Source organism: Streptomyces sp. NPDC020845, assembly GCF_044334165.1.
In the GTDB taxonomy this organism is placed as follows: domain Bacteria; phylum Actinomycetota; class Actinomycetes; order Streptomycetales; family Streptomycetaceae; genus Streptomyces.
Map to the genome: position 1 here is coordinate 110,603 of NZ_JBIRSJ010000021.1, position 103,006 is coordinate 213,608.

A 103,006-nucleotide genomic window follows, 5' to 3' on the forward strand; every position below is an offset into this window, starting at 1 on the left:
GCCCCGTTCTGGGAGTTCGTCTCCGGGCCGCTGAACGCGGGCGCGTTCCCGGCGGTGAAGCTGGACGGCACCTTCGGGCCGGAGCAGCCCTTCGTCAAGGCGCCGACCAGGGCGAACGTCTCTCCGGCCGAGGGCTTCCAGTTCTTCGGCGAGGTGGACATCGACGGGCACAGCGGCGAGCTGACGGTCCGGCTGCGCGAACTGGGCGGCACGGTGCTGTTCACCAAGGTGCTGCAGCCCGGGCGCGTCGGCCAGTGACGCGCGGGGCCGGGCTCGTACCGTACGGGCATGTCCCCAACCGGCCCCCTATCCCGTCTGACCTACCCGGAGACGGGCGCCACGCGCCAGTGGCCACTGCCCGCCGGCTACAGGCATCTCCGGGTGTCCGTCCCGGTGGGCCGCGGCCCCGACACGTTCGGGGCCGCGGGCCAGGCGGTGATGGACTGGCGGATGCACCGGGCGGTGGGGGTGTCGGTGCGCTGCTGGGAGCCGACCGCCGTGGCGGGCCTGCCCGTGGTGATCGGTCTTGGCGTGGGGTGGCTGCGGCTGCGCGCGCCGTGCCAGGTGGTGTGGACGGTGGCGGAGGCGACACGGACCGGCTTCGCGTACGGGACGTTGCCCGGCCATCCGGAGCGCGGCGAGGAGTCGTTCGTCGTCAGCCTGGAGCCGGACGGGGCCGTGGTGCTCACGGTGACGGCCTTCAGCCGCCCGGCGGTCTGGTACGCGCGGGCGGCCGGGCCGCTGGTGCCGCTCTTCCAGCGGGCGTACGCACGGCGCTGCGGGGCGGTGCTGCGGCGGCTGGCCGCGGCATGAGAACCTGAAGAAGCGGCATGAAAACCTGGAGAACCTGCCCGTCAACCACGTCATTCCAGACAAAACGGGTTTGATTCACAATTGCCCTCTTAACCCATCGGTCACAGTGCGTTTGTGATGGCGCAACACCCCTCGGCAAGAGTGGGTGCATGACCCACGCGACCCCTCACGACCACACCCGGCGACGCCCCCACGGCTGGCGGCTCGATCTGGTGGAGCTGGCCGCCCGATGGTCACGGCGCCACGGCCACGGCCCCGTCACGGACGGCCCCAACGGCACGAACAGCACGGACGGCGCACCCGACACGAACAGCACGGGCGGCGCACCCGACACGACCGCCACGAACGGCGCCCGGAGCGCCGACACCACCCTGTGGCGCATACGGACGACCGTACGGGACGAGCCGGGCACCCTCGCCGCGCTGTGCGCGGCGCTCGCCCGCCACGCGGTCGACATCCTGTCCCTGCAGACCCACCCGTTGGCAAACGGCACCGTGGACGAGTTCCTGCTCCGGGCCCCCGCCGATCTGCCGCCCACCGAGCTGACCGACGCCGTCACGGCCGGCGGCGGCCGGGACACCTGGCTGGAGCGGGCCGACGCCCACGACCTGGTGGACGCGCCGACCCGAATACTGTCCCTGGCCACCCGCACCGCCCTGGACGCCGCCGAACTCCCGCTCGCGCTGCGCCAGTTGCTGGGCCGCTGCACCATCCGGTCGCTGCCCGCCAAGTCCCTGACCGGCCGGCCGCTGGAGGGGGTGCCACCGGTGGAGGGCGTGCTGGAGGAGACCGTGATGCGGCTGCGGGACCCGTCCGGCGGCGCGATCACCATCGAGCGCCCGTATCTCCCCTTCACTCCGACCGAGTTCGCGCGCGCCCGCGCGCTCGTCGAGCTGGACGCCCGGCTGGGCCCGCGTGTTCCGCACCGCCACGATGTGCTGACGCTGCCCGAGGGCAACGAGATCACCGTGCGCCGGGCCGACACCCGCGACCTCGACGCGGCCCGCGCGATGCACCAGCGGTGCTCGACCGAGACGCTCGCCCTGCGCTACCACGGCCCGGTCGGCGACGCCGACCGCTACCTCGGCCACCTGCTCAGCCCGCGCTTCGGCCGCACCCTCGCCGCACACACCGCCTCCGGGCAGTTGGTGGCCCTCGGCCATCTGCTGTGGGACGGGGACGAGACGGAGCTCGCGCTGCTCGTCGAGGACGAGTGGCAGCGGCGCGGCGTCGGCGGGGAACTGCTGCGGAGGCTGGTCGCGATGGCCGCCAAGACGGGGTGCGACAGCGTCTACGCCGTCACCCAGTCGGCCAACACCGGCATGGTCGCGACGATGCGCGCGCTGGAGCTGCCGCTTGACTACCAGATCGAGGAGGGCACGCTCGTCATCACGGCCCAACTCTCGCCCGCGGTGGTCTCGTCGGGCGCGTAGCCGACCGCCGTGCGGGGCGGGGTACGACACAATCCGGGCACGACACAATCCGGGCACGACACGATCCGGGCACGACATGTTCCGGGCACGACATGATCTCGGTCAGGTACGTAACATCCAAATGCCCGTGACGCGACCCCGCCCGCCGTACGAGGATGACCGCATGTCCGACACCATTGACGCATCCCTGCCCCGCCAGGTGGCCGACGCCTACGTCGACGCCCTCATCGAACTCGATCCGATCACCGGCACCTACCTGGGTGTGCCCGAAAGCGCCCGGCGCCTGCCGGACTTCTCGCCCGCCGGGCAGGAGGCGCTGGCGGACCTCGCGCGCACCACCCTGGACCGGCTCGGCGAGGCCGAGGCGCGGCCCGGTGCGGACAGCGACATCGAGCGGCGCTGCGCCCGGCTGCTGCGGGAGCGGCTGACCGCCGAGCTCGCCGTGCACGAGGCGCGGGAACACCTGCGGGCGGTCAGCAATCTCCACTCCCCGCTGCACGCCGTGCGCGGCGTCTTCACCGTGATGCCGACCGAGACCGAGGACGACTGGGCGGCGGTCGCCGCGCGGCTGCGCGCCGTACCGGCCGCCCTGGAGGGGTACCGCGCCTCGCTCGCCGAGGGGCTGCGGCAGGAACTGCCCGCCGGCCCCCGCCAGGTGACCACGGTCATCGGGCAGCTCAACGAGTGGATCGGCACCGACGGCGGCTGGTTCGCCGACTTCGCGGCCGGCGGCCCCGAGGCGCTGCGCGCCGAGCTGGACGGGGCGGCGGCCGAGGGCACCGCCGCCTTCGCCACGCTCCGCGACTGGCTGCGCGATGTGTACGACCCGGCGGTCCAGGGCGCGCCGGACGTCGTCGGGCGCGAGCGCTACCGCACCTGGTCGCGCATGTGGAACGGCACGGACCTCGACCTGGACGAGGCGTACGCCTACGGCTGGTCCGAATACCACCGGCTGCACGCCGAGATGCGCGCCGAGGCGGAGAAGATCCTCCCCGGCGCCACCCCCTGGGAGGCGCTGCGCCACCTCGACGAGCACGGCCAGGCCATCGAGGGCGTCGAGGAGACCCGCGCCTGGCTGCAGGGGCTCATGGACCAGGCCATCGAGGCGCTGGACGGCACCCACTTCGACCTGGCCGAGCGGGTCAAGCGGGTCGAGTCGATGATCGCGCCGCCGGGCAGCGCGGCGGCGCCGTACTACACCCAGCCGTCGGTGGACTTCTCCCGCCCCGGCCGGACCTGGCTGCCCACCATGGGCGAGACCCGCTTCCCGGTGTACGACCTGGTCTCCACCTGGTACCACGAGGGCGTGCCCGGCCACCATCTGCAGCTCGCGCAGTGGGCGCATGTAGCCGACCGGCTCTCCCGCTACCAGGCCACCGTCGGCATGGTCAGCGCCAACGCGGAGGGCTGGGCGCTGTACGCGGAGCGGCTGATGGACGAGCTCGGCTTCCTCACCGACGCCGAGCGGCGCCTGGGCTACCTCGACGCACAGATGATGCGCGCGGTGCGCGTGATCATCGACATCGGTATGCACCTGGAGCTGGAGATCCCCGCCGACTCCCCGTTCCACCCCGGGGAGCGCTGGACGCCGGAGCTGGCGCAGGAGTTCTTCGGCCGGCACAGCGGCCGGCCCGCGGACTTCATCGAGAGCGAGCTGGTGCGCTATCTGGGCATGCCGGGCCAGGCCATCGGCTACAAGCTGGGCGAACGCGCCTGGCTGGCCGGGCGCGAGGCGGCCCGCAAGGCCCACGGTGACGCCTTCGACGCCAAGTCCTGGCACATGGCGGCCCTCTCACAGGGCTCGCTCGGCCTGGACGACCTGGTGGCCGAGCTCTCGGCGATCTGACGGGGTGAGGGGGCCGGGCGGACGGCGGCTCACGCCCGCGTCAGGCCCGCCCTCCCGCTCCGGCCGCGCCCTGGGCCGTACGGTGGCGCACCGCCGATCCGTCGCGGTCCTTCACCACCTCCAGCCGCACCGGGATGCGCTGGCGGAGGTCCGCGACATGGCTGACGATGCCGACCGTACGGTCCCGCTCGCGCAGTGAGTCCAGCACGTCCAGGACCTCGTCGAGGGTCTGCTCGTCCAGGCTGCCGAAACCCTCGTCGATGAAGAGGGTGTCCAGCCGGGTGCCGCCCGCCTCGTCCGTCACCACGTCGGCGAGGCCGAGGGCGAGCGAGAGCGAGACGAAGAAGGTCTCGCCGCCGGAGAGGGTGGCGGTGTCGCGCTCGCTGCCGGTCCAGGCGTCGATGACGTGCAGGCCCAGACCCGACCTGCCGCGGCCGCCCGTCCGGGCGTCGGAGTGCACGAGGGTGTAGCGCCCGGCGGACATGAGCCGCAGCCGGGCGCTGGCCGCGGCCGCGACCTGTTCGAGCCGGGCGGCCAGGACGTACGCCTCCAGGCGCATCCTCCGCTCGTTCTCGCCGGAGGTGCCCGCCGCGAGCGTGGCCAGGCGGGCGAGGCGGTCGTGCTCCTCGCGGAGCGGGGCGAGCCGGCGCGCGTCGGCGACGGCCTGGGCGGAGAGCCGGTCCAACTCCTGGCAGCGGGTACGGGCCGCCGCGTCCCGCGCCGAGCCCTCGCGCAGCGCGCGGGTGGCCGCGTCGGCCGCCGCCTCGGCGGCGGTGGGGTCGGCCAGGGGCTCCTGCGCGGCGGCGACCAGCTGCGGATCGGCCAGCTCGGCCGCGACGGCCGCGGACTCCGTCTGCCACTGCTCAAGGCGGTGCCGCAGCCCGCGCTGGTCCGCCGCGGGCAGTACGGCGCGGGCCGCTGCGTTCGGCGTGCCGAAGCCCGCGCGGCGCGCGGCATCGGCGAGCCGCGCCCCGGCCTCCTCCAGCCGCCGCGCGGCGGCCTCGGCCTCGCGGGCCGTCTCGGCGGCCCGGGACAGCAGCCCCGCGTGGCGCTCCAGCCGGGCGGCGCGCTCGGCCACGGTGGCGGCTCCGCCGCGGGCCCGCTCCACATCCGCCAGCAGCCCGGCCCGTTCCCGCAGCAGGGCCTCGCGCCGTGAGGTGCGCGCGGCGGCGCGCCGCTCGGCTTCCTGCCGCTGGGCCAGGCGCCGGTCGTGCTCTTCCTCGGCGTGGGCAAGCGCCTCGCGCGCGGCGTGGCCGTCGGCCCCGGCGCCGCGGGCCTCGGCGAGGGCGGTCTCCAAGTCGGCGACGGCGCGGTCCAGTTCATCCGCGGTGCCGCCGCCCGCGGCGGCCTCCGCGCCCGCCAGCGCCTCCCGCAGGGACTGCAGCCCCCGCTCGGCCTCCTCCCGCCCGGCCTCGGCCCGCCGGTAGGCCGCCAGCGCGGCCTCCTCCGCCGTACGGTCCACATGGCCGGCGCCCGGGCGTGCGGGGCGGGGGTGTTCGGTCGCCCCGCACACCGCGCACGGCTCGCCCGCGCTCAGCCCCGCCGCGAGCTCGGCGGCGATGCCGCGCAGCCGCCGGTCCTTGAGGTCGAGCCAGGTCTCGTGCGCGGCGGCGGCGTCTTCGCGGGAGCGCAGCAGGCGCTGTTCCGCCTCGGTGGCCTGCCCGGCCAGGACGTCCCGCCGCCGGGCGGCCTCGAGGCGCTGCCGGGCGGGGGCGAGCTGCCCGGCGAGCTGTTCGGCCCGGGTGACCGCGTCCTGCGCCGCCTCGACACGCCGCGTATGCGCCTGGCGGGCCGTCTCCCACCCGGCGAGCCACTGCCCGGCCTCCTCGATCGCCTCCTCGTCGGCCCGCGCCTGCCGGTCGAGCCCCGCGACCTCGGCGGCCACCTCCCCGGCCCGCAGCTCGGCCCGCCGCGCCGCGCCCAGCGACCCCAGCTCCTCCCGCAGCCGCCGCTCCTCAGCCGCCAACCGCGCGGCGTCCACCCCCGCGAGCCCCGCCGTTCTCACGCGCGCCCGGGGCTCCTGCGCGGAGCCCACGCCCTGCGCCCCGCGCGTCTCCGGGCCCTCACCCGCAAGGCCAGACGCATCGCCGCGGCCCCGGAAGCCCTGCTCCGGCACCGTGAATACCTCGCGCGCGGAGTCGGCCTCCCCCTGCCCGTCAAACGCCTGCGGCCCTCGCAGGTCGGTGGTCGGCCGTTCACCGGCGGCGTCCGGCCGTGGCGGCACCGCGGCGCGCTGCCCGGAGTCGTCATCCCCCGGGTCCGGCCGGTCGGCGCCCGAGCCCGAGCCGGGCGCGGAACCCGTCGGCTCGTCCGCGCCACCCGCGCGTCCCGCGCCCGCCGACGGGCGCTCGGCCCCCGTGCGTGGGCCCGGGAGTCCGATCTCGCCGGGCGCGGGGGCGTCCGCCGAGTCCAGTGGCTCGAGTTCCAGGCCGGGCTCGGCCGCCAAGCGGCCGCGGGCGGCGCGCTCGGCGGTGGTGGCGGTGGTGTGGTCGCGTTCGGCGGTGGCGTGGAGGTCCAGGGCGGGGACGACGGCGTCGGCCGCGCGGGCCTGCTCCAGTCGGGCGCGGGTCTGGTCGTACTCGGCGCGCCGGCGCTCGAGCTCGTCGGCGCGGTGGCGGGCCTCGGCGTGGCGGCGCTGGAGGCGGGCGCGGTCGCGGGCGGCGTCGGCGGTTCGGCGCGCGGCCTGGTGGGCGATTTCGGTGGCCTCAAGCGCCGCGACCGCGATGTCCTGCCGCTCGCGGGCGGTCGTACGGGCGATGGCGGCCCACTCCAGTACGGCGTCGGCCAGCCCCGGTTCGCCGGGGGCGAGGTCCGGCAGCGCGTGGTCGCCGGGCCCGGCGGCCTGGGACATGCGGTGGGCGAGGGCGAGCAGCCGTTCGTCGCCGCCGACGACCTGCTTCTCCGCCGCGCGCCGCAGCTCGGCGAGGCGTTCCTCGACGGCGGCGAAGCGGCCCGTGTCGAAGAGCTTGCCGAGCAGCTTGCCGCGGGCCATTTCATCGGCGCGCAGGAAGCGGGCGAAGTCGCCCTGGGGCAACAGCACCACCTGGCAGAACTGCTCCTTGCTCATGCCGAGCAGCTGTGAGATCTCCTCGCCGATCTCCTGGTGGGAGCGGCTGAGCGCCTTCCATTCCCCGGCTCCGGGGAGGTATTCGCGCAGTCGGCTCTGCGCCTTTTCGCGCGTGGTGCCGGTGCCGCGCTTCTTGGGGCGTGGCTGTTCGGGGCGGCGGGTGATCTCCAGGCGCCGTCCGCCGACGGTGAGTTCGAGGACGACCTCGGTGGGGGTGTGCGGATCGGCGTGGTCACTGCGCAGGGACAGCCCGCTGCCCTGCCGGGCGCCGGGGACCTGGCCGTACAGGCCGTAGCAGACCGCGTCCAGGACGGATGTCTTGCCCGCGCCGGTGGGCCCGTGCAGCAGGAAGAGCCCGGCGGACGAGAGCTCGTCGAAGTCGACCTCTTGAGTGGTGCCGAAGGGCCCGAAGGCGGTCATGGTGAGGCGGTGCAGCCTCATCCGCGTGCCTCCCCCGCGGTCTCGGCCGGTTCGGACTCACTCGCCCGTACGGCGTCCAGGGCGGCGCCGAGCACCGCGCGCTCGGCCTCGTCCGGGCCGCGCCCGCCGCGTACATGGGCCACGAAGTCCTCCGCGATCTGCCGGTCGGTGCGGCCGCGCAGCCGCTGTGCGTACGAGGCGAGCGGATCCTCGGGGGCCCGCTCGGGGTCGAACACCAGGCTCAGCAGGTGCGGGAAGCGCCGCGCCAGGCGGGGCATCGGCTCGTGCGGGCGCGCGGGGTCGGTGAGGGTCGCCTCGACCCAGGCGTCCTCGTACCGGTCCAGGTCCGGGTCGGAGAGCAATGCATCGATCCGGCCCCGGATCCGGGCCAGCGGGCGGGGCACCGGACAGTCGACGCGCTCGGCGGCCAGGGTGCCGCCGGGGCCGAGGTCGACGAGCCACATGGACTTGCGGTGCCGGGCCTCGGAGAAGGAGTACGCGAGCGGCGAACCGGAGTAGCGGATCCGTTCGGTGATGGCCTGGCTGCCGTGGAGGTGCCCGAGCGCCGCGTAGTCGACGCCGTCGAAGATCTCGGCGGGGACGGAGTCGACGCCCCCGACGGTGATGTCGCGTTCGCTGTCGCTGGGCGCGCCGCCGGTGACGAAGGCGTGCGCGAGGACGACGGAGCGGGTGCCGGGCGGCCGGGTGGCGAGGTCGGCGCGGACCCGGTCCATGGCGGCGCGCAGCACCGCGGGGTGCCCCGCCGACTCAGCGCCCAGTGTCTCCCGTACGAGCGCGGGCTCGAGGTACGGCAGTCCGTAGAGCGCGATGTCGCCGTGGTCGTCGGCGAGGACGACCGGGGTCGCGCACCCCGCGGGGTCGGTGCGCAGATGGATGCCGGCCCGTTCGATCAGCCCGGCGCCGACGCCGAGCCGCCGGGCCGAGTCGTGGTTGCCGGAGATCATGACGGTCGGCACGCCGAGGTCGGCGAGGCGGTGCAGGGCGTCGTCGAAGAGCTCGACGGCGGCGAGCGGCGGCACGGCCCGGTCGTAGACGTCACCCGCGACGAGCACGGCGTCGACCTGCCGCTCACGTACGGTCGCGACCAGGTGGTCGATGAACTCCCGCTGTGCCGAGAGCAGGTTCACCCGGTGGAAGGACCGCCCCAGGTGCCAGTCGGATGTGTGCAGAAATCTCACAGCCTCGCCCCGACCCGCACACTCGTAACCTTCCCGCCGCGGGCTCCCCGCCCCTGATTCCTGTCACCGCGCCGGACCCGACCCGCGTCCGGGCCGTCGGCACCGCCCTACCGTAGCCCTATCGACCGATCCGCCACCGGCACACCCCACGGAACCGCAGGCCCCGGCCCGCCCCGGCCTACTTCCAGCCGCTGTCCGGGAAGTGCGGCGCCGTGAACGGATGGATCGTCTTGTAGTGGTCGGTCGTCCACCCCATCACCTTGCGGCCGTCGGGGAGGGTTTTCACCAGAATGCGAGCTTCTCCTATGTTCTTCGCCCCCGGCACCGCGTATTCCTCCGCACCCGCCCATGGCCTCTCGTGCGGGGCGTGGGTCCCTTCGAACACCTGCGGCTGGCCGGTGTGCGGATCCCGCTGGTGGATCCCCCTGCCCGCCCTGATCTCGTCGTAGGCGGAGACGAATGTCTTCGGCAGCCCCTGCGGAAGGGGATCCGACAGCCGTCCCGGCGACTTGTTGTAGTCGGGCGCGAGACCGAGCGGGTCGCTCCAGGTGTGGGGGTTGTGGACGTAGGCGGCCGGGTTGGGCGCGGGGGTCAGCCCCAGGGGGTCGGGGCTGGCGTAGCGGGCGGTCTCCGGGTCGTAGTAGCGGTGGACGTTGTAGTGCAGCCCGCTTTCGGGGTCGTAGTACTGGCCGGGGAAGCGCAGCGGGGTGTACGCGCCGCTGCCGCGGGGCCAGGTGGTGGTGCCCCACAGGGTGGTGCGGGTGCGCCAGGCGATCGCGCCGCTCTCGTCGACGAGTTCGGTGGGGGTGCCGACCAGGTCGGTGACGATGGCGAAGAAGCGCCGGTCGACCTCCCGCGCTCCGGTGGCGTCGGTGATGCGCTCGGACTGGCCGACGGGGTGGAGGCCGTCGTGGTCCCAGGTCATGACGATCTTGCCGGGGCCGCCCGGCGCGGTGGTCGTCTGCTCGACGAGAGTGGTGTCGTCCCAGGTGAAGTCGGTCCGCTCCACGACCGTTTCGCCGTCCGCGGCCAGCCGCTGCTTGGCGATGCGGCGGCCGAGCGGGTCGTACAGGTAGCGCCACACCGTGCCGTCGGGGGTGGTGAGGGAGGTCAGCCGGTTCTCGGCGTCCCACGCGTAGCGCCAGGTGTCGGGCTTCTTCGACAGCCGGTTCTTCTGCCGCAGCGTGATCCGCCCGGCCGCGTCGTGTTCGTAGCGGACCCGGCCGGCGCGGGTGATGCGGGTGCCGGTGTACGCGCGCTCGCCGGTGGCCTCCGCACCGGGGTGCTTGTCCGGCCAGGACGCCTGGGTCTGGTTGCCCGCCTCGTCATAGGCGTAGGTCTCGCTCCAGCGCTGGGCGTGGACCGCGGTCACCCGGCCGACGGCGTCCAGCTCGAAGGTGCGGCGGCCGCGGAGCGCGTCGTCGACCGCGGCGAGGTGGTCGTCGGCCCGGTAGGTGTACCCGCGCCGCTGGACGGTTCCGGCGGCCGGCCCGGTCAGGGCCTGTTCGGTGAGCCGGCCCTTCAGGTCCCAGCGCTGGGTCAGGGCCAGTTCGTCCCCGATGAGCCGGGTGGTCTCGCGCCCGACGGCGTCGCGCTCGAAGCCGAGGGTGTGGCCGGAGGCGGTGAGGGTGGTGCGGCGGCCCGCGGCGTCGTAGGCGTAGCCGGTGGTGGCTCCGCCGGGGGTGGTGCGGCGGATGCGGCGGCCCAGCGGATCGTACCGGTGGGTCAGGACGCGCCCGTCCACCATCTCGCACTTCACCTGGCCCAGCCGGTCCCGCTGAAGGACGATCTCCGCGTCCGGTCCGGCCGCCGAGATCAGGCGCCCGACCATGTCATAGCCGTAGCTGGTGGTCCGTCCGGCGGCGTCCTTGGTGACGATGCGGCCGAGCACATCCCGCTCGAAGGCGATCCGCTCGCCCAGCGGCGTGGTGCGCGCGATCAACCGGCCTGCGGCGTCGTGCTCATAGCGGATCGTACGGTCGTCGAAGTCGGTCTCGGAGATCAACCGGCCCGCCGGGTCGTACTCGTAAGCCCAGGTCAGCCCCTGGGGACCGGTGACCTTGGCCAGCCGCAGCTCGGCGTCGTGCTCGAACTCGTAGCGCGCCCCGCCCGGGCCGGTGCGCGCGGTGAGCAGGTCGAAGTGCGTGTACTCGTACGAGGTCACCCCGCCGCCCGCATTGACGTGGTGGGTGCAGTTGCCCTCGCCGTCGTACGTCCATGCCTCCTGGCTGCCGTCGGGGTCGATACGGCGCAGCAGCTTGCCCTCGACCGACCACTCCATCCGGGTCGTCGCGCCGAGCGGATCGACAACGGCGACCGGGCGGCCGAACGCGTCATGGCGGCAGATGGTGACCGCGCCCAGCGGATCGGTGATCTCCACGGGCAGGCCGGCCGGGTCGCAGCGCACCCGGGTGGTCTCGTCCAGGGCGTTGCTGACCGAGGTCAGCCGGCCGAGGTCGTCGTAGGTGTAGCGGGTGGTGGCCCCGGCCGGGTCGGTGACGGCGAGGCGGTTGCCGCGTTCGTCGTAGGCGTAGGTCTGCGTGGTCCCGTCCACGCCCGTGATGGAGACGGGCAGGCCCAGGTCGTTGTGGTGGATCGTCGCGTGCTTGCCGTCGGGGCGGGTGATGGTCTCCAGTCGGCCGTGCTCGTCGTAGGCGTACGCGGTGCGGTGGCCGAGGGCGTCGGTGTGGGCCAGCAGCCGGCCGTGGCGGTCGTATTCGGTGCGGGAGTACGCGCCCAGCTGGTCGATCTCGCCGACGACCCGGTATGCCTCGTCGATGAGGTACTTGAGGGTGTGGCCGGCGGCGCTGGTGACGGTGGTGATCCGGTGGCCGGTGCGCTGGTCGACGCCGTGGTAGTCGACGCGGATGGAGACATGGCCTTCGGTGCCGCCCTCGGCGATGCAGCGGTGAAGGTTGTCGTAGACGTAGTCGTAGCGGCGGTCGTTGGTGTCCGTCCAGGAGATCACCCGGCGCTCGTCGTCGTACTCGAACCGCAGCGGCAGACCGGAGGAGTTGATGACCTCGGTGAGGTTGCCGTCGGTGTAGCCGTAGCGGAGCACCGTCATATCGGAGCCGTCGGGGGCGGCGCCCGCCAGGCGCAGCGCGGTGATCCGGCCGTCCCGCGTCGTGAACTTCAGGTGGTAGCCCGCCGAGTGCACGATCTCGGCCGGCGTGCCGTCGGCGGCGTAGTGGAAGCTGATCCGGTTGCCGTTGCGGTCGTGGATCTCCTCGATGGGCGCGATGCCGTCGGCGCCACTCGCGGGCGCCGTGAAGCGGTAGGTACGGCCGGTGTCCCGGTCGGTGACGGTGTAGTCCCCGTCGACGGTGCGCTCCAGCGGCCAGCGCGCAACGCCCGCCTTGGGCAGGGTGGGCAGGTCGGGTGCGGGGTGCGGATAGTCGAGCAGCCGTCCGTCCTCGCAGACGAACACCACGCCCTCGGGCCCGATCTCCAGATGCTGGTCGGCCGTACTCGACCACGACGGCCCGAACCACCGCCCCGCCCGGTACCCCGACTCGACCCGTCGGTGGAACTCCAGCGGCAGCACACCGGGCAGGGTGATGTCCGTCTGCGGCAGGAACATCCGGCCCGTCGCGAAGTCGATCGGGTCCGACCCCTTGGTCTCCTTCACGCCGTCGGGGGTGCCGCGCCCGTGGGGTCCGCCCTCGTCCAGGAGGCCACGGCCCGGCGGCTTCAGCTCGGCCGCGCGCCTGCCGAGGGTCGCGACCTTCTTGATGCTGCCGAGTCCCTTGGTGCCGATCAGCTCGGGCACGAGCCGCCCGAGCCCTTCGGAGGGGTCCTTCTTGAAGGTGTCCCACATGTCGCCCAACGTCCCCAACGGGTCGTTGGACATCCGCACCAGCCCGGCGACGGTGCTGTTGAGATTGGTGACGTACTCCGCCGGATGCGTGAGGTTGTACGGGTCCAGCGGGTTGATCTGCCGCGCGAAGTTGGCGATGCCCGCGGTGCCCTTGACGATGCCGCCGACGAAATGCGAAGCGTCCAGGTTGAGCCCGTTCAGGCCGTCCATCAGCTGCTTGCCGTACGAGGGCTTGGCCGGCGCCTTGTCGCGCGCCGTCTCCACCGCGGTCTTCGCTGCCGTATGGGCCTCGTTCCGCTGCCGCCGCGCCTCGCTCAGGATGTCCCGGGCGGCGGCGAGGTCAGCGGTGCCCGGGTCGTGGAACTCCCCCGGCTTCTCCGGCAGCGTCGACTTGTCACGCTGATCCTCGGGCTTCGCGTTGTACGCGTCGACCGCCTTGTTGTACGCCGACACCTTGTCGTTGTGTGCCGACCGCGCGTCATCGGACGACTTCTTGCCCTTGTTGTAGCGCGCGATCGCGTCCTCGGCCTGCTTCTGCGCCCACGCCACCGTGCCCGCGAAGCTCTCCAGCGACGCGGCCGCCTTCTCACACGCGTCCGCGGCCGTGAACCACTTCTTCGGCTCGGCCGACACGCTCTCCCGGAAGGAGTCCGCCGACTTGCCCTTGAGATGGGCGGCGTCCAGCCCCTGCAACCCCTTGCCCACGTTGTTGAACGCGGTCTGGAAGTCCTTCAGATGGCTCGCCGTGGAGCGGAGCTTGTCGGGGCTGCCGTGCACCAGCTTCTTCGGGTCCTCGGTCTCCCCGAGCTGCATCTCGTCGACGTCCGCACCCAGCGCGTTCGCCACCGAGTCGGACTTGTCCCGGACCCAGTCCGCCCCGCTCTCCCAGCCGACGTCATCCAGCCGGTCCGCGGTCCAGTCCCCCACGTCGTCGACGACCTCGCCGACATCTTCGACCCGGTCCTCGACCCAGTCCTCGACGAAGTCCGGAACGAAATCCCCAAAACCCATGGACGCCTATCCCCCGATCAGCGTTGACGTGCCGGCCATCCGCGATGGCTGTCGAACTGTGGTGGTTGCCGGCCCTCCTACGGGCCCTCGTCTACTCGCCCTCGCCTACGGGCCCTCTTGCTGCCCCTGCTGCCTTGCGCGCTCCTCGGGCGAGGGGCCGAAGGTCTCGTCCAGCTGCTGGTTGAAGGTCTCGTCGTCGATACCGAGCGCCTGATTCATCAGGTCGGTCCGCATACCGCCCTGGCCCTCGGTGAGCAGCGCGCGCCCGGTGTCCTTCCAGGTCTGCCCCATCTCGTCGCCGGCGCGCTGCCAGGACTCCGCGCTGTAGTCCGGCGCGTCCGGGGTGAAGATGTCGCCCCAGCTCTGCTGGGCGACCTCCTCCTCCGACAGATGCGGATTCCCCGTCGACGACAGGGCGTTCACCGTGACCTTCAGGGTGTTGCCCCAGTACTGGTCCTCTTCCCACATCAGGCCCGCGGCCAGGCCCAGCCGGTTGGCGATCTCGTTGGCGTCCTGGACCAGCGCCCGGACGCCCCACTCCCAGCGGTCGCAGAACCCCTCGAACGCATCGGCCAGCCCCTTGCCCCCGGCCTCCATCTTGGACATCGTCATATCCGAGAACCCGGAGCCCTGGAGCGCGCCGGTGTTGTCCCCGACGTCCTTGAGTTCACCGATCGCCGCCCGCAGACCTTTGGTGATCAGGTCCACGGACTCCTTGCCGACATTGAGATCCCCGTCGCCACTCACTGCCCGGCCCCCTGTGTCCGCTCGTCGCCGTCCCCGATGTAGTTCCCGTTCTCGTCCACGTCCACCGCGACCTCGTCCGGGACGATCCCGTGCACCGGCGGGAACATCATCGACCCGTCCTCGTCCGCCACATCCACCGCGACACCCGCGGGACGGCCCATCTCCGGCACCATCACATCCAGCAGCCGCGCCCCGAGCACGGCCGCGTACTCCCACTCCTGGGCGGGGTCGGAGCCGCGTGCGGTGGCGAACCGGGCCAGCGCGGACTCGTCGGTGAAGGCGTAGATCCAGCGGATGCCGCCGTATTCGGCCGTCATGAAACCGCCGTCGGCCACCGGCACCAGCACCGCCGTGCGCCGGAACTCGCCGACCATCGCGGCCGGATCGCCCGCCCCCGCGCGCACCGCGGCTATGTGCTCAGCCAGTTCCATCGGCGGCCCCCGTTCCTGTCCCGCTTCCCGTTCCGGTACGTGTCCCAATCAACTCATCACCGGCATCCCTCGCCACGGTACCGTCGCACCGCTCCATGATCACCACTCACGTCATCCACTGTTGCAAACCCCGTACAAACGGCATCCCGCCGCGTTAACAGGCCAAAGGGGTCAGCCGCCCGGGGCGTCCTGGTACGCCTCGCCTCCCAGTTCGAGGGCGGCGGTGCCCGCGGTGGCGTCCGCCAGCCAGGCGCGGAAGGCGTCGACGTCCGCGTCGGGGAGGCCCAGTTCGATCGTCACGGCCTCGGCGTACCGCACACCGCGCACCGCGCGCCCGGTCGCCCGGAGGTCGTTCTCGAGCCGTCCGGCCCGATCGTGGCCGACGGTGACGGTCGCCAGCCGGAACCGCTGCCGGGTGACGGTGCCCAGCGCGTCCAGCGCCTCGCCGACCACCCCGCCGTACGCGCGGATCAGCCCGCCCGCGCCGAGCTTCACACCGCCGTAGTAGCGAGTGACGACGGCCACCACGTACCGCATCTCGCGGCGCAGCAGCATCTGGAGCATCGGCACCCCCGCCGTGCCGCCCGGCTCCCCGTCGTCGCTCGCCTTCTGGACACCGCCGTCGGCGCCGATGACATACGCGTAGCAGTTGTGGGTGGCGGTGGGGTGCTGTTCGCGGACGCGCCGGATGAAGTCCTGGGCTTCGTGCTCGGTCGCGGCGGGCGCGAGGGAGCACAGGAAGCGCGACTTGTTGATCTCGATCTCATGCACGCCCTCGCGCGCGACCGTCCGGTACCGCTCCTGCATCCGGCCACCCTATGTCTTCGTCATGTCGTCGTCGTTATGCCTTTGTCGTTCGGGGGCCGCCCGGGGAATGGCCCAGGACCTGTCCTGGTTGCCGATCCCAGATGACCATCCGGCCACAGGAGGCAGGCGTGTACGGCGATCCGGCGGAGATCCGCAAGATCCTCACCGAGCTCGGTGACACCTGGGCGGTGGTGGGGCTCTCCTCGAACCAGACGCGCGCGGCGTACCGGGTGGCGGATGTGCTCCAGCGGTACGGCAAGCGGATCGTCCCCGTGCACCCGAAGGCCGAGACGGTGCACGGGGAGCAGGGGTACGCGTCGCTGTCCGACATCCCCTTCGAGGTGGACGTCGTGGACGTGTTCGTCAACGGCGACCTCGCCGGCGCGGTCGCCGACGAGGCCGTGGCCATCGGGGCCAAGGCGGTGTGGTACCAGCTCGGCGTGGTCGACGAGGCGGCGTACGAGCGCACCCGCGCCGCGGGGCTCGCCATGGTGATGGACCGCTGCCCCGCCATCGAACTGCCCCGGCTGGGCTGACCCCGGGCCCGTTGCCCGGCCGGCCTGCACCAGGCCCCGTACCCGGCGGGTCAGACGCCAAGGCCCTCCAGCAGCTCGGCCCCCGGCAGCGCGGCGAGCGCCTTGCCCGGCAGGATGAGCTTGCCGCGGCGGCGGCCGCTGCCGATGAGCACGTACGGGGTGTCGGCGATGGCCGCGTCGACCAGGACCGGCCAGCCGGCGGGCAGGCCGAGGGGCGTGACGCCGCCGAACTCCATACCGGTCTCCCCGAGCGCGGTGTCCATCGGCGCGAACGAGGCCTTGCGGGCGCCGAGCCGGCGGCGCACCGCGCCGTTGACGTCCACGCGGGTGTGGGAGAGGACCACACAGGCGGCGAGCGTGACCTCGCCACCGCGCTTGCCCGCGACCACCACGCAGTTCGCGGACTGCTCGACCAGCCAGGCCCCGTAGTGCTCCACGAGCACGGCCGTGTCGGCCTTGTCCGGGTCGGTGTCCACGTACAGCACCTGCTCCACCGGTACGGGGCCGCGCCAGGCGCGCAACGCGTCGACCACCGGGGCGGTCAGCAGGTCGAGGCATTCGACGGCGGGACGGTGGTCGTCGAAGGCGTCCATCGGCGTACTCATGCGGTCAAGTTAACAGGCCGTCCAGAGGCCGGGCGCCGCCGTCTCAGCGCGCCGGGGGCACCGAGACGGTCATGGTCATCTCCACCGTCTGCGCCCCGTCGTTGCGGTAGCCGTGGGGGGCGCTCGCCTCGAAGGCCGCCGAGGTGCCGGCCGGGACCCGGTAGGTCTCGTCCCCGACGGTCAGTGTCAGCTCGCCCGCCGTGACATGCAGCAGCTCGAAGGTGCCGGACGGATGCGGATCCGAGTCGCTGCCGTCACCCGGCATCAGCCGCCACTCCCACATCTCCAGCGGTCCGCGCGCCTCCGTGCCGACGAGGAGCGCGGTGTAGCTGCCGGCGTCGGTGGACCACATCCGCACCGCCTGGGCGGCGGGGACGAGCTGGACCTTGGGGCCGCTTTCGTAGTCGAGCAGGGTGGTGATGCTCACCCCGAGCGCGTCGGCGAGCTTGACCGTGGTGCCGACGCTCGGATTGGTACGGGCCTGCTCGATCTGGATGATCATGCCTCGGCTGACCCCGGAGCGGGCCGCGAGGGCGTCCAGGGTGAAGCCGCGCTCATTGCGCCAGCGCTTGAGGTTGCGGGCGAGCGACTGGGTGAGCTGATCGAGGTCCGTCACGGTCCGTCCGTCCAATATTCTAAATGGCGTAGTCGAACAAACTGAACTACGGTGGTGCACTCCGCACTGCCAATGGTCCACCACACTGTACGGCGAGGTCTCACCATGTCCGCACTCTTCGCTCTGGCCACCAGCGTCCTGCTGGGCCTGGCCGACTTCGGCGGAGGGCTTCTCACCCGGCGCACCCCCGCCCTCACCGTGGTCGTCGTCTCCCAGGGCATCGCGGTCGTCGTCCTGGGCGCCATCGTCACGGCCAGTGGCGGCTGGACGGAGGTTGGGCCGCAGCTGTGGTACGCCGTCGCGGCGGGCGTGGTGGGGCCGGTCGGGATGCTGTGTTTCTACCGGGCGCTGGCGCTCGGCCCGATGGGGGTCGTCTCGCCGATCGGCGCGCTCGGCAGCGTGGCCGTGCCCCTCGGCGTCGGGCTGGCCCTCGGTGAGCGGCCCGGCCTGCTGCAGTTCGCCGGGATCGCGGTCGCGGTGGCCGGGGTCGTGCTGGCGAGCGGGCCGCAGACCGGCGGCACGTCCGTACAGCGGCAGACGCTGGTGCTCACGCTGGTCGCGGCGGTCGGCTTCGGGTCGGTCATGACACTGATCGCCGCGGCGTCCACCACACTGACCGGGCTGTTCCTGGCGCTGTTCGTCCAGCGGGTGTGCAACGTGGTGGTCGGCGGCGGCGCGCTGTATGTGTCCGTACGGCGCGGCAGCCCGGCGCTCGACCCGGCCGGCGGGGGCGTGCGCGCGCTGTGGGCCGCGCTGCCCACCCTGGCCTTCGTGGGATTGGCCGATGTGGCGGGGAACGGCACGTACAGCGTGGCCGCCCAGACCGGCCCGGTGACCGTCGCCGCGGTGCTCGCCGCCCTCTACCCGGTCGTGACCGCGCTCGCGGCGCGCGCGGTCCTCAGCGAGCGGCTGCGCGCGGTGCAGGCGACCGGCGCCGGGCTGGCGCTGGCCGGTTCGCTGCTGCTCGCGACGGGGTGAGCGGGCGCCCCCAAGTGAGCGTGTCTCGGGGCGCTGCGCGGGCTGGACTGAGGCGCCGCGCAGCGACGGAGGAGCGAGCAGTGACGAGGGAAGCACGCGCAGCGCCCCGAGACTGAGCGGGAAGAGCGAGGGTGGGGCTACGGTGCCACCGACCGCCGTTCACGGCGGCGGCGGCGGGTAGCACCAGGCCGAGACCAGGGAGTGGGCAGTGACGGAGCGGGTGTTGATCGCGGGTGTGGGCGGCAAGGAGCCGAAGGTCGATCCGGAGGCGTTCGCCGCCCCGACGTCCGTGGTGATCGGCGATGTGACGCTGGGCGCCGGTGCGAGCGTCTGGTATCACGCGGTGCTGCGCGGCGACGCCGAGTCGATCAGCGTGGGGGCCGGCAGCAATATCCAGGACAACTGCACCATGCACGCCGACCCCGGATTCCCGGCCACCGTCGGTGAGCGGGTGTCGGTGGGCCACAACGCGGTGCTGCACGGCTGTGTCATCGAGGACGATGTGCTCGTCGGCATGGGCGCCACCGTCCTCAACGGCGCCCGCATCGGCGCCGGCTCCCTGGTCGCCGCGCAGGCGCTGGTCCCGCAGGGGATGCAGGTGCCGCCGGGCTCGCTGGTCGCGGGGGTGCCGGCGAAGGTAAGGCGGGAGCTGACCGAGGAGGAGCGGGAGGGCATCCGGGCGAACGCGGAGGGTTATATGGAGCTGGCCCGCCACCACCACGCCGCCACACTGGAGCGTGAGCGGCGGGAGCGGCAGGCCTGAGCGGACACGGGGCCCGAGCGGACGCAGAGCCCAAGCGGACGCAGAGCCCAAGCGGACGCAGGGCCCAAGCGGACGCAGGGCCCAAGCGGACCCGGTGGGTCAGTCGGCGGCCGGGACCCGGTTGGGCTCGGCCGTCTCGGGCCCGGCGCCGGACGCCACCTCGGCCTCGGACCCGGCCTCCGGCGCGGCCGCATGGGACTTCTTCGCGCGCCGCTTCATCACCAGCATCGAGCCGAGGCCGAACAGCAGGGCCGCCACGAGGCCGAGCCAGGAGAAGCGCTTGAGCCAGTCCTCGGCGACCTTGCCGACCGAGTAGATGACCGCGGTGGTGCCACCGGCCCAGACGATGCCCCCCAGCACGTTGGCGATGAGGAACTTCCAGTACGGCATGCGCAGACATCCGGCGAGCGGGCCGGCGAAGATGCGCAGCAGCGCGATGAAGCGGCCCACGAAGACCGCCCACATGCCCCACTTCTGGAAGTACCGCTCGGCGTTGGCCACGTGCTCGGCACTGAAGTGCTTGGGGAACTTCCGGCCCAGCCACGTCAGCAGCGGCTGACCGCCCTTATGGCCGATGAGATAGCCGATCGAATCGCCGATGACCGCTCCCGCAATGGCGGACGCGCCCAAAATGTACGGATTAATGTGGTCTTGAGAGGCCGCCAACAGGCTGGCGCTGACAAGAATGATCTCCCCGGGAAGCGGGATGCCCAGGCTCTCCAGGCCGATGACCACGCCTACCAGCAGATAGACGCTGACCGCCGGAACGGTCTCGAGCCAGTGATCAATGTGCAACGCCGGTTCCTCCCCATTTCCCGTACTCTTCCCGCCGTGCACCGATTCGGCGCACGGCGGGAAGCCTACTCAATCAGCGCGCGGCCGCCACATCACACATGCCACATCGATGATCATGGACGCGGCGCTCGCCACCGCGCTCCCGCCATGGGAGACGGTCCACGGCACCACTAAGGTTCCCGGCGCGGTGACGACGGTCACGACTGGGGGCGCAGGGTCCAGATCACCGCCATCTCACCGGTGACCGCCCCGTCCTCGCGAGTGATCGCGACATGGACCGGAAACTCGGGGCGCCGGCCCTCGTCGAGCTCGGCGATCACCTCGGCGGCCGGGCGGCCCAGCCGGGCGGTCGCGGTGACCATCCCCTTGGCGACCTTCTTGAAGTCGATCTCCGCGCGCACGGGCAGCGGTACGGCGCGGGAGAGCTGGTCGCCGAACGCGGCGAGCACGATCGCGCCACTCGCCGACTCGGCGAGGGTGAACATGGCGCCCGCATGCGGCCCGCCGACGTGGTTGCCGAACTCGGGCTGGTCGGGCAGGCGCAGCACCGCGTGCTCGGCCGAGGTCTCGACGTACTCCAGATTCAGGGTGCGCACCATGGGCACCGTGGCGGTGAGCAGTTCACCGATGGACGGCAGGGTCTCTGACATGGCCTGAAGTTACCACTCAGTAGAATTCACCGGGAAGGGGCGGCCATAGCCGCCATCTACGGCCCCCTTTATGGTTACTGGCCATGTGGCCAGGACAGCAGCCGCCCGGGGGCGAGCAGAACCCGCAAAATCCGAACCCCTATCAGCAGCCGGGGTATCAACAGCCCAACCCGTATCAGCAGCCGGGTTACCACCAGCCGAATCCGTATCAGCAGCCCCAGCCGCCTCAGCCGGGGCAGCCTCAGGGCCAGCCCCAGCCGCAGGCTCAACCACAGCCCCAGCCGCAGCCACCGGCTCAGCCGCAGCCACCGCAGGGGCAGCAGCCGCAGCAGATGCACCACATGCCCACGCAGGCATGGGGCACCCCCGCCGTGCAGCCGGGCCCGCCCGAGCCGCCGCGGAAGAAGAACCGTACGGCCGTCGTCGCCATCGTCGCGGCGGTGGCGGTGGTCGCGGCCGCCGCGGTGACCGCCGTGCTGGTGATCAACAAGGACGACGACAAGAAGGACTCCGCGAAGGGCGACAAGAAGCCCTCCGCAACCGCGTCCTCGTCCAAGGACACGCCCTCGCAGGACGACGGCGGCAGCGACGAGGACAACCCGCGCGCGGGCCACACCGTCGAGCCGGTCATCCCCGGCTGGAAGACGGTCACCAACCCCAAGCGCCACGACGCCTTCGACGTCCCTGCCGGCTGGTACGTGAAGTCCCCCGACACCATGAGCACGTTCTCCAAGGACGGCAAGCCGCTCATCTCGATGACCGGCCCCGCCTACTACAAGGAGGACAACTGCACGGTCAAGGACAAGAAGACCGGTGTCACCTTGTCGAGCCCCCTGGCCGGAGCGGGCACCAAGGGCGCCCAAGGCGCCAAGAGCCAGGCCGCGGCCGCCAAGACCGAGGCGGCCAACTGGCTGTACGCCGTTTTCGACCAGGACGATACCGGCGACTACAAATTCACCACGCCCACGAAGTTCACGAACAAATACGGCATCAAGGGCTACTCCTCCTCGGGCACCGTCACCGGTGTGAAGAAGACCGGCAAGTGCTCGTCGGACGGCAAGACGTTCACGGTCACCTACACGGACATCAACGGCGACTGGGCGACCTGGGTCCTCTACGCGGCCAAGGGCGTCAAGGACGAGGTTTCCGACGAGACCATCAAGAAGGTCATGAGCACGCTGCGGCCGCTGAAGTCCGGTACCTGAGCAGACTCCCCTCCCGAGCCGACTCTCCTCCTGAACCGATTCCGTTCCTGAGCCGCTTCCCTTCCTGAGCCGATCAGGCCGAAATCCGGTTGGCGCCGGGGCCCGCCCCCGGGGATAGTCCGCTGGTGACCATCCCCTCGGCCTCGCGCCACCGCCCCCGCCGCCCCGCCTGGGCCGGCCGCAACTACACCCTGCTGACCGCCGCCGCCGTGGTGACGGGCCTCGGCAACGCCGGGGCCCTGATCGCGGCGGCGTTCGCGGTCCTGGACGCCGGCGGGGACAGCGGCGACGTCGGCCTCGTCGCCGCGGCCCGCACCATCCCGCTCGTGGTCTTTCTGCTGATCGGCGGCGCGGTCGCGGACCGGCTGCCGAGGCACCGCGTGATGGTCGCGGCCAACACCCTCAACTGCCTGTCCCAGGCCGCCTTCGCCGCGCTTGTGCTGTCGGGCGAGGCACGGCTGTGGCAGATGGCCGTGCTCGCCGCGCTCGGCGGCACCGGGCAGGCGTTCTTCTCCCCCGCCGCCGAGGGCATGCTGCTCTCCAGCGTGGAGGGCGAACAGGCCGGCCGCGCCTTCGCGGTCTTCCGGATGGGCATGAACGGCTCGCAGATCGGCGGCGCGGCGCTCGGCGGCGCGCTGATCGCGGCCTTCGGCCCTGGCTGGGTGCTGGCCGTCGACGCCGCCGCCTTCGCCCTCGCCGGAGCCCTGCGCGCCTTCCTCGACGTCGGTCCGGTGGCCAGACGCGAGGGCGGCGGGTTGCTGCGGGATCTGCACGAGGGGTGGCAGGAGGTGGCCGGCCGGGCCTGGCTGTGGAGCATCGTGGTGCAGTTCTCGGTGGTCAACGCCGTAGTGGCGGCGGTCGAGGCGGTGTACGGACCGCTGGTCGCCGAGGAACACCTGGGCGGCGCCCGGCCCTGGGGGCTCGCGCTGGCCGCGTACGGCGTCGGCACCGTCCTGGGCGGGCTGCTGATGACGCGCTGGAAACCGCGGCGGCTACTGCTGGTCGGCACGGTGTGCGTGTTCCCGTTCGCCCTCCCGTCGGCCGCGCTCGCCGTCCCGCTGCCCGTCCCCGCCCTGTGCGCGGTGATGTTCGTCGGCGGCCTCTCCATAGAGGTGTTCGGCGTGTCCTGGATGACCGCGCTGCACCAGGAGATCCCCGAGGACAAACTGTCGCGGGTCTCCGCGTACGACTGGTTCGGCTCGGTGTCCATGGTCCCGCTCGCCACGGCGCTCACGGGCCCGGCCGAGAGCGCCTTCGGCCGCACCGCCGCGCTGTGGGGGTGCTCGGCGCTGATCCTGCTGCTGACCCTGGCCGTGCTGACGGTGCCGGAGGTACGCCGGCTGCGGCGGCGCACGCCCGCGCCCGCGGCCACCCATGCCGAACCCGCCGAACCCGCCGCGGAGAGCGGCATCAGCCAATACTGAACGCGCCGCCCGGCGGCTCCGGTGAGGGCACCGCGTCCACATCCCGTACGGGCGCGGCCCCTTGGACGAAGCGCTCCAGCGCCGCCCCGTGCTCGACCCGCGCCGGGAAGGCGTCGGCGGCGGTGCGGCGCGCGAGGTCGTCGACCGGCAGTTCATCGTCCGAGGCCACGAGCACCGCGTTGCCGAACCGCCGGCCGCGCAGCACGGCGGGCTCGGCGATCAGACACAGATGGGCGAAGGCCGCCTGGAGCGTGGCCACTTGGGAGCGGAGGAAGGTGAAGGGCGCGCTGTCGGCGAGGTTGGCCGTATAGCGGCCGCCCGGGCGCAGCGCCCGGGCGGCGGCGCGGGCGTACTCGACGGAGGTGAGATGCGCGGGGACACGCGCACCGCCGAAGACATCGGCCACGATCACATCGGCGGACGCCTCGGGTGTGGCCTCCAGCGCGGTACGGGCGTCCGCCCGGCGTACCGCGATCCCCGACCCGGCGGGCAGCGGCAGCCGCTCGGCGACCAGCTCGAGCAGCTTGCCGTCGGCCTCGATCACCTCCTGGCGCGAACCGGGGCGGACGGCCGCCACGAAGCGCGGCAGGGTCAGCGCCCCGCCGCCCAGGTGCAGCACGTCCAGCGGGGTGCCGGGGGCGCCGGTGAGCTCCAGGACGTGCGCGAGCCGCCGCGCGTACTCGAACTCCAGGTGGGTGGGGTCGTCCAGGTCGACGTACGACTGGGGGGAACCGTCCACCGTGAGCAGCCAGGCGCGCGGGCGGTCCACGTCGGGCATCAGCTTGGCGGTGCCGTGGTCCACGTCACGGATCACGGGTATCGGCTCGTCCACGCTCATATTGTGCCGCGTGAAGCGCATGGTCACGGCCGCCCCGGTACGGCCGGTCCCCCGGGCGTACCGGGGGGCCTCGAGTACCGGGGCGGCCGCGCGCTCACCTCACGGCTCGTCGGCCACCGCGGACACCGTGCCCGCGCCCACCGTCCGTCCGCCCTCGCGGATGGCGAAGCCCAGGCCGGACTCCAGCGGCAGCGCGCGCCCGAGCTCGACGTCCATGGTGACGGTGTCACCTGGCCGGGCCACGCCCGTCACGCCGAGGTCGACATCGCCGACCACATCGGCCGTGCGGATGTAGAACTGCGGGCGGTAGCCGGTGGAGATCGGCGTGCGCCGGCCTCCCTCCGCCGCCGACAGGACGTACACCCGCGCGCTGAAGCGTCGCCGGGGCACCACACTGCCGGGCGCGGCGACCACATGGCCGCGGCGCACCGTGTCCCGCGCGACGCCCCGCAGCAGCAGCGCCACGTTGTCCCCGGCCTCGGCGAACTCCATCGGTTTGCCGAACGTCTCGACGCCCGTGACCACCGTCGTGGTGCCGGCGCCCAGCACCTCCACGTGGTCGCCGACGCGGACCGTGCCGCGCTCGACGGCGCCGGTGACAACCGTGCCGCGCCCGGTGATGGTCAGCACGTTCTCCACCGGGAGCAGGAACGGCGCGTCGGTGTAGCGCACTGGCATCGGCACATAGGTGTCGACCGCGTCGAGCAGCGCCTCGATGGAGCCTGTCCAGCGCGGGTCGCCGGCCAGCGCGCGCAGCCCGGAGACCCGTACGACGGGCGTGGCCTCGCCGGGATAGCCGTGCGCGGACAGCAGTTCGCGCACCTCGAGCTCGACGAGGTCGGTGAGCTCCGGGTCGCCCGCGTCGGCCTTGTTGAGGGCGACCACGATGTGGTCCACCCCGACCTGACGGGCGAGCAGTACATGCTCGGCGGTCTGCGGCATGACGCCGTCGAGCGCCGAGACGACGAGGATCGCCCCGTCGAGTTGGGCGGCGCCGGTCACCATGTTCTTGATGAAGTCGGCGTGGCCTGGCATGTCGACATGCGCGTAGTGGCGGGTGTCGGTCTCGTACTCGACATGCGCGATGTTGATGGTGATGCCGCGCGCCGCCTCCTCCGGCGCCCGGTCGATGCGCTCGAAGGGGACGTACGTGCCGCCGGCGCCGCGCTCGCTGAGCACCTTGGTGATGGCGGCGGTCAACGTGGTCTTGCCGTGGTCGACATGGCCGATGGTGCCGATGTTCAGATGCGGCTTGGTGCGCACGTAGGTCTGCTTGGACATGCTCCCGTTCCTCCTCGGAACAGCGATGGATGAAAGGAGGACCCCAGGGCCGGACCGACCCTCCCCTGGTGGGGTCCGGTCGGAGCTGTCCGGGGAGGGTCAGAGTCGGGCGCCGTCGAGGCAGGCGGATGCGGAGGCCGCGGCAGGCGATGCGAGAAGAACGACGGCAGCCTTCGGCGCGTCCGCGACCGCGGACACAAGCTCGAAGAAGGGCTGCCGGAACATGCGTTGATCGTCGCCTATCGCGGGACGCCCGTCGACTGGTTTTTCGCGGCCTGGATCCCACGACCCGACCTGGCGCTTCATGCCCGTCGGTTACGCTCCTTCGGTGCTCGATGCCGCCGCCCCGCCCGCGCCCGCGCCCGCCGCACCGGCCGTGCGCCGCGCCCGCGCGCTGTTCTCGCCGCGGTTGCGCCTGTGCCTGCTGGTGGCGCTGTTGGCGGGTGCGGCGGGCGCGGTCTGGGCGTGGCAGCCGCACCGGCTGCTGGCCGACGGGTGGCCGCCGCAGCTGTCCGGCGCCACGGCCGCGGTGGTGTTCGCGGTCGTCTACGGGGGCTGCGCCGCGGCCCTGGTGCCCCGTCCGCTGCTGAATCTGGCGGCCGGCGCGCTGTTCGGGGCGTCCACGGGGCTGGCCGCGGCGGTGGCCGGCACGGTGCTCGGCGCCGGTGTCTCGTTCGGCCTGGGCCGGCTGCTGGGGCAGGACGCGCTGCGGCCGCTGCTGCGCGGCCGCTGGCTGGTGGCGGCCGATCGGCAGCTGAGCCGGCACGGGTTCCGCTCGATGCTGGCGATCCGGCTGTTCCCGGGCGTGCCTTTCGCTGCCGCGAACTACTGCGCCGCCGTGTCACGGATGGGCTGGCTGCCCTTCCTGCTGGCGACCGGCCTGGGCAGTGTGCCGAACACCGCCGCGTACGCGGTGGCGGGCAGCCGCGCCACCACCCCGACCTCGCCGGTGTTCCTGGCCGCGCTGGCGTGTATCGCGCTGCCCGCGCTCGCGGGTTTCGTGGTGGCCTGGCGCAGGCGGGCCCGGCTCGGCGACACTGCTCCGGAAACCGATCAGTGCACCCCGCCGGTGACCGGAAGACCAGGGTGTTAGTAGGGCTCTTACCAAGGGACGGTACGCTGCCCGACGACCGGCGTTGATCCACAGCGGCCGGTCTCCCCGTCGGCCACCCCGCCTGACCCGCCGCTGCGCCGGTCAGTGCATGATCAGCCTTGGATAGCGTAGACGCGATGTCGTGGTTCGAATCTTTCATTCTCGGGCTGGTCCAGGGGCTGACCGAGTTCCTGCCGATCTCCTCCAGCGCCCATCTGCGGCTCACCGCCGCCTTCGCGGGGTGGGAAGACCCCGGCCCCGCCTTCACGGCCATCACCCAGATCGGCACCGAGCTCGCCGTGCTGATCTACTTCCGCAAGGACGTCGCCAACATCCTTTCGGCCTGGTTCCGCTCGCTCTTCAGCAAGGAGTGGCGCGGCAACCATGACGCCCAGATGGGATGGTTGGTGATCGTCGGCTCGATACCCATCGGTGTGCTCGGGGTGACCCTCAAGGACCAGATCGAGGGCCCGTTCCGTGATCTGCGGCTCACCGCCACCATGCTGGTGGTGATGGGCCTGGTGCTGGGCTTCGCCGACTGGCGGGCGGCCCGCGACGAGAGCGGCGGCAAGCACCGCACCCCCGTACAGCGCAAAACGCTGCGCGAACTCGGCGTCAAGGACGGCCTGATCTTCGGCGTCTGCCAGGCGATGGCGCTGGTGCCGGGCGTGTCCCGGTCCGGCGCGACGATCAGCGGCGGTCTGCTGATGGGCTATACGCGCGAGGCGGCGGCCCGTTACTCGTTCCTGCTCGCAATGCCCGCGGTGCTGGCCTCCGGAGCGTACGAGCTGAAGGACGCCTCGGACGGGCATACGGCGTGGGGCCCGACGATCTTCGCCACGGTTATCGCTTTTGTTGTGGGATATGCGGTTATCGCCTGGTTTATGAAGTTCATCTCGACCAAGAGCTTCATGCCGTTTGTGTACTACCGGGTGCTGCTGGGCCTGGCGGTGTTCGGGCTCGTCGCGTTCGGCGTGCTGAGCGCGCACGCGGCCGAGTCCGCGGGCTGACGGAGACGGAAGCGGAGGCGGAGACGGAAAGCGCCTCCCGAGATCGGAGCGGCAGCGGTTCTGCGGGGTTCGATCCCCGCACGCGCGAACGCGTTTCTACCCAAAAGAAGTAACCGCAAGCCTGCGCACCGGGAGGCGCGGGACCCACTCTAGCCGCCCGCGCCGCCGGGGCCGATCGAATTACCGATCCGCCCCCGGACGATGCGGGCGGCTCTGTGCAGCGGCTTTGCGCAGCGGCTTCACGGCGGGAAGAGGGGGGTGGGCCGCCGGCCGAGGAGGGAGGGAGTCCGGCGGCCCCTTCGCCCAGGTCTGGCACACCTGAGCGGGCTGTATGAAGACTCAACCACCACACCGCGTTCCGCGGGAGGGTGTGCGGTAGATATATGCATGCACTCTCATCACACGGGGTGTGAATGCGTCACACTCCGTGTGAGCCCTACCCAAGGCTGTGGGCCGCCTCGATCACCCCGGCCAGCTCGGTCAGCGAGTCCACGCACCAGTCCGCCATCGCCGCGTCGGCCGAGCGCGCCCAGAGATGCCCCCACGGCCCACGCCGGACATGCGCCGCCCGCAGCCCGGCGGCCTTGGCGGGACGGATGTCCAGCGCCGGGTAGTCGCCCACGTACACGGTCTCGTGGGGAGCGGCTTGTGCCAGCTCCACGACCTGGCCGAAGAAGCGCGGATCGGGCTTGGCGACGCCCCACTGCGCGGAGGTGGCGACCCCGTCCACCGGCAGCTCCAGCGCGCGCAGCAGCTCACCCATGCGCTCCGTCTGATTCCCGGCCACGACGACCCGGACCCCGAGCGCCCGCAGCGCGCCCAGGGCCGGCCGTACGTCCGGATACAGATCCGCCTCCTCCAGGCACTCCCCGCGTCCGGCCGCCTCGCGCGCCAGCCGCTCGGCCCGGATGTCCGCCCCCGGCCGTACGAGCCGGATCGCCTCCACGTCCTCCCGCCCCCGCGCGACCACCGCCCCGACCAGCGCGGACAGCGTATGCCGGGGAACCCCCAGCCAGTCGGCCCACGCGGCCCAGTACCGGTCCTCACGTACCAGAGTCGAGCCGACGTCGAAGACGATCGCAGCCGGCGCGGACCCCGCCCTACGAACCACTCAGCCCGGCGCCGCCCGCGCCGCCGTCCCAGTCCGCGTACCGGATCCGGGGCCGCTCCAGCACCTCGCCGAGCGTCGCCCACTCGTCCTTGCCCAGCCGGGCCAGCGGACGCAGCCTGGTCACCTCGGGGTGGCCGTCGTCCATGACGTGCTCATCGACCGCGGCGTGCACCACCCGGCCGAACACCACGGTGGAGTCCCCGAGCCGCACCGTGCTGTGCAGCTCACACTCCAGAGCGACCGACGAGGCCGCCACCCGCGGCGGCTTCACCCGCAGACTCGGCTCCCGCGCGATGCCCACCGCCTCGAACTCCCCGACCTCGGGCGGAAAGTCCGTCGCCGTCTCGTTGATCTGCTCAAACAGCTGCTCGGGCGCGAAGTTCACCACGAACTCCCCGGTCTTCTCCACATTGCGCAGCGAGTCCTTGCGCCCCACCGAGGTGAACTGCACGATCGGCGGGGCCACACAGGCCACCGTGAAGAAGGAGTGCGGCGCCAGATTGCAGGTCCCGGCGGCCGAGACGGTGGACACCCAGGCGATCGGCCGGGGGACGACCACGGAGGTCAGCAGCTTGTAGAAGGGAGTGCGGCCTACAGCCTCGGGATCGAATTCAATACGCATACCGCCCAGTATCCGCACATACGGCGGCCCATCCCAAGGGCGGCTCGCGGTCTCATCCGTCCCGTGGGGACCGGGGCGCCCCTAGAGGGTCCACGTCCCGATGCGTTCCGTGTCGAGCCCTGTGCGGTCCATCTGCCACGTCACGCTCGCGATCTTCGCGCTCTTCGGCACGTCGAAGATCACCCAGCCGGTGGCCCGTTCCCCCGGCGAGAGAGTCATCGTGATGCTCAGGGACTCGCCGACGGTGGGATCCCCGGGTTTGCCGTTGTGCGCCGTTCCGGCCGTGTCGACGACCGTCGGGGGGGTGTACGGGGGGTCGCTGTAGGTGACCGTGCCGGTGTTCACGATCGTGAACTCCGCTGCGACCAGGCGGTTTCCGTCGGGGGGGTCGAAGTAGGGGCCCTGGGCCTTCGCGTTGTCCACGAACTTGTTCAGCGTGACGTCGGCCGTGGGCGCGGTCGTTTCACCCAGGCCCACGATTCCTGTGAGCGAGAGGGTGTCGCCGAGCTTGGCACCCGTCGAGCTCGCGCCGCTGGGCGCGGCCTCCGGCGACTTCTCACCGCCGGGTTCGACGGCGCCGCTGGAGTGGGTGCCCTTCTTCGTCGTCCCGGCCTTGTCGCCGTCCCCGTCCGACCCATTACAAGCGGTGAGAGCGGCGGTGAGTGCGACGACCGCCGCGGCGGCAGCGATGGAACGATGCATGGAATCCCCCGTACATTCCGTGAAATCAGATCGGTGGCGACATCCCCAAATCCTTGTACACCACAGTGTGCCTGGGATGTTCGTTCTGTAACTGAACGGTGCCAAATCGGGGTGGGGCGCGAGAGCCGTGCGGCCCCGCGCCCCGGATCGGTCACTTATTGGTCTTGGGCAGGCCCGGCGGGTTGATCTCCGACTTCTCGATGGCCTCGGCCGACAGACCCCAGCGCCCCAGCACCTTCGCGTAGCTCCCGTTGTCGATGATCTCGTTGAGCGCCGAGTTCACCGCCTTGACCAGTCCGTTGTCCTTCTTGGTGGTGGCCGCGATCAGGCCCTGGAGGGTGGCGCCGGCACCGGAGTAGGTGCCGACGATCTCGGTCTGCCCGGCGGAGGCCACATGGTAGGCGGCGGTCGGGTTGGGGCCGAGGAAGAGCTCGATCCGGCCGGAGGCGAGCGCGAGGTAGGTGTCGCTCTGGTTCTGGTAGTACTTGATCTTCACCGGCTCACGGCCGGCCTTCACATTCTCCTCGCTCCACTCGACCAGCAGCTTCTCCTGGTTGGTGCCGGTGTCCACCGCTACGGTCCTGCCCGCCACGTCCTTGGGTCCGGTGACCTTCAGGCCGCTGCCCTTCTTCGCCTCGAAGGCCAGGTCGTCCTTGCGGTAGCTGGCGAAGTCGTACTTCTCCTTGCGCTCCTCGGTGTCGGTGATGTTGCTGAAGCCGACGTCGTACTTGCCGCTGTCCAGGCCGACGAAGATGTTCTCCCACGACACGGTGTTGAGATGCGGCTCGAGACCCAGCACATCGGCCACCAGATAGGCGAGATCGGGCTCCACGCCGATGACCGTCTTGTTGTCGGTGGCGTAAAAGGTCAGCGGCGCGGCGGAGTCGGAGGAGTCGACGATCTCCAGGGTGCCTCTCTTGCGTATCCCGGCGGGCACCTGTGCGGCGATGGAGTCCACCTTGGGGGTGGTGATGCGTTTCTGGTCGGCACTCAGGTTGATCTTCGTACGGGTGCCGTCCTTGGCCGCGACCTCGGTCGTGCCGCCGTCCGAGGGGTTGCCGCAGGCGGCGAGGACAAGGGCCGCGGCGAGTGAGAGGGCGGCGGTGGCGAAGCGGCGGGTGGGCATGGTGGATCTCCTTGCTCTACGAGTACGCGTACGGCTGCGGATGCGGATACGGGTATGCGGGCGAGGGCCGGGGCCGGTCACAGGACCTTGGAGAGAAAGGCGCGGGTGCGCTCGTGGCGCGGGGCGTCGAGAACGGCCGCGGGCGGCCCCTGTTCCACGACGACACCGCCGTCCATGAACACCACCGTGTCGGCGACCTCGCGGGCGAAGCCGATCTCATGGGTCACGACGATCATGGTGGTGCCGGTCCGTGCCAGGTCCTTGATCACATCCAGGACCTCGCCGACCAGTTCCGGGTCGAGTGCCGAGGTGGGCTCGTCGAACAGCAGCACTTTGGGTTCCAGGGCCAGCGCGCGGGCGATGGCCACCCGCTGCTGCTGACCACCGGACAACTGCCGGGGATACGCGCCCGCCTTGTCGGCGAGCCCGACCCGCTCCAGCAGCCGCGCCGCACCCGCCACGGCCTCCTTGCGCGGGCGGCGGAGCGCGGCGATGGGCGCCTCGATCAGGTTCTCCTCCACGGTGAGGTGCGGGAAGAGGTTGAAGTCCTGGAAGACGAACCCGATATGGGTGCGCTGCCGCAGAACGTCCCGCTCCTTCAGCTCGTACAGCCGGTTTCCCGATCTGCGGTAGCCGATCAGCTCGCCGTCGATGCTGATCCAGCCGCGGTTGACCTTCTCCAGGTGGTTGATGGTGCGCAGCAGCGTGGACTTCCCGGATCCCGACGGGCCGAGGACCACGGTGACCTCACCGGTGCCCACCTGGAGGTCCACGCCGCGCAACACCTCCAGCGGCCCGAAGCTCTTGTGGACCCCGCGCACCTCCACCATCACCTCACCCATGACCGCCTCCCAGGGGTGCGGCCGGCCGGCGGCGCTGTACGGCCGCGGCCCGCAGGCGCGACGCGAAGCGCCGGGCGCGCTGGAACGGGGTGGGGGGCACGGTGCGCTCGGCGCCGCGGGCGAAGTGGCGCTCGACGTAGTACTGGGCGACCGAGAGCACGGAGGTCAGAAACACGTACCAGGCGGTGGCGACCATCAGCAGCGGGATCACCATGCCGTTGCGCCCGTAGATGACCTTGACCTGGTAGAAGAGCTCGCCGATGGCCATCACGTACACCACCGAGGTGCCCTTGAGCAGGCTGATGATCTCGCTGCCCGCGGTGGGCAGGATGGCCCGCATGGCCTGCGGCAGGACGATCCGCCGGATCTGCCGCAGCCTGGGGATGCCGAGCGCCGCCGCGGCCTCCAGCTGGCCCCGGTCGACCGAGAGGACACCGCCGCGGACGATCTCCGCGCAGTAGGCCGCCTGGTGCAGCGTCAGGCCGATGAGGGCCGCGCCGATGGTCCCGATCAGGTCGTTGCTGCTGACGGACCAGAACACCGGGCCGAAGGGGATGCCGATGCCCAACTCCCTGTACAGGGCACCGAGGTTGAACCAGAACACCAGCTGGACGATCATCGGGATGGAGCGGAAGATCCAGACGTAGGTCCAGGCCACGGTGCGCAGCACGGGGCTTGCCGACAGCCGCATGAACGCCAGCACCGTGCCGAGTGCGAAGCCGAGCAGCATCGAGTAGGCGGTGAGCTGCAACGTCACCCCGACGGCGGTGACGATGGTCTCGGACAGTACGTATTCGCCGAACACCTCCCACTGCCACACGGGGTTGGTGAGCAGCCCATGGAGAAACTGGACGGTGAGGACCAGGACCGCGAGGGCGGCGGCCCAGCGGGCGTAGTGGCGGGTGGGCACGACCTTCAGCAACGCGAGGTCCTCAAGGTCAGCGTCGTGATTCTCGTGCCGGGCGGTGAGGTGCTTTTCGAACGGGAGCGGGCCGATGGTCTCCGGGTCGGCCTCCGTGTCGAACAGCGGCGTGAAGCCGCTGGCCAGATACAGCCCGCGGGCCTCGGGCTGGCGCGGTCCGGTGGTCAGGTAGATCCGCTGATAGCCCCGGGCGCTCGCCTCGCGCTCCAGCTCGGAGACGACCCGGCGGGCGAAGCCGCGCCGCCGGTGTGCCGAGTGCGTCCAGATCCGTTTGAGCTCGGCCGTGTTCTCGTCGTACCGGCGGAAGGCCCCGCCCGCGACGGGTTCGCCGTGCTCGAGCAACAGCAGCAGCGCCCCGCCGTGTGGCGTGGTGAACTCCTCGTCGGGGTAGCGTGCGAGTTCGGTGTGGGCGTCCTTGCCGTAGCGGGTCGAGTACTCCTCGCCCAGTTCGCGCAGCAACGGCCGTACGCGTGGATCGGATACCGAGACTTGAGCGACCGTCAGCTCGGACGGTTTCAGCGGAGAGGGCGGCGGTTGCGCGACGGAGGTCATCCGCGTGGCCTTTCGGGGAGGTGGACGGGGAGCGGGCGCGGGTAGCCCGCGGCCGCCCTGGGCGCCGGCCGAGACGGCGGCGGTACAGGGGCATGAGGGAGGTGGCAGAACAGCGATGGCCCGGGCGCGGCGGCGCGCGTACGGGCTCATGGCGCCGTCCGCGCGCGAGTCAGTGCTCAGACGCGGGAACGCCGAGGTGGGAAGGCTCGGACCGAGACGGTCACGAGCGGAGGCGGACCGCTTGGGCGGTCCGCTGCCGAGTCAGACGCAACACGCCGCGGACCACACCCGACCGAAGTCGATGTGGCCACGGGTGACCAAGCGCTGCTGGGCAGTCATGGCAATCATTCAGCAGTAGATCGCGCGCCACGTCAACCGCCCGCCGCATACTGGACCGCCGCGGGCCCGGTCGGCTACCGGCTCGTGGTGGGCCGGGGTTCCTGATCCGGCCGGGTGTGACCGGCCGCCCGGTCAGAGCCGGGTGGCGCAGCGGCGCGCCCGGTGCGCGCGGCGACGACCATGACGGCGAGGCCGAGCACCACGACCGCGGCGCCCACGTACAGCGGTGCGGTGTAGCCCAGTCCGACGCTGATCGCGAGGCCGCCGAGCCACGCGCCCAGGGCGTTGCCGACGTTGGAGGCCGAGACATTGGCGCTGGCGGCGAGCGGCGCGCCGCCGGCGGCGTCCGTGACGCGGGTGATCATGCCGGGGACGCCCGCGAACCCGAAGACGCCCATCAGGAAGACCAGGACCACCGAAGCGCCCCGCCCCTCGGCCAGCAGCCCGAACGCCACGAGCGTGGCGGCGAGTCCCGCAAGCGACGCGATCAGCGTGCGATCGCGGTCGCGGTCGGCCGCCCGGCCCCCGACGACGTTGCCGATCACCAGGCCGCTGCCGTAGACGACGAGCAGCCAGGAGACGTCGGTGCTGGAGAAGCCGGTGACCTCGGTGAAGGTGTACGCGATATAGCTGAACGCCCCGAACATGCCGCCGTAGCCGAGGGCGGTGGCGGTGAGCGTCAGCCAGACCTGCCGGGAACGGAAGGCGCGGAGCTGGGGACGCAGACCAGCCGCCCGGTGGGCCTCGTCCACGGCGCCCGCCCAGGCCGGGACCCATACGGCGATGGCGGCCACGGCCAGCATGCCGATCCCGGTGATCGCCCAGAACGTGGCGCGCCAGCCCCAGCGTTCGCCGACCAGTGCGCCGAACGGCACGCCCAGCACATTGGCGACCGTGAGCCCCGCGAACATCACGGCAACCGCGCGCGAGGCCCGCTCCGGCGGGACCATACGGCGGGCGACGAGCGAGCCGATGCCGAAGAACGAGCCGTGGCACAGGGCGGCGACGACCCGGCCGAGCAGCGCCACCGCGTAGTCGGACGCGACGGCGGACAGCAGATTGCCGAGGACGAACAACGCCACCAGCGCGACGAGGACGGTCTTGCGGTGGATGCGGTTGGTGACGGCGGTCAGCAGGATCGCGCCGATCGCGACGCTGAGGGCATACCCCGAGATGAGCCACCCGGCCGCCGCCTCGGAGACGTCCAGGTCGCGGCTCACCTGGGGCAGCAGGCCCGCGATAACGAACTCGGTCAGGCCGATCCCGAAGCCGCCAAGACCGAGCGCGACCAACCCCGCGGGCATCTGCCGCGCGTCCCCGTCCTGTCGGATGTTCACGCAAACATCATGGGGTCCGGCCGCCGGACCGGACAAGAACCTTCCCTCTAGCCCACGGCCGGCGGGCGGCGCCGCCAGTGCTGCGTGGCCTGCTCGAAGGCATGGCCGATCTGGAGGACGGCGAAGTCCGCGCGGTGCGGCCCCACGATCTGCAGGCCGACCGGCAGCCCCTCGGGAGTGAACCCGGCCGGTACGGACAGCGCGGGGCTGCCGGTCGCGCTGATCAGGTAGGCCGAGCGCATCCAGTCCAGGTAGTCCGCCATCGGTACGCCGGCCACCTCGGTCGGGTATTCCACCGTCACATCGAACGGCGTCACCTGGCTGACCGGCAGCAGCAGCGCATCGTACCGCTCGAAGAACTCGCGCACCCGGTGGAAGAGCCTGGTGTGCGCCATCTCGGCCCGGCCGAGGGCGGGCCCGGTCAGCCGGCGCCCCTCCGCGGCGTTCTCCCGGATGGTCCGCTTGAGCGCGTCGGGGTGGTCCTCGGGGTAGTGGTCCATCAGCGGGCCGAAGGAGAGCTCGAAGAGCCAGGCGCGCAGCGTGCGGAACACCTCCTCGCCCTCGGCGAGGTCCGGGCAGGCCTCCTCCACCACACAGCCGAGGTCGTCGAACACCTTCACCGCCGACTCGACGGCGCGGACGACGGCCGGCTCCACCGGGACCAGCCCGCCCAGGTCCGGCGACCAGGCCACCCGCAGCCCGCGCGGATCGCGGTCGAGCGGGCGGGCGAAGCGGGCGCCGGGCTCCTCCAGGGCGATGGGCGAGCGCGGGTCGGGCCCCGCCATGGCGGACAGCAGCAGCGCGGCGTCGCCCACCGTACGGCCCATGGGGCCGCCCACCGAGAGCGTGTTCCAGGCGGCCGCGGCGGGCCAGGTGGGGACGCGGCCGGGCGACGGGCGCAGCCCCACGACATTGCAGAACGAGGCCGGGTTGCGCAGCGAACCTCCGGCGTCGCTGCCGTCCGCGAGCGGGACCATGCCGCAGGCCAGCGCGGCGGCCGCGCCGCCGCTGCTGCCGCCCGCGCTGCGGGTGAGGTCGTACGGGTTGTGGGTGGCGCCGAAGATGGGGTTGAAGGTGTGCGAACCGGCCGCGAACTCAGGCACGTTGGTCTTGCCGACGGTGATCGCCCCGGCGGCCTTGATCCGCTCGATGACCAGGTCGTCCTGCTCGGGTACGCCGTCGACGAGCCGCGATCCATGGCTGGTGCGGATGCCCGCGGTGTTGTGGGTGTCCTTGTGGGCGATCGGCAGCCCGTGCAGGGGGCCGAGCTCGGCCGGGTCGGCCCCGGCCGCAAGCCGCTCGTCGGCCGCCTCGGCGGCGTCGAGCGCGCGGTCCGCGACCAGGGTGACGATCGCGTTGACCGCGGGGTTGACCCGCTCGATGCGGTCGAGATGGGCCGTCAGCAGCTCGCGTGCGGACACCTCGCGGCGGCGCAGCAGGCCGACGAGGTCCAGGGCGGGCAGAAAGCAGAGGTCGTCGTCGTTCGGCACCCGGGCTCACTCTCCCTCTCGTTGAACGCCGCTCAGAACACGGCTCAGAACTCGGCTGACGCGACGCACACGGTGTCCTGCGGCGCGGGCTCCCCCGCTACAGCACACCGCCCGCCTCGTCGTGGAAGACCTCCGGCCAGTAGCGCCAGTCGTCGGCCTTGCCCGTCGGGCGGCAGGCCACCGGGTCCACCGAGGCGAGGACGGCGGCCATGGTGTCGGCCAGCGGGTGGTACATGTCGGCGGTCAGGTCGTGTTCTTCGTTGATCTCTTCCTCGCGACGCAGCATCCACACCGTGAAGGCCAGCGTGGCTATGTCGGCGTTCAGCGGGCACAGGGCGGCATCGGAGACGTACCAGGCGTGGAGGGCTCCGGTGTCCGCGTCGATGACGACGTACGCGTCATCGACGAGATACCCCAGGCGGAGCAGCCGGTCGGGCGCGACGGCCATGTCCTCGGGGAAGGCATAGAGCTGTTCGCCCCGCTCGCTGTCCTCCCGGCACCAGGCGAGCGTGGGCAGCAGCGGGGCATCGGTGTCCAGCATGAACATCGGGCCGTCCTTGGGCAGTCCGGTCCGGGTGAGGAAGCGCCGGGTCGGCTCGTGGACGAGTACGGCGGGCAGCTCGGCCTCGTCGAAGCGCACCACTCCTTCCGGCGTGAACTCCCCCTCCAGCAGCCCCTCGGGCAGGTCGAGCAGCAGCCCGCCGCCCGGTCCCGCGATCAGCGCCATCGGCCGGACGAGCGCGACGATGCGCCAGAGCGCGGGGAGGGCGTGCTCCCACTCCTCCCGGTCGCCCGCGCTGCCCCAGCCGCCGTGCCAGTCCTCGGCGTCGAGGAGCGAGAGGAACAGCGCGGAGGCGTCCGCCACCGCCCGCGCGCCGAGGCGCCCGGCGAAGTGAGCGAACCGGCCCCGGAGCCCGGCCAGTTCGGCGGCGGCTTCGAGGAAGCGGGTGAGAGCCCCCAGGGACGGCGCCAGGGGCAGGACCTTGATCAGATCGGGGTCCTTCTCGAAGAGGTACATGGTGAAGACGCGCCCGGTGGCCCCGTCCAGCACCACATGGTCGCCCTCCTCGCCGTCTATGAGGAGATGGCCGATGGCCAGCAGGCCGCCGATGTGGTCGTCGAGCTCGGCCGGGTCGGCCGAGTCGTCGAGCAGCCGCGGCACCGGCACCGCCCGGCCCTCGGCCAGCGGCCGGAACCGCATCAGGTCGCTGGCGCCCGGCAGTCCCGCCTCGCTCAGCGCCCGTCGCGTCGCCTCATGGGTGATCGCCGGATGGGACTCGCTCTCCGGGACCCTGATTACCGCCATCGCCGTGCATCCCCCGTGCCGCCCCGGCGCGGTGCAGCGCCGGGTCTTCCGTCCTTGCTCGAAAACCCTACTGCGCGCCACCGACACTCCCCCGCGGTCGGCGTTCACACAGGATTCTCCCTGGATTTGGCCGTCCGCAGTGACGCGGTGCCGTCTGACGGACGACACTGCCCCGGCCCCCTGCTCCATCCCGGACGCCGAGGAGAGTGGCCGTTCATGACTTCCCTGGACCGTAGACGTTTTATGCAGTTGGCCGGCGGCGGCGCCGCGATGTCCCTGCTGTCCGACAGCATCGCGCGGGCCGCGGAGATCCCCGCGAACCGCCGCACCGGCAGCCTGCGGGACGTGGAACACATCGTGGTCCTGATGCAGGAGAACCGCTCCTTCGACCACTATTTCGGCACCCTGCGCGGGGTCCGGGGGTTCGGCGACCCGCACCCCGTGTCCCTGCCCAGCGGCAAGCCGGTGTGGCATCAGCCGGACGGCGCGAAGGACGTGCTGCCCTTCCGCCCCGACGCCGAGGATCTCGGCCTGCAGTTCCTCCAGGGCCTCAACCACGACTGGAACGGCGGCCAGTCCGCGTTCCACCAGGGCGCCTACGACAACTGGGTGCCGGCCAAGACCGCCACCACCATGGCGTACCTCACCCGTGAGGACATCCCGTTCCACTACGCACTGGCGGACGCCTTCACCATCTGCGACGCGTACCACTGCTCGATCATCGGCTCCACGGACCCCAACCGCTACTACATGTGGAGCGGTTACACGGGCAACGACGGCGTCGGCGGCGGTCCGGTCCTCGACAACGCGGAGGCCGGCTACTCCTGGACGACGTACCCCGAGCGCCTGGAGAAGGCCGGGATCTCCTGGAAGATCTACCAGGACATCGGTGACGGCCTCGACGCCGCGGGCAGCTGGGGCTGGATCGAGGACGCGTACCGGGGCAACTACGGCGACAACTCGCTGCTGTACTTCCATCAGTACCGCGGCGCCGCGCCCGGCGATCCGCTCTACGACAAGGCCCGCACCGGCACCGACGCCAAGAAGGGCGACGGGTACTTCGACATCCTGCGGGCCGACGTCAAGGCCGGCCGGCTCCCGCAGGTCTCCTGGATCGCGGCGCCCGAGGCGTTCAGCGAGCACCCCAACTGGCCACCGAACTACGGCGCCTGGTACATCGCCCAGGTGCTGGACGCACTGACCTCGAATCCGGAGGTGTGGAGCAAGACCGCGCTGCTGATCACCTACGACGAGAACGACGGCTTCTTCGACCATCTCGTGCCCCCGTACCCGCCGTCCTCCGCGCAGAAGGGCGCGTCGACCGTGGAGACCACCGGGGAGCTGTTCCCGGGCTCCGCGTCGAAGGTCGCGGGCCCGTACGGCCTGGGGCAGCGGGTGCCGATGCTGGTCGTGTCGCCGTGGAGCACCGGCGGCTGGGTCTGCTCCCAGACCCTCGACCACACCTCGATCATCCGGTTCATCGAGCGCCGCTTCGGGGTGACCGAGCCGAACATCTCGCCGTGGCGGCGGGCGGTGTGCGGCGACCTGACCGCGGCGTTCGACTTCGCGCGGACCGACGCCCACCTCCCGGCCTTCCCGGACACCAGCGGCTATCTGCCCCCGGACCGCGAGCGCCACCCCGACTACAAGCCCAAGCCCCCGGCGCACGGCTCGCTGCCCGGGCAGGAGCCGGGCACGCGCCGCGCCAGGCCGCTGCCGTACGACCTGGCCGCCGATGCCACGGTCACCGACGGCGGGCTGCGGATCGGCTTCGCCAACCCGGGCCGGGCGGGCGCGCACTTCCACGTCACCTCCGCCACCGACGCCGCCGGCCCCTGGGGCTACACGGTCGAGGCGGGGAAGCGGCTGTCCGGCAGCTGGGACACCGCGGAGCGGCAGCAGGGGGCGTACGACTTCACGGTCCACGGGCCCGGAGGCTTCCTGCGGCGCTTCACCGGCCACACCGCCACCGGCCTGCGGGGGCCCGAGGTGAGCGCGCGCCACGACCGCAAGGCGGGGCAGGTGCGGCTGACCCTCACCAACGGGGGCGACACGACCGTGACGCTGACCGTGACCGACGCGTACGGCAAGGCGCAACCGGCCACCTACCGGCTGCGGCCCGGTGCGCACGCCGTCCACACGGCGGACCTGCGGCGCAGCCACCAGTGGTACGACCTGTCGGTCGCCTCCGACCACGACCGCGGCTTCCTGCGGCGGCTGGCCGGCCATGTCGAGACGGGGCGGGCGGGGGTCAGTGACCCGGCGTTCTCGTCGGACTGACGCCCGCGACTGACGCGACGCCCGTGCGTCCGGCCGGCACGGAGCCGTCGGCCGGACGCACGGAGCGCGGGCCCGGGCGTCAGGCGCGGGCGGCGTCGATCAGCACCTTGGCCGCCTCGCGGGCCTGCCGGGCCGGTTCCGGGGTGCCGGATATCGCGGCCGTGGTGATCGCGCCCTCGGCCAGCAGGGCGAGGTGGGCGGCCAGCGGCGCGGGCAGGTCCGCGGCGGCGACGAGCCGGGCCACATACCGCTGGAAGGCGTCCTTGTGGGCGCGGGCGGCCGCGGCCACCTCCGGTGCGGTGGCGCCGAGCTCGCCGTAGGAGTTGATGAAGGCGCAGCCCCGGTAGTCGGGCTCGCTGAACCACTCGTACAGCCAGTCGAAGATCGCCGCCACCCGCTCCTCGGGCGGCCCCGGCACCGCCTCGACGTACCGCGCGAGCCCGTGCAGCAGGTGGGCGTCGCGGCGCCGCAGATACGCCTCGACCAGGACGGACTTGGACGGGTAGAGCTGGTAGAGCCGCTTGAGGGAGACGCCCGAGGCGGTCCGTACCGCGTCCATGCCGACGGCCTGTACGCCGCGGCTGTAGTAGAGCTCCTCGGCCGCGTCGAGGACCCGCTCCTTCGTCTCTTCGAGATCCACCGTCATCCGCCCTCGCCACCCCGCGTACCCTTACTCGAGAACCATCGTTCTCCCACTGTACCCCAGGGCCCCGACGGCGGGGCCGTCACCAGGTACCGGCCGCCGGTCGGGTATTCAATGGAGAGAGGTGGAGGGAGCCGGCCGGAGTAAGCAGGCAGCGTGAGATGAACGAACATGAGGCGACCGGACACCGCGCGGGGCCGGCCCGTCCGGTCCGACGACCTCTTTGACGAGGCGTCCACGGCCAGAGCCACCATCGATGAGCGCGGCATCGTCACGGGGTGGAGCGAGGGGGCCCGCAAGCTCCTCGGCCACCCGGGCCCGGCGGTGGTGGGCAGGCCCGCTTCCCGGCTGCTCGCCGACGGGGCGGCCGGCGACCTCCCCGGCCCCCTGGAGCCGCTGACCAGGTGGAGCGGGAAGCTGACGCTGCGCCACCGCGACGGCCGTCCGCTACGGGTGGGCCTGCTGGCGCACCACCGGCGGACGGCGGACGGCGGGGCCGAGTGGCTGCTGGTCTCCCCGCTGAACCGCACGGGGCCGACCGCCGCCGACGACGAGCTGGTCAGAGCCGCCTTCACCCAGGGTCCTTGCACGATGGCGGTCTTCGACGCCCGGCTGCTCCTGCGCTGGGCGAACACGTACATGGAAGGCGTGGTGGGCTTCGGTCAGGCCCAGATGCGGGGCTTGCGCATCTCGGACGTCGTGCCCGGTACGCGCGGCGTCCAGATCGAGCGGATGATGCGCCTGGTGCTCGAGACGGGCCTGCCGCAGTATCTGAGCCTCCCCCCGGGGCACGGCAAGGCGGCCTGGTCGACCTCGCTGGCCCCGCTGCTCGGCGACGACGGCCGGGTGCTCGGCGTGGTCCTGTCAGGTCACGACGTCACCGTGCGGTACGAGGCGCAGCGGCGGCTGGTGCGGCTCAACGAGGCCAGTGTCCGGATCGGTTCCACGCTGGACATCGTGCGCACCGCGCAGGAGCTGACCGATGTGGCCGCCCCGGAGTTCGCGGACTTCGCGGTGGTGGATCTGCTGCCCGAGATCCACCCCGGCGGCGCGGAGCCGCCCCCCGGGCCGGTGCCCGGCACCGTCGTACTGCGCCGCGTCGCCGCGCAGTCGGCGCTCGACGGCAAACCGGACATGGTGATCGCGCTGGGCGATCTCGCCGTCTACCCGGAGCACTCGCCCGCGGCCGAATGCCTGGCCGCGGGGCGGGGGGTGCTGGTCACGGTGACCCCCGAGACCATCGCCCAGTGGGAGCGGGACGATCCCGCGCGGGCCGCGAAGACGCGTGAATTCGGCTTCCACTCCACGATCGCCGTCCCCCTGCTCGCCCGCGGCACGACGCTGGGCGTGGCCGCCTTCGCCCGCCATCGGCGCCCGGAGCCGTTCGAGGCGGACGATCTGCTGCTCGCCGAGGAGATCACGGCCAGGGCCGCGGTGTGCATCGACAACGCCCACCGCTACACCCGCCAGCGCGAGGCCGCCCTGACCCTGCAGCGCAGCCTGCTGCCGCAGGCGCTGCCGCCTCATGCGGCGGTCCGGACCGCCGGCCGCTATCTGCCCGCAGGCTCGCGGGCGGGGGTCGGCGGCGACTGGTTCGATGTGATCCCGCTGTCCAGCGCCCGGGTCGCGCTGGTGGTGGGCGATGTGGTCGGCCACGGCTTCCAGGCGTCCGCCGCCATGGGCCGGCTGCGGACGGCGGTGCGTACGCTGGCCGATGTCGAACTGCCCCCGGACGAACTGCTCACCCACCTCGACGACCTGGTCAACCGGCTGTCGGCCGAGACGGAGGGCGAGCCGGGCGCCGAGGCGCACACCGCCGGGGACATCGGCGCCACCTGCCTGTACGCGGTGTACGACCCGGTGTCGCGGCGCTGCACGCTCGCCCGCGCCGGCCATCCGCCGCCCGTGCTGACCCGGCCCGACGGCAGCGCTGAATACCTCGACCTGCCCAGCGGGCCGCCGCTGGGCCTGGGCAGCCTGCCCTTCGAATCCCGCGAGGTGGAGTTGGCGGAGGGCAGCCTGCTGTCCCTCTACACCAACGGTCTGATCCAGGCCCCCGACCGCGATGTCGACGAGGCGGTGGCCGCGCTGCGCACGGTGCTCTCCCGGCCCGCCGAGTCCTTGGAGGACCTGTGCGACACGGTGCTGACCACGCTGGTCCCCGGCCGCCCCGCCGACGATGTGGCCCTGCTGGTGGCCCGCACCCGGGCGCTGGACGCGAGCCAGGTGGCCACCTGGGACCTGCCCGCGGAGCCGGCCGTCGTGGCCCGGGCCCGTAGATGCGCCACCGACCAACTGGTCGCCTGGGGCCTGGACGAGGCGGTCTTCACCACCGAACTGGTGGTCAGCGAGCTGGTCACCAACGCCATCCGGCACGCCCAAGCGCCCATCCAGCTGCGCCTGATCCACGACCGCGACCTCATCTGCGAGGTCTCCGACGGCAGCAACACCGCCCCGCATCTGCGCCGGGCGCGCGTCTTCGACGAGGGCGGCCGTGGGCTGCTGCTGGTGGCCCAGCTCGCCCGGCGCTGGGGCACCCGGCACGGCCCCACGGGCAAGACGATCTGGGCCGAGCAGGCCCTGCCCGACCCGGCCGGGTGAGGTCGGGCCTTACGACCTGGGGAGCCACAGGTCGTTACAATCGCCAAAGAAACAAAGCCTGTTCGGCCGGAGCGCGTGGCACCCAAGGAACGAAAGGCCGCATCTCCATGCGAACTCAAGCCTCGCTCGGCACCGGCCCGCTGGCCGACCTGAGCCCCGCCGAATCGGCCCGCCTCATGGCGGTCATGCGCGAGGCCGCCCTGAGCCGGGGCAGGCTTCCGCTGCCCGCGCGCCCGGTGATCGGCCAGTCCTGGGACCGTATGCTGCGCCTGGGGCTCGACCCGGAGCACGGCAGCGCGCCGCGGCTGCTGGGCCTTGAGGAGCTGGAGCGGCGGCGGCAGCAGACCCGGCTGGCGGATGTGCTGCCCACCTTGCACAGCGGCCTGCTGGAGGCTGCGGAGGCGGCCGGACACATCATGATCATCACCGATGCCGACGGCCGGGTGCTGTGGATCGACGGCCACCGCGGGGTGCGCAGATACGCCGACGGCATCGCGCTCACCGAGGGCGCCCACTGGGCCGAGGACGTCGCCGGCACCAGCGGCATCGGCACCGCGCTGGCCGTCCGGGCGCCCGTACGGGTGCACTCCGCCGAGCACTTCGTCCGCGCCTTCCACACCTGGAGCTGCGCCGCGGCCCCGGTCCTCGACCCCCGGGACGGGCGGCTGCTGGGCATCGTGGACATCAGCGGCCCGGCCGCCAGCGCTCATCCGACCGTACTGTCCCTGGTCACCGCGACGGCCCGGTGGGCGGAGGGTGAACTGCGGCTGGCCCACAGCCGGGAGCTGGACCGGCTGCGTGCCGTCGCGGCGCCGGTGCTGGCCCGGATCCGGGGCAAGGCGGTCGCGGTCGACCAGCACGGCTGGATCGCCGGGGTCACCGGGGTCACCCCGCGGGACCACCGGCTCCTGCTGCCCAAGACACCGACCTGTGGGCCGGTGTGGCTGCCCGCGCTCGGCACCTGCGCGGTGGAGCCGCTGCCCGGCGGACATCTGCTGCGGGTCCTCGGCTCCGGCGCGGACGAGACGGGCGAGCTGTACGGGCCGGAGGGCACCGGCCGCGTGGTGCTGGACGTCCGCCGTCCGCACGAGTGGTCGCTGACCTTCTCGGGGCCCTCCGGCACGTGGACCCACCAGCTCAGCGCGCGCCACGCCGAAATGCTGCTGGTCCTCGCCGCGTCCCCGGGCGGGCGGACGGCGGCCCAGCTGGCCGACGATCTCTTCGGCGACCCGACCCGCACCGTCACCGTGCGCGCCGCCATGTCCCGGCTCCGCCGCAGCTTCGGGGCGGTGCTCGCGCACCGCCCCTACCGCATCGCCGACCAGCTCCGCGTCGACGTACGGCGGCCCGACCGCCTCCAGGACCTGCTGCCCTTCAGCGCCGCGCCGGGCGTCGCCCGGCTGCGGTGCGCCAGTTAGCTGCGGCCGGCGACCTCCTCCGGGCGGAGGACGGCCGCGAGCCGGTCGGCGGGCAACAGGCCCTTCTCCAGGACCAGTTCGGCCACGCCGCGGCCGGTGGCCAGGGCCTCCTGGGCGATGCTGGTGGCCGCGCTGTAGCCGATATGCGGGTTGAGCGCGGTGACCAGGCCGATGGAGTTCTCCACCGTCGCACGCAGGTTCTCGGCGTTCGCGGTGATGCCGGAGACGCAGCGCTCGGCGAGCGTCAGGCAGGCCGCGCGCAGATGGGTGATGCTCTTCGACAGGGAGTGCAGGATGATCGGCTCGAAGGCGTTCAGCTGGAGCTGTCCGGCCTCGGCGGCCATGGTGATGGTGACGTCGTTGCCGATCACCTCGAAGGCGACCTGGTTGACCACCTCGGGTATGACCGGGTTGACCTTGCCGGGCATGATGCTGGACCCGGCCTGGACCGGGGGCAGGTTGATCTCGTTCAGCCCGGCGCGCGGGCCCGAGGAGAGCAGCCGCAGGTCGTTGCAGCTCTTGGAGAGCTTGACGGCGATGCGCTTGAGGACGCCGGACAGATGGACGAAGGCGCCGCAGTCCTGGGTGGCCTCGACCAGGTTGGCGGCCGTGACCATGGGCAGGCCGGTGATGGCGGCGAGATGGCGGCGCGCGGCCTCCGCGTAACCGGCGGGGGCGTTGAGGCCGGTGCCGATCGCGGTCGCGCCGAGGTTGATCTCGTGGACGAGGCTCTGGGCCTCGAGCAGCCGGCTCTGGTCCTCCTCCAGCATCACCGCGTACGCCGAGAACTCCTGGCCGAGCGTCATCGGCACCGCGTCCTGGAGCTGGGTGCGCCCCATCTTCAGGATGTCGCGGAACTCCTCGGCCTTGACGGCGAACGCCTCGCGCAGGATCTCCATCGCGGCGAGCAGCCCCTGCACGGCGAGGATGGTGGAGACCTTGACGGCGGTCGGGTAGACGTCGTTGGTGGACTGGCTGAGGTTGACGTCCTCGTTCGGGTGCAGATGGGCGTAGTCGCCCTTGGCGTGGCCGAGGATTTCCAGCGCCCGGTTGGCGATCACCTCATTGGCGTTCATATTGGTCGAGGTCCCCGCCCCGCCCTGGATCACGTCGACCACGAACTGGTCGTGCAGCCGGCCCTCCCGGATCTCCTGGCAGGCGGCCGCGATGGCGTCGGCCTTGCGCGGCTCCAGCAGCCCCAGATCCTGATTCGCGCGGGCCGCGGCCTCCTTGACGGCGGCCAGGGCGCCGATGAGGTGCGGGTAGGCCGCGATGGTGGTGCCGGTGATGGGGAAGTTCTCCGTGGCGCGCAGGGTGTGGACGCCCCAGTACGCGTCGGCCGGCACATCACGGTCGCCCAGCAGGTCGTGTTCTCGGCGGAAGCCGGTGGCAGTCATCGGTGTGCGGTGTCCCTTGGTGAGGCGGGGTGAGGGTTTTGGGTGTGGGGAGTGGCGGGGGTCAGGCCGATGGCGGTGCGAAGAAAACCGTCGCGCGCAGGCTACCGACGGGCAGGCCGCCGCCGAGGACGGGGGCCTCGGCGAACTCGGTGAGCAGGCCGGGGTCCACGCCCAGGTGGGCGAGGGCCGCGGCGGTCACCGGCATCCGGGCGCGGTCCCCGCCGTCGGCGATCTTCACGGCGAGCGCCCGCCCGTCGGGGAGCGCGGCCACCTGGACCCCCTCGAAGCCGTCCTTGGCCACGAGGCCGGGCACCGCCCGCATCAGCCGGGCGACGTCCCGCCCGGTCCCGGCGACCATCTCGGGGTGCTCGCGCATGGCGGTCGCGACCCGGCCCTCGGGGGTGTCCGCGGGGGCCGTGGCGATCCGCGCGAGGGCGCGGGCCAGCCCGCGCGGGGAGACGGCGAACAGCGGCGCTCCGCACCCGTCGACCGTCACCTGGGCGATGCGCTGCCCGGTCAGATCCTCGACGGTCTCGGCGATCAGCTGCTGCAGCGGATGCGCCGGGTCGAGATAGCCCTCCAGGGGCCAGTCGCGCAGCTGGGCGGTCAGCAGCATCGCGGCGTGCTTGCCCGAGCAGTTCTGGGCGAGCCGGGAAGGCCCATATCCGGCGCGCAGCCACGCCTCGCGCTCGGGGGCGCCGTACGGCAGGTCGGGGACGTTGCGCAGCAGGTCCTCGGCCAGTTGGCCCTGTGCGAGGATGCGCCGCGCCCCGGCCAGGTGGCGCTGCTGGCCGGAGTGGCTGGCGGCGGTGAGCGCCAGCAGCTCGCCGTCCAGCGGCAGCCCGGCGCGCAGCATGGCGACGGCCTGTACGGGCTTGAGCGCCGAGCGGGGGTAGAACGCGGCGTCGGGGTCGCCGGCCTGGCCGAGCACCTGGCCGTCGGCGGCCAGCACCACGGCCGAGCCGTGGTGGACGCCTTCGACCAGCCCGCCGCGGATCACCTGGACGAGCGGCACATGGCGTGCCTCGCGTATCTCGGGCGGCGCGGCGGGCAGCGGACGGTCGGGGTTGGGGTCAGCGGGGGCACCTCCCAGCGGTGGCTGGGAGGGGGCACCTCCCAGCGGTGGCTGGGGGAGCGTCTGGGAGGCGCTTGCGGGAGAGGCGTTCAGAGGGGAGGTGTTCAAGGGGGGAGTGCTCAAAGTGGTGGTAGGGGTGTTGTCGTGGTGTTCGGGAGCGGTCATCGCCGTCCGCTCACCCGGCCGCGTACCGCGAACCAGCCGAGGACCAGCGCCACCACGATCGCGGGGAGCGCCATGACGGTCAGCCGGCTGGGCCCGCCGTCGGCCCACATCAGGACCAGGACGGAGGCGAGGAAGCCGATGGTGACGATCTCGGTGTAGGGCGAGCCGGGGAGCCGGTAGCCGGGGCGGCTGATCAGCCCGGCCTGGGCCTTGCGCCAGAAGAGCAGGTGGCACAGCATGATCATGGCCCAGGTGGAGAGGATGCCGATCGCCGCGAAGTTCAGCACGATCTCGAAGGCCTTGCTCGGCACCACATAGTTCAGGCCCACACCCAGCACACAGAAGAAGGCGGTGAGCAGGATCCCGCCGTAGGGGACATGGGTGCGGCTCATCACGCCGGTGAACTTGGGCGCAGAGCCGGACATCGCCATCGAGCGCAGGATGCGGCCGGTGGAGTAGAGCCCGGAGTTGAGGCTGGACATGGCGGCGGTGAGCACGACGAGGTTCATCACCCCGCCCGCCGAGGGCACGCCGATGTTGGACAGCACCGTCACAAAGGGGCTCTCGTCGCCCGAGTACGAGGTGAACGGCAGCAGCATGGAGAGCAGCACCACGGAGCCGACGTAGAAGAGGGCGACGCGCCACATGATCGAGTTGATCGCCCGGGGCATGATCTTCTCGGGGTTCTCGGTCTCCCCCGCCGCCACACCGACGAGCTCGACCGAGGCGTAGGCGAAGATGACGCCCTGGATGACCAGCAGCATCGGCAGCACACCGTGCGGGAAGACGCCGCCGTTGTCGAAGATCAGCCCGGGGCCGGGGGTGTGGTCGTCGATCGGGTGGCGGGTGACCAGCAGGAAGATGCCGATCGCCATGAAGACGGTGAGCGCGCCGACCTTGATGATCGCGAACCAGAACTCCATCTCGCCGAAGATCTTGACCGAGATGAGGTTGATCGCCAGCACCGCGGCCAGCGCGATCAGGGCGATCACCCACTGCGGGATGTCGGTGAACATGCCCCAGTAGTGGGTGTAGGTCGCGACGGCCGTGATGTCGGCGATCCCAGTGGTGGCCCAGTTCAGGAAGTACATCCAGCCGGCGACGAAGGCACCCTTCTCGCCGAGGAACTCACGGGCGTACGAGACGAAGGCGCCCGAGGAGGGGCGGTGCAGGACGAGCTCGCCCAGGGCCCGCACCACCAGGAAGGCGAAGACGCCGCAGACGGCGTAGGCGATGAAAAGGGAGGGTCCGGCGTTGTTGAGCCGTCCTCCGGCTCCGAGGAAGAGCCCGGTGCCGATGGCGCCACCGATGGCGATCATGTTGACGTGCCGGGCCTTGAGGGACTTGCTGTACCCGGCGTCGCCCGCGTCGATATGCGCGGGCGACTTCTCGGTCTGGTGCTGACGGCGTTCTTCCTGCCGGAGGGACTGCTCGCTCACTCCTGCTGGCCTTCCATCGGGGGTTTCATGGGGCTTGCCGTGCGGTCGTCGGTCTCAGAGCCGCGCCGCACGATGGTGCTGAGGGTTGATTCGACGCGCTGGAGGTGATGGGCCATCGCCGCCACCGCATCGGGTTCCGAGCCGTCGGACAGCGCCTCGACGATCGCCCGGTGTTCTCGGTTCGCCTGCTCGCGCCGGTCGCCGAGTTCATTGAGGAACGCGGACTGCCGTGCCAGGGCGTCGCGGATCTCCTCTATCACCTTGCGGAATACCGGGTTCCGGGCCGCTTGGGCAATGGTCAGATGGAAAAGTGTGTCCATCGCCACCCATGCGGTGGTGTCGGTCTCCCGCTCCATCCGCTCCAGCAGATGGGTCAGGTGGTCCAGGTCCTCGGCGGAGCGGCGTACGGCCGCGTACCCGGCGACCGGGAGCTCGACGTGCCGACGCACTTCGAGCAGGTCACTGGCCGTGTAGTCGCCGAAGGTGGGGTCCTCGACCGGGCCGCTGGAGATGACGAAGGTACCCTTCCCGGTGCGCGACGCGGTGAGCCCCATCGTCTGCAGGGCCCGCAGCGCCTCCCGGAGCACCGGTCGGCTCACCTCCAGTCGGCGGCAGAGTTCCGCCTCGGACGGCAGCTTGTCGCCCACCGCGTATTCGCCCTGCTCAATGGCGTGGCGGAGGTACGTGAGCACGGCCTCCATGGCGCTGACGCGGCGAGGGACGGACGGGACTGATCCGCCTGTCTGGCTGTCTGACAAGTTCACGGGCAGATACTCAGCTGGCCACAGAAGCGTTGTCAATAGTTCCGCAACAAAGAGCGCCCGACTGCATAGAGTGGGGCTTTTGCCCGGTTTATGCTCTATGTGGAGTTTCTTTGCATGAATGCGAGGCTCCGGCCGAGGGCACGAACGACGGGTGCGTGATCAGGCATGAAGCAGCTGACCAGGGCACGTATCACGGCCGTCGACACATACGACGTCCGCTTCCCCACCTCGCGGCGGCTCGACGGCTCGGACGCCATGCACCCCGACCCCGACTACTCGGCCGCCTATGTGACCATCCGCACGGACGCCCCGGACGGCCTGGAGGGCCACGGCTTCTGCTTCACCATCGGCCGGGGCAACGAGGTGGCGGTCGCGGCCATCGACGCCCTCCGCCCCCACCTGACCGGGGTGGAGCTCGACGGAACCCTCACCGGCCTCGCCGACCGCTACCGCGCACTGGTCGGCGACAGCCAGCTGCGCTGGCTCGGCCCGGACAAGGGCGTCACCCACATGGCGATCGGCGCCGTCATGAACGCCCTGTGGGACCTGCACGCCAAGCGGGCCGGAAAGCCGCTGTGGAAACTGCTGGCCGACCTCACCCCCGAGGAGCTGGTGGCCCTCGTGGACTTCCGCTACCTCGCGGACGCGCTGACCCCCGACGAGGCGCTGCTGATCCTGCGCCGCGCGGAGCCCGGCAAGGCCGAGCGCGAGGCCCGGCTGCGGGCCGAGGGCTATCCGGCCTACGCCGCTTCCCCCGGCTGGCTCGGCTACTCCGACGCCCACCTCGCCTCGGCCGCCCGCCGGGCCGTCGCCGACGGCTTCACCCAGATCAAGCTGAAGGTCGGCGCCGACCTGGAGGACGACATCCGGCGCTGCCGGATCGCCCGCGAGGCGGTCGGCCCGGACATCCGGATCGCCCTGGACGCCAATCAGCGGTGGGAGCTGGGTGAGGCGGTCGAGTGGACCCGCGCGCTGGCCGGGTTCGCCCCGTACTGGATCGAGGAGCCCACCTCCCCCGACGAGATCCTGGGGCTCGCCGCGATCCGCCGCGCCGTTGCACCTGTGAAGGTTGCGGCGGGTGAGCACACCGCCAACCGGGTGGTCTTCAAACAGCTGCTGCAGGCCCAGGCCCTCGACATTCTCCAGCTGGACGCCTGCCGGGTCGCGGGGATCCCGGAGCATCTGGCGATCCTGCTGCTCGCCGCCCAGTTCGGGGTCCCGGTGTGCCCGCACGCGGGGGGCGTCGGGCTCTGCGAGCTGGTGCGGCACCTGGCCATGTTCGACTATGTGGCGGTCAGTGGAACGCTCGAGGAGCGGACGGTCGAGTACGTCGACCATTTGCACGAGCACTTCACCGATCCCGCGGTGATCGCCCGGGGACGGTACACGGCCCCCTCCGTCCCCGGGTTCAGCTCCACCCTGCGGCCCGCCTCGCTGGACGCGTACTCGTACCCCAACGGAGCCGTCTGGCTCGCCGAGCGGGCGCAGGGGCCAACATGAGCGTGCCTTGGCGCGCTGCGCGGGCTGGACTGAGGAGCCGCGCAGCGACGGAGGAGCGAGCAGTGACGAGGGAAGCCCGCGCGTTGAAGCGCGGCAAGGCTGAGCGGGAGGAGGCAGCATGAGGCGCCATGCCGCCACCGTCGTGGTTCTCGCCCTGGCCCTGGGACCGGCCGCCGCGGGCTGCGGCGGCCACCCGGCGGGCGGCCGGGTCGGCGTGGTCATCCCGTTTCTCACCTCGCCGTTCTGGCAGGCCTACAACCACGACATCCCGCAGCAGGCCCATGAGCAGGGCGTCCGGGCGCTCCCCACCGTGAACTCCAACGGCGACTCGGGCAAGCAGATCACCGATATCGAGAACCTGCTGTCCGAGGGCGTCAAGGGCCTGGTCGTCTCGCCGATCGACTCCGCCGCCATCGCCACGGGCCTGCGGGCCGCGCAGCGCGCACATGTCCCGGTGGTCGCGGTCGACGTGGCCCCGCGTACGGGAAAGGTGGCGATGGTGGTCAGGGCCGACAACCGCGCGTACGGCCGCAAGGCCTGTCAGGTCCTGGGCCGGGCCGTGAAGACGGGCAAGGTGGTGCAGATCCAGGGCGATCTGGCCTCGGTCAACGGCCGGGACCGCTCGTCCTCGTTCTCCGGGTGCATGGCGCGGCACTACCCGGCGATCAAGGTGCTGAACATCCCGGCCCGTTGGCAGGCGGACAAGGCCGCGGCCGGTCTGGAGGCGCTGTACACCGCAAACCCCGGCATCAAGGGCATCTATATGCAGGCCGGCGGGGTGTATCTGGCGCCCACCCTGCGGACCCTCCAGCGCCATAACGCGCTGGTCCGGGCGGGCAGCCCCCGGCACATCACGATCGTGTCCAACGACGGCATCCCGCAGGAGCTGACCGCCATCCGCAAGGGGCTCATCGACGCCACCGTCTCCCAGCCCGCCGACCTCTACGCCAAGTACGCGATGTACTACATCAAGCGTGCGATGGCCGGGAAGACCTTTCGCCCCGGCCGCACGGACCACGGCAGCACCATCGTCGAGCTGCCCGGGGGCATCCTCCAGGACCAGCTCCCCGCGCCGCTGGTGACCCGGCGCAACGTCAACGATCCGGCGCTGTGGGGCAACCGCCGATGACCGGCGCCCGGCCCCCGCTCGTCGAGGCCATCGGGATCACCCAGCGGTACGGGCCCACGGTGGCCCTGCTGGACGCGGGGATCACCGTCGAGGCCGGTGAGTCGCACGCCCTGGTCGGCCGCAACGGGGCGGGCAAGTCGACGCTGGTATCGGTCCTCACCGGGCTGACCCGGCCGGAGCGCGGCACGGTGCGGTACGACGGCGGGCCCGCGCCCGCACTCGCCGACCGGGCGGCCTGGCGCCGCCGGGTGGCCTGCGTCTACCAGCGGTCGACGACCATCGACGAGCTGTCGGTGGCGGAGAACCTGTTCCTGGGCCGCCAGCCGGTCACCCCGCGCGCCCGGGTGATCAGCCGGCGGCGGATGCGGCGGCAGGCCCGCGCGCTGCTGGACGAGTGGGGCGTACCGGTGGACGAGACGGTCCGGGCCGACGGGCTGAGCGTCGAGGACACCAAGCTGGTGGAGATCGCGCGGGCGCTCTCGCGCGGCACCCGCTTCATCGTCCTGGACGAGCCGACGGCCCAGCTCGACTCCCGGGCGACCGACCGGCTCTTCGCCCATATGCGGCGGCTCCAGGAGGCCGGGGTCACCTTCCTCTACATCTCCCACCATCTGCGGGAGGTGTACGAGGTCTGCCAGGCCGTCACCGTTCTGCGCGACGCCCGCCGGATCGTCACCGCTCCGGTCGGCGCGATGCCCCCGGGGAAGCTGATCGAGGCGATGACCGGCGAGCGCGGCGGTCTGCCGGTCCCGCACACCGCACCGCCGCCGCGCCCCTTCGGCGCGGCGGCCGCCCCCGCCGCCGTACGCCTGGAGCATCTGAGCAGCCCGGACTTCCACGACGTCAGCCTCGCCGTCGCGGCCGGTGAGGTGGTGGGCCTGGCCGGTCTTGCCGGCTCCGGCAGCCATCAGCTCGGGGCGGCGCTGGCCGGGCTGCACCGCACCTCCGGGGGCCGCGCCTGGATCTTCGGCCGTCCACTGCGCACCGGCAGCGTCCCCGCGGCGCTGGCCGCGGGGGTCGGCTGTCTGCCGCGCGACCGGCACCACGAGGGTCTTGTGCCGCTGCTGTCGGTGGCCGAGAACATCACCATGCCGATCAGCGGACGGCTCGGGCCGCTGGGCCTGATCGCCCCCAAAGCGCGGGACGCCGTCGCCCGGCGGGCGATCGCGGACCTCGGCATCGGCACCGAGGGGCCGGCCCAGCCGCTGAGCGAGCTGTCCGGCGGCAACCAGCAGAAGGTGGTCCTGGCCCGCGCCCTGGCCATCGACCCCAGGGTGCTGGTGCTCATCGACCCGACGGCGGGGGTGGACGTAGCGGCCAAGCGGGCCCTGCTCGCGGCGGCGATCCGGGCCAGGGCCGAGGGGCGCGCGGTGCTGCTGGTCTCCGACCAGCTGGAGGATCTGCGGGTCTGCGACCGCGTGCTGGTGATGTTCAGCGGCTCGGTCACGGCCGAGTACCCGGCGGGCTGGCGGGACGGTGAACTGCTCGCCGCCGTCGAAGGGGTGGCGGCCGGCGATGGCTGACCCGGCCGCCTCCTCCCCCGCCGGCCCGGACGCCTCCCCCGCCGGCCCGGTCCGCCGCGCCGCCCGGCTCCGGATCCGCGATCTCGCGCTGCTGCCCGCCGTGGTGCTGCTGCTGGTGATCGGCGCGCTGACCAATGACACGTTCCTGGAGCGGCAGAACCTGATCAACATCCTGGGCGCCTCCTCGGCGCTCGGGCTGCTGGTGCTCGCCGAGGCGATGATCCTGATCAGCGGCCGGATGGATCTGTCCCTGGAGTCCATCGCGGGCCTGGCGCCCGCGCTCGGCTTCCTGGTCGTCATCCCCGCCACCTCGGGCGGCTTCGGCATCGGCTGGCCGGCCTGGCTGGGGCTGCTGATCATTCCGCTGGCGGGGGCGTTGATCGGCGCGGTCAACGCCGCCCTGATCGTGGGGCTCGGGCTCAACGGCTTCATCGTCACCCTCGCGATGAACATCGTGCTGCGCGGGGTCCTGATCGGCCTGGTCTCCGGCAGGACGCTGTTCGACGCGCCGCCGGCCTTCTTCGCCCTGGGCTCCGAGAACTGGCTGGGCCTGCCGCTGTGCGTCTGGGTGAGCGCCGGATGCTTCGCCGTGGCCGGGTTCGCTCTGCGCTACCACCGCTTCGGCCGCGCGGTGTACGCGGTCGGCGGCAACGCGCCGGCCGCCCGCGCGGCGGGGATCCGGGTGGCACGGGTGGGCTGGTCGGTCCTGATGGTCGGCGGGGCGCTGTCGGCCGTCGCGGGGCTGGTCATCGCCGGAAGGGTCGGCGCGGTCGATGCCAACCAGGGCAGCGGCATGATCTTCACCGTCTTCGCGGCCGCCGTGATCGGCGGTATCAGCCTCCGGGGCGGCCGGGGCTCCCTGCTCGGCGCTCTGCTGGGCACGCTGCTGCTGGGGATGCTGGAGAACCTGCTCACCCTCGCCCAGGTGTCGGCCTTCTGGATCCAGGCGATCTACGGCGGCATCATCCTGCTCGCTCTGATCGTGGCCCGCCTCACCACCGGCGAGGCACAGGAGTCATAGTATTAAGGGAAATATCTCCGCAGATGGGACGGGCGATGACCAGCCCCGAGGGAATCGTTCCAACTGAAGCGCACGTCCCGTTCGACATGGCCGACGCGGCGACCGCGGTGGTCGACGCGGTGGGCGCCGTTGTCGGGTGGACCGCCGCCACAGAGCGTCTCCTCGGCTACCCGGCTGCCGAGGTGCTGAACAAGTCTGCCTCGATGCTGCTGGCCAGCCCCGAGGACGCGGTGACCGCGCAGGGCATCGCGGAGCAGTGCCGCGACCAGGGCAGCTGGGGCGGTCTGGTGACGCTGCGGCACCGCTCGGGGCGGCCGGTCGAGGTCGGCCTGCGGATCACCGGGGTCTCCCCGAGCTCCGAGTTCTGCGGGCGCAGCTGCTGGCTGGTCTCCGCGATCGATCTGTCGAAGATCCCCACCTGGGCGCTGAGCGGATCGCTGCTGGAGGCGTTTCTCGTCCGCTCGCCGATCGGCATGGCCGTCCTCAGCCCGGATCTGCGGTACGTATGGATGAACGACACGCTGGAGCGCTACGGCGGGGTGCCGCGCGACCAGCGGCTCGGCCGCCGGATGGCGGACTCCCTGCCCGGCCTGGACACGGCCGCGCTCGAGGCGCAGATGCGCAAGGTGCTCGAGAGCGGCAAACCGGTGATCGACTACGAGTACCGGGGCTGGACCATGGCCGATCCGTACCGCGAGCACGCGTACTCGACCTCCTTCTTCCGGCTCGACAACGCCGACGGCCACCCCGTGGGCGTGTGCTACATGGGCATGGACGTGACCGACCGATGGCGGGCGCGCGAGCGGCTGGCGCTGCTCAACGAGGCCAGCGCGAAGATCGGCAGCACCCTGGACGTGCTGCGGACCTCTCAGGAGCTGGCCGAGTTCGCCGTGCCGCGGCTGGCCGACTTCGTCACCGTCGACCTGCTGGAGTCGGTGCTGCACGGTGAAGAGCCCGTGGCGCCGTCGCAGCGGACGCTGCTCGCGTTCCGGCGAGCGGGACAGTCCTCCATCCGTGAAGGCACCCCCGAGTCCATCGCCGCGCTCGGCGATCCCATCTCCGTCTCTCCGACCTCGCCCTTCGCCTCCTGCTTCTTCTCCGGAGAACCCCTCCTGGACCCGGCGATGGACATCTCCGTCGCCGCGTGGACCGGAGACGACCCGGCCCGGGCCCAGAGGGTTCGCGAGTTCGGGATGCGCTCCCTGATGGTCGTGCCGATCCGCGCACGCGGCACCATCCTGGGCGTGGCCTCGTTCGTCCGCTCCCGCCTCCCGGACCCGTTCGAGGAGGACGATCTGCTGCTGGCCGAGGAGTTGGTCTCGCGGGCGGCGCTGTGCGTGGACAACGCCCGCCGCTACACTCGCGAGCACACCACGGCCCTGGCCCTCCAGCGGAGCCTGATGCCGCACAACCTGCCTGGCAGCCCGGCCCTGGAAGTGGCGTCGCGCTATCTGCCGACCGATATCCGCGACGGCGTGGGCGGCGACTGGTTCGATGTGATCCCGCTGTCCGGGGCCCGGGTGGCCCTCGTGGTCGGCGACGTGGTGGGGCACGGCATCAACGCCGCGGCCAGCATGGGCCGGCTGCGCACCGCGGTGCATACGCTCGCGGACATGGACCTGCCGCCGGAGGAACTGCTGGCCCACCTCGACGACCTGGTCATCCGGCTCGGCGAGGAGCGGGTGGGCGAGGAGGACATCGCCGCCGCGCTCATTGGCGCCACCTTCCTGTACGCGATCTACGACCCGGTCACCCGGCGGTGCACCATGGCCCGGGCCGGGCATCCGGTGCCCGCCCTCGTGGCCCCGGACGGCGAGGTCACCTTCCCCAGCCTGCCCGCCGGGCCGCCGCTCGGCCTGGGGTCGCTGCCCTTCGAGTCGGCCGAACTCGAGCTCCCGGAAGGCAGCCTGATCGCCCTCTACACCGACGGCCTCATCGAGACCTGCGACCAGGACATCGACGTCGGCCTGGCCCGCCTGAGCAACGCGCTCGCCCAGCCCGGCCTGCCCCTGGAAGACCTCTGCTCCACCGTGGTCGACACCCTGCTGACCAGACCGCCCTCCGACGACGTCGCCCTGCTGCTGGCCCGTACGCACTCCCTGAGCCCCGGCCATGTCGCCTCCTGGGACCTGCCCACCGACCCGGCCGTGGTCGCCAGCGCCCGCTCCCTGACGGTCCGCCAGCTCGCCGAGTGGGGCCTCGACGAGCTGATGACGACCTCGGAGCTGATCGTCAGCGAGCTGGTCACCAACGCCATCCGCCACGGCAGCGGGCCGATCCGGCTGCGCCTGATCCGGCACGACGTGCTGATCTGCGAGGTCGCCGACGCCAGCAACACCTCGCCGCGGCTGCGCCACGCCCGCACCACCGACGAGGGCGGCCGCGGCCTGTTCCTCGTCGCCCAGCTGGCCCGCCGCTGGGGCACCCGCTACACCGAGGGCGGCAAGCTCATCTGGGCCGAGCAGGACCTTCCGGCCCCGGCATGAGGCGCACCACGGCGCATCCGCGCCCTGTTCGTGATCGTGTCCCTCCCCCACACTGGACGCCAAAGTCAGAGAAGGGGGACGGCGTGCGGAAGTCGTTCGGCCGCGGGGGCGGGTGGCGAAGCCGGTGGCAGACCCGGTGGCGGGGCGGGCTCGCCTCCCCGTGGCCCCGCGGCGTCGCGGCGGTGCTGGCCGGGGCGCTGCCCGCGCTGACGTTTCCCGAGCCGTCGCTGTGGTGGCTGGCGTACGCGGCGCTGATGCCGTGGATCCTGCTGGCCCGCTCGGCCCCCACCGGCCGGCGGGCGGCCCTGGACGGCTGGCTGGGCGGGGCGGGGTTTCTGCTGGCGGTGCACCACTGGCTGATGCCGAGTCTGCATGTGTTCATCGTGGTGCTCGCTGCGCTGCTCGGGCTGTTGTGGCTGCCGTGGGGCTGGCTGGTGCGCAGGCTGCTGCACGGCCGGCCGGGCCCTGGCCGGGCGGCGGCGGCCCTGGTGCTGCTGCCCTCCGCGTGGCTGATGGCCGAGCTCGTACGGTCCTGGCAGTACCTGGGCGGGCCGTGGGGGCTGCTGGGAGCGAGCCAGTGGCAGGTGCCGCCCGCGCTGCGGGTGGCGTCGGTGGGCGGGGTGTGGCTGGTCAGCTTTCTGATCGTGGTGGTGAATGTCGCGCTGGCGCTGCTGGCCGCGGTGGCCGGGACGCGCCGGGTGGCGCTGGCCGGGGTCATGGCGTGTGTCGCGGCGGTCGCCGGGGTGTGGAGCTGGGCGTCGGTGCCCAGGCCGGCCGGTACGGCGCGGATCGCGGTGGTGCAGCCGGGCGTGATCAATGTCCCCGGACCGCGCTTCGACCGCGGCGAGCAGCTGACCCGGCAGCTGGCCGGCCGCCATCTCGACCTGGTCGTCTGGGGCGAGAGCAGCGTCGGCCAGGACCTGGCCGCGCGGCCGGACCTGGGCCGGCGGCTGGCCGCGCTGTCCCGGCGGGTCGGCGCGGATCTGCTGGTCAACGTGGACGCGCGGCGCAGCGACCGGCCGGGCATCTACAAGAGCTCGGTGCTGATGGGGCCGCACGGCCCCACCGGTGAGCGGTACGACAAGATGCGGCTGGTGCCGTTCGGCGAGTACATCCCGTTCCGGTCGGTGCTGGGCTGGGCCACCTCGGTGGGCAAGGCGGCGCCCGAGGACCGCAGGCGCGGCACGGAGCAGGTCGTGATGCGGCTGCCGGAGGGCCTGCGGATCGGGCCGCTGGTCTGCTTCGAGTCCGCGTTCCCCGATATGAGCCGCAATCTGGCGCGGGACGGGGCGCAGGTGCTGGTCGTACAGTCGGCGACCTCCACGTTCCAGCACAGCTGGGCGCCCGCCCAGCACGCCTCGCTGGCCGCGCTGCGCTCCGCGGAGACCTGGCGGCCGATGGTGCACGCGACCCTGTCCGGGGTGAGCGCGGTCTTCGGGCCGCGGGGCGAGCCGGTGGGCGGGCGGATGGGCACCGACACCAGTGCGGCCATGGTCTACGAGGTGCCGCTGGCCCGGGGCACCAGCCCGTATGTGCGGTCCGGGCCGTGGACCGTGTACGGGTCGCTGGCCGCGCTCGTCGCCTACTGCGCGGTGGAGGGCGCGGGTGCGGTCAGGCGCCGGCGGGACTCTGGTTCTCCAGCGCGTCCTTGACGACCCGCTCGCACAGCTCATGAGTGCGCAGCGCGTCCTCGGCGGTCAGCAGGGTGCCCGAGCGCACGGCGTCGAGGAAGGCCAGGGTGATCTGCTCGACACCGCGCTGCCGGGCGACCGACACCCAGTCGCCGCGGCGGCGCACGCTGGGCTGGCCCTTGTGGTCGACGATCTCCGCGAGGTTGAGGACCTGCCGCTTGGTGTCGGCCCCGGAGACCTCCAGGCTCTCCTCGGTGGAACCGCTCATCCGGTTCATGGTGCCGAGCGCGGTGAACCCGTCGCCCGACAGCTGGAGGACGACATGGTGCATCAGTCCGCCGCGGATCCGGGCGCGTACGTCGATGTGGTCGACCGGGCCGGGCGCGAGGAAGCGCAGCGTGTCGACGACGTGGATGAAGTCGTCGAGGACGACCGTGCGCGGATCCGCCGCGAGGCCGACGCGGTTCTTCTGCATCAGGATCAGATCGCGCGGATGGTCCAGGCACTGCGCATAGCCGGGCGCGTAGCGCCGGTTGAAGCCGACCATCAGGCTGACCTGGCGGCTTGCGGCAAGGTCGACCAGCCGCTCGCTGTCGGCCGGCTGGTAGGCGAGCGGCTTGTCGACATACGTCGGCACCCCGGCCTCCAGGAGCCGGGTGACGAGGGCTGCGTGCGCGGCCGTCGGGGCGTGGACGAAGGCGGCGTCGAGGTCCGCCGCGAGGAGTGCGTCCAGATCGGTGTGGCGGTGGGCCTCGGGGACGCGGTAGGCGTCGCCGACCCGCTGGAGGGTGGCGGGGGTGCGGGTGAGCAGATGCGGTTCGAGCCCGGGCCGGGCCATGAGCACAGGCAGATATGCCTTCTGGGCGATGTCCCCGAGCCCGATACAGCCCACCCTCATGCCGTCTCCCTCGTTCGTTCCGCCCCGGCAGCATACGGGGGGCGGTCGGCGATGCTGACTTTCCCGAGCGCGAACTGCGGAACTCCGGTGTGGTGTAAAGGAGTTACAAAAGTGCCTGATGTATCGTGGTAGGCGGCCGAGCTCTGCTGATCCCATCGCTTATGGCTCGATGAACGGGGTTGCGGAATGAATCTCCGGATAGTCATGCACGGCCCCCACAGTGGCGTTGAATTCCGTTCGCTCTACAAATGGCTGAGTCGGCACGGCGAGGAACTGCGCGCGGCCGGAATCCGGATGGGCGAGCCCGGCACTCCCCCGGGGCCTGAGGAGATGGGCGGGACCTTCGAGGTCGTGCAGTTCGTGGTCAACGCGCTGCCCGCGTACGGCGCGCTCGCGGTGGCCGTCGCGGCCTGGCGAGCCGATCATGAGCCTCGTTCCGGGGTGACCTTCGAGCGTGGCGGGCTGAAGGTCTCCTTCGACAGCGCCCAGTCGCTGAGCGAGGAGTCCGTACGGCAAGCGCTGCGCGAGCTGCTGGGCGACGCGGGGGACGACAGCCGGGACAGCGAGGAGAGCGAGCGCGGCGGACAGTCCGGGGACGCGGCATGACCAGCGAGGATGACACCAAAGAACGCGCGCCGGGCGAAGCCGTGGGAATGGACCCGAAGAAGTCGGCATGTGTCCTCATCGGGGTCAGCAAGTACCAGCACCTCCCCAATCTGCCCTCGGTGCCAGGAAACCTGGACGCGCTGAGCCGGCTGCTGACCGACCGTTCCGTGTGGGGACTGCCCGCGGACCGGATCGTGAGGGTGCCGGACCCGCAAGCGGCGGGAGATCTGACCGGGCCGATCTACGACGCGATCGAGCAGGCCCCCGACACGCTGATCGTCTACTACGCGGGTCACGGGCTGAAGACCCTTGAGGACGAGCAGCTCTATCTGACCGTGTCCAGCTCCCGGAGGAACCGGAGCGAGACCACCCTCGCGTACCGCCGGGTGCGGCAGATCCTGGAGTCCTGCCGGGACCGGGTCAAGCACCGGGTGGTCATCCTCGACTGCTGCCACAGCGGTCAGGCCCTGGACGGCATGGCCGTGTCCGAAGCAGCGCTGCAGGACGCGGAGCTGAGGACCAAGGGTTCGTATGTGCTCACCGCCACGGCCGCGGACGAGAAGGCGGTCGCCGACTCCACGAAGCGCTACACCGCCTTCAGCGGCGAGCTGATCAAGATCCTCCAGAACGGCGATCCGCGCCGCCCCGACCGGGAGCGGCTCTCCCTCGACGAGATCCACAAGCTGCTCGTCCAATCCCTGGACCTGCGCGCCCTCCCCATGCCGCGCAAGCAGGACCAGGACGGCGTCGGCGCCCTGCCGTTCGTCTGGAACCGGGCGTCCCGGCGCCCGCCGCGGCCCCCGGAATACTGGACCCGGCGCAGACGGGCCTGGGCCGGGCTGGCCCTGGCATCGACCCTGACGGCGGGGGCGGCGGCCGGCCACTGGGCGCCCGAGGTGTGGAGTTCGGATCCCGGGCGTGCGGCGATACCGGGGCCCTGCGGGGAGAAGAGCCACGCCACGCTGCTCGCCGTATCCGACCAGCTCGACGAACCCGGCTACGACGAGTTCCAGGGCAGCGAGGTGGCGGGGCTGTCCGCGCTGGCCCTCGCGGACGGGAACGGGCGCGCCTACGCGGTCCGGGACGAGACGCCCGCGCAGATCTTCACCCTCTCCCTCGGCTCCCCCGACGCGCTCCCCAACAAGCTGAACCCGCGCGTCACGGGTATGCGGGGGATCCGTAAGCCCGACAGGTCGAAGTTCACGACGTTCGACGGCGAGGGGCTGGTCGTGGAGAAGGGCGGGAAAACCGCCCTGGTGAGTTCCGAGAAAGGACCCGCCATCCGCCGGATCCGCCTCAGCAACGGCGGACAGATCGGCAAGGACCTGCCGCTGCCCAACACCTTCTATCCGCCGCCGCGCGGAGTGGCCGAGAGCACGCGGAATGTGGAATCCCTCGCCGTGACCCCGGATGGAACACTCCTCTACGCCGGGATGGAGGCGCCGCTGCTCGGCGACGAGGACATCCACGGCCGCCATCAGGTGCGGATCGAGCGCTACCGGGGCAGCTCGGGCGGGCGCTACGAACCCGACCGGCAGATCGGCTACCAGACCGAGGAGGGGCTCTACTTGAGCGAGCTGGTGGCCGTCGGGCCTGACCATCTGCTCGCCCTGGAGCGCGGCTACATCCGCGGCCTCGGCAACGGCGTACGGGTCTACGAGGTGGACCTCCGCGGCGCGGCGAACCTCACCGACACCGAGCATCTGGTCAAGGACGACAGCGACCGGATGGCGCACAAGACGCTGCTGGTCGACCTGGCCGACTGCCCTCCGGGCAATGTCCGGACGGACGACGACCAGCAGAACCCGCTGCTCGACAATGTCGAGGGGATGGCGCTCGGCCCCGCGATCCCGGCCGGCGGCAAGGCCAAGGTTCCCCAGGGCAGCCGCGCGCTGTATCTGATCTCGGACAACAACAGCAGGTCCGAGCAGACGACCCGGCTGTACGCGCTCGCCGTCTCCCTCCAGCGGTCCTGACCCCCGCCCTCACCCCCGCCGGGCTCCCCCTGCCCTCACCCCGGCGGGCCTCCCAACGGCGGCCCGCCCCCTGCCGCGCCCAGCCGCAGCGCGAGCCGGCGGATCGCGGTGCGTACGCCGTCGCCGTACGGGCCGTGGGACAGCCCCCGGGCGCTGGCCCGCGCCAGGGCGAGCTGGCCGCGGGCCGCCTCCCGCTGGCCGAGCTTCGCGTAGTCGGCCGCGAGGTTGAGGTGGAGGCTGGGGTAGAAGGCGCGCACCTTTGTGGCGGCGGGGCGGCCGTCCGCGCCGACGATCCGGTCCGCCGCGGCGAGCGCCAGCAGGTCCCACATCAGCTCGTCGGCCGGGTCGTCCTGAGTGTCGGCGATGTAGTGGGCGAGGGCGCAGCGGTGGAAGGGGTCGCCGCCGGCCCCGCCGTCGTGGACTTCCCGCCACAGCTCGGCCAGGCGGTTGCGCGCCTCCTCCCGGTCGCCGCCGCGGTGCAGCATGACGGCCTGCCCGATCCTGGTCGGCACCGCGTCGTCCTCGGACGCCCTGCGCCGTGCTCCCGCCATCGAGGCCTCCCGCTGTGCCGACACTCCTTCGAAACTAGCCGCAGCCGACGGCGATCCGAGGCAGCGCGCTCACGCACTCAGCCCGACGGGGCGTAGCGCTGGGCCAGTTCGGTGATGGTGCGCGCGACCGCCTCGCGCAGCTCGGGCGGACCGAGTACGTCGGCCTCCGCGCCCAGCCACAGCACGTCGTGGGTGGCGACGGGCAGCGACTCCACGGGCAGCACCACCCGCACCCGGCCGTCCGCGTCGGCCGGGCCCGCGGCCGCGACGGCGGCCTCTCCGGCCGCGCCGAACTTCATCGGGAGCAGCCGCAGTCCGCGCGGGGTGAGCAGCAGTTCCGCCTCGCCCTGGAAGCGCATCTCCTCCAGCCGCCGGGACGACTCCGCCCAGTGGGCGGCCAGGTCGAACCCGGTGGGGCGCTCGAAGGTCTCGTCCAGGACCTCGGCGTCCAGGATCCGCGACACGCGGTAGGTGCGCACGCTCTCCGCGCCGCTCTCCGTGCTCTCTACGCTCTCCGCACCCTCTGCGCTCTCTGCGCTCTCTGCGCTCTCTGCGCTCTCTGCGCTCTCTGCGCTCTCTGCGCGCGCCACCAGGTACCAGATGCCGCCCTTGAGGACCAGGCCCAGCGGATGGAGCTTCCGCCGCACCTCGCCGCGCCAGCGGCGGTAGTCCACGCGCAGCGCCCGCGGCCGCCATACCGCCTCGGCGACCGCGCCGAGGTGGGGCACCTCCTCGGCGTCGCGGAACCAGCCGGGCGCGTCCAGGTGGAAGCGCTCCTGGATGCGCCGGGACCGCTCCCCCAGCTCCGCCGGGAGCGCGGCCCGCAGCTTGAGCTGGGCGGTGGCCAGGTCGGCGCCGAGGCCCAGCTCGGCGGCCGGGCCCGGCATCCCGGCCAGGAAGAGGGAGTCGGCCTCGTCGCCGGTGAGCCCGGTCAGCCGGGTGCGGTAGCCGTCGAGCAGCCGGTAGCCGCCGGCCGGGCCCCGGTCGGCGTAGATCGGAATGCCGGACGCGCCGAGCGCGTCGATGTCGCGGTAGACCGTGCGGACCGAGATCTCCAGCTCCTCGGCGAGCTCAGGCGCGGTCATCCGCCCCCGGTTCTGCAGCAGCAGGAGCAGTGAGAGGAGACGGTCGGCGCGCATGGCTCCCATTGTGCCGCCGTACCTGACAAAAGATGTCAGGTACGGCGGGCAACGTACTCCTCGGCCCGCGCGGCACGGATCACGCGGAGCCCCCAGAACCATCGGAAGGACACCCGCATGACCACGCACGCCACCGGCACGTTCACCTACGCCAACTGGGAGGAGAGCTCCGTCGGCGAGGCCGGTGACACCCCGAGGCTGGCCCACGCCACGGTCACCAACAGCTTCTCCGGGACCTTGGAGGCGGAGCGCACCACCTGCGAGTACGCGATCACCTATCTGCCCGGGAAGACCGGCGTCTGCACCGGCTACGAGCTGGTGACCGGCACCCTCGGCGGGCGCACCGGCAGCTTCGTCTTCGTACAGCACGGCACCTTCGGCGAGGACGGCAAGGTCCATTGCTCACTGGAGGTGGTGCCCGGCTCGGGCACCGGCGAGCTGGCCGGGCTCAGCGGCAAGGGCGGCTATGTCGCCGTACCCGGCGAGCAGGCCATCCCGTACGACTTCGAGTACGAGCTGGCCTGACGCCCGGCCCGGCGGAAGTCACCCGGCCTGGGCGGCCAGGTTCGGGATCCGCCAGTCGACGGGCGCGTGCCCCTGGGCCTTGATCGCCTCGTCGATCTGGGTGAAGGGGCGGGAGCCGAAGAACTTCTTCGCCGACAGCGGCGAGGGGTGCGCGCCCTTCACCACGGCGTGCCGCTCCTCGTCGATCAGCGGCAGCTTCTTCTGCGCGTAGTTCCCCCACAGCACGAAGACGGCCGGGTCGGGGCGGGAAGCCACGGCGCGGATCACCGCATCGGTGAACTTCTCCCACCCCTTGCTCTTGTGGGAGTTGGCCTCGCCGGCCCGGACCGTCAGCACCGCGTTGAGCAGCAGCACGCCCTGCTGGGCCCACGGCATCAGATAGCCGTTGTCCGGGATCGGGTGGCCGAGCTCCGCCTGCATCTCCTTGTAGATGTTCCGCAGCGACGGCGGGGTCTTGACGCCGGGGCGCACCGAGAAGCACAGCCCGTGCCCCTGGCCCTCGCCGTGGTACGGGTCCTGCCCGAGGATCAACACCTTCACCTGGTCGTACGGAGTGGCCTCCAGGGCGGCGAAGACCTCCTCACGCGGCGGGTAGACGGGACCCTTGGCCCGCTCCTCCTCGACGAACTCGGTGAGCTCCTTGAAGTAGGGCTTGTCCAGCTCCTCGCCGAGGACGCCGCGCCAGGACTCGGGCAGCATGTCGGTCACGTCAACAACCTCCGGTGTTCGTTCTCTTGACGTGCCCCAGAACCTACCGGCGACCACCGACAACGGCTCAGGCGGCATCCAGCTTCGCCCGCAGCTCTGGGCCGAGGTCCAGGTCGACGGCGCCCAGCGCCTCCTCCAGCTGGGCCACGGAGCTCACCCCGAGCACCGGGATCACCGGCTTGCGCGCCCCCATGAGCCAGGCGAGCACCACCTGGTTCGGGGTCGCGCCGGTCTCCTTCGCCACCTCGCGCAGCGCACTCAGCCGCCGCTCGGTGCCCGGGTGGTCGTACTGCTCCAGGATGCGCTTGTCGTCGCGGGTGTACGCGCCGTGGATCAGTGAACCGTACGCCAGCAGCGTCATGTCCTCCTGGGTGCCGATGTACTCGACGAGGTCGATGCCCGCGAAGCCCTGGGTGCCGAAATCGGCCCCGGGCCGCGGCTGGAGGTAGGTGTAGCGCTGCTGGACGCAGCTGTAGCGGGCCAGACCGCGGTCGGCGGCGTACTGCCGGGCCGCCGACACCGCCCAGGAGGCGTGGTTGCTGCAGCCCAGGACGGTGACGCTGCCCTGGGCGACGAGCTCGGCGAACGCGCCGACGGTCTCCTCCATCGGCACCGTGCGGTCCTCGATATGCGCGTAGTACAGGTCGACTCGGTCGGTGCCAAGACGCCGCAGGCTGCCCTCGATGCCGCCGCGTACGGTGTCGGCGGCCAGCCCCTGCCAGTTGGCGGGCCACTCGCTGCCCCGCGCGGGGTCGGGCCGGGCGCCGACCTTGGTGGCGACCACGGTGTTCTCGCGCCGGCCGCGGCTGCGCATCCAGCGGCCGAGCAGTTCCTCGCTCTCGTTCCCGGTGCCGCCCGGCGCCCAGATCGAGTAGTTGTTGGCGGTGTCGACGAAGGTCCCGCCCGCCTCGGCGAAGCGGTCGAGGACGGCGAAGGACGTCTCCTCGTCGACGGTGCTGCCGAACGGGAGAATGCCCAGGCACAGGGCGCTCACCTCGGGCCCGGCGCCGCCGGCCAGGGTCAGATAACGCATCGTACGCATCTCTCCTCATACAGAAGTCCGCGGAAGTCCGCGGAAGTCCCCGGAAGCCTCAGGTGCCGGACCCGGTCGGATCCGACACCTGAGACTGTGCTCCTTGGAGTGCGCGCCAACGCAAGCCCTCAGCCGACTCCGGCGTTGAGGAAGATGCCGCCGTCGACCACGAGCGTCTGCCCGGTCATCCAGGCCGCCTGGTCGGAGGTGAGGAACGCGGCCACGCCGCCGATGTCCTCGGGCACGCCCAGCCGCCCCAGCGGGTACGCCGCGGCGGCCTCCTCCTCGCGCCCCTCGTACAGCGCGGCGGCGAACTTGGTCTTCACCACGGCCGGGGCGATGGCGTTGACCCGCACCCCGGGCGCGAACTCATGGGCGAGCTGCGCGGTGAGGTTGATCATGGCGGCCTTGCTCACGCCGTACGCCGCTATGAAGGGCGAGGTCGAAATGCCGGCGACCGAGGCTATGTTGACGATCGCCCCGCCGTTCTCCTTCTGCCACGCCTTCCAGACCTGCTGGGCGAGGCCGAGCGCCGAGACGACATTGGTCTCGAACACCTTGCGCAGCACGCCCAGGTCGAGGTCGGCGATCGGCCCGAAGACCGGGTTGGTGCCGGCGTTGTTGATGAGGAAGTCCAGCCGCCCGAACGCCTCCATCGCCCGCTCGACGGCGACGGCCTGATGCGCCTCGTCGTGCGCCTTGCCGGCCACGGCGATCACCCGGTCGGAGCCCAGCCGCTCGACGGCCTCCTCGAGTGCGTCCTCGTTGCGCCCGGTGATGCACACCCGGTCGCCGCGCGCCACCAGCGCCTCGGCTATGCCGTAGCCGATGCCGCGGCTCGCGCCCGTGATGAGCGCGGCGCGGCCGCTGTCCGAAGTTTCCGCGGTCATGTGGTCGGTGTCTCCCGTCAGTTGAGCGGGCCGCCGGCCACGTACAGGACCTGGCCGGAGACGAATCCGGCCGCGTCACCGGTGAAGAAGGCGATGGCGTTGGCGATGTCGTCGGGCTTGCCGACCCGGCGCACCGGGATCTGGCTCGCGGCGGCCTCCTGGAACTCCTCGAACCCCATGCCGACACGCGCGGCGGTGGCGGCGGTCATATCGGTGGCGATGAAGCCGGGCGCCACGGCGTTGGCGGTGACGCCGAACTTGCCGAGCTCGATGGCCAGGGTCTTGGTGAAGCCCTGGAGGCCGGCCTTGGCCGCGGAGTAGTTGACCTGTCCGCGGTTGCCGAGGGCCGAGCTGCTGGAGAGGTTGACGATCCGGCCGTACTCCGCGTCCACCATGTACTTCTGGCAGGCGCGCGACATCAGGAACGCGCCCCGCAGATGGACGCCGATGACGGTGTCCCAGTCGGTGTCGCTCATCTTGAAGAGCAGATTGTCGCGGAGCACGCCCGCGTTGTTGACGAGGATCACCGGCGCGCCGAGCTCTTCGGCGACTCGCCCGACCGCGGTCTCCACCTGGGCCGCGTCGGACACGTCGCAGCCCACGGCGATGGCGGTGCCGCCCGCCTCGGTGATTTTCTGCACGGTGTCCGCGCAGGACGCCTCGTCGAGGTCGAGCACGGCGACGGCGCGGCCCTCCTGCGCCAGGCGCACGGCGGTGGCCGCGCCGATGCCGCGGGCGGCGCCCGTCACGATGGCGACGCGCTGCTCGGTGGTGGACATGCGGGTTCTCCTCGCCTCGGTGGGGCTCACCGCCCGGACGACGAAGGCGGTGAGCGACCGCTTAGTCGCTTCAGCGTACGAGACGCTAGAAGGCCCGCTACGCCATGTCAACGACCGGGCGACCCCATGCCCCCTGCCGGCCAGCGAGCGAGCCAAAGGGCGCGCCGCCCGCGCCGGAGGCGCTGATGTGTGCTGTGAAAAGGAGGAGGCACAGGGAGCTCGGGCTGCACTGGATATGCGGCTCCGCCGCGCGAGCGACCGAAGCCGACGACTGTCGACATCGGGTCCGAGCGCCCGGAGGCGAGCCGAGTGCAAAAAAAAGGGGGCTCAGCGCACGAGGAGGTCCAGCAGGCGCTCGGTCTCCGCCTCCGCGTCACGGGTCAGACCGGTGTGCACCGGGCCCGGCTGGACGACCGTGGAGCGGGGGGCGACCAGCCAGCGGAAGCGGCGCCCCGCGTCGTCGCCGGCGGCCTGCCCGGCCCGCTCGCCGCCGCAGCACACGTTCTCCACGGCCGCGAGGGCCGCCCGTACGCCCGCCACATCCGCCTCGGGGTCCAGCGCGAGCAGCCGGGCCTCGTCCAGGTGGGTTCGGGCCGCCACGAAGGACTGGGCCCGGCAGTACACCACGACACCCGCATTGATCTGCTCGCCGCGCTCGACCCTCGGTACCACGCGCAGCAGCGCGTACTCGAAGACCTCCCGGCCGCCCGTCCGCCCGCTCACTCCGACGCCTTTCCCTCGACCCAGATCCGCAGCCACTCCGGGGCCTGGGACGGCTTGTCCCCATGCGGCGGCCGCTGGTCGCCGAGGGTGATCCGGTCGCTGATCGTAGCGGCGCGCTCCAGCAGCAGTTCGACATAGCGGCGGCGCACCGCGTCCGGGCCGTCGAAGCCGGGCTCGTCGACCAGCCACTCGTCGGGGACGTCGGCCGCGACCTCGGTCAGCAGTTCCTCGGTGATCCGCGGCGCCAGGGCCTCGGCGGCCGCCGCGATGTCCGGGTTGAAGGGCGCCAGGGCGTGGTCGGAGGCGTCGTAGGGCTTGGCGGCCACCGCGTCGGCGCCGCGCCAGCTGTGGTGCCAGATCATCGTGGCGCCGTGGTCGATGAGCCACAGCCGACCGTGCCAGACCAGCATGTTCGGATTGCGCCAGGACCTGTCGACGTTGCCGATGAGCGCGTCGAACCACACCACATGCCCGGCCTCGGCGGGGCCCACCCCGAACGCCAGCGGGTCGAAGCCCAGCGAGCCGGGGAGGTAGTCCATACCGAGGTTGAGCCCGCCGCTGGCCTTGAGCAGGTCCTGGACCTCCTCGTCCGGCTCGGCCAGGCCGATCACCGGGTCGAGCTGGATCCGCACCAGGTCCGGGACGCGCAGCCCGAGCCGGTGGCCCAGCTGCCCGCAGATGACCTCGGCGACCAGGGTCTTGCGGCCCTGCCCGGCGCCGGTGAACTTCATGACGTAGGTGCCGAGGTCGTCGGCCTCGACGATGCCGGGCAGCGATCCGCCTTCACGCAGCGGTGTGACATACCGGGTGGCGGTGACTTCAGGGAGCATTCGCCCAGCCTATTGAGCGGCGCAAACGCATTTCGCGGCGGCTGAACGCCCGGGGTGCCCCGCACGTATTCTCTTGCGGATTGCGGAAACGTACCCTCACCAGGAGGCACCACCATGGCGGAACCGGCGATCACCGGGCGACCCACCACCACCCGCCGCGCCTTTATGACCGCGTGTGGAGCGGCCGGGCTCGCCGCCGCGCTCGCGGCGTGCGGCAGCGACGGCGACTCCGGGTCGGAAGCGTCGAAGAGCAGCGGAGCCGGCGACTCGGGCCAGACCGGCGGGGGCGGCATGGAGCTGGCGAAGACCTCCGACATCCCCGAGGGCGGCGGGAAGGTCTTCAAGGACCACGAGGTCGTGGTGACCCAGCCCAAGGCGGGCGAGTTCAAGGCGTTCTCGTCGGTGTGCCCCCACATGGGAAAGCCGCTCGGGGATGTCTCCGGCGGCACGATCAACTGTCCCTTCCACGGGAGCAAGTTCAACATCACCGACGGCGGCGTGAAGCACGGCCCGGCGACCAAGGCGCTGACCCCCGCGGAGATCAAGGTGCAGGGCGACACCATCTCCATGGCCTGATCAGCGCGCTCCATGGCCTGACCAGCGCGGCCACGGGCCTCACCGCGCCCGGGACCGGCGCCAGCAGGCGATGATCTCCTCGGCCGTGGTGACCGTGGCGACGAGGGCGAGGGTGTTACGGATCACCGCCGGGGTGTAGTCGACGGGCACCCCGACGATGGCATCGGCGGGTACCACGGCCGTATAGCCGAGGTTGACCGCGTCGAAGACCGCGTTGGGTATCGCCACATTGGCCGACACGCCGGTGATGACGAGGGTGCGGCAGCCCAGGTTGCGCAGCAGCGCGTCCACGTCCGTCCCGGCGATCGGCGACAGGCCGTGCAGCCGCCGCACGATCAGGTCCTCGGCCGCGACCGGGATCGGCTCGGCGATCCGTACCGCCTCGCTGCCGCTCAGCTGCCGCACCGGCAGTCGCTCGGCGGCCCGGAACAGCCGCGCGTTACGGTTCGCGCCACGCCCGTCGGCGCGCCGCTCGGCCACCGCGTGCAGCACCTGTACGGGCGTGTCGTGCGCCGCCGACACCAGGCGCGCCACCGTGTCGAGCGCGCCCGTCTCGCGGGCGGCGGCGGCCAGTTCGGGCAGGGCGCCATCCGGGCCGACCACCCCGCGCTGGCACTCCACGGTGAGCAGCGCGCAGGTGGCGGGGGTCAGCAGCTCGGACAGGGTTTCGCGGGCGTACGAGGGCATGGTTGGCCTCCTGCGGGCGGCGGGCCGATCCGGCCGCGCGAGGCTAGTGGTCATTGCGCATGGAAGGAAGAGGCCGCATCCTGTGCGGCACACACCAGTCACCGGGAGGTGCCGGGACCGATGGCCGTGACCCAGCGGCGGGGCCGCCGCATCATGATGACCCAGGCGGAGTTGGACGCCTACCTCGCCGAGCAGCGCACCTGCCGGGTGGCGACGGTCTCGGCGGACGGGCGGCCGCATATCAGCCCGCTGTGGTTCGGCTGGGACGGCGGCTCGCTGTGGCTGTACTCGCTGACCCGCAGCCGCCGCTGGGCACAGCTGCTGCGGGACCCCCGGGTCGCCGTGGTGATCGACGACGGGCATGAGTACGGGGAGCTGCGCGGCGTCGAGCTGGCCGGCCGGGTGGCGATCGTCGGCGAGGCGCCGCGCACCGGCGAGCCGTGCCCGGAGCTCGACACGCCCGAGCGGCTGTTCGCGGCCAAGTACTTCGGGCTGTCCGCCATGCCGTACGACGGCCGCCACGCGTGGCTGCGGCTGACGCCCGACACGATCAATTCCTGGGACTTCCGCAAGCTCCCCTAGGCCGTCTCAACAGGCCCCTCAGCCCCGCTCAGCCGCCGAACCGCTCCCCCACCCCCCGCAGAACGTCGACCGCCGCCCGGATCGAGGGCCTGCGGTCGGCGTCCGCGCGCCAGATCGCGTAGACATGGCGCCGCATGGTGTGCTGGCGCACCGGCACCACCCGCACCCCCTCGGGCACCACGCCGCGGCCCAGCCGGGGCACCACGGCGACGCCGAGCCCGGCGGCGATCAGCGCGAGCTGGGTGTGGTGCTCCCGCGCGGTGTGGCAGATGCGCGGTTCGAGGCCCTTGCCGCGCAGGGTGATCATCAGCCAGTCGAAGCAGAACCCGCCCTGGGGCCAGGAGATCCACTCGTCGTCCGCGAACTCCTCCGGGTCCACCGCCTCCCGGTCGGCCAGCGGGTGGTCGGCGGGCATCGCCAGATCCACCGGGTCGTCCAGCAGCGGCGCCTTGACCAGCCCGTCGGGCATCGGCAGCGGCTTGTTGTACCAGTCCAGGACGACCGCGAGGTCGATATCGCCGCGGACCACCGCGGGCACCGACTCATCGGGCTCCATCTCCTGGAGCCGGGCCCGCAGCTTGGGGTGGGCGATGCGCAGCCTGGACAGGACGTCGGGGAAGATGCCTCGGACGGCGGTGGGGAACGCGCCCATCATCAGCTCCCCGACCGCCTGGCCGCGCTGTGCCTCGAGGTCGGCCTGGGCCAGCTCGACCTGGGAGAGGATGCGCGCCGCGTGATCGGCGAGCAGCCGCCCGGCGTCGGTGAGCCGCACGCCGCGGCCGTTCTTGGCGAGCAGTTGCTGCCCGGTCTCGCGCTCCAGTTTGGCCAGCTGCTGAGAGACGGCCGAGGTCGTGACGTGCAGCCCTTCGGCGGCGCCGCTCACGGAGCCGTGGCGGGACACGGCATACAGCGTACGGAGGCGTTCCAGGTTCAACATGTAAGAGATGCTACGCGATATCTCGCACAAAATCTCACTTGCCCTAAGAGGTCAGCAGGCGTCAGGGTGGCAGCATGACCACAGCGACCGCCTCGCCCACTGCCGCCGGCGGCAACACCACGACCACCCCGACCACCCCCACCCAGGCCGCACCGGCCACCCCGGCCTCCCCCACCCGCCGCCCGCTCCTGGACTGGCGGATCCGGTTCGGCGCGCTCGCCCTGATCTGGGGCTTCAGCTTTCTGTTCATCAAGGTCGGCACCGAGGCGTTCGCTCCGCTGTACGTCACGCTGGGACGCATGCTGTTCGGCACCGCCGTCCTGGTCGCGGTCCTGGTGGCGAAGCGGGAGCGGCTGCCGCGTGGTGTCCGGGTCTGGGGCCATCTGGCCGTGGCGGCCTTCTTCCTCAACGCCCTGCCGTTCTCGCTGTTCGCGTACGCCGAGCTGACCATCCCGTCCACCCTGGCCGGTATCTGCAACGCGACCTCGCCGCTGTGGGGCATGGTGCTCGCCGTGGCGGCGGCCTCCGACGACCGGCCGACCCGGCAGCGCGTCGCGGGCCTGGGCATCGGCTTCGCCGGCGTGTTGGTCGTGCTCGGCGTCTGGCAGGGCTTCTCCGGTCAGGACCCGGCGGGCACCGCGATGGCGCTGGCCGCCTCGCTCAGCTACGCGGTCGGCTGGCAGTACGTCCGGCGTACGCTCAGCGGCTCCGGCCACTCCCACCTGGCGATGTCCGGCGCCCAGCTGCTGATGGGCACGGCCCAACTGGCGGTCGTGGCCCCGCTGTTCGCCCCGGCCCCTGACTCCTTCCCGGTGCTGCCGCTGCTGTCGGTGATCGCGCTGGGCGCGCTCGGCACCGGCTTCGCCTTCCTGGTGCAGTACGGCCTGGTCGAGGAGGTCGGCCCGACCACCGCCATGATGGTGACGTACTTCGTCCCGGTCATCGCGACCGCGGCGGGCGTGGCGATCCTCGGCGAACACCTCACCTGGAACACTCCGGTCGGGGCGCTGATCGTGCTCGCGGGCGCGGCGCTGACCCAGACGCGGCCGCGCGCCAAGGCCCCTCGGGTCTGAGCCACTTACCGACTCAGCCATAGCGCCCCGCCGGGGCCGGTCCCGTCGCCGACGCGAGCGCGTCCGCGACGGGGCCGATGTCGTCCATGCCCAGCGATGACACGGTCAGCCGCACCCCGGACGGCGAGGCGATCCTGAACCGGGCCCCGGGCGCGACCGCCCAGCCGGACTGCAACAGCCGGGCGACGGCACCGGTCTCGTCGGGGACCGGCACCCATACGTTCATCCCGCTGCGGCCATGGGCGGCGATCCCGCGCTCGCTCAGCGCCCGCACCAGCGCGTCGCGCCGCCGACCGTACGAGGCGGCCACCGCCGCGATGTCCACCGCGCCGGTGTGCCAGAGCCGCACCAACGCGTCCTGCAGCAGATGACTGACCCAGCCGGGGCCCAGCCGCTGCCTTCCGCGCACCCGGTCCACGGTGACCGGGTCGCCGGTCAGCACGGCGACCCGCAGATCGGGCCCGTACGCCTTGGCGGCGGAGCGGACCAGCGCCCAGTGCTCCGTACCGCCCGCGAGCGGGTGGAGCGGCAGGTCCACGATGCCGTGCCCGTGGTCGTCCTCGATCAGCAGCGTTCGCGGGTGGCGGTCCAGGGCCGTACGCAGCGCGCGGGCGCGCTCGGCGCTCACCGCCCCGCCGGTCGGGTTCTGCGCCCGGCAGGTGACGATCAGCGCCCGCGCGCCCTTGTGCAGCGCCTCCTCGACTCGCTCCGGCAGCGGCCCGTCGTCGTCGACCGCGACAGGGATGGTGCGCAGCCCCAGCGCGGGGACGAGGTCGAGCACGCTGCCCCAGCCCGGATCCTCGACCGCGACCGCGTCGCCGGGTTTGAGATGGGCGGCGAGCACGCGCTCGATCGCGTCCAGCGAGCCGGAGGTGACGGCGACCGGGCCGCCCGGCACCCCGTCCGCGTCGAGGGCGGCGCGGGCCGCCCGGGCGAGCTCCGGGGACACCTCGGGCGTGCCGTACAGCGCCGGGTGTTCGGCGTTGCGCGCGGCGGCCGCGGCCAGCGCCTCGCCGAGCGGCGGCAGCAGGGCGGGGTCGGGGTTGCCGTCCCCGAGGTCGCGCACGCCCTCGGGGGCCTCGACACGGAGCAGATCACGGGAGGTGGTGGCGGGGCGCGGACGCACCCGGCTCCCCTTGCGGCCCGCGGTCTCGATCACTCCCCGGTCCCGCAGCGAGCGATAGGCGGCCGCGACGGTATTCGGATTGACGCCCAGCTGGGACGCCAACTCCCGCATGGGCGGCAGAAGTTGGCCGGGGGCCAGGTCGCCGGCGCCCACCGCGCGCTCGACACTCGCGGCGATCTCAGCTGCGCCGCGCCCTTCGATCCGATACTCTCCTAGCACAAAAGAGATTTTGTACTAGTTCAAAGGAGATTGCAAATGACCGCCGCGAGCACCACTCCGGACGCCTACCAGCCGACCGACCGGACGGTGCCCACCCGGTCCCGCGAGCGCGCCTCGTACGACCGGGAGCTGGTGCACTCGATACTCGACGAGGGCTACGTCTGCCATCTGGGCTTTGTGCGCGACGGCGCCCCGGTCGTCCTGCCGACGCTGTACGCGCGGGTGGGCGAGCGGCTGTACGTGCACGGCTCGACCGGCTCCCGCCCGCTGCGGATGGCGAGCGGCGCGGAGGACCCGGGCATGCCGGTGTGTCTGACCGTCACCCATGTCGACGGGCTGGTCCTGGCGCGCTCCGCCTTCCACCACTCCATCAACTACCGCTCGGTGGTGGTGCACGGCGCCGCCCGCCAGGTGACCGACGGCGCCGAGCGCGCCGCGGCCCTCGACGCCCTGGTCGACCACGTCGTGCCCGGCCGGGCCGCCGACTCCCGGCCGGCCAACGCCAAGGAGCTGGCCGCCACCGCCGTACTCCGCCTGGACCTCGCCGAGGTGTCCGCGAAGATCCGCACCGGCGGCCCGAACGACGAGCCCGAGGACCTGGCGCTCCCGCACTGGAGCGGGGTGCTGCCGGTGGCGCGGACGTACGGCACGCCGGTGCCCGCCGACGACCTGACCACCGACACGCCGGTGCCCGGCTACCTCACCCGCCTCTGACGAAGCCGGACACGCCCGACGACCCCGACGAGGCCCGACCCGCCCGCGCTGGACCCCAGCCGGTCAGCGGGCGGGCGGCGAGTCCGGCGCCCGGCCGGCGCCGTCGGCCACTGCGGCCGCATCCGCCTCTTTCCTCGCGGAGAGCGTCCCCGACCCGGCCACCGGCTCGGCCGCGGCCGCCTTCGGCGCCGAGGTCTGCGCGATGAACGCACCGAACAGCACCACCGCACCCCCGACGATCTGCGGCAGCGACAGATGCTCGTCCAGCAGCACCCAGGCCAGTACGGTCGCCACGACCGCCTCCAAGCAGGCGACCACCCCGGCCACCTGAGGCGACAGCCGGCGCACCGAGACGACCCCGGTGAGATAGGCGACCACCGTCGCGACCAGGACGATCCATCCGAGCAGCAGTACGGCGGGCACCCGCGCGCCCGCCAGGTCGGCCCGGCCGGCCAGCACCGCCCAGTCCAGATTCCAGGGGCGCGCCACGACGGTCAGCGCCACCGCGCCGACGATCAGCCCATACGCGATGACGCCCAGTGGGTCCGCGGCGTTCTCGCCGTCGCTGCCGTGGTCGGCCAGGACGAAGTAGCCGACCTGGCAACCGGCAGCGCCCAGGGCGAGCAGCAGCCCCGCGGCGTCGAAGCTCAGCCCCGACCACACCTCGACCACACAGGCCAGTCCGCCGACCGCGAGCACGACCCCCACCGCCGCGGCACCGCTCACCGGCCGCCGCTGGACGAACCGCACCCAGCCCAGGACCAGGGCGGGGGCCAGATATTCGACGAGGAGCGCGACGCCGACCGGGATGCGCGAGATCGCGGCGAAGTAGCACGCCTGCACCCCGGCGACGGCCAGCAGGCCGAACCCCACCAGCAGGGCGGGGCGCTTGGCGGGCAGATCGCGGTGGTTCCAGGCGACCGGGAGCATGACCAAGGCGGCGCCGGCCACTCGCAGCCAGGTGACATGGAGGGGTTCGAGACCCGCCTCGATCAGCGGTTTGGCGGCCACCCCCGATCCGCCGAACGCGAGTGCCGAGGTGAGCGCCAGCCCCAGCCCCGCGCTTCTCGTCCCTCCCGGACCCTGCCCCTGAGTGTTGTGCATCGGATCATCATGTCAGCTCACGACAGGACCGTCACGTCGTTGACTGCTGGCGCATTTCCCCGTCCAAGGCCGCGACCAGCAGTTCCGTATCGACGCCGGCCCGCCGCAGCACCTCCACGGCGCGGCACTCCGGGTCGCCGGCGAGGGCGGCGAGAAGGTCGGGCCCATCGGCCCGGAGCGCACCGCGGGCCCGGGCACGGGCGGCCGCGGCGCCCATGGCGGCCACGGCGGCGGGCGACCAGCCGGACATGCCGCCGCCCTGGGCGCCCTGGATTCCGCGCAGGTCCCGGGGGCGCACCCGGCGCCGCGCGCCGGAGTCCTCCACCGAACCGCTCCACTGGACGCCGTAGCCGATGGCGCGCTGTGCCAGATAGCCGAGCAGCCGCGCGACCTGGGGTGGGCCACCCGCGAAGGCGGCCCGCGCCCGGGGGTCCGACTCGAGCAGGGTGTGCAGCAGATGGGCCGTGTCGATCTGCCGGTCGCCGTCGCGGAAGGCCCGTCGGCGCGCCCCCGCGACCACGGCGTCCAACTCCTCGCCGGGTCGGCCCTCGTCACAGCCGCCGGAGGTACTTTTTCGCACGCTCTCACCCCATCAGTCCCCGGAGTCCGGAGCATCCCCGCCGGGGAGCATGTGGCTCTCCCACGATAGTTGGGCATTGACGGCCGAATCTCCTCCTCACGGAGGAGCCCGGGAACTGACGGTTCATCAGTATTGAATGTTCGAGGCGCCAGGGCTACGTTGCGCGACACCGCTGAGGCATCTGAGCCACAGCGCCCGGCTCACAGCGCCCGGCTCACAGCGCCCGACCCGAGCGAGCCAAGCCGGTCGAAGTGATCCGAGCGATCCGAGCGAGCCTAGTGTCGCGGAATTCCGCGGAAGGGGTGGCCCCATGGCCGAGGTCAGCGTCCAGGCGCGTATCGAGGCACCGGCCGAGAAGGTGTGGGCCCGGCTGACGGACTTCGCCTCATGGGTCCAGTGGAACGTGACGCACACCGGCTTCCCGGAGGGCGGCCCCGCCGCGCTCGAGGTGGGCGCCACGTATCAGGAGAACATGAAGCTGATGGGCTTTCCGGCGGAGGTGATCTGGACCATCGAGGCCAGCGAGCCCGTCCAGGTGTTCGCCACCCGGGGCAAGGGCCCCATGGGCGTGAACCTCGCCATGCGCTATGCGCTGACGCCGGAGGGCGAGGCCACGACGGTCCGCGTCGACGGCGAGTTCACCGGCCCCGCGGTCTCGCTGATGGCCGGGAAGCTCAAGGACTCGGCGAGCGCCGCCCTCAACGAGTCGCTGCGCAAGCTCGGCGGACTGGTCGCCTGAGGCTCCCCCGCGCGTCCCTAGGGCCTGTCGTCAAAGGGGGCGCCCTGCTCCCGACGCCGCAGTGACATCAGCCTCCCCCAGCTACCGCCGTGTGGCGCCCCCTGCCGCGGCGGGCGCCACCTCGCCGCGTTGTCGCACCGCCCGCCGCGCCGCGCCAGCGGCAAATCGACCGCAGCCCAGTACGAGGACCGATGCTCCGCCTTGCGATCCTCCCCCAACTACCGCTGGGAGGTGCCCCCTGCACCAGACGCCGCTCGCGGCCGGACGCCCCCTTTGACGACAGGCCCTGGCCCCGCCCGCTCAGCCCTCGCCTCCCTTCTCGCCCTGCTCATCCTGCTCGGCGAGGATCAGATACAGCCGCTTGCGGGAGTCGTTGATGACCGCGACGGCCTTCTGCCGCTGCTCGGCGGTGCCGGTCTTCCAGACCTGCGCGAACGCCTCCATCAGGCCGAAGCCCGCCTGCCGGATCTCCTGCATCGACTCCCAGTCGATACCGCGCCCGACCTCCTCCCACGGCGCCCGCGATCCCGCCTCGGCCTCGCCGCGGCCCTCGTCGGTGAGGGCGAACAGCTTCTTCCCGCCCTCGCTCTCACTGCTGATCAGCCCCTCGTCCTCGAGCAGCTGCAGCGTCGGATACACGGAGCCGGGGCTCGGCCGCCAGGCGCCGGCGCTGCGCTCGGCGATCTCCTGGATCATCTCGTAGCCGTGCATGGGGCGCTCCCTCAGCAGCGCCAGGATCGAGGCGCGCACATCGCCGCGCCGCGCGCGGCCACGCGGTCCGCCCCGGCCGCGGCCACCGAACGGGGGGCCGCCGAAGGGCGGGCCGAACGGGCCGAAGGCCGCGCGCCGCCCCTCGGAGTCGCCACGGCCGCGATGGCCCGGTCCGAAGTGTTCATGTCCATGGTGTCCATGGGGACGCATATGACGTTCCTTCCATCGTTGATCTGTCGCGATACCTCAACGATATATCGGAAACCGATCGCATAGCAATAGCCTTCCGGCCCCCGGCGGGTCCACGCGTCCGGAATTGGCCATCGCCGAGCTCCCGGGCGGGGCCCTACGGTCGGCGCATGCGCATCCGAATCGTCGACGCCTTCACCGACCGCCCCTTCGCCGGCAACCCGGCCGGGGTCCTCCTCCTGGACACCGACGCGTTCCCCGACGACGACCGGCTCCAGCGGATCGCCGCCGAGGTCAACCTCTCCGAGACCGCCTTCGCCCACCCGCTGCCGCAGGGCGCGGAGGCCGACTGGGCGCTGCGCTGGTTCACCCCGGCGACCGAGGTGAAGATGTGCGGCCACGCCACGCTCGCCACCGCCCACGTCCTGCACACCACGGGCGCCGCGACCGGCACGGTCCGCTTCGCCACCCTCAGCGGGGTGCTGTCGACCACGGCCGACGACAGCGGCACGATCACCCTGGACTTCCCCACGTCCCAGCTGGCGCCGCTCGACGTGACCCAGGGCGCGGCCGGCGCCGCCGCCGACGCGCTCGGCGTCCAGCTCCTGTCCGTCCACCACACCACCCCGTACATCGACCACCTCTTCGTGGAGGTGGCCGACGAGACGACCGTGCGCACGCTGTCCCCGGACCTCGCCGCGCTCGCGCAGACCGACCACCGCGGCTGCATCGTGACCGCGGCCGCTGAAGACCCGGCCCGCGGCTACGACTTCGTCTCGCGCGTCTTCGCCCCCGCCGTCGGCATCGACGAGGACCCGGTGACCGGCAGTGCGCACACCGCCCTCGCGCCCTTCTGGTCCGCCCGGCTCGGCCGTACGGAGCTGACCGGGTTTCAGGCGTCCGCCCGCGGCGGGCTGGTCCGTACGGCGCTGCGCGGCGACCGCACCCTGCTGACCGGCACCGCGGTCACCGTCATCGACGGGGAACTGCTCGCCTAGGGCCCACTTGGGCCGTCACGTGGAACCGGCTACGTAGAACCGGCTACGTGGAACCGGCTACGTGGAACCGGCTACGTGGAACCGGCTACGTGGAATCGACCCGTACGCGGTGGCTTTCGCCTTCGGAGAGGAACGCCGCCAACTCCCGCCCCTGCTCGGCGACGGCGTCGCGGTCGGCTCGGGACAGGCCGCGCAGCGGGGTGACGACGACGGTGTCGGCGTCGACGCCCCAGGTCGCGGTCACCCGGCCGTCCACCAGCACCACTCGCTCGCCGGCGACCGAGAGGCCGCGGTGGGCGTCGTCGATGATCCGGCCGCGGTCGTGGTAGCCGAGGATCGCGTTGTCGAACGCCGGCAGAAACCGCACCGGGGCGGGGGTGTCGGGGTCGGGACGGGGAGCATCCGGGAGGTCGAGCAGTTCACGGCCGCGCTCATCGCGGAAGGTGACCAGTTCCTCGCGCAGGGCGGCCACCGCGGCCGGCAGTCCGGCGAGGCCGCACCAGGCGCGCAGGTCGGCCGAGGCCGCGGGGCCGTGCGCGGCCAGATAGCGCCGTACCAGCGCCTGGCCGACCGGGTCGGAGCCGTCCGCGGCCGGCGGGTCGATCTCGCGGCCCAGCCAGGAGGAGAGCAGGGCGTTGCGCACTCCCCCCTTGGCGCGCCACAGCCCGCGGGGCGGCAGCTGCACCACCGGGACGAGGGCGGCGACCAGCATTTCGCCCAGGGCCCGCCGCCCCGGCGTCGGCCAGCGCTCGGCGAGCGCCCGTACGAGCTCGGCCGCCGTGCGGGGCTCGCCGTCCGCCATCACCGCCCGGCCCGCCGCCGCGAGTTCGTCGAGATCTGTCCCTTCGAACTCGCGGCGGTACGTCCCGAGCACCCGCTGGCGCAGCATGGCGTCGTAGCGGGATCGCCAGGCCAGGACGTCGTCGGCGGTGAGGAGGTGGACGGTGCGGCGCATGAGGTGGGTCCGCACCAGGCTGCGCCCGGTCAGCAGGTCCGAGAGGACCGCCGGGTCGAACGCGCGCAGCCGCGACCACAGTCCGACGAACGGCTCCTGCGGCTCCTGCGCCTGGAGCCCGCACAGATGCCCGACGGCGTCGGGGACCGGTATGTCGGCGCGTTCGAGCAGCAGTTGCCGGGCGAGGGTGGCGCGGCCCAGCGCCCGGGTGTCGAGAACGGTCATCGGGTCATGCCCCCGCGCGGTCGTCAGCTCGACTTCTGCCCGTCGAGCGTTTCGCGCAAAATGTCCGCGTGTCCGGCGTGCTGTGCGGTCTCGGCGATGACATGCGTCAGCACCCGCCGCACGCTGTGCCGTGCTCCCGGCTCGTTCCAGGGCGCCTCGGGCAGCGGGTGCGCCGCCGACAGGTCGGGGACGGTGGCGATGATCTCCTCGCTACGGGCGGCGACCTTCTCGTAGCGCTCCAGGATCCCGGCCAGGGTCTCGCCGGGCAGCATCTGGAAGTTGGCCTGGTGGTCGATCGCCCACTGCGGGAACTCGCGTGCGGTACCGGCCGCGAGATCGTCCCAGGTGACGCCGTCAGGCAGATCGTAACGGAGCGCCGAGGGGCCCTCGAGCACGAAGCGCAGCCACCCTTCCTCGATGAACGCGACGTGTTTGATCAGCCCGCCCAGGCGCAGCTCGCTGACCGTCGGGCGCTCGGCGGCCTGCTCATCGCTGAGCCCGTTCACCGCCTTGGTCAGGGCGGCGCGCGCGGCGGCGAGTTCGGCGAGCAGATCGGCCCGCTCGGCGTCGAGGGGTGTGGGGGGCGTGGTCATGGCGGTCACAGTGATCGGGTCCCTCTGTCTGAATCGTTGCGGTCTGAGCGTTGCCGCTGTCCGGCGATCACCACATTCGCAGGGGAAGCGGTCAGGTTGTGACCTCTTCTCGGGGCGATACTGGCGTCATGCCCAAGACCTCAGCGCGGCTGCTCTCCCTGCTCTCCCTGCTCCAGTCGCGCCGGGACTGGCCGGGGCAGCTGCTGGCCGAGCGGCTGGAGGTCAGCCCGCGCACGGTGCGCCGCGATGTCGACCGGCTGCGTGAACTCGGCTATCCCATCGTGGCCGTCAAGGGCCCAGACGGGGGCTACCGGTTGGGTGCCGGTACGGAACTGCCGCCGCTGCTGTTCGACGACGAGCAGGCCGTCGCGCTCGCCGTGGCGCTCCAGACCGCCACCGTCACCGGTGCCGGTATCGAGGAGGCGGCGGCGCGTGCGCTGAGCACCGTACGGCAGGTGCTGCCCACACGGCTGCGCCATCGCGTCGACGCCCTCCAGGTCACCGCCGTCGAACGGCCGGGGACCCGGCCGAATCCGCAGGTCGATCCGCAGGTCCTCATGGCGCTCAGCGCGGCCGTCCGCGCCCGCGAAGTGCTGCGCTTCGACTACGCCGCCCCCGTATCCCCACCGACGGCCGCCGACGCCGACCGCGCCATCGCTCCGCCGCGCCGGGTGGCGCCGCACCACCTCATCACCTGGGGCGGGCGCTGGTATCTCGTCGCCTGGGACCTCGACCGCGACGACTGGCGCACCTTCCGCGTCGACCGGATCGCCCCGCGCTCCCCCACCGGTCCCCGCTTCGCCCCGCGCGAGCTGCCCGGAGGGGAGGTGGCCGCCTTCGTCGCCGGCAGATTCCAGGGCTCCGACGGCTCCGGCGGCTGGCCCTGCCGCGGCGAGGTGATCCTCGATCTGCCCGCCGACGTCGTATCCGCCTACGCCCACGACGGACTCGTCGAAGCACTCGGCCCGGACCGCTGCCGGCTCGTCCTGGGCGCGTGGTCATGGCCGGGGCTGGCCGCCGCCATCGGCAGGTTCGACGCCGATATCCAGGTCATCGGGCCGGCCGAACTCAAGGACGCCTTCGCGCACCTGGCCCGCCGCTACGCCGACGCCGCGGCGGGAGACCCCACCGGTCAGGCCGTGGGCAGCCAGTCGACCCGGCCCGCCAGCAGGGCGTAGCCGACGAAGGCCACGATGTCGATCAAGGCGTGCGCGGCGACCAGCGGCCCGACCCGCCCCCAGCGGCGGTAGAGCAGTACGAACACCACGCCCATCGCCATATTGCCGAAGAAGCCGCCGATGCCCTGATAGAGGTGGTACGAGCCGCGCAGCACCGAGCTCGCCAGCAGCGCGGCCATCGGCGTCCAGCCCAACTGTCCGAGCCTGCGCAGCAGATAGCCGACGACGATCACCTCCTCCAGCACGGAGTTCTGCACGGCGGAGGCGATCAGCACGGGGATCTTCCACCACACGTCGGGCAGCGCCTCGGGCACCACCGTCAGATTGGCCCCGGCCGCCCGTGCGCCGAGGTAGAGCAGCAGCCCCGTACCGCCTATCCCGGCCGCCACCGCAGCACCCCAGCCCAGGTCGAAGGCCGGCCGCCGGCGGTCGAAGCCGATGGCGCGCAGCCCGGCGCCCTCCCGCAGCAGCAGATGGGCCACGAGCGCGACCGGCACCAGCGCGGTGGAGATGCCGAAGAGCTGCCAGGCCAGATCCAGCCAGGGCCTGCCGGGTGCCTCGGAGGCGTTGAGCGTGGCCGCCTTGTCCTTCAGCCCGCCGGGCGCGGTCACCGAGCCGATAAAGCTGATCAGCGCCGATACGCCGCTCGCGCCCAGCGACAGCGCCAGGACCAGCAGCGTCTCCTGGCGCAGGACGCGTTCCGAGAGCCTGCCCTCCGGAGGGGAAAGCTCCATGTCCCGCGCGTGTGACTGCACGCTTGCCTCCAGTTCCGCTTTTCCACCTCATCGGTGGTCGTGTGCCGCTAGGGTCTCGAAAAGAGTTCCGAAGAGACGCGACGGTCAGGGGAGGGCGCCATCCCGCTGGCGCCGTCCTTGCTCCTGACAGCTTCATCTTCACAGGAGACGCAGCACATGGGACGCCACAGCCTGCCAGAGGACTCAGTCGACCCTGTCCACTCACCACGGCAGGACCCTACGGGGTCCCGGTCCGCCGCACGCCGCCGGGCCGTCGCGATCTCCACCGCGGTCGTGCTCACCCTGGCCACCGGCGCGGCACTGGTTCTGCGCAGCGAGTTACTGGGCCCGATGGAGTCCTGCTCGAACGACGCCGTGCGCCTCGGGGTGGCCGCCTCCCCGGACATCGCCCCGGCGCTGCGCGAGGTCGCCGAGCGCGCCCGGGCCACCCATGTCCGCTCCGATGGCCGCTGCCTCGATGTGAAGGTCACCAGCCGGGTGCCGTACGAGGTGGCCGACGCGCTCGGCGACGACAGCCGCGACCCGGGTTTCCAGGTGTGGCTGCCGGACTCCAGTGTGTGGGTAGACCGCGCGGCGTCCTCCCCCGCCAAGTCGGTCCCCCTGGACACGCTCGGCGGCGTGGCGTCCTCGCCGGTGGCCGTGGCGGCGACCCCGTCGGCCGCCAAGCGGCTCGGCTGGCCGCAGAAGAAGTACAGCTGGGCCCGGCTGACCGCGGCCGCGACCGGGGACGAGGATCTGCGGCTCGGGGCCGCGGACCCGGCGCGCAGCGCCACCGGGCTGCTCGCCCTGGCCCGTGTCAACGCCTCGATAGCCAAGGAGAGCGGCGGACCGGGAAAGGGCGGCGGGGCTGATACGCAGGCCGCGGCCGCCGCGAAACTCCTGTCCCAGCGCGTCTCCGACGGCGACGACCAGGTGCTGACCACGCTGCCGCGCGACGACTCGGGCGCGGAGGCGGGGAATCCGCGGCGCAATCAGGCGCTGTTCCTGTCCGAGCAGGCCGCCTACCGCCATAACGCGGCGGCCGGGGGCGCCCCTCGGCTCCAGCTGTTCTACCCCGAGGACGGCACCGCCGAGCTCGACTATCCGTACACGGTGCTCAATGACGACGCGCTCACCACGGTGCGGGCCCGCGCCGCCACCCGGTTCATGACCTTTCTCTCCGACACCCAGAACCGCCGGATCCTCGCGCGGCACGGCTTCCGGCCGGCCAGCGGCAAGGCGGTCGAGGAGGTGACCCGTACGGCGGGCGGCAAGGCCCCCCAGCCGTACGCGGTGGTCCCGGCCTCCGGCCCGTCGGGTGCGGAGCTGGAGACCGCGCTTGGCATGTGGACGATCACCGTGCAGAGCGCCCGGCTGAACACCGTCGTCGACGCGTCGGCCTCCATGGCGGCCCCGGTGCCCGGCCGGAACGGCGAGTCCCGGATGGCCGTCACCAAGGCGTCCCTGTTGCGGGCGCTGGCGCAGTTCACACCGGACGACGAGATCGGGCTGTGGGAGTTCTCCCAGCGGCTCGACGGCGCCCGGGACTTCCGGGAGCTGGTGCCCACCCGGCGGCTGGGCCTGCGCGACCCGGACGGCTCCACCCAGCGCGACCGGCTGACGGCCGCCTTCGGCGCCCTGGAGCCGGTGCCGGGCGGGGCGACCGGGCTGTACGACACGGCGCTCGCGGCGTACCGGAAGGCACGCGACGGCTACGCGCAGGGCAAGTTCAACGCCGTCGTACTGCTCACCGACGGGTCCAACCAGGACGAGGGCAGCATCTCGCGCAAGGCGCTGGTCGAGCAGCTGGGACGGCTCACCGACCCGAACCGCCCGGTGCCGCTGATCGCCATCGCGGTCGGGCCGGACGCCGACCTGTCCGCATGCGAGGACATCGCGGAGGCGACCGGCGGCTCGGCGCAGCGGGTGGTGGACCCGGCGCAGATCGACAGCGTGATCCTCAAGGCGATCGTGTCGGCGAGCCGGGCGGGCACGGAGAACTCGGGCTGAGCGCACCCCTTTTGTTTTGCGGCTCGGTTCTCCCCCAGCTACCGCTGGGAGGTGCCCCCAGGGGCGCTACAGCCCCTGTCGACGGTCGACCACGCGGCGGTAGCCGACTGCCATCGATATGCGGCTCCGCCGCGTGGCGATCGCAGCCTCGGCCCCCCGCGCGGCGGAGCCCGATATCGATTGCAGCCTCGCGGCCTCCGCGCGCTCTCTCTTTCACAGTGACATCAGCGCCTCCGGCGCGGGCGGCCGCGCCCCTTCGGCTCACTCGCCGGGGCCGGTCAACCCGGGAGCGCGGGCGGCCAGGTGTGGACCGGTTCGCCGGTGCGCATCAGCTCGCCGTAGCGGCGGGTCATCGCCGCCAGCGCGGCGTCCCGCCCGAGGCCGCTCTCCCGCGCCCGGTGGTACGCGGCGGCCTGCCAGGACGCGCCGTTGACCCGGCGTCGGCAGCGCTCCTCGATGATCCCCAGGTAGCGCTCGCGGTCGGCGGGCTCGACGCCCCAGGCGTCGAGCCCTGCGGCGGCCAGCGGCAGCAGTTCCTCCTGGACGAGCCGGACAGCGGGGATCCGCACCATCGAGGAGGACCGGCCGCCCGGTTTGGGCCACCGCAGGACCGCGTCGATGCCATGACGGCAGGCCGTGTCGAAGTTGGCCGCCGCGGCCTCGAAGGGCAGCCGCTTCCACACCGGGCGCGGCTCCTCGGCAAGCGCCCGCACCAGGCCGTAGTAGAAGGCGGCGTTGGCGATGACGTCGCTGACGGTGGGCCCGGCGGGCAGTACACGGTTCTCCACCCGCAGATGCGGTACGCCGTCGGCGACCGCGTACACGGGGCGGTTCCAGCGGTAGATGGTGCCGTTGTGCAGCACCAGCTCGCTCAGCCGCGGCACCCCGCCGTCGTCCAGCACCCGCAGCGGATCCTCGTCATCCGCGGTCGACAGCAGGGGCGGGAAGAAGCGCAGATTCTCCTCGAAGAGCTCGTGCGCGTCGCTGATCCAGCGCTCGCCGAACCAGGTCCGCGGCCGCACGCCCTGGGCCGCGAACTCCGGCGGGCGGACGTCGGTGGCCTGGAGGAACAGCGGCGGGCGGGACTCGCGCCACACCTCCCGGCCGAACAGGAAGGGGGAGTTGGCGCCCACCGCGATCTGCGCGGCGGCCACCGCCTGGGCCGCGTTCCACACGGCCGCGAACCGGCCCGGGGTCACCTGAAGGTGCAGCTGGACCGAGGTGCAGGCGGCCTCGGGGGCGATCGAGCCGGAGGCGCAGCGGAACCGCTCCTCGCCCTCGACATCGATCAGGAAATCCTCGCCGCGGGCGGCCAGCATCTGCTCGTTGAGAAGTTTGTAGCGATCGTCGTAGGAGAGGTTGGCAGAGCCCAGGTCGCGGGCGACAAGGGTCGGCAGAATTCCGATCATAACGATCCCGGAGTCGACTTCCCCCGCCTTGCGATCGGCATATGACAAACCAGTCCGGAGCTCTTCCGCCAACTGGTCGAGAACCCTGCCGTGCAAACGGTGCGGCACGATGTTTACTTCAAGATTGCACTGTCCGAGTTCGGTCTGGAAATCGTGACTCGCGATTCTCTCCAGAACCTCGGCGTTCATCATCCTCGGCATCCCGTCGGACCCCGCGAGATTCAGCTCGATCTCCAGCCCCATGAGATTCTTGGGGCGGTCGAAACGCTTCTCGGCCAGGAGCCGGGCCAGCGCCTCCAGGCCCTGCCGGAGCCTGGCGCGCTGCCGCTGCCGCCCGGACGGATCGAACTCTCCGGCTACGACCTTCTCCCCCATCGAAGCGTCCCTTCCTCGAGTGGATCGACGGCTCTTGGCCGCGCACATCACGCACGATGATGCCCAGCCAATGTGATCGATAACGCCACACATGGACTGCCCAACCGATAGGCTCTGCACAACGCCGGATTGCCGTGATGAAAAACACCCGCCAGATCAAGCCTACCCAGGCTGGGTTAAAATGCCAGGTCATATCCGTGCATATGGCAGAGAATCGGCGAAAATCCCCTCGTCCCGGCGGGCCGGATTAGTGCTTGCCCGCAATACCGGGGACAGGTACATGAAACACGACGGGAACACTTGTCGTATAAACTCGGCAACCGAGGCAGAGAGACAACGCCCTGACATCTCGTCAGTGCACCTCTGACCCGCGTTACACCGACAGCGCCATCCGCACCTGGCACGCCAGCGCTCCACCGTGTCTCCGAAGTGAGAGGCGACCCACCATGCCGCTGCACGTCCCCTCGGCTCCAGCGCCTGCTCTGAACAGCATCCGCACGGCCCTCGGTTCTCCCACCGCCGTCCGCACCCCGCTCCTCGCCACCCTGGACGGGCCCTTTGAGCTCGAACTTCCCCTACCCGTCCACGTCCTGGACGACATCACCGCCCCCGACGGCCCGCCGCGCGCCCGGCTCACCGGATGGCGGTTCCTGATCCGCGACGGTGAGCGCACGGTGGCCTCCGCCGAGGCGATGCTGACGGCCGACGGCTGGGTCTTCTCACACTTCTCCGAAGGCCCGTACGTATCCTCGGCCGAACTGGCGCTGAGCCAGGCCGAGTCGCTGCCCTCGGTGTACCAGCCCCGGCTGCTGTCCATTCCGGAGCTGTACATGCTGACGCTGTGGCTGCGCAGCGACCCTGACGTCGCCGCCGAAGAAGGCCACCTCGCCGCGGCCGATCTGCTGGTGCCGCTCACCCCCGCCCCGCCCGGAATCGCCGCTCACCGCGCGCACCGCGCCGCGGACCTGCTGCCGGTGCTCACTCTCCGGCTGACACCGACACCGCTGCTGGGCTCCTCGGCCTGACCGACCGCGGCCGAGCACCGCCCGCGGCGGCCGCCGCCCACGCCCGAGCGCCCCGTGATCCCCGGATCGCGGGGCGCTCCGCTGCGGGCTCGTAACAGTCCCGTCAGGGTGAACCGCCGACCGGGTGGATGCGTCATTATCTAGCGGGTACCGGTGCCGCGAAATCCGTGCGAAAACCGGCCCTCAGGGCAACACTTGGAGCAACAGACCGACTGACCAACGGGGGGGGCGGCCATGACTGCCGCAGCAAGTCACAGGACACTCACCACATCGCAGCGAGAGATCCCTTCCATGTGCCAGCACCAGCCACCGTGCCCGTCTGCCGACTCCGCCGACCGGGAGGCCGCCCATCTCGTGGCGCACCACCCCGAGCAGGGCTGGAGCCTGCTGTGCAACGGCGTCCTCTGCTTCGAGGACACCGGTGAGCTTCTGCCGGACGGGCAGATCATCGCCCCGCACCGGCCGCTGGACGCCGAGCGCGTCGTCACGGCGGCCTAGCGAATTTTCAGGGGCCGGCCCGGCGCCTCAGCCGCACCGGCCCCGTACCCGACCGGGCCCGCCCGGTCAGCTCTCGTACGACCGGTCAGCTCTCGTACGACCGGTCAGCTCTCGTACGACTCCAGCGGCGGGCAGGAGCAGACCAGGTTGCGGTCGCCGTACGCGCCGTCGATCCGCCGTACCGGCGGCCAGTACTTGTCGGCCGGCGACACCCCGGCCGGGAAGGCCGCCTCCCCCCGGGTGTAGGGGTGCTCCCACTCCCCGCTGAGCGCGGCCGCCGTGTGCGGGGCGTTCCGCAGCGGGTTGTCGTCCTGGGGCCACTCCCCCGAGCCGACCTTCTCGATCTCCGCCCGGATGGCGATCATCGCCTCGCAGAACCGGTCCAGCTCCGCCAGGTCCTCGCTCTCCGTCGGCTCGATCATCAGCGTGCCGGCGACCGGGAACGACATCGTGGGCGCGTGGAACCCGTAGTCGACCAGCCGCTTGGCCACATCGTCGACGCTCACGCCGGTCGTCTTGGTGAGCGGACGCAGATCGACGATGCACTCGTGGGCGACCAGGCCGCCGGGGCCGGTGTAGAGCACCGGGTAGTGCGGCTCCAGGCGCTTGGCGATGTAGTTGGCGCCGAGCACCGCCACCTGAGTGGCCCGGCGCAGCCCCTCGGCGCCCATCAGCCGGACGTACGCCCAGGAGATGGGCAGGATGCCCGCCGAACCCCAGGGCGCGGCGGCGACCGGGCCCACGCCGGTCGCCGGGCCCGCCGCGGGCTGGAGCGGGTGGTTGGGCAGATACGGCGCCAGGTGCTCGCGCACCGCGACCGGGCCCACGCCGGGGCCGCCGCCGCCGTGCGGGATGCAGAAGGTCTTGTGCAGGTTGAGGTGGGAGACATCGCCGCCGAACCGGCCCGGCCGGGCCAGCCCCACCAGGGCGTTGAGGTTCGCGCCGTCCACGTAGACCTGGCCGCCCGCGTCGTGCACGGCCGCGCAGATCTCGCTGATGTGCTCCTCGAACACGCCGTGGGTTGAGGGGTAGGTGACCATCAGGACGGCCAGTTCATCGCCGTACTGCTCGATCTTGGCGCGCAGGTCGTCGGCGTCGACCTCGCCGTCCTCGCCGGTCTTGACCACGACGACCTTCATGCCCGCCATCACGGCGCTGGCGGCGTTGGTGCCGTGCGCGGAGGACGGGATAAGGCAGACGGTGCGCCGCTCCTCGCCGTTGGCCCGGTGGTAGGCGCGTACGGCCAGCAGCCCGGACAGCTCGCCCTGCGATCCGGCGTTCGGCTGGAGGGAGACCTTGTCGTAGCCGGTGACCTCGGCCAGCCGCTCCTCCAGCTCACGGATCAGCGTCAGATACCCCTGGGCCTGCTCAACCGGCGCGAAGGGGTGCAGCGCCCCGAACTCCGGCCAGGTGATCGGCTCCATCTCGGTGGTGGCGTTGAGCTTCATGGTGCAGGAGCCGAGCGGGATCATGCCCCGGTCCAGGGCGTAGTCGCGGTCGGCCAGGCGCCGCAGATAGCGCAGCATCGCGGTCTCGGAGCGGTGCCGGTGGAAGACCGGGTGGGTCAGATACACGTCACCGCGGAGCAGGTCCGCGGGGAGCGCGTCGGCCGCCGCGGCGTCCAGTTCGTCGATGGTGGGCAGCCCGCCGTCCACGCCGAAGGCCGACCACACGGCGGCGAGCTGGGCGCGCCCGGTGGTCTCGTCACAGGCGATGCCCACATGGTCGGCGTCGGTCAGCCGCAGGTTGACCCCGGCCTCGCGGGCCGCGGTGACGACCTCGGCGGCCCGGCCCGGGACATACGCGGTGAGGGTGTCGAAGAACGCGCCGTGCACGATCTGAACGCCCCCGGCCCGCAGCCCCTCGGCCAGCACGGCCGCGTAGCGGTGGGTGCGCCGGGCGATGGTCCGCAGGCCCTCCGGGCCGTGGTAGACGGCGTACATGCCGGCCATCACGGCGAGCAGCACCTGGGCGGTACAGATGTTGCTGGTGGCCTTCTCTCGGCGGATGTGCTGCTCGCGGGTCTGCAGGGCCAGGCGGTACGCCTTGTCGCCGTCGGCGTCGACCGAGACGCCCACCAGGCGGCCCGGCAGGCTGCGGGCGTAGGCGTCGCGGACGGCCATGAAACCGGCGTGCGGCCCGCCGAAGCCCATCGGCACGCCGAACCGCTGGCTGCTGCCGACCGCGATATCGGCGCCCAGCTCGCCGGGCGAGGTGAGCAGGGTGAGGGCGAGCAGATCGGCGGCGACGGTGACCACGGCGCCGAGCTCATGGGCCCGCTCGATGACCGGGCGCAGCTCGCGCACCGCGCCGGAGGCGCCCGGGTACTGCAGCAGCACGCCGAACACCCCGCGCTCGGCCACCTCGGCCGGTATGCCCGCCGAGAGGTCGGCGACGACCACCTCGACACCGGTGGGTTCGGCGCGGGTCTGGATGACCGCGACGGTCTGCGGCAGGGTGTCGGCGTCGACCAGGAACACGCCCTGCTTGACCTTGCCCACCCGCCGCGACAGCGCCATGGCCTCGGCGGCGGCGGTGGCCTCGTCGAGCAGTGAGGCGCCGGCGGTCGGCAGCCCGGTCAGGTCGGCGACCGCGGTCTGGAAATTGAGCAGCGCCTCGAGCCGGCCCTGGGAGATCTCCGGCTGGTAGGGCGTGTACGCGGTGTACCAGGCGGGGTTCTCCAGCACGTTGCGCAGGATCACCGGCGGGGTGAACGTCCCGTAGTAGCCCAGGCCGATCATCGGGGAGAGCAGCTGGTTGCGCTCGGCCAGGCCGCGCAGCTCGGCCAGCACCTCGGCCTCGCTGCGGGCCGGGGGCAGCCGCAGCTCCTCGGCGCTTCTGATGACCTCCGGCACGGCGGCCTGGGTGAGTTCGTCGAGGGAGCCGAAGCCGACCTGCGCGAGCATCTTGGCCTGCGCCTCGGAGTCCGGTCCGATATGGCGCCGCTCGAACGGAGTACCGCGTTCCAACTCGGTCAGTGAGGTGCGATTGGCGGTCATCTGCGAGGCCTCCTGGTCTGTACGACCTACGAGGGGCACCACGGTGCGGGTGCCCGAACGGCCTCCCCCTCTGTCATCTCAACCTGAGAGCTTCACCGGGCCCGCGGGCGGCGAGCCGGCTTTCACCGTCGGTGAGGAGGGGTCCCGGAGCCGTACTCGCCCGTGGCCCACCCTGCTTTCCAGAGTGACCTCACCCGCGCGGTACGTGTGCCTGAGAGATTCCGGGGAGGATTTGCTCCTTCGGCGCCTCCGACGACGTCGGCGGAGGGCTCTCCCGCACGGGGTCTGCAGCCACCGTCAGCCTACCAGCGAGCCTGTCGCCAGGGTTTTTGGGGAAAGCGCTCGAGTGGACGCGCGCGGCGTTGTGGCTTTTCGTAGGGATCACAAGGAAACGGGGGGATTCATGAAAAAATCGCCACCTGTGGGAGAGAGTGTGCAGACCGACATCGATCCGCGGACCCTCATCGGCCGCAAGGCCTTCGACCGCGATGGCGCGAAGATCGGCACCGTGGACGAGGTCTACCTCGACGACGCGACCGGCGAGCCGGAGTGGGCGGCGGTACGCACCGGCCTGTTCAGCCGGGACGTGTTCGTGCCCCTCGAACCCAGCCAGGTCATCGACGACACACTGCGGGTGCCGTACGAACGGGCGCTCATCAAGGACGCGCCGGACTTCGGGGTCGGCCGCCATCTGTCGCCCGAGCAGGAGCTGCAGCTCTACCACCACTACGGCCTGGACGTCACCGGCTGACCTTGGTGAAGCTCCCGGCCCTCGCCCCGGCCCTCGTCCTCGGCCGGGGCGTCGGCGTCGCTCTCGGCGGGCCGGAGCAGCGGCAGCGGGTCCGCGGGCTCCAGCGCCGGGTCGTCGACCGCGAACGTCCGCACCCGGCCCGGCCTCGACCAGGGCTCCTCGAAACGCACGGTCACCCGCCCGACCCCGCTGCCCTGCACCCACCCCGCCCCGAACTCCGCATGCCGTACATCGCAGCCGGGCAGCCAGCGGCGGGGCCGGTCGGCGCCCTCGTCGTCCTCCAGGGCCGCCAGGGCGGGCTCCGGTGTCCCTCCGGCTTCGCCCGTCCCCCCGGCGGCCTCCTGAGCCTCCTGGGCCTCATGAGCGGCCTGGGCGGCCTGGGCGGCCTGGGCGGCCTGGGCGAACAGATCCTCCTGGGTGTAGTCCGCCAGGCCGCTCACGCCCACTCCCAGCAGCCGCACACCCGCCGTGGTGTCCACGCCTTCCAGCAGCCGCGCCGCGGCCTCCCGCACCACCGCCGGATCGTCCGTCGGCCCGCGCAGCGTCTCCGAGCGGGTCAGCGTGGAGAAGTCGTAACGCCGCACCTTGAGCACGACCGTGCGCCCCGAACGGCCGGCCCCGCGCAGCCGCCGCACACACCGGTCGGCGAGCCGCGCCACCTCCAGCTGCACCCGCGTGCGGTCGGTGAGGTCGACGTCGTACGTGTCCTCCACCGATACGGACTTGGCGTCCCGCTCGGCCACGACCGGCCGGTCGTCCTGCCCACAGGCCATGACGTACAGCGAGGCGCCATGGGCCTTGCCCAGCAGCCGGACCAGCTCCTCCTCCCCCGCCTCCCTCGTCTCGGCGACGGTGGTGATCCCGGCCCGGCGCAGCGCCTCCGCGGTGGCCGGGCCCACCCCGGGCAGGGTGCGCACCGTCAGCGGCCCCAGCAGCTCCCGCTCGGTGCCCGGCTCGATGAGCACCAGCCCATCGGGCTTGGCCCGCTCGGAGGCGATCTTGGCGAGCATCTTGGACCCGGCCAGGCCCACCGAGCCGGTCAGCCCGGTCGCGGCCACGATGTCCGCGCGCAGCCGCTCCCCCACGGCCAGCGCCGCCCCGGCCGTGGCCGGGACACCGCCCGCCTCCAGATCCACGAAAGCCTCGTCCAGGCTCAGCGGCTCGACCAGCGGGGACAGGTCGGCCAGCAGGGCCATGACCGCGTCACTCACCTGGCGGTACAGGGAGAAGCGGGGGGTGAGATACGCCGCGTTCGGACACAGGCGGCGGGCCTGGGCCATCGCCATGGCCGAGTGGACCCCGAAAACCCGCGCCTCATAGGAAGCCGTGGCCACCACGCCGCGCGGCCCCAGGCCGCCGACGATCACCGGCTTGCCGCGCAGGCTGGGCTTGGCCGCCTGCTCCGCCGAGGCGTAGAAGGCGTCCATGTCCAGATGCAGAATCGTCGGCGCACCCCTCACACCTACAGATGCTGCCGCATGCCACCGACAATCGGGACTACCCATCTAGACCAGTGACCACGGGCCACTGACAACCGGGCACTGACAACCGGGGGCGGCGGCTCCGCGCTCAGCCCGCGCGGTTGCGGCGCCGCGCGAGTTCGTCGGTGGGGTTGTGCCCCACCAGCGTCTCGCCGGTGTCCACGCGCTCGCCGTGGAGCTGCGCCAGCGCGCTCTCCACGTCCCGCCACACCACGCCCACGGCGATCCCGAAGACGCCCTGGCCGCCCTGGAGGAGGTCGACCACCTCGTCGGGCGAGGTGCATTCGTAGACCGTCGCCCCGTCGCTCATCAGCGTCATCTGGGCGAGGTCGTCGAGGCCGCGCGAGCGCAGATGCTGGACGGCGGCCCGGATGTTCTGCAGGGACACGCCGGTGTCCAGAAGCCGCTTGACGATTTTGAGGACGACGACGTCCCGGAAGCTGTAGAGCCGCTGGCTGCCCGAGCCGTACGCGGGCCGCACGCTCGGCTCCACGAGCCCGGTGCGCGCCCAGTAGTCCAGCTGGCGGTAGGTGATGCCGGCGGCCGCACAGGCGGTCGGCCCGCGATAGCCCACCTTCTCGGGCTTCGCCACGGCGCCTTCGCGCGGCGGCGTGGCCTGTGCCGCCACCCGAGCCTTCAGTACCGGTTCGGCCGGTACGCTCCCATCGAGCGTGTACGGACCGCCTGCCGCCGTGCCGTCGCCGCTGCTTCTCACGCCGACCTCCGTCCTCGACCTGCCTTCTCGACGGTAGGCAGTCACCCGGGGTGCGTCAACGATCGCCACACTCGGCACGCCGAGTGATAATCACCCTAAGGGTGGTTTCCCGTGTCCCTCTGCCGGGAAAGGCTACTCGAATGTGCTGTCGAAGACCGGCGGACAGCACAGCTTCAGCACAGCTCACGGTCCGTCGCTCTCTGGCCGCCGATGGCTCGCCGGCCGGGCTCACTGGCTGCTGGTGCCGAAGTCCTCGGGCGAGATCTGGTCGAGGAACTCGCGGAACTTCTCCACCTCGTCCTCCTGCTCGTCCGGGATGGCGATCCCCGCGTCGTCCAGCACCCCGTCACTGCCGTAGATCGGCGTGCCGGTGCGCAGCGCCAGCGCTATGGCGTCGGACGGCCGGGCGCTGACCTCCACGCCGCTGGCGAACACCAGCTCCGCGTAGAAGACACCCTCGCGCAGGTCCGTGATGCGGACTTCGGTGAGCTGCTGGCCGACCGCGTCGAGCACGTCCTTGAAGAGGTCGTGGGTCAGCGGACGCGCCGGAGCCATGCCCTGCTGAGCGAAGGCGATCGCCGTCGCCTCTCCCGGTCCGATCCAGATGGGGAGGTAGCGGTCGCCTCCTACCTCGCGCAGGAGCACGATCGGTTGGTTGGAGGGCATCTCCACCCGGACACCCACGACGTCGAGCTCGTTCACACAGCAACCCTAGGACGTGCCCGGCCGGTTTGGATAGTCGGGACCGAGCCGGTCACCGGGAACCGGCCCGCAGAGCGGACTGGACAAAGGCCGCATGAAGCCGCACGGACAGCTCGGCCAGCTCCCGGGCGCTGGCCTCCGCATGGGCTCTGGTCTGCGGATTCGGGTGTCGCCGCAGCGGGGCGACCACCTGCTCGAGCAGTCCCACCTCGCGCTCCGCGGCGGCTTTCATGATCCTCAAATGACGTGGTTCCAGACCGAAACGACCCAGGTCCGCGACGAGCCTGGCGACGGTCACCGCCTCGATGTCGTATCCGCCGTCCGCGCCCGGCCCGATCAGCCCGAACGACTCCCACTCGGCCAGCTTCCCCTCGTCGATCCCGGTGGCGGCCAGCAGTTCGGCCCGGCCCACCCGGGCGGCCGTGGGGCGCTCCACGGCGCCCTCCAGCCCTTCCTCGGCCGATGATCCCTCCGGCAGGGCGCCGGGGGCCGCGGCGGGCAGCTGGGGCCGCTCTCCTCGCTCCAGGGCGTCCAGATGCTCCCGGATGACCTTCAGTGGCAGATAGTGGTCACGCTGCATGCGCAGAACATGGCCGAGCCGCTCCACGTCCTGCGGGCTGAATTTGCGGTAGCCGGAGGGCGTGCGCCGCGGCTCAACCAGGCCCTCGGCCTCCAGAAAACGGATCTTGGAGAGGGTGACCTCGGGGAATTCGTCCCGCAGCAGATTCAGCACGGTGCCGATGCTCATCGCCCGGCCGCCCGCGGGGGCGGTGCCGGTGTCGGCACCGCCCGACGGTGTCTGAAGCATGGACCTCCCCTGACGGGTCAGATACCGAAGCCTCGCTGGCTCGGGTAGAAGACCAGCCGGTACTTGCCGATCTGCACCTCGTCACCGCTGTTCAGGATGGCCGAGTCGATCGCCTCACGGTTGACGTACGTCCCGTTCAGGCTGCCGACGTCCGCGACGGTGAAGGAGCCGTCCTGGCCGCGGCGGAACTCCACATGGCGGCGCGAGACGGTCACGTCGTCCAGGAAGATGTCGCTCTGCGGATGACGGCCGGCCGTGGTCACATCGCTGTCCAGCAGGAAGCGGCTGCCGGAGTTCGGCCCGCGACGGACCACCAGCAGCGCGGAGCCCGGGGGCAGCGCATCGACGGCCGCCTGAGCCTCCGGGGAGAGCGAGGGCAGCGGAGTCTGCCCGGTCACCTCGGCGTCGTATGCCTCAAGACCGGAGATCGAAATGGTGGACGTGGTCTCCGAAGCACGCTCGGAGGGCGCCTGGCCCCGCAGCGGTGCGCCGCAGTTGGAGCAGAAACGGCTGTCCTGGGCGTTCCGATGGCCGCACCTCTGACATACCGGCAAGCCGAACCCTCCGCCCGTGTTCGCGGTCGATGGCTCCCCGAAACCTATGCGTCCGGACGCAGAAGGGTCAACAGAAGACGCGCCCTGACCACCCGGAATGCCGCCACCGTCCCGGAACAGCGGACGCTCCTCGCTCACCCCGCTCTCCTCCGCGGCACGCGGGGCGCGATGGCGGGCGGTGCTGCTGCCGCCGTCCTGGCGCGCGCTCTTGCCGAACAACTTCCCGAACAACTTCACGGGCGATTCCCCTTGACTGAAACAGACCCGCCCGTGGGGCAGGGCAAACCCTCGATGCACACACCAGACGGTCCGGACATCCTCACAACGTCCGTGACCACCAGACAGTTTCCATCACGCGCGACTCTTCCGGTGCGCCGACCCCCCGCGTCCTCGTCGTCCGGCCGCGAGACTCCCATACCTGACCACCTCACCGCGACGACGACCGAGCGTAGTCAGGCCGCTTCGCCGACCGCAAGGCATCGACGACGATCTTCTTCGAGCGCTCGATGGACACGGTGGCCTGCTCCTTCTCCAGGCTCTGCACCACTCCGCCCGGAATGTTCAGGGCCGGCTCCAAATCCTCCGGCTTGCCGATGACCTTGATCACGTACGGCAGCGTCACTTTCCGTCCATCGATTTCGACCGCGCCGCCGACGTCCGTGAAGTACGTGCTCGCGACCACCCGTACCTTGCCGATCTGGATGGCCTCGGCCCCGGCGGCGCGCAGTTCCTGGACCGCGTCGAGCAGCATGTCCGACTCCACGGTGCCCTTCGACGCGTCGATCTTCATCGTGATACCCGGCCCCTCGGCGGCGACGGTGCCCGCGAGGACACCGAGCTGCTGCTCCTTTTGGGCCGTCTGCTTACGGGCTTCCTCGGCCCGGTCCGAGCTGTTCTCCAGTTCGGTCCGCTGCGTCTCCAGCCGCTGCTTCTCGTCCCGCAGCCGCTGGGTGCGGTTGTCCAGCTCGTCGAGGATCCGTACCAGGTCCTCCTGCCGGGCGCCGCGCAGCACGTTGTTGTTGTCATTGGTCGAGCGCACCTGGATGGCCAGACCGAGGCCGAGGCCGAACAGCAGGAGCGCGACGATGAGTTGAGCCCGCGTCAGCCGCGGCGGCCACAGGCCCTTCACCAGCCGCTGACGGCCGTTGGACGGCTCCTGGACCTCCTGGGCCGCCTCGGGCTCCGCGCGGTCCTCTGGACCGTCTCCCGGCCCCTCACCGGACTCTTCGCCAGCGCCCTCGGTCGGCTCAGGGGCCGGTGCGGTCTCCCGCCGCTCCCCCTCGGCCTTCTCCCGTCGCGCATCGGGGCCGCTCTCGGGCGTACGAGGCTTCTCCGGGCGATCGGGCCGCTCGGTCGGCTCGTGGGGCTGCCGGGGCTCCTCCGCCGTGTCGTCAGTCGTCATCGGCTCACGCCCGGAAGACATGGCGGCGGATGGCGGCGGCGTTGGAGAAGATCCGGATGCCGAGCACGACCACGACGCCGGTGGACAGCTGGGCGCCGACCCCGAGCTTGTCGCCGAGGAAGACGATCAGCGCGGCGACCACCACATTGGACAGGAACGAGACGACGAAGACCTTGTCGTCGAAGATCCCGTCGAGCATCGCCCGGAAGCCGCCGAACACCGCGTCGAGCGCGGCGACGACGGCGATCGGCAGATAGGGCTCGACCACCGTCGGCACCACGGGTTGGACCCAAAGTCCGACCACGACTCCCACGACGAGGCCCAATACGGCGATCAAGATGTGCCCTTCCCTGTGTCGGTGCCGCCCTTCCGGGCGCCACCGGCTATCGGTTCTGCGGTTCGTACGATCAGACTCGGCGCGGCCGGAAGCCGCACCTCGTCCGCGGCGGAAATGCTCGTGCGGACGCCGTAATTTTCGTGCAGTACGTGCAGGTACTGTCCGTCGGCACTGTCCTGGAAGGTCGTGCTCAGCCGCCGTCCGTCCCCCACCGCGAGCACCGTATAGGGCGGCACCAGCGGTTTGTTGTCGACCAGTATGGCGTCTCCCGCGGCCCTGATCGCCGACAGGGCCGTCAGCCGCTGCCCATTGATCGAGACGGCCTCGGCGCCGGACTCCCACAGGCCGTTGACGACCCGCTGCAGATCGCGGTCGCGCACCCGCCCCGTATCGGAGAAGCCGGTGCTCTGCCGCGGCCCTCCGCCGCCCTGGTCGGCTTCCTTGGCGTCATTGACGACCAGCTTGACCCCGGGGCCCTTCACCTCGGTCGCCCCGGACAGCAGCGCGAGCAGCTCGCCCTTGTCCCCGCCGTGCTGCTCCAGCGCCTGCCGCTGCCGGTCGTCGACCTCCCCGCGGAGCCTGTCCAGGCTCTTCTGGAGGTCGTCCGCGTTCGAGTTCCCAGACTCGATGCGGTCGATCAGCTTTTCCCGGTCCTTGGCCAGCTTGGGCGCCGATATCCGGGCCTCGTCGGCGCCGATGGTCACGATGCCCGCGGCCAGCAGCAGCCCCGCCGCCAGCACCAGCTTGCCGCGCAGGGTGCGCGGCAGGCCCCGCCGCCCCTCCGTACCGCGGCGCGCGGCGGCCTCCGCATACCCCTCGTCGAGACTGTGGTCCATCACGTTGGTCAGCAGCGACATGGACGCGTCGAGACGTGGACGGGGGCTCGGCGGGGCTGTGCTCCGAACGGGGGGCTGCTGCGGCATGCCGCACATCGTCGCACGTCGGGGGCGCAGCCGCCGAATGGCCCCTCCGGCGCGCCGGAGGCGGGCCATGGGCGGCTGCGGGACCCCTTGTGCGCCCGGGGACCGCCTACGGGCTCTCAGACGCTCCCCACCAGGGGGAACGGATCAGCGCCCGGCGCTGTCCACCACGGCGGACCACTCATCGAGCAGCCCCTGCGCGGACGCGTCGTCCGGTCCCTCCGCCCATAGATGGGTGACCGCCTCCGCCGGGTCGGGCAGCACCATGACCCAGCGGCCGTCGGCCTCGACCACCCGCACCCCGTCGGTGGTGTCGACCGACCGGTCGCCCGCCTCCTCCACCACACGGCGCATGACCAGCCCCTTGACCGCCCACGGAGTGGCCAGATCCCGGCGCAGGACATGGGCGCGCGGAATACGGGCGTCGATCTGGCTCAGGGTGAGCTGGGTACGGGCCACCAGCCCGATGAGGCGTACAAAGGCCGCCGTACCGTCGAAGACGCTGCTGAACTCGGGGATGATGAAGCCGCCTCGCCCGTCCCCGCCGTAAATCGTGCCCTCCGCCCTGGCCACCCGGGTCAGGTCGTCGGCCGCGGTCGTCGTCCACTCCACCTGCGTGCCGTGGTACGCCGCCACCTGCTCGGCGATACGGGTGGTGGTCACCGGCAGCGCCACCCGGCCACTGCGGCGCTCCGCGGCCACCAGGTCCAGCATGACCAGCAGGGCCCGGTCGTCCTCCACGATCCGCCCCCGCTCGTCCACCAGCGAAAGCCGCTCGCCCACCGGGTCGAATCGCACACCGAACGCCGCGCGGGCCGAGGCCACGATCTCACCGAGCCGCACCAGACCCGAGCGGCGCGCCTCCGCCGTCTCGGTGGGACGCGATTCGTTCAGGCCAGGGTTGATGGTCAGCGCGTCGACGCCGAGCCGGCCGAGCAGGCTGGGCAGAACGAGTCCGGCGCTGCCGTTCGTGGCGTCCACGACAACCTTGAGGCCGGATTCCGCGATGCCGCTGGTGTCCACGGCACGCAGCAGGGAGCCCGTGTACGAGTCGAAGACGCTGGAGGGGAAGCTGAGGTCGCCGATCTCGCCGGGGAACGCCCGCCGGTACTCCTGGCGCGCGTACACCCGGTCCAGCTTCCGCTGCCCGGCGGCGGACAGATCGGCGCCGCGCTCGTCGAAGAACATGATGTCGACGGAGTCGGGCACGCCCGGCGAGGTACGGATCATGATCCCGCCGGCGCTGCCACGCGCAGTCTGCTGGCGAGCCACGGGCAGCGGCACGTTCTCCAGGTCACGCACATCGATGGCGCTGGTCTGGAGAGCCGAGATCACGGCTCGTTTGAGCGCCCGCGCACCACGGGAGTGATCACGCGCGGTGGTGACCGTCGAGCCCTTCTTGAGCGTCGTCGCATAGGCGCCGGCCAGCCGTACGGCGAGCTCCGGGGTGATCTCCACGTTCAGGATCCCGGACACGCCGCGGGCGCCGAAGAGATGGGCCTGACCGCGCGACTCCCAGATGACCGACGTGTTGACGAAGGCGCCGGCCTCGATTGTCTTGAACGGGTACACCCGGACATTGCCCTGGACGATCGATTCCTCACCGATCAGGCACTCATCACCGATGACCGCGCCATCCTCGATCCGGGCCGCCCGCATGACGTCGGTGTTCTTTCCGATGACGCAGCCGCGCAGATTGGCCTGCTGACCGACGTACACATTGTCGTGAACCACGGCTCTGTGCAGAAAGGAACCGCTCTTCACGACGACGTTGGACCCGACGACCGTATGCTCGCGGATCTCCGCGTCCGCCTCCACCTTCGCGTAGTCGCCGATGTAGAGCGGGCCGCGCAGCACGGCGTCCTGATGCACCTCGGCGCCCTCGGCGACCCACACCCCCGGGGAGATCTCGAAGCCGTCGATTTCGACATCGACCTTGCCCTCGAGCACATCGGCCTGGGCCTTGACATAGCTCTCGTGGGTGCCGACGTCCTCCCAGTAGCCCTCGGCGACATAGCCGTAAATCGGTTTGCCTTCCTTCATCAGCTGCGGGAAGACATCACCGGACCAGTCGACGGGAACATCGGGCTCGACATAGTCGAAGACCTCCGGCTCCATCACATAGATGCCGGTGTTCACGGTGTCGGAGAAAACCTGACCCCAGGTGGGCTTCTCCAGGAAGCGCTCGACCCTGCCGCCCTCGTCGACGATGGTGATGCCGAACTCGAGGGGATTGGGTACACGGGTCAGACAGACCGTGACCAGCGCCCCGTTCTGCTTATGGAAATTGATCAGCTCGGTGAGGTCGAAATCCGTCAGGGCATCACCCGAAATCACGAGAAAGGCATCGTCCTTGAGTGCCTCTTCCGCGTTCTTGACGCTGCCGGCGGTGCCGAGTGGCTTTTCCTCATTGGCGTACGTGAGCTCCATCCCGAGCTCCTCGCCGTCCCCGAAGTAGTTCTTGACCAGCGACGCGAGGAACTGGACGGTCACCACGGTCTCGCACAGACCATGCCGCTTGAGCAGCCGCAGCACATGCTCCATGATCGGCCGGTTGGCCACTGGCAGCAACGGCTTTGGCATGGTCGAGGTCATCGGGCGCAGGCGAGTACCCTCGCCTCCCGCCATCACGACGGCCTTCATGTCGGAAGCGTCCTCCTTGAAGAGACGACGGTCATGCCGACTGGCGCACCCCGATGGCCCACATACCTATCGTATTACGGACACCCCACCACTACGGGCTGCCACATCAGCGAGCTCAGTCGGCCGCGGCGTCCGCCTTCACGAGACGGCGGACCTGGACCACGTAGAGGACTCCTGCCCACCAATAGAGCGTTGTACCCCATCCGGCGAACGCCCATCCGAAAATAGCAGCGATTGTGTGAAGTGGGCCACTTCCATCACTCAGAAGGAGCAACGGGAAGGCGTACATCAGGTTGAAGGTCGCTGCCTTGCCGAGGAAGTTGACCTGGGGCGGGGGATACCCATGACGCCGCAGGATGCCGACCATGACCAGCAGCACCAACTCCCGTGCGAGAAGCACCGCGGTCAGCCAGATCGGCAGGATGTCGCGCCAGGTCAGCCCGACGAGTGTAGACAGAATGTAGAGACGGTCGGCCGCCGGATCCAGAATCCGGCCAAGACTGCTGATCTGGTTCCAGCGGCGGGCCAGCTTCCCGTCGAGATAGTCGCTCACACCGCTGAGCGCCAGCACGAGCAGTGCCCATTCATCGCTCTTCGGCCCGCCGAACTCGGGCCGCAGGATCAGCCACAGGAAAAGCGGCACGCCGAGCAGACGCGCGGCGCTGAGGATGTTCGGGATGGTGAGCACGCGGTCGGTCTGGACGCGTGTCTCCTGGACCTCCACCCGGGAGCCTCCTGTGAGAACGGTGCCGATGGATGCCCCATGACCTTACCGGTAGGGTATCGAGGCCCGGCACGGGGCCCCGGGCACGACAAAAAGCTCCGGGCGGAAACCAATGGTTCCCACCCGGAGCTTTATCAAAGATTGTTCGGCGGTGTCCTACTCTCCCACAGAGTCCCCCCTGCAGTACCATCGGCGCTGAAAGGCTTAGCTTCCGGGTTCGGAATGTAACCGGGCGTTTCCCTAACGCAATAACCACCGAAACACTA

At 71.9% G+C, this 103,006-nt stretch carries 92 protein-coding genes, 1 rRNA gene and 1 riboswitch (1 of these 94 only partly in view); of the genes, 34 read left to right on the forward strand and 59 right to left on the reverse strand.

The features are described 5' to 3' along the window. From ACH4U7_RS43695 to ACH4U7_RS43710, 4 genes are all read left to right on the forward strand, one after another. A protein-coding gene (locus ACH4U7_RS43695) for an alkaline phosphatase D family protein (RefSeq protein ID WP_398533416.1) crosses the window boundary here: on the forward strand, window positions 1-258 show its 3' end. It extends 1,347 nt beyond the left edge of the window; 258 of the gene's 1,605 nt are visible here — the last part of the coding sequence; the start codon falls outside the window, past its left edge; it ends in the stop codon at window positions 256-258. 30 nt (window positions 259-288) lie between these two features. Beyond that, window positions 289-813, forward strand: a complete 525-nt coding sequence (locus tag ACH4U7_RS43700; protein WP_398533332.1) for a DUF1990 family protein — start codon at window positions 289-291, stop codon at window positions 811-813. Between the two features lie 149 nt (window positions 814-962). After that, window positions 963-2,246, forward strand: coding sequence for a GNAT family N-acetyltransferase (locus ACH4U7_RS43705; protein ID WP_398533333.1), 1,284 nt, complete (start codon window positions 963-965; stop codon window positions 2,244-2,246). A 163-nt stretch (window positions 2,247-2,409) separates the two neighbouring features. Beyond that, window positions 2,410-4,092 carry a DUF885 domain-containing protein gene (locus ACH4U7_RS43710; protein ID WP_398533334.1) on the forward strand — a complete coding sequence of 561 codons (1,683 nt, stop codon included), beginning with the start codon at window positions 2,410-2,412 and terminating at the stop codon, window positions 4,090-4,092. A gap of 40 nt (window positions 4,093-4,132) precedes the next feature. Here the strand turns inward: ACH4U7_RS43710 and ACH4U7_RS43715 are convergent, their stop codons facing one another. The 6 genes from ACH4U7_RS43715 to ACH4U7_RS43740 form a co-directional block, all read right to left on the reverse strand. Then, window positions 4,133-7,600: an AAA family ATPase gene (locus tag ACH4U7_RS43715; RefSeq protein WP_398533335.1), complete on the reverse strand. Its 3,468-nt coding sequence runs from the start codon at window positions 7,598-7,600 to the stop codon at window positions 4,133-4,135. Then, window positions 7,597-8,778 (reverse strand): exonuclease SbcCD subunit D, encoded by a 1,182-nt coding sequence (locus ACH4U7_RS43720; protein ID WP_398533336.1) that lies wholly within the window; start codon window positions 8,776-8,778, stop codon window positions 7,597-7,599. The genes ACH4U7_RS43715 and ACH4U7_RS43720 overlap by 4 nt, the downstream gene beginning before the upstream one ends. A gap of 178 nt (window positions 8,779-8,956) precedes the next feature. Beyond that, entirely contained in the window at window positions 8,957-13,609 is a 4,653-nt protein-coding gene (locus ACH4U7_RS43725) for a putative T7SS-secreted protein (protein WP_398533337.1), read from the reverse strand. Between the two features lie 105 nt (window positions 13,610-13,714). Beyond that, a complete protein-coding gene (locus ACH4U7_RS43730; protein ID WP_398533338.1) occupies window positions 13,715-14,356 on the reverse strand; it encodes a hypothetical protein in 642 nt (213 codons plus the stop codon). After that, complete coding sequence (locus tag ACH4U7_RS43735; RefSeq protein WP_398533339.1) at window positions 14,353-14,787, reverse strand: SseB family protein; 435 nt, start codon at window positions 14,785-14,787, stop codon at window positions 14,353-14,355. The genes ACH4U7_RS43730 and ACH4U7_RS43735 overlap by 4 nt, the downstream gene beginning before the upstream one ends. A 171-nt stretch (window positions 14,788-14,958) precedes the next feature. Beyond that, window positions 14,959-15,594, reverse strand: coding sequence for a YigZ family protein (locus ACH4U7_RS43740; RefSeq protein ID WP_089511754.1), 636 nt, complete (start codon window positions 15,592-15,594; stop codon window positions 14,959-14,961). A 128-nt stretch (window positions 15,595-15,722) separates the two neighbouring features. Between ACH4U7_RS43740 and ACH4U7_RS43745 the strand changes: the two genes are divergently transcribed. Then, on the forward strand, window positions 15,723-16,130 hold the full coding sequence (locus ACH4U7_RS43745; protein WP_398533340.1) for a CoA-binding protein: 408 nt from the start codon (window positions 15,723-15,725) through the stop codon (window positions 16,128-16,130). A 50-nt stretch (window positions 16,131-16,180) separates the two neighbouring features. Here ACH4U7_RS43745 and ACH4U7_RS43750 read toward each other — a convergent pair whose 3' ends face one another. Both ACH4U7_RS43750 and ACH4U7_RS43755 read right to left on the reverse strand, forming a co-directional pair. Further along, window positions 16,181-16,735, reverse strand: coding sequence for a YbaK/EbsC family protein (locus ACH4U7_RS43750; protein WP_398533341.1), 555 nt, complete (start codon window positions 16,733-16,735; stop codon window positions 16,181-16,183). A gap of 43 nt (window positions 16,736-16,778) precedes the next feature. Beyond that, the gene (locus ACH4U7_RS43755; RefSeq protein ID WP_398533342.1) at window positions 16,779-17,351 is read right to left on the reverse strand and encodes a helix-turn-helix domain-containing protein; all 573 of its coding nucleotides are present in this window, start codon (window positions 17,349-17,351) and stop codon (window positions 16,779-16,781) included. A 105-nt stretch (window positions 17,352-17,456) separates the two neighbouring features. On the opposite strand from ACH4U7_RS43755, the gene ACH4U7_RS43760 reads away from it, so the two are divergent. Together ACH4U7_RS43760 and ACH4U7_RS43765 are read left to right on the forward strand one after the other, a co-directional pair. Further along, entirely contained in the window at window positions 17,457-18,329 is an 873-nt protein-coding gene (locus ACH4U7_RS43760; RefSeq protein WP_398533343.1) for an EamA family transporter, read from the forward strand. 208 nt (window positions 18,330-18,537) lie between these two features. Then, on the forward strand, window positions 18,538-19,092 hold the full coding sequence (locus ACH4U7_RS43765) for a gamma carbonic anhydrase family protein (protein WP_398533344.1): 555 nt from the start codon (window positions 18,538-18,540) through the stop codon (window positions 19,090-19,092). A 99-nt stretch (window positions 19,093-19,191) separates the two neighbouring features. Here the strand turns inward: ACH4U7_RS43765 and ACH4U7_RS43770 are convergent, their stop codons facing one another. From ACH4U7_RS43770 to ACH4U7_RS43780, 3 genes are all read right to left on the reverse strand, one after another. Beyond that, a complete protein-coding gene (locus ACH4U7_RS43770) occupies window positions 19,192-19,887 on the reverse strand; it encodes a DedA family protein (protein WP_398533345.1) in 696 nt (231 codons plus the stop codon). Window positions 19,888-20,084: 197 nt separating this feature from the next. Next, on the reverse strand, window positions 20,085-20,537 hold the full coding sequence (locus ACH4U7_RS43775; RefSeq protein WP_398533346.1) for a DUF4442 domain-containing protein: 453 nt from the start codon (window positions 20,535-20,537) through the stop codon (window positions 20,085-20,087). 74 nt (window positions 20,538-20,611) lie between these two features. Then, complete coding sequence (locus ACH4U7_RS43780) at window positions 20,612-20,878, reverse strand: hypothetical protein (protein WP_398533347.1); 267 nt, start codon at window positions 20,876-20,878, stop codon at window positions 20,612-20,614. Here ACH4U7_RS43780 and ACH4U7_RS43785 point away from each other — a divergent pair, their 5' ends adjacent. Together ACH4U7_RS43785 and ACH4U7_RS43790 are read left to right on the forward strand one after the other, a co-directional pair. Further along, on the forward strand, window positions 20,879-21,742 hold the full coding sequence (locus tag ACH4U7_RS43785) for a hypothetical protein (RefSeq protein WP_398533348.1): 864 nt from the start codon (window positions 20,879-20,881) through the stop codon (window positions 21,740-21,742). A gap of 125 nt (window positions 21,743-21,867) precedes the next feature. Further along, window positions 21,868-23,166: an MFS transporter gene (locus tag ACH4U7_RS43790; protein WP_398533349.1), complete on the forward strand. Its 1,299-nt coding sequence runs from the start codon at window positions 21,868-21,870 to the stop codon at window positions 23,164-23,166. Here ACH4U7_RS43790 and ACH4U7_RS43795 read toward each other — a convergent pair. The 3 genes from ACH4U7_RS43795 to ACH4U7_RS43805 all read right to left on the reverse strand — a co-directional run bounded on the left by ACH4U7_RS43795 (window position 23,153) and on the right by ACH4U7_RS43805 (window position 25,591). Further along, on the reverse strand, window positions 23,153-24,004 hold the full coding sequence (locus ACH4U7_RS43795) for a spermidine synthase (protein ID WP_398533417.1): 852 nt from the start codon (window positions 24,002-24,004) through the stop codon (window positions 23,153-23,155). The two genes, ACH4U7_RS43790 and ACH4U7_RS43795, sit on opposite strands and share 14 nt — an antisense overlap. Before the next feature lie 99 nt (window positions 24,005-24,103). After that, window positions 24,104-25,285, reverse strand: a complete 1,182-nt coding sequence (tuf, locus tag ACH4U7_RS43800; protein WP_398533350.1) for an elongation factor Tu — start codon at window positions 25,283-25,285, stop codon at window positions 24,104-24,106. A gap of 99 nt (window positions 25,286-25,384) precedes the next feature. Continuing rightward, window positions 25,385-25,591, reverse strand: a complete 207-nt coding sequence (locus ACH4U7_RS43805) for a hypothetical protein (RefSeq protein WP_398533351.1) — start codon at window positions 25,589-25,591, stop codon at window positions 25,385-25,387. Here ACH4U7_RS43805 and ACH4U7_RS43810 point away from each other — a divergent pair. Together ACH4U7_RS43810 and ACH4U7_RS43815 are read left to right on the forward strand one after the other, a co-directional pair. Further along, window positions 25,590-26,378, forward strand: coding sequence for a TVP38/TMEM64 family protein (locus tag ACH4U7_RS43810; RefSeq protein ID WP_398533352.1), 789 nt, complete (start codon window positions 25,590-25,592; stop codon window positions 26,376-26,378). The two genes, ACH4U7_RS43805 and ACH4U7_RS43810, sit on opposite strands and share 2 nt — an antisense overlap. Window positions 26,379-26,515: 137 nt before the next feature. Continuing rightward, the gene (locus tag ACH4U7_RS43815) at window positions 26,516-27,388 is read left to right on the forward strand and encodes an undecaprenyl-diphosphate phosphatase (RefSeq protein ID WP_398533353.1); all 873 of its coding nucleotides are present in this window, start codon (window positions 26,516-26,518) and stop codon (window positions 27,386-27,388) included. 436 nt (window positions 27,389-27,824) lie between these two features. Here ACH4U7_RS43815 and ACH4U7_RS43820 read toward each other — a convergent pair whose 3' ends face one another. The 9 genes from ACH4U7_RS43820 to ACH4U7_RS43860 form a co-directional block, all read right to left on the reverse strand. Continuing rightward, complete coding sequence (locus ACH4U7_RS43820; RefSeq protein WP_398533354.1) at window positions 27,825-28,499, reverse strand: HAD family hydrolase; 675 nt, start codon at window positions 28,497-28,499, stop codon at window positions 27,825-27,827. Further along, window positions 28,489-29,121: a flavin reductase family protein gene (locus tag ACH4U7_RS43825; protein ID WP_398533355.1), complete on the reverse strand. Its 633-nt coding sequence runs from the start codon at window positions 29,119-29,121 to the stop codon at window positions 28,489-28,491. Before ACH4U7_RS43825 ends, ACH4U7_RS43820 begins: the two co-directional genes overlap by 11 nt. A gap of 81 nt (window positions 29,122-29,202) precedes the next feature. Then, window positions 29,203-29,823, reverse strand: coding sequence for a DUF4352 domain-containing protein (locus tag ACH4U7_RS43830; RefSeq protein WP_398533356.1), 621 nt, complete (start codon window positions 29,821-29,823; stop codon window positions 29,203-29,205). A 151-nt stretch (window positions 29,824-29,974) separates the two neighbouring features. Next, on the reverse strand, window positions 29,975-30,949 hold the full coding sequence (locus ACH4U7_RS43835) for an ABC transporter substrate-binding protein (RefSeq protein ID WP_398533357.1): 975 nt from the start codon (window positions 30,947-30,949) through the stop codon (window positions 29,975-29,977). A 77-nt stretch (window positions 30,950-31,026) separates the two neighbouring features. Then, on the reverse strand, window positions 31,027-31,791 hold the full coding sequence (locus tag ACH4U7_RS43840) for an amino acid ABC transporter ATP-binding protein (protein WP_398533358.1): 765 nt from the start codon (window positions 31,789-31,791) through the stop codon (window positions 31,027-31,029). Then, window positions 31,784-33,415, reverse strand: a complete 1,632-nt coding sequence (locus tag ACH4U7_RS43845) for a GNAT family N-acetyltransferase (protein WP_398533359.1) — start codon at window positions 33,413-33,415, stop codon at window positions 31,784-31,786. Before ACH4U7_RS43845 ends, ACH4U7_RS43840 begins: the two co-directional genes overlap by 8 nt. A 263-nt stretch (window positions 33,416-33,678) precedes the next feature. Then, window positions 33,679-34,908 (reverse strand): MFS transporter, encoded by a 1,230-nt coding sequence (locus tag ACH4U7_RS43850; protein ID WP_398533418.1) that lies wholly within the window; start codon window positions 34,906-34,908, stop codon window positions 33,679-33,681. 80 nt (window positions 34,909-34,988) lie between these two features. Then, window positions 34,989-36,431: an amidase gene (locus ACH4U7_RS43855; RefSeq protein WP_398533360.1), complete on the reverse strand. Its 1,443-nt coding sequence runs from the start codon at window positions 36,429-36,431 to the stop codon at window positions 34,989-34,991. A 97-nt stretch (window positions 36,432-36,528) separates the two neighbouring features. Then, a complete protein-coding gene (locus ACH4U7_RS43860) occupies window positions 36,529-37,737 on the reverse strand; it encodes an SUKH-4 family immunity protein (protein ID WP_398533361.1) in 1,209 nt (402 codons plus the stop codon). Window positions 37,738-37,953: 216 nt separating this feature from the next. Between ACH4U7_RS43860 and ACH4U7_RS43865 the strand changes: the two genes are divergently transcribed. Then, a complete protein-coding gene (locus ACH4U7_RS43865) occupies window positions 37,954-40,017 on the forward strand; it encodes a phosphocholine-specific phospholipase C (RefSeq protein ID WP_398533362.1) in 2,064 nt (687 codons plus the stop codon). 79 nt (window positions 40,018-40,096) lie between these two features. Here the strand turns inward: ACH4U7_RS43865 and ACH4U7_RS43870 are convergent, their stop codons facing one another. Further along, window positions 40,097-40,663 (reverse strand): TetR/AcrR family transcriptional regulator, encoded by a 567-nt coding sequence (locus ACH4U7_RS43870; protein WP_398533363.1) that lies wholly within the window; start codon window positions 40,661-40,663, stop codon window positions 40,097-40,099. 168 nt (window positions 40,664-40,831) lie between these two features. On the opposite strand from ACH4U7_RS43870, the gene ACH4U7_RS43875 reads away from it, so the two are divergent. Together ACH4U7_RS43875 and ACH4U7_RS43880 are read left to right on the forward strand one after the other, a co-directional pair. Next, on the forward strand, window positions 40,832-43,261 hold the full coding sequence (locus tag ACH4U7_RS43875) for a SpoIIE family protein phosphatase (RefSeq protein ID WP_398533364.1): 2,430 nt from the start codon (window positions 40,832-40,834) through the stop codon (window positions 43,259-43,261). 107 nt (window positions 43,262-43,368) lie between these two features. After that, a complete protein-coding gene (locus ACH4U7_RS43880) occupies window positions 43,369-44,679 on the forward strand; it encodes a GAF domain-containing protein (RefSeq protein WP_398533365.1) in 1,311 nt (436 codons plus the stop codon). Here ACH4U7_RS43880 and aspA read toward each other — a convergent pair. From aspA to ACH4U7_RS43900, 4 genes are all read right to left on the reverse strand, one after another. After that, window positions 44,676-46,076 (reverse strand): aspartate ammonia-lyase, encoded by a 1,401-nt coding sequence (gene aspA, locus ACH4U7_RS43885; protein WP_398533366.1) that lies wholly within the window; start codon window positions 46,074-46,076, stop codon window positions 44,676-44,678. The two genes, ACH4U7_RS43880 and aspA, sit on opposite strands and share 4 nt — an antisense overlap. Window positions 46,077-46,137: 61 nt before the next feature. Further along, window positions 46,138-47,130: an asparaginase gene (locus tag ACH4U7_RS43890; protein WP_398533419.1), complete on the reverse strand. Its 993-nt coding sequence runs from the start codon at window positions 47,128-47,130 to the stop codon at window positions 46,138-46,140. A 182-nt stretch (window positions 47,131-47,312) separates the two neighbouring features. Next, window positions 47,313-48,755, reverse strand: coding sequence for an amino acid permease (locus tag ACH4U7_RS43895; protein ID WP_398533367.1), 1,443 nt, complete (start codon window positions 48,753-48,755; stop codon window positions 47,313-47,315). Continuing rightward, the gene (locus ACH4U7_RS43900) at window positions 48,752-49,519 is read right to left on the reverse strand and encodes a FadR/GntR family transcriptional regulator (protein WP_398533368.1); all 768 of its coding nucleotides are present in this window, start codon (window positions 49,517-49,519) and stop codon (window positions 48,752-48,754) included. The genes ACH4U7_RS43895 and ACH4U7_RS43900 overlap by 4 nt, the downstream gene beginning before the upstream one ends. A 165-nt stretch (window positions 49,520-49,684) precedes the next feature. Here ACH4U7_RS43900 and ACH4U7_RS43905 point away from each other — a divergent pair, with 165 nt between their 5' ends. The 6 genes from ACH4U7_RS43905 (at window position 49,685) to lnt (ending at window position 58,830) form a co-directional block, all read left to right on the forward strand. After that, window positions 49,685-51,019 carry an enolase C-terminal domain-like protein gene (locus ACH4U7_RS43905; RefSeq protein ID WP_398533369.1) on the forward strand — a complete coding sequence of 445 codons (1,335 nt, stop codon included), beginning with the start codon at window positions 49,685-49,687 and terminating at the stop codon, window positions 51,017-51,019. A 118-nt stretch (window positions 51,020-51,137) separates the two neighbouring features. Further along, window positions 51,138-52,148, forward strand: a complete 1,011-nt coding sequence (locus ACH4U7_RS43910; protein WP_398533370.1) for a sugar ABC transporter substrate-binding protein — start codon at window positions 51,138-51,140, stop codon at window positions 52,146-52,148. Next, window positions 52,145-53,671: a sugar ABC transporter ATP-binding protein gene (locus ACH4U7_RS43915; protein ID WP_398533420.1), complete on the forward strand. Its 1,527-nt coding sequence runs from the start codon at window positions 52,145-52,147 to the stop codon at window positions 53,669-53,671. Before ACH4U7_RS43910 ends, ACH4U7_RS43915 begins: the two co-directional genes overlap by 4 nt. Beyond that, window positions 53,664-54,692 (forward strand): ABC transporter permease, encoded by a 1,029-nt coding sequence (locus ACH4U7_RS43920; protein ID WP_398533371.1) that lies wholly within the window; start codon window positions 53,664-53,666, stop codon window positions 54,690-54,692. Before ACH4U7_RS43915 ends, ACH4U7_RS43920 begins: the two co-directional genes overlap by 8 nt. A 35-nt stretch (window positions 54,693-54,727) precedes the next feature. Continuing rightward, window positions 54,728-57,178 (forward strand): SpoIIE family protein phosphatase, encoded by a 2,451-nt coding sequence (locus tag ACH4U7_RS43925; protein WP_398533372.1) that lies wholly within the window; start codon window positions 54,728-54,730, stop codon window positions 57,176-57,178. Beyond that, window positions 57,175-58,830, forward strand: a complete 1,656-nt coding sequence (gene lnt, locus ACH4U7_RS43930; protein WP_398533373.1) for an apolipoprotein N-acyltransferase — start codon at window positions 57,175-57,177, stop codon at window positions 58,828-58,830. The genes ACH4U7_RS43925 and lnt overlap by 4 nt, the downstream gene beginning before the upstream one ends. Here lnt and ACH4U7_RS43935 read toward each other — a convergent pair. Beyond that, on the reverse strand, window positions 58,790-59,707 hold the full coding sequence (locus ACH4U7_RS43935) for a Gfo/Idh/MocA family protein (protein WP_398533374.1): 918 nt from the start codon (window positions 59,705-59,707) through the stop codon (window positions 58,790-58,792). The two genes, lnt and ACH4U7_RS43935, sit on opposite strands and share 41 nt — an antisense overlap. A gap of 186 nt (window positions 59,708-59,893) precedes the next feature. Between ACH4U7_RS43935 and ACH4U7_RS43940 the strand changes: the two genes are divergently transcribed. Next, entirely contained in the window at window positions 59,894-60,313 is a 420-nt protein-coding gene (locus ACH4U7_RS43940) for a hypothetical protein (protein WP_398533375.1), read from the forward strand. Continuing rightward, a complete protein-coding gene (locus tag ACH4U7_RS43945; RefSeq protein ID WP_398533377.1) occupies window positions 60,310-62,289 on the forward strand; it encodes an esterase-like activity of phytase family protein in 1,980 nt (659 codons plus the stop codon). The genes ACH4U7_RS43940 and ACH4U7_RS43945 overlap by 4 nt, the downstream gene beginning before the upstream one ends. A gap of 35 nt (window positions 62,290-62,324) precedes the next feature. On the opposite strand, the gene ACH4U7_RS43950 is transcribed toward ACH4U7_RS43945, so the two are convergent. Both ACH4U7_RS43950 and ACH4U7_RS43955 read right to left on the reverse strand, forming a co-directional pair. Beyond that, entirely contained in the window at window positions 62,325-62,840 is a 516-nt protein-coding gene (locus ACH4U7_RS43950) for a hypothetical protein (RefSeq protein WP_398533378.1), read from the reverse strand. Between the two features lie 77 nt (window positions 62,841-62,917). Continuing rightward, window positions 62,918-63,988 carry a helix-turn-helix transcriptional regulator gene (locus ACH4U7_RS43955; protein WP_398533379.1) on the reverse strand — a complete coding sequence of 357 codons (1,071 nt, stop codon included), beginning with the start codon at window positions 63,986-63,988 and terminating at the stop codon, window positions 62,918-62,920. Window positions 63,989-64,096: 108 nt separating this feature from the next. On the opposite strand from ACH4U7_RS43955, the gene ACH4U7_RS43960 reads away from it, so the two are divergent. Then, complete coding sequence (locus tag ACH4U7_RS43960; RefSeq protein WP_398533380.1) at window positions 64,097-64,504, forward strand: DUF3224 domain-containing protein; 408 nt, start codon at window positions 64,097-64,099, stop codon at window positions 64,502-64,504. Window positions 64,505-64,522: 18 nt separating this feature from the next. Here ACH4U7_RS43960 and ung read toward each other — a convergent pair whose 3' ends face one another. The 6 genes from ung to ACH4U7_RS43990 form a co-directional block, all read right to left on the reverse strand. Then, the gene (gene ung / locus ACH4U7_RS43965; RefSeq protein ID WP_398533421.1) at window positions 64,523-65,203 is read right to left on the reverse strand and encodes a uracil-DNA glycosylase; all 681 of its coding nucleotides are present in this window, start codon (window positions 65,201-65,203) and stop codon (window positions 64,523-64,525) included. Between the two features lie 76 nt (window positions 65,204-65,279). Beyond that, complete coding sequence (locus tag ACH4U7_RS43970; protein WP_398533422.1) at window positions 65,280-66,245, reverse strand: aldo/keto reductase; 966 nt, start codon at window positions 66,243-66,245, stop codon at window positions 65,280-65,282. A 128-nt stretch (window positions 66,246-66,373) separates the two neighbouring features. Next, entirely contained in the window at window positions 66,374-67,135 is a 762-nt protein-coding gene (locus ACH4U7_RS43975; RefSeq protein ID WP_398533381.1) for an SDR family oxidoreductase, read from the reverse strand. A 17-nt stretch (window positions 67,136-67,152) separates the two neighbouring features. Next, a complete protein-coding gene (gene fabG, locus ACH4U7_RS43980; RefSeq protein WP_398533382.1) occupies window positions 67,153-67,914 on the reverse strand; it encodes a 3-oxoacyl-ACP reductase FabG in 762 nt (253 codons plus the stop codon). 327 nt (window positions 67,915-68,241) lie between these two features. Beyond that, window positions 68,242-68,637 (reverse strand): DUF3037 domain-containing protein, encoded by a 396-nt coding sequence (locus tag ACH4U7_RS43985; RefSeq protein WP_358641955.1) that lies wholly within the window; start codon window positions 68,635-68,637, stop codon window positions 68,242-68,244. Beyond that, window positions 68,634-69,467, reverse strand: coding sequence for a HipA family kinase (locus tag ACH4U7_RS43990; protein WP_398533383.1), 834 nt, complete (start codon window positions 69,465-69,467; stop codon window positions 68,634-68,636). Before ACH4U7_RS43990 ends, ACH4U7_RS43985 begins: the two co-directional genes overlap by 4 nt. 114 nt (window positions 69,468-69,581) lie before the next feature. On the opposite strand from ACH4U7_RS43990, the gene ACH4U7_RS43995 reads away from it, so the two are divergent. Beyond that, entirely contained in the window at window positions 69,582-70,043 is a 462-nt protein-coding gene (locus ACH4U7_RS43995; RefSeq protein ID WP_398533384.1) for a Rieske (2Fe-2S) protein, read from the forward strand. 39 nt (window positions 70,044-70,082) lie between these two features. Here the strand turns inward: ACH4U7_RS43995 and ACH4U7_RS44000 are convergent, their stop codons facing one another. Continuing rightward, a complete protein-coding gene (locus ACH4U7_RS44000; protein WP_398533385.1) occupies window positions 70,083-70,730 on the reverse strand; it encodes an isochorismatase family protein in 648 nt (215 codons plus the stop codon). Window positions 70,731-70,850: 120 nt separating this feature from the next. Between ACH4U7_RS44000 and ACH4U7_RS44005 the strand changes: the two genes are divergently transcribed. After that, on the forward strand, window positions 70,851-71,312 hold the full coding sequence (locus ACH4U7_RS44005) for a pyridoxamine 5'-phosphate oxidase family protein (protein WP_398533386.1): 462 nt from the start codon (window positions 70,851-70,853) through the stop codon (window positions 71,310-71,312). A gap of 28 nt (window positions 71,313-71,340) precedes the next feature. Here ACH4U7_RS44005 and ACH4U7_RS44010 read toward each other — a convergent pair whose 3' ends face one another. After that, window positions 71,341-72,249, reverse strand: coding sequence for a LysR family transcriptional regulator (locus ACH4U7_RS44010; RefSeq protein ID WP_089511796.1), 909 nt, complete (start codon window positions 72,247-72,249; stop codon window positions 71,341-71,343). Window positions 72,250-72,323: 74 nt separating this feature from the next. Between ACH4U7_RS44010 and ACH4U7_RS44015 the strand changes: the two genes are divergently transcribed. Then, window positions 72,324-73,322, forward strand: a complete 999-nt coding sequence (locus ACH4U7_RS44015) for a DMT family transporter (RefSeq protein WP_398533387.1) — start codon at window positions 72,324-72,326, stop codon at window positions 73,320-73,322. A 13-nt stretch (window positions 73,323-73,335) separates the two neighbouring features. Here ACH4U7_RS44015 and ACH4U7_RS44020 read toward each other — a convergent pair whose 3' ends face one another. After that, entirely contained in the window at window positions 73,336-74,667 is a 1,332-nt protein-coding gene (locus ACH4U7_RS44020; protein ID WP_398533388.1) for an aminotransferase class I/II-fold pyridoxal phosphate-dependent enzyme, read from the reverse strand. Window positions 74,668-74,703: 36 nt separating this feature from the next. Here ACH4U7_RS44020 and ACH4U7_RS44025 point away from each other — a divergent pair, with 36 nt between their 5' ends. After that, on the forward strand, window positions 74,704-75,381 hold the full coding sequence (locus ACH4U7_RS44025; protein WP_398533389.1) for a pyridoxamine 5'-phosphate oxidase family protein: 678 nt from the start codon (window positions 74,704-74,706) through the stop codon (window positions 75,379-75,381). Between the two features lie 63 nt (window positions 75,382-75,444). Here the strand turns inward: ACH4U7_RS44025 and ACH4U7_RS44030 are convergent, their stop codons facing one another. After that, a complete protein-coding gene (locus ACH4U7_RS44030) occupies window positions 75,445-76,485 on the reverse strand; it encodes an EamA family transporter (RefSeq protein ID WP_398533390.1) in 1,041 nt (346 codons plus the stop codon). Window positions 76,486-76,516: 31 nt separating this feature from the next. Further along, the gene (locus ACH4U7_RS44035; RefSeq protein ID WP_398533391.1) at window positions 76,517-77,065 is read right to left on the reverse strand and encodes a Clp protease N-terminal domain-containing protein; all 549 of its coding nucleotides are present in this window, start codon (window positions 77,063-77,065) and stop codon (window positions 76,517-76,519) included. Window positions 77,066-77,375: 310 nt separating this feature from the next. Between ACH4U7_RS44035 and ACH4U7_RS44040 the strand changes: the two genes are divergently transcribed. Next, window positions 77,376-77,804, forward strand: a complete 429-nt coding sequence (locus ACH4U7_RS44040; RefSeq protein WP_398533392.1) for an SRPBCC family protein — start codon at window positions 77,376-77,378, stop codon at window positions 77,802-77,804. Between the two features lie 300 nt (window positions 77,805-78,104). On the opposite strand, the gene ACH4U7_RS44045 is transcribed toward ACH4U7_RS44040, so the two are convergent. Continuing rightward, window positions 78,105-78,725: a PadR family transcriptional regulator gene (locus tag ACH4U7_RS44045; protein WP_398533393.1), complete on the reverse strand. Its 621-nt coding sequence runs from the start codon at window positions 78,723-78,725 to the stop codon at window positions 78,105-78,107. A gap of 149 nt (window positions 78,726-78,874) precedes the next feature. Between ACH4U7_RS44045 and ACH4U7_RS44050 the strand changes: the two genes are divergently transcribed. Then, the gene (locus ACH4U7_RS44050; protein WP_398533394.1) at window positions 78,875-79,702 is read left to right on the forward strand and encodes a PhzF family phenazine biosynthesis protein; all 828 of its coding nucleotides are present in this window, start codon (window positions 78,875-78,877) and stop codon (window positions 79,700-79,702) included. Window positions 79,703-79,787: 85 nt separating this feature from the next. Here ACH4U7_RS44050 and ACH4U7_RS44055 read toward each other — a convergent pair whose 3' ends face one another. Then, entirely contained in the window at window positions 79,788-80,882 is a 1,095-nt protein-coding gene (locus tag ACH4U7_RS44055) for a winged helix DNA-binding domain-containing protein (protein WP_398533395.1), read from the reverse strand. Between the two features lie 23 nt (window positions 80,883-80,905). Then, on the reverse strand, window positions 80,906-81,475 hold the full coding sequence (locus ACH4U7_RS44060) for a DinB family protein (protein ID WP_398533396.1): 570 nt from the start codon (window positions 81,473-81,475) through the stop codon (window positions 80,906-80,908). 128 nt (window positions 81,476-81,603) lie between these two features. Here ACH4U7_RS44060 and ACH4U7_RS44065 point away from each other — a divergent pair, with 128 nt between their 5' ends. Beyond that, window positions 81,604-82,653: a helix-turn-helix transcriptional regulator gene (locus ACH4U7_RS44065; RefSeq protein ID WP_398533397.1), complete on the forward strand. Its 1,050-nt coding sequence runs from the start codon at window positions 81,604-81,606 to the stop codon at window positions 82,651-82,653. On the opposite strand, the gene ACH4U7_RS44070 is transcribed toward ACH4U7_RS44065, so the two are convergent. Next, a complete protein-coding gene (locus ACH4U7_RS44070; protein ID WP_398533398.1) occupies window positions 82,608-83,387 on the reverse strand; it encodes a CPBP family intramembrane glutamic endopeptidase in 780 nt (259 codons plus the stop codon). The genes ACH4U7_RS44065 and ACH4U7_RS44070 overlap by 46 nt on opposite strands. Window positions 83,388-83,564: 177 nt before the next feature. On the opposite strand from ACH4U7_RS44070, the gene ACH4U7_RS44075 reads away from it, so the two are divergent. After that, on the forward strand, window positions 83,565-85,397 hold the full coding sequence (locus ACH4U7_RS44075) for a substrate-binding and VWA domain-containing protein (RefSeq protein ID WP_398533399.1): 1,833 nt from the start codon (window positions 83,565-83,567) through the stop codon (window positions 85,395-85,397). 278 nt (window positions 85,398-85,675) lie between these two features. On the opposite strand, the gene ACH4U7_RS44080 is transcribed toward ACH4U7_RS44075, so the two are convergent. Continuing rightward, on the reverse strand, window positions 85,676-87,181 hold the full coding sequence (locus tag ACH4U7_RS44080; protein WP_398533400.1) for a glutamate--cysteine ligase: 1,506 nt from the start codon (window positions 87,179-87,181) through the stop codon (window positions 85,676-85,678). A gap of 446 nt (window positions 87,182-87,627) precedes the next feature. On the opposite strand from ACH4U7_RS44080, the gene ACH4U7_RS44085 reads away from it, so the two are divergent. Both ACH4U7_RS44085 and ACH4U7_RS44090 read left to right on the forward strand, forming a co-directional pair. Next, on the forward strand, window positions 87,628-88,206 hold the full coding sequence (locus ACH4U7_RS44085; RefSeq protein WP_398533401.1) for a hypothetical protein: 579 nt from the start codon (window positions 87,628-87,630) through the stop codon (window positions 88,204-88,206). Window positions 88,207-88,497: 291 nt separating this feature from the next. Next, the gene (locus ACH4U7_RS44090) at window positions 88,498-88,704 is read left to right on the forward strand and encodes a DUF5999 family protein (protein WP_089511810.1); all 207 of its coding nucleotides are present in this window, start codon (window positions 88,498-88,500) and stop codon (window positions 88,702-88,704) included. Between the two features lie 104 nt (window positions 88,705-88,808). Here ACH4U7_RS44090 and gcvP read toward each other — a convergent pair whose 3' ends face one another. Next, the gene (gene gcvP / locus ACH4U7_RS44095) at window positions 88,809-91,703 is read right to left on the reverse strand and encodes an aminomethyl-transferring glycine dehydrogenase (protein WP_398533402.1); all 2,895 of its coding nucleotides are present in this window, start codon (window positions 91,701-91,703) and stop codon (window positions 88,809-88,811) included. Window positions 91,704-91,892: 189 nt separating this feature from the next. Continuing rightward, a riboswitch (glycine riboswitch) is annotated at window positions 91,893-91,990 on the reverse strand. Between the two features lie 116 nt (window positions 91,991-92,106). Between gcvP and ACH4U7_RS44100 the strand changes: the two genes are divergently transcribed. Beyond that, a complete protein-coding gene (locus ACH4U7_RS44100; RefSeq protein WP_385616425.1) occupies window positions 92,107-92,454 on the forward strand; it encodes a PRC-barrel domain-containing protein in 348 nt (115 codons plus the stop codon). Here the strand turns inward: ACH4U7_RS44100 and ACH4U7_RS44105 are convergent. The 11 genes from ACH4U7_RS44105 to rrf all read right to left on the reverse strand — a co-directional run bounded on the left by ACH4U7_RS44105 (window position 92,430) and on the right by rrf (window position 103,000). Then, a complete protein-coding gene (locus ACH4U7_RS44105; RefSeq protein ID WP_398533403.1) occupies window positions 92,430-93,914 on the reverse strand; it encodes a DNA polymerase IV in 1,485 nt (494 codons plus the stop codon). The two genes, ACH4U7_RS44100 and ACH4U7_RS44105, sit on opposite strands and share 25 nt — an antisense overlap. 109 nt (window positions 93,915-94,023) lie before the next feature. Continuing rightward, the gene (locus ACH4U7_RS44110) at window positions 94,024-94,650 is read right to left on the reverse strand and encodes a MerR family transcriptional regulator (protein ID WP_398533404.1); all 627 of its coding nucleotides are present in this window, start codon (window positions 94,648-94,650) and stop codon (window positions 94,024-94,026) included. Between the two features lie 228 nt (window positions 94,651-94,878). Continuing rightward, entirely contained in the window at window positions 94,879-95,352 is a 474-nt protein-coding gene (locus tag ACH4U7_RS44115; protein WP_014181304.1) for a bifunctional nuclease family protein, read from the reverse strand. A 52-nt stretch (window positions 95,353-95,404) separates the two neighbouring features. Beyond that, on the reverse strand, window positions 95,405-96,160 hold the full coding sequence (locus ACH4U7_RS44120) for a MerR family transcriptional regulator (RefSeq protein WP_398533405.1): 756 nt from the start codon (window positions 96,158-96,160) through the stop codon (window positions 95,405-95,407). Window positions 96,161-96,177: 17 nt separating this feature from the next. Continuing rightward, complete coding sequence (locus ACH4U7_RS44125; protein WP_398533406.1) at window positions 96,178-97,011, reverse strand: FHA domain-containing protein; 834 nt, start codon at window positions 97,009-97,011, stop codon at window positions 96,178-96,180. Window positions 97,012-97,141: 130 nt separating this feature from the next. Further along, window positions 97,142-98,116 carry a DUF881 domain-containing protein gene (locus tag ACH4U7_RS44130; protein WP_398533407.1) on the reverse strand — a complete coding sequence of 325 codons (975 nt, stop codon included), beginning with the start codon at window positions 98,114-98,116 and terminating at the stop codon, window positions 97,142-97,144. Window positions 98,117-98,120: 4 nt separating this feature from the next. Then, on the reverse strand, window positions 98,121-98,453 hold the full coding sequence (locus ACH4U7_RS44135) for a small basic family protein (RefSeq protein ID WP_089511818.1): 333 nt from the start codon (window positions 98,451-98,453) through the stop codon (window positions 98,121-98,123). Then, window positions 98,450-99,376 carry a DUF881 domain-containing protein gene (locus tag ACH4U7_RS44140; protein WP_089511819.1) on the reverse strand — a complete coding sequence of 309 codons (927 nt, stop codon included), beginning with the start codon at window positions 99,374-99,376 and terminating at the stop codon, window positions 98,450-98,452. The genes ACH4U7_RS44135 and ACH4U7_RS44140 overlap by 4 nt, the downstream gene beginning before the upstream one ends. Window positions 99,377-99,520: 144 nt before the next feature. Beyond that, window positions 99,521-102,016, reverse strand: coding sequence for a sugar phosphate nucleotidyltransferase (locus ACH4U7_RS44145; protein ID WP_385616439.1), 2,496 nt, complete (start codon window positions 102,014-102,016; stop codon window positions 99,521-99,523). Between the two features lie 115 nt (window positions 102,017-102,131). Next, window positions 102,132-102,740 (reverse strand): CDP-alcohol phosphatidyltransferase family protein, encoded by a 609-nt coding sequence (locus tag ACH4U7_RS44150; protein ID WP_358702991.1) that lies wholly within the window; start codon window positions 102,738-102,740, stop codon window positions 102,132-102,134. Between the two features lie 143 nt (window positions 102,741-102,883). Further along, window positions 102,884-103,000: ribosomal RNA gene (gene rrf / locus ACH4U7_RS44155) — 5S ribosomal RNA — on the reverse strand. Window positions 103,001-103,006: the final 6 nt, after the last annotated feature.

Bases quoted from the DNA above. Each gene is read 5' to 3' on its own strand.
- ACH4U7_RS44055 (WP_398533395.1), bottom strand. From the start codon at position 80,882: ATGACCGTTCTCGACACCCGGGCGCTGGGCCGCGCCACCCTCGCCCGG.
- ACH4U7_RS43940 (WP_398533375.1), top strand. From the start codon at position 59,894: ATGAATCTCCGGATAGTCATGCACGGCCCCCACAGTGGCGTTGAATTC.
- ACH4U7_RS43710 (WP_398533334.1), top strand. From the start codon at position 2,410: ATGTCCGACACCATTGACGCATCCCTGCCCCGCCAGGTGGCCGACGCC.
- ung (WP_398533421.1), bottom strand. From the start codon at position 65,203: ATGCTGCCCGAGTCCTGGCGCGGCGTCCTCGGCGAGGAGCTGGACAAG.
- ACH4U7_RS43955 (WP_398533379.1), bottom strand. From the start codon at position 63,988: ATGGGAGCCATGCGCGCCGACCGTCTCCTCTCACTGCTCCTGCTGCTG.
- ACH4U7_RS43920 (WP_398533371.1), top strand. From the start codon at position 53,664: ATGGCTGACCCGGCCGCCTCCTCCCCCGCCGGCCCGGACGCCTCCCCC.
- ACH4U7_RS44015 (WP_398533387.1), top strand. From the start codon at position 72,324: ATGACCACAGCGACCGCCTCGCCCACTGCCGCCGGCGGCAACACCACG.
- ACH4U7_RS44100 (WP_385616425.1), top strand. From the start codon at position 92,107: ATGAAAAAATCGCCACCTGTGGGAGAGAGTGTGCAGACCGACATCGAT.
- ACH4U7_RS44045 (WP_398533393.1), bottom strand. From the start codon at position 78,725: ATGCGTCCCCATGGACACCATGGACATGAACACTTCGGACCGGGCCAT.
- ACH4U7_RS44005 (WP_398533386.1), top strand. From the start codon at position 70,851: ATGGCCGTGACCCAGCGGCGGGGCCGCCGCATCATGATGACCCAGGCG.
- ACH4U7_RS44000 (WP_398533385.1), bottom strand. From the start codon at position 70,730: ATGCCCTCGTACGCCCGCGAAACCCTGTCCGAGCTGCTGACCCCCGCC.
- ACH4U7_RS43700 (WP_398533332.1), top strand. From the start codon at position 289: ATGTCCCCAACCGGCCCCCTATCCCGTCTGACCTACCCGGAGACGGGC.
- ACH4U7_RS43910 (WP_398533370.1), top strand. From the start codon at position 51,138: ATGAGGCGCCATGCCGCCACCGTCGTGGTTCTCGCCCTGGCCCTGGGA.
- ACH4U7_RS43740 (WP_089511754.1), bottom strand. From the start codon at position 15,594: ATGCAGGAGCGGTACCGGACGGTCGCGCGCGAGGGCGTGCATGAGATC.
- ACH4U7_RS43775 (WP_398533346.1), bottom strand. From the start codon at position 20,537: ATGTCAGAGACCCTGCCGTCCATCGGTGAACTGCTCACCGCCACGGTG.
- ACH4U7_RS44025 (WP_398533389.1), top strand. From the start codon at position 74,704: ATGACCGCCGCGAGCACCACTCCGGACGCCTACCAGCCGACCGACCGG.
- tuf (WP_398533350.1), bottom strand. From the start codon at position 25,285: ATGTCCAAGCAGACCTACGTGCGCACCAAGCCGCATCTGAACATCGGC.
- ACH4U7_RS44085 (WP_398533401.1), top strand. From the start codon at position 87,628: ATGCCGCTGCACGTCCCCTCGGCTCCAGCGCCTGCTCTGAACAGCATC.
- ACH4U7_RS43760 (WP_398533343.1), top strand. From the start codon at position 17,457: ATGTCCGCACTCTTCGCTCTGGCCACCAGCGTCCTGCTGGGCCTGGCC.
- ACH4U7_RS43995 (WP_398533384.1), top strand. From the start codon at position 69,582: ATGGCGGAACCGGCGATCACCGGGCGACCCACCACCACCCGCCGCGCC.
- lnt (WP_398533373.1), top strand. From the start codon at position 57,175: ATGAGGCGCACCACGGCGCATCCGCGCCCTGTTCGTGATCGTGTCCCT.
- ACH4U7_RS44070 (WP_398533398.1), bottom strand. From the start codon at position 83,387: ATGGAGCTTTCCCCTCCGGAGGGCAGGCTCTCGGAACGCGTCCTGCGC.
- gcvP (WP_398533402.1), bottom strand. From the start codon at position 91,703: ATGACCGCCAATCGCACCTCACTGACCGAGTTGGAACGCGGTACTCCG.
- aspA (WP_398533366.1), bottom strand. From the start codon at position 46,076: ATGACTGCCACCGGCTTCCGCCGAGAACACGACCTGCTGGGCGACCGT.
- ACH4U7_RS43795 (WP_398533417.1), bottom strand. From the start codon at position 24,004: ATGAGCGTGGACGAGCCGATACCCGTGATCCGTGACGTGGACCACGGC.
- ACH4U7_RS43935 (WP_398533374.1), bottom strand. From the start codon at position 59,707: ATGAGGGTGGGCTGTATCGGGCTCGGGGACATCGCCCAGAAGGCATAT.
- ACH4U7_RS43835 (WP_398533357.1), bottom strand. From the start codon at position 30,949: ATGCCCACCCGCCGCTTCGCCACCGCCGCCCTCTCACTCGCCGCGGCC.
- ACH4U7_RS44050 (WP_398533394.1), top strand. From the start codon at position 78,875: ATGCGCATCCGAATCGTCGACGCCTTCACCGACCGCCCCTTCGCCGGC.
- ACH4U7_RS44010 (WP_089511796.1), bottom strand. From the start codon at position 72,249: ATGTTGAACCTGGAACGCCTCCGTACGCTGTATGCCGTGTCCCGCCAC.
- ACH4U7_RS43875 (WP_398533364.1), top strand. From the start codon at position 40,832: ATGAGGCGACCGGACACCGCGCGGGGCCGGCCCGTCCGGTCCGACGAC.
- ACH4U7_RS44130 (WP_398533407.1), bottom strand. From the start codon at position 98,116: ATGACGACTGACGACACGGCGGAGGAGCCCCGGCAGCCCCACGAGCCG.
- ACH4U7_RS43785 (WP_398533348.1), top strand. From the start codon at position 20,879: ATGCCCACGCAGGCATGGGGCACCCCCGCCGTGCAGCCGGGCCCGCCC.
- ACH4U7_RS43970 (WP_398533422.1), bottom strand. From the start codon at position 66,245: ATGCGTTATCTGACCCTGGCCGGCGGCGCCGGGCCCGAGGTGAGCGCC.
- ACH4U7_RS44140 (WP_089511819.1), bottom strand. From the start codon at position 99,376: ATGCCGCAGCAGCCCCCCGTTCGGAGCACAGCCCCGCCGAGCCCCCGT.
- ACH4U7_RS43750 (WP_398533341.1), bottom strand. From the start codon at position 16,735: ATGAGTACGCCGATGGACGCCTTCGACGACCACCGTCCCGCCGTCGAA.
- ACH4U7_RS43880 (WP_398533365.1), top strand. From the start codon at position 43,369: ATGCGAACTCAAGCCTCGCTCGGCACCGGCCCGCTGGCCGACCTGAGC.
- ACH4U7_RS43950 (WP_398533378.1), bottom strand. From the start codon at position 62,840: ATGGCGGGAGCACGGCGCAGGGCGTCCGAGGACGACGCGGTGCCGACC.
- fabG (WP_398533382.1), bottom strand. From the start codon at position 67,914: ATGTCCACCACCGAGCAGCGCGTCGCCATCGTGACGGGCGCCGCCCGC.
- ACH4U7_RS43960 (WP_398533380.1), top strand. From the start codon at position 64,097: ATGACCACGCACGCCACCGGCACGTTCACCTACGCCAACTGGGAGGAG.
- ACH4U7_RS43715 (WP_398533335.1), bottom strand. From the start codon at position 7,600: ATGAGGCTGCACCGCCTCACCATGACCGCCTTCGGGCCCTTCGGCACC.
- ACH4U7_RS44120 (WP_398533405.1), bottom strand. From the start codon at position 96,160: ATGCTTCAGACACCGTCGGGCGGTGCCGACACCGGCACCGCCCCCGCG.
- ACH4U7_RS43915 (WP_398533420.1), top strand. From the start codon at position 52,145: ATGACCGGCGCCCGGCCCCCGCTCGTCGAGGCCATCGGGATCACCCAG.
- ACH4U7_RS44075 (WP_398533399.1), top strand. From the start codon at position 83,565: ATGGGACGCCACAGCCTGCCAGAGGACTCAGTCGACCCTGTCCACTCA.
- ACH4U7_RS43845 (WP_398533359.1), bottom strand. From the start codon at position 33,415: ATGAGCCCGTACGCGCGCCGCCGCGCCCGGGCCATCGCTGTTCTGCCA.
- ACH4U7_RS43990 (WP_398533383.1), bottom strand. From the start codon at position 69,467: ATGCTCCCTGAAGTCACCGCCACCCGGTATGTCACACCGCTGCGTGAA.
- ACH4U7_RS43865 (WP_398533362.1), top strand. From the start codon at position 37,954: ATGACTTCCCTGGACCGTAGACGTTTTATGCAGTTGGCCGGCGGCGGC.
- ACH4U7_RS43735 (WP_398533339.1), bottom strand. From the start codon at position 14,787: ATGGAACTGGCTGAGCACATAGCCGCGGTGCGCGCGGGGGCGGGCGAT.
- ACH4U7_RS43725 (WP_398533337.1), bottom strand. From the start codon at position 13,609: ATGGGTTTTGGGGATTTCGTTCCGGACTTCGTCGAGGACTGGGTCGAG.
- ACH4U7_RS44090 (WP_089511810.1), top strand. From the start codon at position 88,498: ATGTGCCAGCACCAGCCACCGTGCCCGTCTGCCGACTCCGCCGACCGG.
- ACH4U7_RS44080 (WP_398533400.1), bottom strand. From the start codon at position 87,181: ATGGGGGAGAAGGTCGTAGCCGGAGAGTTCGATCCGTCCGGGCGGCAG.
- ACH4U7_RS43805 (WP_398533351.1), bottom strand. From the start codon at position 25,591: ATGAAGCGCCAGGTCGGGTCGTGGGATCCAGGCCGCGAAAAACCAGTC.
- ACH4U7_RS43810 (WP_398533352.1), top strand. From the start codon at position 25,590: ATGCCCGTCGGTTACGCTCCTTCGGTGCTCGATGCCGCCGCCCCGCCC.
- ACH4U7_RS44030 (WP_398533390.1), bottom strand. From the start codon at position 76,485: ATGCACAACACTCAGGGGCAGGGTCCGGGAGGGACGAGAAGCGCGGGG.
- ACH4U7_RS43705 (WP_398533333.1), top strand. From the start codon at position 963: ATGACCCACGCGACCCCTCACGACCACACCCGGCGACGCCCCCACGGC.
- ACH4U7_RS43815 (WP_398533353.1), top strand. From the start codon at position 26,516: ATGTCGTGGTTCGAATCTTTCATTCTCGGGCTGGTCCAGGGGCTGACC.
- ACH4U7_RS43825 (WP_398533355.1), bottom strand. From the start codon at position 29,121: ATGCGTATTGAATTCGATCCCGAGGCTGTAGGCCGCACTCCCTTCTAC.
- ACH4U7_RS43850 (WP_398533418.1), bottom strand. From the start codon at position 34,908: ATGCCCGCGGGGTTGGTCGCGCTCGGTCTTGGCGGCTTCGGGATCGGC.
- ACH4U7_RS43925 (WP_398533372.1), top strand. From the start codon at position 54,728: ATGACCAGCCCCGAGGGAATCGTTCCAACTGAAGCGCACGTCCCGTTC.
- ACH4U7_RS43860 (WP_398533361.1), bottom strand. From the start codon at position 37,737: ATGGCGGTAATCAGGGTCCCGGAGAGCGAGTCCCATCCGGCGATCACC.
- ACH4U7_RS43870 (WP_398533363.1), bottom strand. From the start codon at position 40,663: ATGACGGTGGATCTCGAAGAGACGAAGGAGCGGGTCCTCGACGCGGCC.
- ACH4U7_RS43945 (WP_398533377.1), top strand. From the start codon at position 60,310: ATGACCAGCGAGGATGACACCAAAGAACGCGCGCCGGGCGAAGCCGTG.
- ACH4U7_RS43975 (WP_398533381.1), bottom strand. From the start codon at position 67,135: ATGACCGCGGAAACTTCGGACAGCGGCCGCGCCGCGCTCATCACGGGC.
- ACH4U7_RS44060 (WP_398533396.1), bottom strand. From the start codon at position 81,475: ATGACCACGCCCCCCACACCCCTCGACGCCGAGCGGGCCGATCTGCTC.
- ACH4U7_RS44040 (WP_398533392.1), top strand. From the start codon at position 77,376: ATGGCCGAGGTCAGCGTCCAGGCGCGTATCGAGGCACCGGCCGAGAAG.
- ACH4U7_RS44065 (WP_398533397.1), top strand. From the start codon at position 81,604: ATGCCCAAGACCTCAGCGCGGCTGCTCTCCCTGCTCTCCCTGCTCCAG.
- ACH4U7_RS43905 (WP_398533369.1), top strand. From the start codon at position 49,685: ATGAAGCAGCTGACCAGGGCACGTATCACGGCCGTCGACACATACGAC.
- ACH4U7_RS44145 (WP_385616439.1), bottom strand. From the start codon at position 102,016: ATGAAGGCCGTCGTGATGGCGGGAGGCGAGGGTACTCGCCTGCGCCCG.
- ACH4U7_RS43840 (WP_398533358.1), bottom strand. From the start codon at position 31,791: ATGGGTGAGGTGATGGTGGAGGTGCGCGGGGTCCACAAGAGCTTCGGG.
- ACH4U7_RS43830 (WP_398533356.1), bottom strand. From the start codon at position 29,823: ATGCATCGTTCCATCGCTGCCGCCGCGGCGGTCGTCGCACTCACCGCC.